82 protein-coding genes and 4 pseudogenes (1 of these 86 running past the window's edge) are annotated in these 115,343 nt (G+C 56.5%); 49 read left to right on the top strand and 37 right to left on the bottom strand.

Annotated features, from left to right (window positions below):
- Positions 1 to 563 precede the first annotated feature (563 nt).
- Positions 564 to 4,820, bottom strand: coding sequence for a trypsin-like peptidase domain-containing protein (locus tag ACQ66M_RS12445; protein ID WP_430404161.1), 4,257 nt, complete (start codon positions 4,818 to 4,820; stop codon positions 564 to 566).
- A 274-nt stretch (positions 4,821 to 5,094) separates the two neighbouring features.
- Between ACQ66M_RS12445 and ACQ66M_RS12450 the strand changes: the two genes are divergently transcribed.
- The 3 genes from ACQ66M_RS12450 to ACQ66M_RS12460 all read left to right on the top strand — a co-directional run bounded on the left by ACQ66M_RS12450 (position 5,095) and on the right by ACQ66M_RS12460 (position 8,940).
- Positions 5,095 to 6,384, top strand: coding sequence for a S1 family peptidase (locus ACQ66M_RS12450; protein WP_430404163.1), 1,290 nt, complete (start codon positions 5,095 to 5,097; stop codon positions 6,382 to 6,384).
- 79 nt (positions 6,385 to 6,463) lie between these two features.
- Positions 6,464 to 7,393 carry a trypsin-like serine peptidase gene (locus tag ACQ66M_RS12455; protein ID WP_430404165.1) on the top strand — a complete coding sequence of 310 codons (930 nt, stop codon included), beginning with the start codon at positions 6,464 to 6,466 and terminating at the stop codon, positions 7,391 to 7,393.
- 29 nt (positions 7,394 to 7,422) lie between these two features.
- On the top strand, positions 7,423 to 8,940 hold the full coding sequence (locus tag ACQ66M_RS12460) for a hypothetical protein (RefSeq protein WP_430404167.1): 1,518 nt from the start codon (positions 7,423 to 7,425) through the stop codon (positions 8,938 to 8,940).
- Positions 8,941 to 9,156: 216 nt separating this feature from the next.
- Here the strand turns inward: ACQ66M_RS12460 and ACQ66M_RS12465 are convergent, their stop codons facing one another.
- The 3 genes from ACQ66M_RS12465 to ACQ66M_RS12475 all read right to left on the bottom strand — a co-directional run bounded on the left by ACQ66M_RS12465 (position 9,157) and on the right by ACQ66M_RS12475 (position 14,981).
- On the bottom strand, positions 9,157 to 12,624 hold the full coding sequence (locus ACQ66M_RS12465) for a hypothetical protein (RefSeq protein ID WP_430404169.1): 3,468 nt from the start codon (positions 12,622 to 12,624) through the stop codon (positions 9,157 to 9,159).
- Positions 12,625 to 12,999: 375 nt separating this feature from the next.
- Positions 13,000 to 13,959 (bottom strand): HEPN domain-containing protein, encoded by a 960-nt coding sequence (locus ACQ66M_RS12470; protein WP_430404171.1) that lies wholly within the window; start codon positions 13,957 to 13,959, stop codon positions 13,000 to 13,002.
- 38 nt (positions 13,960 to 13,997) lie between these two features.
- On the bottom strand, positions 13,998 to 14,981 hold the full coding sequence (locus tag ACQ66M_RS12475; protein ID WP_430404173.1) for a HEPN domain-containing protein: 984 nt from the start codon (positions 14,979 to 14,981) through the stop codon (positions 13,998 to 14,000).
- 207 nt (positions 14,982 to 15,188) lie between these two features.
- On the opposite strand from ACQ66M_RS12475, the gene ACQ66M_RS12480 reads away from it, so the two are divergent.
- Positions 15,189 to 16,037 (top strand): DNA -binding domain-containing protein, encoded by an 849-nt coding sequence (locus tag ACQ66M_RS12480; RefSeq protein WP_430404174.1) that lies wholly within the window; start codon positions 15,189 to 15,191, stop codon positions 16,035 to 16,037.
- 427 nt (positions 16,038 to 16,464) lie between these two features.
- Positions 16,465 to 17,475, top strand: a complete 1,011-nt coding sequence (locus ACQ66M_RS12485; RefSeq protein WP_430404176.1) for an FRG domain-containing protein — start codon at positions 16,465 to 16,467, stop codon at positions 17,473 to 17,475.
- 254 nt (positions 17,476 to 17,729) lie between these two features.
- Here the strand turns inward: ACQ66M_RS12485 and ACQ66M_RS12490 are convergent, their stop codons facing one another.
- Complete coding sequence (locus ACQ66M_RS12490) at positions 17,730 to 18,557, bottom strand: Eco29kI family restriction endonuclease (protein WP_430404178.1); 828 nt, start codon at positions 18,555 to 18,557, stop codon at positions 17,730 to 17,732.
- On the bottom strand, positions 18,554 to 19,723 hold the full coding sequence (locus ACQ66M_RS12495) for a DNA cytosine methyltransferase (RefSeq protein WP_430404180.1): 1,170 nt from the start codon (positions 19,721 to 19,723) through the stop codon (positions 18,554 to 18,556). The genes ACQ66M_RS12490 and ACQ66M_RS12495 overlap by 4 nt, the downstream gene beginning before the upstream one ends.
- 552 nt (positions 19,724 to 20,275) lie before the next feature.
- Between ACQ66M_RS12495 and ACQ66M_RS12500 the strand changes: the two genes are divergently transcribed.
- From ACQ66M_RS12500 to ACQ66M_RS12510, 3 genes are read left to right on the top strand one after another with little or no spacing between them, the layout of a single operon-like run.
- Positions 20,276 to 20,788: a hypothetical protein gene (locus ACQ66M_RS12500; RefSeq protein ID WP_430404182.1), complete on the top strand. Its 513-nt coding sequence runs from the start codon at positions 20,276 to 20,278 to the stop codon at positions 20,786 to 20,788.
- Entirely contained in the window at positions 20,788 to 23,529 is a 2,742-nt protein-coding gene (locus ACQ66M_RS12505; protein WP_430404184.1) for a lipopolysaccharide kinase InaA family protein, read from the top strand. Before ACQ66M_RS12500 ends, ACQ66M_RS12505 begins: the two co-directional genes overlap by 1 nt.
- Positions 23,522 to 24,577 carry a hypothetical protein gene (locus tag ACQ66M_RS12510; RefSeq protein ID WP_430404186.1) on the top strand — a complete coding sequence of 352 codons (1,056 nt, stop codon included), beginning with the start codon at positions 23,522 to 23,524 and terminating at the stop codon, positions 24,575 to 24,577. Before ACQ66M_RS12505 ends, ACQ66M_RS12510 begins: the two co-directional genes overlap by 8 nt.
- Positions 24,578 to 25,065: 488 nt before the next feature.
- Here ACQ66M_RS12510 and ACQ66M_RS12515 read toward each other — a convergent pair whose 3' ends face one another.
- The 3 genes from ACQ66M_RS12515 to dcm all read right to left on the bottom strand — a co-directional run bounded on the left by ACQ66M_RS12515 (position 25,066) and on the right by dcm (position 28,180).
- Complete coding sequence (locus ACQ66M_RS12515; RefSeq protein ID WP_430404188.1) at positions 25,066 to 26,403, bottom strand: MvaI/BcnI family restriction endonuclease; 1,338 nt, start codon at positions 26,401 to 26,403, stop codon at positions 25,066 to 25,068.
- 63 nt (positions 26,404 to 26,466) lie between these two features.
- Complete coding sequence (locus tag ACQ66M_RS12520) at positions 26,467 to 26,916, bottom strand: very short patch repair endonuclease (RefSeq protein WP_430404190.1); 450 nt, start codon at positions 26,914 to 26,916, stop codon at positions 26,467 to 26,469.
- A 31-nt stretch (positions 26,917 to 26,947) separates the two neighbouring features.
- Positions 26,948 to 28,180: a DNA (cytosine-5-)-methyltransferase gene (gene dcm, locus ACQ66M_RS12525; protein ID WP_430404192.1), complete on the bottom strand. Its 1,233-nt coding sequence runs from the start codon at positions 28,178 to 28,180 to the stop codon at positions 26,948 to 26,950.
- A 512-nt stretch (positions 28,181 to 28,692) separates the two neighbouring features.
- Here dcm and ACQ66M_RS12530 point away from each other — a divergent pair.
- Together ACQ66M_RS12530 and ACQ66M_RS12535 are read left to right on the top strand one after the other, a co-directional pair.
- On the top strand, positions 28,693 to 29,259 hold the full coding sequence (locus tag ACQ66M_RS12530) for an antirestriction protein ArdA (protein ID WP_430404194.1): 567 nt from the start codon (positions 28,693 to 28,695) through the stop codon (positions 29,257 to 29,259).
- A gap of 2 nt (positions 29,260 to 29,261) precedes the next feature.
- The gene (locus ACQ66M_RS12535) at positions 29,262 to 29,780 is read left to right on the top strand and encodes a hypothetical protein (protein ID WP_430404196.1); all 519 of its coding nucleotides are present in this window, start codon (positions 29,262 to 29,264) and stop codon (positions 29,778 to 29,780) included.
- A 146-nt stretch (positions 29,781 to 29,926) separates the two neighbouring features.
- Here the strand turns inward: ACQ66M_RS12535 and ACQ66M_RS12540 are convergent, their stop codons facing one another.
- Both ACQ66M_RS12540 and ACQ66M_RS12545 read right to left on the bottom strand, forming a co-directional pair.
- A complete protein-coding gene (locus ACQ66M_RS12540) occupies positions 29,927 to 31,231 on the bottom strand; it encodes a type II toxin-antitoxin system HipA family toxin (protein WP_430404198.1) in 1,305 nt (434 codons plus the stop codon).
- The gene (locus ACQ66M_RS12545; protein WP_430404201.1) at positions 31,221 to 31,562 is read right to left on the bottom strand and encodes a helix-turn-helix transcriptional regulator; all 342 of its coding nucleotides are present in this window, start codon (positions 31,560 to 31,562) and stop codon (positions 31,221 to 31,223) included. Before ACQ66M_RS12545 ends, ACQ66M_RS12540 begins: the two co-directional genes overlap by 11 nt.
- A gap of 208 nt (positions 31,563 to 31,770) precedes the next feature.
- Here ACQ66M_RS12545 and ACQ66M_RS12550 point away from each other — a divergent pair, with 208 nt between their 5' ends.
- From ACQ66M_RS12550 to ACQ66M_RS12570, 5 genes are all read left to right on the top strand, one after another.
- A complete protein-coding gene (locus ACQ66M_RS12550; RefSeq protein ID WP_430404203.1) occupies positions 31,771 to 32,073 on the top strand; it encodes a hypothetical protein in 303 nt (100 codons plus the stop codon).
- Between the two features lie 368 nt (positions 32,074 to 32,441).
- Positions 32,442 to 32,765, top strand: a complete 324-nt coding sequence (locus ACQ66M_RS12555) for a DUF736 domain-containing protein (protein WP_430404205.1) — start codon at positions 32,442 to 32,444, stop codon at positions 32,763 to 32,765.
- 176 nt (positions 32,766 to 32,941) lie between these two features.
- The gene (locus ACQ66M_RS12560; RefSeq protein WP_430404206.1) at positions 32,942 to 33,184 is read left to right on the top strand and encodes a helix-turn-helix domain-containing protein; all 243 of its coding nucleotides are present in this window, start codon (positions 32,942 to 32,944) and stop codon (positions 33,182 to 33,184) included.
- Positions 33,181 to 33,681: a S26 family signal peptidase gene (locus ACQ66M_RS12565; RefSeq protein WP_430404208.1), complete on the top strand. Its 501-nt coding sequence runs from the start codon at positions 33,181 to 33,183 to the stop codon at positions 33,679 to 33,681. Before ACQ66M_RS12560 ends, ACQ66M_RS12565 begins: the two co-directional genes overlap by 4 nt.
- Positions 33,682 to 33,899: 218 nt before the next feature.
- Positions 33,900 to 35,840, top strand: coding sequence for a DUF3363 domain-containing protein (locus ACQ66M_RS12570; RefSeq protein ID WP_430404210.1), 1,941 nt, complete (start codon positions 33,900 to 33,902; stop codon positions 35,838 to 35,840).
- A 40-nt stretch (positions 35,841 to 35,880) separates the two neighbouring features.
- On the opposite strand, the gene ACQ66M_RS12575 is transcribed toward ACQ66M_RS12570, so the two are convergent.
- Positions 35,881 to 36,174, bottom strand: a complete 294-nt coding sequence (locus ACQ66M_RS12575; RefSeq protein WP_035542201.1) for a helix-turn-helix domain-containing protein — start codon at positions 36,172 to 36,174, stop codon at positions 35,881 to 35,883.
- Positions 36,171 to 36,512: a type II toxin-antitoxin system RelE/ParE family toxin gene (locus tag ACQ66M_RS12580; RefSeq protein WP_335592484.1), complete on the bottom strand. Its 342-nt coding sequence runs from the start codon at positions 36,510 to 36,512 to the stop codon at positions 36,171 to 36,173. The genes ACQ66M_RS12575 and ACQ66M_RS12580 overlap by 4 nt, the downstream gene beginning before the upstream one ends.
- Positions 36,513 to 36,713: 201 nt before the next feature.
- On the opposite strand from ACQ66M_RS12580, the gene traG reads away from it, so the two are divergent.
- Positions 36,714 to 38,678, top strand: coding sequence for an IncP-type conjugal transfer protein TraG (traG, locus tag ACQ66M_RS12585; RefSeq protein WP_430404212.1), 1,965 nt, complete (start codon positions 36,714 to 36,716; stop codon positions 38,676 to 38,678).
- Entirely contained in the window at positions 38,678 to 39,049 is a 372-nt protein-coding gene (locus tag ACQ66M_RS12590; RefSeq protein ID WP_430404214.1) for a ribbon-helix-helix protein, CopG family, read from the top strand. Before traG ends, ACQ66M_RS12590 begins: the two co-directional genes overlap by 1 nt.
- Positions 39,050 to 39,247: 198 nt before the next feature.
- On the opposite strand, the pseudogene ACQ66M_RS12595 reads toward ACQ66M_RS12590, so the two are convergent.
- The 10 genes and pseudogenes from ACQ66M_RS12595 to ACQ66M_RS12640 form a co-directional block, all read right to left on the bottom strand.
- Positions 39,248 to 39,972 (bottom strand): annotated as a pseudogene (locus ACQ66M_RS12595) (IS6 family transposase).
- Between the two features lie 422 nt (positions 39,973 to 40,394).
- A complete protein-coding gene (locus tag ACQ66M_RS12600; RefSeq protein ID WP_430404216.1) occupies positions 40,395 to 42,413 on the bottom strand; it encodes a heavy metal translocating P-type ATPase in 2,019 nt (672 codons plus the stop codon).
- 58 nt (positions 42,414 to 42,471) lie between these two features.
- Entirely contained in the window at positions 42,472 to 45,594 is a 3,123-nt protein-coding gene (locus ACQ66M_RS12605; protein WP_430404218.1) for an efflux RND transporter permease subunit, read from the bottom strand.
- 11 nt (positions 45,595 to 45,605) lie between these two features.
- Positions 45,606 to 46,895: an efflux RND transporter periplasmic adaptor subunit gene (locus ACQ66M_RS12610; RefSeq protein ID WP_430404220.1), complete on the bottom strand. Its 1,290-nt coding sequence runs from the start codon at positions 46,893 to 46,895 to the stop codon at positions 45,606 to 45,608.
- Positions 46,892 to 48,178, bottom strand: coding sequence for a TolC family protein (locus ACQ66M_RS12615; RefSeq protein ID WP_430404222.1), 1,287 nt, complete (start codon positions 48,176 to 48,178; stop codon positions 46,892 to 46,894). The genes ACQ66M_RS12610 and ACQ66M_RS12615 overlap by 4 nt, the downstream gene beginning before the upstream one ends.
- 972 nt (positions 48,179 to 49,150) lie before the next feature.
- A pseudogene (locus ACQ66M_RS12620) lies at positions 49,151 to 49,831 on the bottom strand (IS6 family transposase); the annotation flags it as partial.
- Between the two features lie 397 nt (positions 49,832 to 50,228).
- On the bottom strand, positions 50,229 to 50,663 hold the full coding sequence (locus ACQ66M_RS12625) for a copper-binding protein (protein ID WP_430404224.1): 435 nt from the start codon (positions 50,661 to 50,663) through the stop codon (positions 50,229 to 50,231).
- Positions 50,660 to 53,884, bottom strand: coding sequence for an efflux RND transporter permease subunit (locus ACQ66M_RS12630; RefSeq protein WP_430404226.1), 3,225 nt, complete (start codon positions 53,882 to 53,884; stop codon positions 50,660 to 50,662). The genes ACQ66M_RS12625 and ACQ66M_RS12630 overlap by 4 nt, the downstream gene beginning before the upstream one ends.
- A 9-nt stretch (positions 53,885 to 53,893) precedes the next feature.
- A complete protein-coding gene (locus ACQ66M_RS12635) occupies positions 53,894 to 55,750 on the bottom strand; it encodes an efflux RND transporter periplasmic adaptor subunit (protein WP_430404228.1) in 1,857 nt (618 codons plus the stop codon).
- Positions 55,747 to 56,958: a TolC family protein gene (locus tag ACQ66M_RS12640; protein ID WP_430404230.1), complete on the bottom strand. Its 1,212-nt coding sequence runs from the start codon at positions 56,956 to 56,958 to the stop codon at positions 55,747 to 55,749. The genes ACQ66M_RS12635 and ACQ66M_RS12640 overlap by 4 nt, the downstream gene beginning before the upstream one ends.
- Positions 56,959 to 57,362: 404 nt before the next feature.
- On the opposite strand from ACQ66M_RS12640, the gene ACQ66M_RS12645 reads away from it, so the two are divergent.
- On the top strand, positions 57,363 to 57,512 hold the full coding sequence (locus tag ACQ66M_RS12645) for a hypothetical protein (protein ID WP_430404232.1): 150 nt from the start codon (positions 57,363 to 57,365) through the stop codon (positions 57,510 to 57,512).
- Between the two features lie 452 nt (positions 57,513 to 57,964).
- On the opposite strand, the gene nqrF is transcribed toward ACQ66M_RS12645, so the two are convergent.
- The 6 genes from nqrF to hutI form a co-directional block, all read right to left on the bottom strand.
- Complete coding sequence (gene nqrF / locus ACQ66M_RS12650) at positions 57,965 to 59,809, bottom strand: NADH:ubiquinone reductase (Na(+)-transporting) subunit F (RefSeq protein WP_430404234.1); 1,845 nt, start codon at positions 59,807 to 59,809, stop codon at positions 57,965 to 57,967.
- A complete protein-coding gene (locus ACQ66M_RS12655) occupies positions 59,810 to 60,523 on the bottom strand; it encodes a hypothetical protein (RefSeq protein ID WP_430404236.1) in 714 nt (237 codons plus the stop codon). It lies immediately after the preceding gene.
- Positions 60,524 to 60,597: 74 nt separating this feature from the next.
- Entirely contained in the window at positions 60,598 to 62,349 is a 1,752-nt protein-coding gene (gene hutU, locus ACQ66M_RS12660; protein ID WP_430404238.1) for a urocanate hydratase, read from the bottom strand.
- A 1-nt stretch (position 62,350) separates the two neighbouring features.
- The gene (hutG, locus tag ACQ66M_RS12665; RefSeq protein WP_430404240.1) at positions 62,351 to 63,154 is read right to left on the bottom strand and encodes an N-formylglutamate deformylase; all 804 of its coding nucleotides are present in this window, start codon (positions 63,152 to 63,154) and stop codon (positions 62,351 to 62,353) included.
- Complete coding sequence (gene hutH, locus ACQ66M_RS12670) at positions 63,151 to 64,689, bottom strand: histidine ammonia-lyase (protein ID WP_430404242.1); 1,539 nt, start codon at positions 64,687 to 64,689, stop codon at positions 63,151 to 63,153. The genes hutG and hutH overlap by 4 nt, the downstream gene beginning before the upstream one ends.
- Entirely contained in the window at positions 64,686 to 65,900 is a 1,215-nt protein-coding gene (gene hutI / locus ACQ66M_RS12675; RefSeq protein WP_430404244.1) for an imidazolonepropionase, read from the bottom strand. Before hutI ends, hutH begins: the two co-directional genes overlap by 4 nt.
- A gap of 64 nt (positions 65,901 to 65,964) precedes the next feature.
- On the opposite strand from hutI, the gene ACQ66M_RS12680 reads away from it, so the two are divergent.
- From ACQ66M_RS12680 to ACQ66M_RS12720, 9 genes and pseudogenes are all read left to right on the top strand, one after another.
- Positions 65,965 to 67,335, top strand: coding sequence for a formimidoylglutamate deiminase (locus ACQ66M_RS12680; protein ID WP_430404247.1), 1,371 nt, complete (start codon positions 65,965 to 65,967; stop codon positions 67,333 to 67,335).
- On the top strand, positions 67,332 to 68,024 hold the full coding sequence (locus tag ACQ66M_RS12685) for a GntR family transcriptional regulator (protein ID WP_430404249.1): 693 nt from the start codon (positions 67,332 to 67,334) through the stop codon (positions 68,022 to 68,024). The genes ACQ66M_RS12680 and ACQ66M_RS12685 overlap by 4 nt, the downstream gene beginning before the upstream one ends.
- A 204-nt stretch (positions 68,025 to 68,228) precedes the next feature.
- Positions 68,229 to 68,651, top strand: coding sequence for a BlaI/MecI/CopY family transcriptional regulator (locus ACQ66M_RS12690; RefSeq protein ID WP_430404251.1), 423 nt, complete (start codon positions 68,229 to 68,231; stop codon positions 68,649 to 68,651).
- Positions 68,644 to 69,654: a M56 family metallopeptidase gene (locus ACQ66M_RS12695; RefSeq protein WP_430404253.1), complete on the top strand. Its 1,011-nt coding sequence runs from the start codon at positions 68,644 to 68,646 to the stop codon at positions 69,652 to 69,654. The genes ACQ66M_RS12690 and ACQ66M_RS12695 overlap by 8 nt, the downstream gene beginning before the upstream one ends.
- Before the next feature lie 573 nt (positions 69,655 to 70,227).
- Positions 70,228 to 72,963, top strand: a complete 2,736-nt coding sequence (locus ACQ66M_RS12700) for a TonB-dependent receptor plug domain-containing protein (protein WP_430404255.1) — start codon at positions 70,228 to 70,230, stop codon at positions 72,961 to 72,963.
- Between the two features lie 112 nt (positions 72,964 to 73,075).
- Positions 73,076 to 74,530, top strand: a complete 1,455-nt coding sequence (locus ACQ66M_RS12705; RefSeq protein ID WP_430404257.1) for a HupE/UreJ family protein — start codon at positions 73,076 to 73,078, stop codon at positions 74,528 to 74,530.
- Between the two features lie 35 nt (positions 74,531 to 74,565).
- Entirely contained in the window at positions 74,566 to 75,282 is a 717-nt protein-coding gene (locus ACQ66M_RS12710) for a cupin domain-containing protein (RefSeq protein WP_430404259.1), read from the top strand.
- Between the two features lie 35 nt (positions 75,283 to 75,317).
- Positions 75,318 to 76,295, top strand: coding sequence for a hypothetical protein (locus tag ACQ66M_RS12715; RefSeq protein ID WP_430404261.1), 978 nt, complete (start codon positions 75,318 to 75,320; stop codon positions 76,293 to 76,295).
- A gap of 195 nt (positions 76,296 to 76,490) precedes the next feature.
- Positions 76,491 to 76,651 (top strand): annotated as a pseudogene (locus ACQ66M_RS12720) (IS6 family transposase); the annotation flags it as partial.
- A 362-nt stretch (positions 76,652 to 77,013) separates the two neighbouring features.
- Here the strand turns inward: ACQ66M_RS12720 and ACQ66M_RS12725 are convergent.
- The 5 genes from ACQ66M_RS12725 to ACQ66M_RS12745 all read right to left on the bottom strand — a co-directional run bounded on the left by ACQ66M_RS12725 (position 77,014) and on the right by ACQ66M_RS12745 (position 83,567).
- Positions 77,014 to 77,379 (bottom strand): DUF3147 family protein, encoded by a 366-nt coding sequence (locus ACQ66M_RS12725; protein ID WP_430404263.1) that lies wholly within the window; start codon positions 77,377 to 77,379, stop codon positions 77,014 to 77,016.
- A 4-nt stretch (positions 77,380 to 77,383) separates the two neighbouring features.
- Positions 77,384 to 80,557 carry an efflux RND transporter permease subunit gene (locus tag ACQ66M_RS12730; protein WP_430404265.1) on the bottom strand — a complete coding sequence of 1,058 codons (3,174 nt, stop codon included), beginning with the start codon at positions 80,555 to 80,557 and terminating at the stop codon, positions 77,384 to 77,386.
- A gap of 9 nt (positions 80,558 to 80,566) precedes the next feature.
- Positions 80,567 to 81,832 carry an efflux RND transporter periplasmic adaptor subunit gene (locus tag ACQ66M_RS12735; protein WP_430404268.1) on the bottom strand — a complete coding sequence of 422 codons (1,266 nt, stop codon included), beginning with the start codon at positions 81,830 to 81,832 and terminating at the stop codon, positions 80,567 to 80,569.
- Complete coding sequence (locus ACQ66M_RS12740) at positions 81,829 to 83,112, bottom strand: TolC family protein (RefSeq protein WP_430404270.1); 1,284 nt, start codon at positions 83,110 to 83,112, stop codon at positions 81,829 to 81,831. The genes ACQ66M_RS12735 and ACQ66M_RS12740 overlap by 4 nt, the downstream gene beginning before the upstream one ends.
- Before the next feature lie 68 nt (positions 83,113 to 83,180).
- Positions 83,181 to 83,567 carry a hypothetical protein gene (locus tag ACQ66M_RS12745; RefSeq protein WP_430404272.1) on the bottom strand — a complete coding sequence of 129 codons (387 nt, stop codon included), beginning with the start codon at positions 83,565 to 83,567 and terminating at the stop codon, positions 83,181 to 83,183.
- A gap of 263 nt (positions 83,568 to 83,830) precedes the next feature.
- Here ACQ66M_RS12745 and ACQ66M_RS12750 point away from each other — a divergent pair, with 263 nt between their 5' ends.
- The 20 genes from ACQ66M_RS12750 (at position 83,831) to ACQ66M_RS12845 (ending at position 109,950) form a co-directional block, all read left to right on the top strand.
- Positions 83,831 to 84,274, top strand: coding sequence for a hypothetical protein (locus tag ACQ66M_RS12750; protein WP_430404275.1), 444 nt, complete (start codon positions 83,831 to 83,833; stop codon positions 84,272 to 84,274).
- 147 nt (positions 84,275 to 84,421) lie between these two features.
- Entirely contained in the window at positions 84,422 to 84,853 is a 432-nt protein-coding gene (locus ACQ66M_RS12755) for a copper-binding protein (protein ID WP_430404277.1), read from the top strand.
- Positions 84,854 to 84,919: 66 nt separating this feature from the next.
- Positions 84,920 to 86,809: a copper resistance system multicopper oxidase gene (locus ACQ66M_RS12760; protein ID WP_430404279.1), complete on the top strand. Its 1,890-nt coding sequence runs from the start codon at positions 84,920 to 84,922 to the stop codon at positions 86,807 to 86,809.
- The gene (locus tag ACQ66M_RS12765) at positions 86,806 to 87,612 is read left to right on the top strand and encodes a copper resistance protein B (protein WP_430404281.1); all 807 of its coding nucleotides are present in this window, start codon (positions 86,806 to 86,808) and stop codon (positions 87,610 to 87,612) included. The genes ACQ66M_RS12760 and ACQ66M_RS12765 overlap by 4 nt, the downstream gene beginning before the upstream one ends.
- 11 nt (positions 87,613 to 87,623) lie before the next feature.
- Complete coding sequence (locus ACQ66M_RS12770; RefSeq protein ID WP_430404282.1) at positions 87,624 to 88,631, top strand: DUF2231 domain-containing protein; 1,008 nt, start codon at positions 87,624 to 87,626, stop codon at positions 88,629 to 88,631.
- A gap of 56 nt (positions 88,632 to 88,687) precedes the next feature.
- The gene (locus ACQ66M_RS12775; RefSeq protein WP_430404285.1) at positions 88,688 to 88,996 is read left to right on the top strand and encodes a hypothetical protein; all 309 of its coding nucleotides are present in this window, start codon (positions 88,688 to 88,690) and stop codon (positions 88,994 to 88,996) included.
- A gap of 51 nt (positions 88,997 to 89,047) precedes the next feature.
- Positions 89,048 to 89,494 (top strand): DUF5676 family membrane protein, encoded by a 447-nt coding sequence (locus tag ACQ66M_RS12780; RefSeq protein WP_430404287.1) that lies wholly within the window; start codon positions 89,048 to 89,050, stop codon positions 89,492 to 89,494.
- A gap of 75 nt (positions 89,495 to 89,569) precedes the next feature.
- A complete protein-coding gene (locus ACQ66M_RS12785) occupies positions 89,570 to 91,804 on the top strand; it encodes a copper-transporting P-type ATPase (RefSeq protein ID WP_430404289.1) in 2,235 nt (744 codons plus the stop codon).
- Between the two features lie 19 nt (positions 91,805 to 91,823).
- Entirely contained in the window at positions 91,824 to 93,125 is a 1,302-nt protein-coding gene (locus ACQ66M_RS12790) for an APC family permease (protein ID WP_430404291.1), read from the top strand.
- A 136-nt stretch (positions 93,126 to 93,261) separates the two neighbouring features.
- Entirely contained in the window at positions 93,262 to 93,537 is a 276-nt protein-coding gene (locus ACQ66M_RS12795) for a metal-sensitive transcriptional regulator (RefSeq protein ID WP_430404293.1), read from the top strand.
- Positions 93,538 to 94,767: 1,230 nt separating this feature from the next.
- On the top strand, positions 94,768 to 96,678 hold the full coding sequence (locus ACQ66M_RS12800) for an NAD(P)-binding domain-containing protein (RefSeq protein ID WP_430404295.1): 1,911 nt from the start codon (positions 94,768 to 94,770) through the stop codon (positions 96,676 to 96,678).
- 95 nt (positions 96,679 to 96,773) lie between these two features.
- Positions 96,774 to 98,309, top strand: a complete 1,536-nt coding sequence (locus ACQ66M_RS12805; protein ID WP_430404297.1) for an AMP-binding protein — start codon at positions 96,774 to 96,776, stop codon at positions 98,307 to 98,309.
- 3 nt (positions 98,310 to 98,312) lie between these two features.
- The gene (locus ACQ66M_RS12810) at positions 98,313 to 99,461 is read left to right on the top strand and encodes a serine hydrolase domain-containing protein (protein ID WP_430404299.1); all 1,149 of its coding nucleotides are present in this window, start codon (positions 98,313 to 98,315) and stop codon (positions 99,459 to 99,461) included.
- A gap of 546 nt (positions 99,462 to 100,007) precedes the next feature.
- Positions 100,008 to 100,166 carry a hypothetical protein gene (locus ACQ66M_RS12815; protein ID WP_430404301.1) on the top strand — a complete coding sequence of 53 codons (159 nt, stop codon included), beginning with the start codon at positions 100,008 to 100,010 and terminating at the stop codon, positions 100,164 to 100,166.
- A gap of 2 nt (positions 100,167 to 100,168) precedes the next feature.
- Positions 100,169 to 101,866, top strand: a complete 1,698-nt coding sequence (locus ACQ66M_RS12820; protein WP_430404303.1) for an N-acyl-D-amino-acid deacylase family protein — start codon at positions 100,169 to 100,171, stop codon at positions 101,864 to 101,866.
- 56 nt (positions 101,867 to 101,922) lie between these two features.
- Positions 101,923 to 102,726, top strand: coding sequence for an SDR family oxidoreductase (locus ACQ66M_RS12825; protein WP_430404305.1), 804 nt, complete (start codon positions 101,923 to 101,925; stop codon positions 102,724 to 102,726).
- Between the two features lie 118 nt (positions 102,727 to 102,844).
- Positions 102,845 to 103,852, top strand: coding sequence for an amidohydrolase family protein (locus ACQ66M_RS12830; RefSeq protein WP_430404307.1), 1,008 nt, complete (start codon positions 102,845 to 102,847; stop codon positions 103,850 to 103,852).
- Between the two features lie 87 nt (positions 103,853 to 103,939).
- Positions 103,940 to 104,971: an AraC family transcriptional regulator ligand-binding domain-containing protein gene (locus tag ACQ66M_RS12835; protein ID WP_430404309.1), complete on the top strand. Its 1,032-nt coding sequence runs from the start codon at positions 103,940 to 103,942 to the stop codon at positions 104,969 to 104,971.
- Positions 104,972 to 105,459: 488 nt separating this feature from the next.
- Entirely contained in the window at positions 105,460 to 107,721 is a 2,262-nt protein-coding gene (locus ACQ66M_RS12840; RefSeq protein ID WP_430404311.1) for a TonB-dependent receptor, read from the top strand.
- Between the two features lie 450 nt (positions 107,722 to 108,171).
- Complete coding sequence (locus ACQ66M_RS12845) at positions 108,172 to 109,950, top strand: serine hydrolase domain-containing protein (protein ID WP_430404313.1); 1,779 nt, start codon at positions 108,172 to 108,174, stop codon at positions 109,948 to 109,950.
- 250 nt (positions 109,951 to 110,200) lie between these two features.
- Here ACQ66M_RS12845 and ACQ66M_RS12850 read toward each other — a convergent pair.
- The 3 genes and pseudogenes from ACQ66M_RS12850 to ACQ66M_RS12860 all read right to left on the bottom strand — a co-directional run.
- Positions 110,201 to 110,475, bottom strand: a pseudogene (locus ACQ66M_RS12850) (integrase core domain-containing protein); the annotation flags it as partial.
- Positions 110,476 to 110,569: 94 nt separating this feature from the next.
- Positions 110,570 to 111,994, bottom strand: coding sequence for a sensor histidine kinase (locus tag ACQ66M_RS12855; protein WP_430404315.1), 1,425 nt, complete (start codon positions 111,992 to 111,994; stop codon positions 110,570 to 110,572).
- Positions 111,984 to 112,682 carry a response regulator transcription factor gene (locus ACQ66M_RS12860; RefSeq protein ID WP_430404317.1) on the bottom strand — a complete coding sequence of 233 codons (699 nt, stop codon included), beginning with the start codon at positions 112,680 to 112,682 and terminating at the stop codon, positions 111,984 to 111,986. The genes ACQ66M_RS12855 and ACQ66M_RS12860 overlap by 11 nt, the downstream gene beginning before the upstream one ends.
- A gap of 235 nt (positions 112,683 to 112,917) precedes the next feature.
- On the opposite strand from ACQ66M_RS12860, the gene ACQ66M_RS12865 reads away from it, so the two are divergent.
- Together ACQ66M_RS12865 and ACQ66M_RS12870 are read left to right on the top strand one after the other, a co-directional pair.
- Positions 112,918 to 114,039, top strand: a complete 1,122-nt coding sequence (locus tag ACQ66M_RS12865; protein WP_430404319.1) for an alpha/beta hydrolase family protein — start codon at positions 112,918 to 112,920, stop codon at positions 114,037 to 114,039.
- Positions 114,040 to 114,534: 495 nt separating this feature from the next.
- Positions 114,535 to 115,343 carry the 5' portion of a 3-oxoacyl-ACP synthase III family protein gene (locus ACQ66M_RS12870; protein ID WP_430404321.1) on the top strand. Its footprint extends 7 nt past the window's final position, so the window shows 809 of its 816 coding nt (coding positions 1-809); its start codon is at positions 114,535 to 114,537; the stop codon falls past the right edge of the window.

A 115,343-nucleotide genomic window follows, 5' to 3' on the forward strand; every position in this document is an offset into this window, starting at 1 on the left:
CGCACCCGACATGCCATGCCCTCGCTTCAGCTCTTTCGTCAGAAGGGCTGGTACAAAGCAGTGGCCCCGCGCGTGATCACGCAGGTGAGGTCAGCCATGCTTCACCAGGGTTTCCGACGCCCTGTGCACCCGTGAACCAGGAGCCCCGGATGCGCGCACGGATAGCAGCAGTCGCAATAAGACCTTCTGTGCTGGAACGCACATGTGGTGGGATCATGCTCTGCCAGGGTTTCCGACGCCCCGAGCCTCTTCATGCAAAGATGCTGAGAATTATCCTAAGGGAGGAGGCGCGTGTTTGCAACCTGGAAAAGAAATAGGTGGGCCGTCGGAAAACCGCGAAGCATGCGCAACGGGGCACAGGTTTTGGTCCGGAGACCTTATCGCTGTGCCGGCCCACCCGGGGTGGATGTGTATCGGATTGCAACCGGAATTGGAAGGTGGAACGGGTGCAGTCCGGTGTTTCGGAAACGCGCTGCTACAAATAAATGGCCCGGATCAGGGGGCTGGGTCAGACGTTCAAACTCGCTCAAGTGGGTGCACGATTAGCAAAAGGATTCACGGGCTTACGGCAGGCCTTTGAGCAGATCACTTCGAGCCTGCAGCTTTTCCAGCAAATCCTGGCCCGCATCGTAACCATAGGCGCTTTCACTAAGCGAAGTCAGCTTCATCGTAGAGCGATCAAACATGATATCCCTTGGGTACTTTCCCGAACCAAGACCTGTCACTTCAGCACCCGTGCTCAAGTCAAATACCCTGGGCCGGTCTCCACCTGATGACCTGATCGTGACAAAGCGCTGTTCGGCGACGTCGGTTATGGCTGTGTACCCAAGAACTTTCGCAAGTCCAGGGGAGCTAATGGATTGGCCCGTAAGAGCAGATGGAGCTTGTCCCTCGCTGTTTCCAGTTTCCGGGTCGAGGAAACTCACCTGTCCATCATACTGAACAACAAACAGCTCGTCGCCATTACCGGTTTCCGCGACCCCAACGCTTCGGCTGCGGATGGGCAATCTGACGGAACGCTTTTTGAGAGTAAGTGGGTCGACCAGATCAATATTGCACCCACATGTCTGGTCTGCCTCGACCCTGGAGATGCTGTCGCCAAATATGGCAATACGGTTCTGCTGGCGGAGCGCCGCCAAGCGGATTGGAAATTCATACTCGAGGGTGTCAATCTCAACGCCTCGCTCATCCATAATGCGAACGGCGTATACTTCTGTCTCATCAGCGAGAAGCAATATTCCATTTACAAACCAGCGACCTGACAGGAAGACCGCGCCGAGAGGCTCGAACCTGTTGGCTGGGTCCTGAAAGTCGGCAATGTTGTGCACTTGAGTCTCGCCTTTTGCGAAAGACAGGAGTGCCGTGCCACTCCAACCGTTGTCATCGTAACAGGAGACCATGGCGCTGCGGGCATTGCTGGCGAAGTCACTTTCGAGTGAAACGATCATGCTTTCAGACTGTTCCGCAACGGCGCGTGTAGCGTTTGGTTCGTGTTCTGAGGTCGACTGGGACCGACACTGCCGACTAAGATAGATATCTTCTGTCGGCTCGAAATTCTGCTGAGGGTCGAACTCCAAACGGTGTACGCGGGCCAGATCATCATTGGTCGGTTCCCACAACAATAATCGCGTGTCGGTAAGAAGAAATTTGCGAAGCTGACAGGGAGCCTTGTGGCTGCGTTCGCTCCGCAACGTTGCTCCGCCTGGACCCATCTTCAAACGCGTGAATACGCAAACGTCTGAACCCAATCCCTGTCCCAGCCTCCATCCCTGTGTTTCTGACCTCCGAAAGAGGGTGCCCCGATCAAGCGATGAAAAATAGGATTCCGAGTCGGTTCCTTCGACGTATTGGTGCAAGAAAGCGCCACTGAGTGGCCCATTCGAGGGCGTGTAGACATCCCAGACAATCCTGTCCTCTTCAATGAATTTCTTGACGATCACATCGACCTGGCTTCGCATCGTTGCGGCGGAGTGCCAGACGGGAATATCCCCGCCAGACCGCATGGCGCTGAAAGAGATTGTTGGTCTCAGAGTTGCCATGGGGGAAAAGTTGGTGCGCGATTGTGTGCCAGACGTTTTCGACAGGTTCGATACATCATAAAGTTCAATACGCCGAGATTCCCTGCTGGTAACGGTGATCCAGTTGCCAGATGGCGATGGAATAAGCTGATCGGAACGGGCAATCCTGAACTCTGGTTCCAGCCTGAACGGTACAAATTCCTTTGAATCCAAATTGGAGAAACTGATATCTGTATCTCCGCGAATAAGAATGATCGGACTGTCTCCGACAAGGCTTATCTCAGGCGCTGAAAGGCGTCTGTTCGCGCCTGCCTCGAAGCTGTTTGGTGTTTCCCGTTTGACTGCCTCCCACACGAGCGTGAGTGCCGAAGACTTTTCGTCAGGTTGAACGTTCGCCAAATTGTTCGCAGACCAAATCAAGGTGCTCCCATCAGGTAGATTCAGCAAGCCCGCGTCCAGTATATCGCCTGCACCAATGACGTCTGAAACATCTTTGTAGCGCGCCAATATCGTTCCAGTTTTCAGATCGATCTTGATCAGATCAAAGGCGGAAGTTGAGTTGCAGGGCAATGCGCATGGTTCTGTAGCAAGAGCCCAGGCCTCGTAAGCGCTATCACCAAAAATCGCAACGCCGCGATTGCCAAAGCGCGACATCGGAAAGTCTGGTCCGTCATAGTAGCCGGTTCCCGGACTCTGGCTACGTAGCATGACATCCGGACGGTCGAATTCGAAAACGCGTGCAAGCGTTTCGAGATTGAGTACTTCCACTTTATGGTCACTACCCGGAATATCGCGCGCGATATGCAATAGGTCTCGAGATACTGAGAGTGCAGCGGGATCGTCAGCCTGGATCACCTGCTGGCGCGATCCGTCTGCGGATATCCAATTCAAGCTTACGCGGTCTGAAGTTTCGTCGTCGCCCGCGACTGCTTCGGCAGCAAGCACACGCCCATCCCGCACGCCATAAATGCATTCAGCCTCCTTGCAGTCAAGCCGAACGACGCGCGGCCATTCCGGGCCGGTCAAGACCATGTAATTGTCGTATCCAAGCACGAAGTGGCCGTCGTCAAGATGTATTCGGAGAGGGTTATTCGAGCGGATCGCATCTTGATCGAAGTTGAAGCCGAACCCCTCAGATGCTGGAGGTTGACCGGCCGTGCCCACATCGGCTTCCTGCGCAGGTACATTTACCGAGAAGACTGGCGTCAAGGCAGGCACAGTGTATAATTTCAAGGCTGAGCCATGATTGGGTCCGGTGCTATTGGAGAAAACGATCAGGAATTTACCAGAGGGCGTGACCAGGTATTCTCTTTTGCTCGAAGTCCACAACGGGTCGGCTTTGTCCTTGAGTATAATTCGTGCACGGCTGAGTTCCGATCCAAATTTGCCCGTTGACAGGTAGTTATCCGTTGCGCGTGTCCGAAGCTGAACAATTCGAGCGTCATCCCTGTCCTCGTCTTTGGCAATTTCAACCATGAATTTGCCGCCAGGAACGATTTCCGCCCATTGCGTGTTCGAACCGGAAGTCAACTTCACATCGGGAAGGGCTGGATTGTTGAGGACTTCGTTGGCGATTTTCTGGACGCTCTGAGTTTCGGCGTCTATGCGGTATTGCTGAGCCGGGTTGTCCGTCGCCTGCAATAGCGACATGGCTGCGTGTGCTCGCTCAAGTGCTGCGTGCGGGCTGGACTCCATGATCGCTTTCGCCTCCAATGACAGGCGTCGCGCTTCCCCTGCTCGCTCCAGATCGCGGACAGGAGCGACATCGTCGTCAAGAAGGTCAGAAATTTCGATCGACAGGGCGGCCATAGCGGAGACCGTCATCGCATGATTGGAGGACTCCGCCGCGCTCGATGTGCGAACCTTCAGGTCTGAGCAGCAGGTGTGTATCGCAAGGATCGTATCGTGCCGGGGCGAAAAGATGGGTGCGCCGGAGCTTCCTGGCTGGGTTTCGCATGTATGCCTGAATACAGATGCGTTCAGCATGACGCCGCCCGATCGAGAAGGCTGAGGCCGACAATAGCGTCGCGTTAATAGCTGGATGCCTCCTGCCGGGTGATGAACCAGTTGCATATCCAGCCCCACGCTCGGATCGATGCGGGCCAGCTTTGCGACCGGAAATGCCTGTTCGACGTCTTCTGTGTATCCATCCTTTATTTTCAGAAGTGCAAAATCCGTCATGTCCAGGCATCCGCCACAGATTTCGAGGTCATCGTCTCCATCGGTGTGTTTCGACGTCATTCCAGGTTCTGAGCAGGCTCCTCCCGTAACCGTCTCCATGCGCGAACCTTTTCGAAACGGTACAGCGTAGAATATGCGAGATAAGTCAGCTGCGTCCGGCACTTCAATCAACAGGGTGTTGCGGCGATCGCTATCCTGATCATACTTGTCATCCTCCTCAAGGTAGCCAAGCTCAAGCTCGATATGCTCAATATCGCTCCGCAGGACACCGGTCTCTGGATCGACCAGGCAATGCGCCGCGGTGAGGACATATTCTCTGGAAACGATCGTTCCGGTGCAAGGGTAGGTTTCCGTGTTTGTGGTCAAGTCGAGGCGACCGACGCTACGAGCGAGGCGCCGCGCGGGTGTCGAGACATCTATTCCATCGACGCGTTCGTAGTTGTTGCTCGTGCCTGTATACCGATTGAGACGTTCAAGATCGGAATAACGTGCTTTCTGAGTTTCCGTGAGTGCCTTTCGCCGGCTGGAGCAATCGTCGGCGTTTGCGCAGGGCGACTTCCGGTCAAAGGACAGTGTCACAAGACGATCATAGGCAACCGGCTCGGGTCCATCACTCTCCATGCTGTCATCATGACTTCCGTTCCCGGACATATCCCTGCCTGAGAGAGCCGCGAACAGAGCGCCAACCATAAAAGCGATTGTGATCGTGAAGACGACTAGAGTTCGCACGCTCTGCTCCCAGTCCTGGCCGGCGTCCTGTCGAAAAGGGACCGGAACGCGCCGACCCCACCGCCGACGGACGCCAAACTAAATGATTAACGAAATGTTGCCAAGCCGAGATGCTTGAAATACGTTTCTATCTCAGCAGGATAATTCAACACGGCGGGGTAGCAGCGTGACGACCATTATGTTGAAGGCGGCTGTGGGTGCTATTCTGCTTTTATTCGTCTGCGCGTGCAATGCGGAACAACAAGCTGCGGATCCCACGGAGGTCCGATCGGACGCTGATGAAATTCAGATGTTGGAGCAGGACATCACGACCGCCGAAGAGGGGTCCGGTACGACTGAGCTTGCGACAACGAACCTGCACTCACCTCAGACGCTTTCGACGGAAGCGTTTGAACTTGCAGACGACGGATCGGACGAAAGTGTGCGTGTGGGGGATCTGAAGGAGCCGCAGGTATCACTCAACCAGCTTAAGTCAGCAGGTTTGATCGACGCGAACCTGGACTGCGATGGAGCAGACTCAATATTCGCCGAGTGCAACCATCCCATGATGCACGGTATTGGGTTGGACAGTCGGATCCGCGACACGGTCGATGCGCTTCAGCCCTATGGTAGTGAAGGTGAGGTGTTTAATGGTGTGCCTGCACTATCGCTTGCGGAATGGCCGCATACTGTCGTTCTGGTCTCATCATCTCGAAAGCGGCGACCAATCTGTACTGGCAACTTAGTCGGGCCTACGGCTGTTCTGACGGCGCGCCATTGCGTCGGAAACGGGAATGCAGTTGATATCAACAGTTACGTGATTTTTGGAAAATCCTTTCGAAAGGGTGAGTTTTCCCGCGTGCGCAGGGTCGCAGATATTGCGTATCCGCTGAACGCCACATCGGGCCTGGATCTTGCGCTCCTTCGGCTCTCGGAGCCCGTCGATATCGAACCCGTCCGACTGGCGTCCGACGCTGATCTTGATGATGCTCGGGCTGGCCGCGTGGTTGGCTTCGGGTATCGAAGAGAATTTGACAGCGGCAATCCGGTGCTGAAATTTGGGGACAAGATGTTCACAGATGTGGTGATCGCATCGCGGGACTGCCGCGGGTTTTTGTCCGCAGACGGCCAATCTATACCCGATGCCACCCAGTATGGATGTCATCCGGGAATGCACATCGTCGCTGGCGCTGTGAAACCCGTCGCATCCTACGATTCCGACACATGTGACGGGGACAGCGGGGGTCCGTTATTTGTCCCGGTGGCTGGTACACACTACACGGTTGAGGGTTACTTTGGGGCAGTCGCCTATGACAGTGCCGACTTTCGGTTGGCTGGGGTGACCAGTTCGGCAGTCGAGACCCCGAATGTTCCGGCCGGCTCGCTGGGCTGCGGAAACGGCGGAAAGTATGTGCGCCTCTCTTCGGACATCAGGGAATCCATAGCCGATATCCAGCGGGGTTGGCTGCAGGACTAGAGGGGGACAAACTGTCAGAAACATGGTGATTTTTTCCAGACCACTGATATTGACTGGGTCCGCGGTAGTTGGCTTTTCCGTGGGATTCCTGCTGTTATCCGAATTCAAATCCGATGCACGACGGCTTGTTGGCGGCGGTGTCGAGAGCGTGTTGGCCATCGTAGCGACGTCGGAGCGGACCGAGGTCAAAGCGGACAATCTGGATCAGAAATCACTGTTTCATCCCGGGTGCTTTGGCAACGTCGACCTCAACTGCCCGGCAGGGTTCGGCAGCATCGTGGCAACACCGCCGGAAAATGCAATTCCGACATTGGAAAAGGCCGACGACTTCAATTCGACGTCACGTTTCGTAGAATGGGGTGAGAATGTCGTGAGGATCGATATCCTGTCCCAGTCGACGACGACGATCGTCGGAGAAAATCGGAAATCGCAAGATTCGAGACGGCTCAGCGTGTGTACGGGCCTGCGCATTTCAGATGACTATATCGTGAGTGCGGGTCATTGCTTTGCAGGCGCCTCGCTTGACGACCGTGGCGATGACCTTTCGCACGAGATCGGAGTCATATTCGGATACATGAATCACATGACCACGGCTGAGTGGCGTCCAGCGGAACTCTGCGGCTCGGCGTATGACTCTGGTATAGATCTCGCACTCCTTTCAGTGACCAGCTGTTCTGCTGACCGTGTAACAGGCATTTCGGCAGTATCTGATGCTGTCGAAGGACAGGAACTCCTCATCCTTCATCATCCAAACGGCTATCCGCTGCGTCTGTCGAGGATAGATTGCCGGTTGCTGTCGTCGGGTTTGGACCAGCTACCTGCCTATTTTCTCCATTCATGCGGGACATTGGGCGGAAGCTCTGGGGCGCCAATTTTCGACGAATACACAGGTAACCTAATTGCATTTCATGTCGGCACCGATTCAAGCGTCGACCAACCGGTACAGCCTGCAGTCTCGGCGTCGTTGGGGCTGGGAGCGCTCGGAATAGATGTCAGTCCGGTGGATTGAACTGAACAATGTGCACGAAGGACATTCATATGCGGACTGTATTTACCGGGGTACTCGCGAGCAGCTTGCTGCTGTCAGGCTGCGGAACGCTTCGGCAGGCAGGCGCCGACGGCGAAGGTGTCCTGGGAGGGCCAAATGCAGACCTTCGCATCATACTGGACGATTGCGGCAATCAACGAGCAATCGATAGCGCAATCGCACTGAAATTTGGTGCCGGGCTGCTCAAGACAGTCGGCAAGACATCCCTGAGAGCCTTTGGCGATTACATCGAAGAACAAGGCAAGGAAAAGACGACAACCGCAGTAGCGGTCTCCAGCGAGTTCTTCTATCTTGTGTCCGAGGCGGAAGACGGTGCAATCATGTTCGACGTCAACCCTGCCATTCGCTGCATCCACATCGTGAGGGCAGGGCATGGTGTGCCGGGCGCAGTAGAGGCACCGACATCAAGCATGACCGATACGTGGACTCGGCTTGGCATCAGACGCACGCCGGACCTCTACGCCTCGTTCCGCCTTGAGACAGCCTATGAATCGATCAGCGCCGCGACGAAGGCCGCCGAGGCGGCCAGACTGTCGATCTCGAGCGAGGACGATGACGATCGTCTCGACCTCCCCATGGACGCAGAGGATACGGACGCATCTGCCGCGGCGATCGAATACACCGGCGATACGACCAGTGCCGGACAACTCTCCGGTATTCTGGAAGGGCAACGTACCTTGACCAAGGACAACGGGGCGGCTGGTCGCGACGAAGCGTCGTCTGTAGCCGCCCGCCCGGATTATTTCCAGGGATATACGCTTGCTGCGCAGGTCCCTCCGTTTTTCCGCCTGAAACTGGAAGATTTGTACGTGGACGGATTTCAGTCCCCAGGAAGCGCCGAAAACAGTCGGGATTTTGCGCTGGTTTTCAATTTCGGGTCAGCTTCTGCGCCACAGATCTTTACAGAAACTGGTAGCAGTGCGGGGCTCAGCACCACCAATTATTTTGCCCTTGGCGGCGTGCGGGTCCCCGGACTGCGAAAGGGCCATTTCGGCAAGAATGGCGCGAACGGCCTTGTCACGGCCTGGATGCACCTGCCGGGTATCGAAGAGACCAATTCTTATGGCCTGTTCAATTTGACTGTGCACACACTGGAAACCAATCCAGGTAATCCTGTCATGGAAGCTGTGGGCCAGTACCTTTCCAGCGATGAAACACTTGGCCTCGTCGACCAGGCAGTCGACGGTTTCGTCGATCCTGACGGGACGGTGCGCGATACCCGGATCACGGATACCTACCAGCGGATCCGCGAGGACCGAACCGAGGTCCGGGAGCTAGAGAGCAGGAACGCACTGCTGCAAGCAGCTCTGGACAACAAGAATAGTAACTCTGCCGACATCAAAAGTACGCGCGAGGCGGTCGAGGACAAGCTGCTCGATGTTCTGGAACGCAGGTCCAGGAATGGCGGACTTGCCGAACTGGATGCCAACAGCGTGGTCGCAACGTCGGAGACGCTTATTGCCGAAGCGCGTTCATGGGAGCCAAAGGCCTCCGAAGTGGCCGAATAGGGGCCTCCGTCCGGGAGCGTGCAGGCCGCACGCACACGGCGGAAAGCCCTCATGTGCTGAACTGGAAGTATTCGTGGCAAACGTGAAGGCAAGGGTGATTCGGCGTTCGGCTCCCATAACCACAGTCCAATCCGCGCGGTTGCTGCTGACCATGGGTATTCGACACGTGAACGCGCGTTCAACTGGCAAGGCGTCCGGAAGCGACGACTGCAAGGACTACAGTTCGGGGCAGTAACCGCGCTCGCTGGGATATTCCACCTTTTCGGGCGCCGTCGCTCCGACCGAACGGCGGACATTTCGGATTTCAGCCGCAATCCGGGAGAACTCCTCCAGATCCGCCGCGCCGCCTTCTGAGCCAAATGCGCTCAAATTGCTGAACACACAAACCCTGTTCCAGCGATCCGCCGTTATCGCTTCGAGGGCAATCTCCGCTGTCGGGTTATTCTCTACCGTGTCCACAATCAATGCCATGCAATCGCCGACGCGCGAGAAGAACTGATCCTCTGCGGACTCGCTCGGAAGTGTCTCTGCGACTGCGGCCGTTCTTGCAAAAAGCTGCCCCTCGATCTCACCGGGTCGACGCAGCCATTGCGCGGTGAGGGCATCGGGATTGACGTCTGAAACAGTTTGCTCGGAGAGGGCAACAAGCTGGTCGGTCGGGAAGTCCGGGCCGAGCCGGCCATCGAGCGCGGTGCGGAACAGGCGTTGCAGGATGGCAAATTCCCGCATCGACGATACAATATCGGAGACTTGGGCGTTCCTGCCTACTTCCGCCTCGATCGCCTGCGACAGGCTTTCGGACACCGTCGATATTTCCCAGGGATCATAGTCCACATAGTCATCGCGCGCTGTATTGCGCTCATCGGCCCATTTCGTTGCGCCACCGGCAAAATAGGCAGGCGATTCAAAGGCGACCTGAACCATGAACCGGAACGGCCAGACTGATTGCCCACCTGGCGGCTGGAGAAAGCCGAGCTCTGTATCGAGATTAAAGGGGAGTTCGCGTACGCCGCTCCAGACCTGGTAGTCTGGCGGCGGGGCGAGCCAAGCATACCCGCTCGCGCCCGCGCTGGCGCGTCCGGAATTGCCCGCGACGCAGATTTCGAACTGGGCCAGTGACTGGCTGGGCAGGCAGGCTTCCATCTGTCCGACGAGGGACAGGTCGAGGAATTCAGGTTTACGCCGTATCCAAAGGGGCATTGCAACCGACCCGGATATCCCTGCTGCAGCGATACGCTCGTGTTCGGGGATACTCTCGGCTGATGTGACGGCCTCTCTGGCATAGGCAAGGTCGTCCCCGCTGAGCCCACTCGTCGGCAGTTTCGTTGCTGCCCTTGCCCGCCAGGCCATGCGGTAGAGGCCGAACTCCCCATGTATGCGCTCGACTGCGTCCGACCGGACGGCGGCGAGCGGGCTGTTCGACACCGCAGACATTTCGTCTGCCAGCTGGTCGAGCCGGATGGCACGGCATCCGAGGCCTGTATCTTCCAACGCCGGATGAAGGAGAATGCGAAGGTCGGGCACCACATCGGTCGTAACCATGGTCACGGTGGTGGGGCGGCCATCGGCGGCATAGGCGAGGGCGAGGTGGATGATGGCAGGATGAAATCGTCCGATCGTCTGCCGATCATTGCCAAGGCCCATCACCAGCTCCATGCGTCCGCCGGTCCTGCGCCAGGAAAAGTGGTCAATGGCCAATTGGCGCTCGGTATCTTCCGGTTCCCGGCCAATAAGGACCCCGCCAATACGCGAGAATCCGCGGAGCCGTCCGTAAGAACGGGCGCGCGTCGCAGCACTCGCCGTCGCGGTTGCCCTGCGCGCTGCCGGTACGGGCGGTGAACCGGAGATCGCCTGTATGGATCGGGCCTGCGGCGTTGCCAGCTCGGCGCCGGCCTGGCCGGGAAAGTGGTCATCGAAGACGGTCAGCGCGCGGGCCGGGAAACTGGCGCCTTCCGATCCGTTGCCGAGACGTTCGGCCATCTGGCCGACGGCCTGTGCGGCTTGACCGGGATTGTAGCGCGGCGCCCGCGACAGGCTCGGCAGATTGTCCGCAAGCCGCGTGGCCTGCGGCAAGGACCGCTCAAATTCTAAAAGTGCGTTGCCAACAGACTGGCCCGTTGAAGGGGACAGAGGGGAATGATGCCAGTCGGCGAGCCCGGACCAGTCGAGTTGCGCCTGTCGCTGGCTTTCGACCACCCATTTCTTCAGCACGACCTCGCGTGCCCGGGCAGCGTCCGGCGTGGGTATCTCGGCCGCCCAGGCCCGGACCTGCCGGTCAAGGGCCGGATCAAGCCCGTCAATGGCAGGGGCGAGCTCAGCGGCGTGGCCGACAATCTGCGATATCAGCGCGCGTTGTAGCTGACCCGTACCCGCCGGGGTCGTGAATGTATGCTTCAGGGCGCGGGCATTGTCGCGCAGCCTGGCAAAAGCGGCGGGATCAGATTGCGCCATGCGCCGCAGCTCGCCGCGGGTTGTGCCAGAACCGGGTATTTCGGCCGAAGACAGGGTGTGGAAGTCTGGCGTATCAACCCCGCCGGAAACCGATGCCTGCGCACCGCGTGCCGACTGTGCCCGGATCTCGAGCAGTTTCTGGCGCGCCGACGCCGTTTCAAGGCTGCGGACTCTGTCATCCAGGTTGGCGCCGGACACATTGATCGAGCGGACGAGTATGCGGGGCAGGATGTCGGCTTCAAAGACCTGCGCCGTTTCGGCAATGGCGTTTTCGGTTTCATCGTCGAGGACCTCAACCGTCTCGACTGTCGGGACCGTCAGGATCGCATCATACGCCTGGTCAATCTCGGCAAATTCGATTTCGAAGGCGAGTGCGGCCCGGCGGTTTTCGATCCGGTCAAGAGATGCCTGCAAGGCCGGTTCAGCGGCGGTATAGCTGGCCGCCAGCAGGCTCGGGAACAGGACCAGGAGGCCGATGGCCGTCAGGATCCTTGTGCCTGTACCAAGGCTCGCCACGACCCCTTTGGAAAAGAAGATGGCGCTGATCCAGCCGGGCAGGGAGCGCTTGGATTTGATGCCGACGGTTTCAGGTGCGATATGCACTTCGGCCCGCCGCCGGAGATCGAAGAAGACCTGCGCCTCGGAGAGCTTTTCGAACGCGGCCCGGATCGCGGCCGCCCGCTGGCCATCCCCGCGAGCTTGCGCAATCTCGAAGGCTGCGGCCAGTTCATCCATGTTGCGCTGGACCTGCTGCATCTCGGGTGACGGCGCCAGGTCATCCCATTCGCCTCGTTCGAAAGCAGCCTGCAGGCGGGATATTTCCGCGTTCCAGACCTCACTGACAATCCGCTTCTCCTTCGCCTTGCTGGCCTGGAAGGTGAGGAGGGCCAGACCGGCGGCGATTGCACCGGTTGCGGCCATGCCCCAGGCCGTCCCGAACGCCGCGATCCGGTCACGCGCCTCAGCGATCCGGTCCAGCATCACATTCGTCTCGGCCAGTCCCATCTGGTCCTGGGCATTGATCCATACGGTCAGCCCATAGGCCATGCCCGCCGAGAGGGACGCGAGCAGCAGGATCCTGGAGCCCAGCTGGGCCAGCGACACCGAGCCGAGACCACCCGTCTGGCCGGCAGCAAGCCGAGCCTTGGCACGGCGGGTTACGAGCGGCTCGACAAGCAGTCTGCAGACCACCCAGGCGCCGATACATGCGAACAAGACAGATTGAATTTCCACCAGCCATCCCCCCGGGTCCAGTCAAGTCCGCCACGGACTGTCCACAGCGTCTCTACCTTCCGGATGACATTCAGTTCTGGCGCTTGTGTCCCCACCTCGGACTGGATGACCGTACCGGATCCCAATTCACTCTAACAGCGAAACCCTCAAACTCAAACCATCCAACAATACCGCACCGTAGGAACAAGTTGGGGAACAGTCACAAAATCGGTTCGGTCAAGGGCGCAAAGGAAGATATAGTAACGACCCGCGGATAGTGGCCCGGCACGGTCAGGACGGCCTGGCTGTTGCCGATTGTCGAGACACATGTACTTCAAGATTGATTGGTGTTCAGGCTCTGAGACCCATGTCTGGACCACTCTAGCCGTTGTCTCGCTAACTGCGCACCGGAGCGGATTTGAACGTCTTGGCCTCTGCTTCAAGCTTTGCCAGCCGTTCCTGGCAGGACGCCTCGGCCAGTTCCAGGAGCCGCGCGACGCGTTCGGCCTGCCAGTTCAGGATCTCTGCATTTGTCTCGTAGGCTGGTGAATAGCGGGCTTCGACATAGGCCCGGCGCAGGAGCTCGAAATAGCGTTTGAAGGGTTTGCGTTCCGGGCCCCAGGCCTCGGCGAGACGCGGATCTATGGCTTCGCAACGCTGGCGTAGCTTGCCGAGATGATGCGTGGCCGGAGCGTAGAGCGTGACTGTGAGTAGCACCATGCGGTAAATGGCTTCAGCGGCCTGGTGAAGTTGGAAGGCAGAGCTTCTTGTCCAGTCTGTCCCTTGCTTCATGCTTTCCTGAGCAAGGAAAAGAGCTTGAACGGCAGCCTTCTTCCAATATTCAAAATATCCAAGGGACATTTCGTGCGTTCGCTCAGGATTGGGGTTTCTCGGCTCGGCTATCCGTGATCGCAGCCGATCAGATTTAGCACGAGCATCAATATCATATAGCAGGACTCCTTGATTGATGACTTCCGTGAAGAAGTATTGTCCTTCGCTGAGTGACTTGTTCACGTCCCGGAGCGTGTGGACGATGAGCGATATATCTTTCTGTATTTTGGGATCCTGGAACAGGCGGTCTTCCACACTGGACCAGAAAGTCGTCATGTCGGTCAGTGCCTTGTGAGACACGATGACGAGGAGATCGTAGTCCGAGGACCGTCCGGATTTCCGGTCGTCGAACCAGGTGCCGCGCGCGAAGCTTCCATAGAGGACTAGTTTGAGAATTCGGTAGCGTGCCACCCGTTTCGATGTGGACTTGCGAAGGCGCTCTTGAAGTTCGTCGAGTATCGCCTTCCGGATATAGGCGACCTCTTTCTGCTTTTGCAGGTTTAGATGATCGAGACTGTTCTTCACGAGCTGCGCGTTTCCTGTTGTGGCACGTGTCTGCGCCTCTACCTGTCGTCGCCACCAGAGACCAGAGTTCTCGAAGACATGCAATTCTGTTCCCCGTATCCAACCCTGAGCCGGTCGAGGTGCTCAAGACACAGGGTGTCTGCGAGACTGATCAGCAGTTCGATCCTGTCGGCTTGCCAGGCGAGTATGTCGGCGCCGGTCTCATAATCGGATGAATAGCGGGCTTCGAGATAGGCCCGCTGCAGCAGTTGAAAATATTGGCTGTAGGGCTTCTGCAGTGGCGCCCCGGCTTCGTCGATTCTGGGGTCGATTGCCCTGGCAAGACTGCGGAGCTTGCCGAGATGATGCGTGGCTGGGGCATACTGGGTCACAGTGAGCAGGAACATGCGATAGGCACTCTCGGCGGCCTGATTGAGCTGGAATGCCGAGCTTCGGTTCCATTCGCCGCCCTGCGCAATCGAGACTTTAGCCAAGAACAGTGCTTGCCGAGCTGCGTTCCTCCAATGGTAATGAAGCTCCTGTCCCATCTTGCAAGCAATCTCAGAATCTAAGCCAATCGGCCTGGCAAGGATGTTCTTGGCGCGCCCGTCTTTGCCGGGTTCCATGTCCTCATGGATCATGATGCCGTGCCTGATGATCTCGGTGAAGAAATAGGCGCCGTCTTTGATGTGCCGGTTCACGTCGGGAAGCGTGTGAATGATGAGGGTTGCCGGGCATTTGACCTGGCGGTCAGTCATGATGCGGTCTTCGACTTCTTCCCAGAAGGCACTCATCCCGGTGAGGTCGCGACGGCTGACGATCACGAGCAGGTTCATACCGGATTTCGTGCCCGGGCGGATGTCGCTGGGGCCGGCTCCCCTGGTGAACTGGCCGAACAGGATGAGTTTCAGGAGCCTGTAGCGTTTTGCCTTTGATGTGCCTCTGGATTCAGCCTTGGCCTGCAGCTCTTCCAGGATGATGTCCCTGGTACGGGCGAGGGCCTGTTGTCGCTTCGGGCTGAGATGATCAAGGGACTGGGTCAACGACAAGGCTTTGCCTGTTTGGGTGGGGTTCTATGGAATGCACTTTCTACCAAAGAGAGATATTAGCCCTGGATTTTCTGCTCGTAAAGGTGGCTGTGGGGCGGTTTTCTATCAAATCTTCCATCAATACTTGTGAGAACATGAGCGTAATCTAAGGTAGAAACTGGTATTGTTCTTGCAAGCCTGCCAGGTGGAAGGAGCAGGTCTATGAAGATGTATCCCTTGAAGAGCGATGGCGTCCTGAAACGCTATGACTATCTCTGGCGGCTGTCGGCCGATCGATGGGCCTGGGAATACCTCCGCAGGAACCCTGAATTCCGCAGTGACGCTGCGATGCGAAGCGCGGAGGATATTTCTGAGATGATGGCGCCGTGCGCGCCGATACGCCTGTTGCGATCACGAATAGACCAGACGCTGGCCCATCGCTGGGGGCTCATGATCATGCCGGATCCCGAACGAAATGGCTTTGACGCCGACGTCTTCTGGAGCCGTGCGGCCCATCCGAACCAGGTTGAGGTTCATTGCAGTCCGCGCGCCGAGACTGAAGTCTGTGGAATCTGGGAGCGTACCGTCCCGCATTGCGCGATCACCCACCTGACCGACCGGCAGGGACGCGAATACTTTCTGTTACGGGGCAATGGCTGCGTCGCCCAGGCGCGGTGCACGGGGCTGTCCCTGCTCGGTCTGGAGAAGGTGCGCATGAAGCTCACGATCTCTGATGTCGACGGCTTCGAGCGCAGGATGAAAGCCCAGCGCGAGGCGTTTGAAATCTATGGCAATGACTTTGGCAGGCAGGTCCCGCTCTGGAGCAAGCGGACACAGGTCCTGCGGGACGGACTGATCTCGCTGGATTGTCTTGAGCTCGGCATGCGCCGGCGCGAAATTGCCACTGTGCTCTACGGTCCGGATGCCGTTGATGAAGGTTGGTCCGATGACCGGGGCGCGATGAAGGACGCGATCAGGTATCTCGTGAACAAGGCCGAAGGCCTGCGCGATGGCGGGTATCTCACGGATTTGCTCGGCGGGTGTATGGGGCCGTATCAGGAGGCGGCTTGAGGTGTGGTTGGGGGTGGGGGAGCGGCCAGGCTCAATTGTGCCCTCTTGTCTGCCCTTGCGAAGATCGGGTTTGAAAGTCGCCAGGACGCGCATCATCACACTCAAAACCCATTGATATGTCTCAGAAATATAACCGCACTGTATAGTCAGTGGGGTTGATTAAACAGACAACATTGCTGGACACTGTGACCGTTTGCTCGAATTGTGCATTTGCAATCTGCCCGACCATCAATGCCCATATGAGACCCAGTTCATGAGTTCTAATATCTCCGGTTGGACGCATTCTGACTACTACGACGACGCCAAGTAGTTTTCGAGCGATAGAAGCAATGTGACTTCAGATCGCGGAGCTGATCTGAAGTTCTTTATCAAGTGTGGCCTAAGCGAAGTGGAAGCTAGTGCGTATTGTGATTCCGGATTTACTAGCGTGTTTGACGGAATTGTTGTCGATCGCTTTTATGGTGGCGCATTATCTAGTGCAAATAACCGAACACGCTTTTCGCCTTCACAATTTCCAAGAGCACTAGAAAACGCATCGTCTCGAGTCTCGGTCCACCACACCCAATCCCTCAAAGAGCTCAGCGAGCTTGTTGGAAAGATCAAATCTGAAGCCAAGAATCGTCTTTTATTCAGGGGGCAAACGAAAAACTACGCACTAAAAAGGCCGCGCCCAAACCCCAATTTTCTCGTCGATGGTATCGGCGAAATTTCTTTGCTCCCATCAGTTTGGCGACGTGTCTTGCGGGACGGCTACGATGTCTTGCACTGCTTTCAGGACCTGGGACTCTTTGAATGGTCAAAGATCTTTTATGATCAAATCGACGTCGAAGACATTGACCGTAGACTGGAAATACTTCGCTCAAAGGGCGAGTACGTATTGACCATGGGGGATATGGAGGTTTGTTCAGATCCTATTGTGCGAAAGTTTGGTCGATTACGCATGGATATAAGTTTGGGTCATAATTTAAATCTGCGCGACGCTCTTCACACGCTACTCCAACACTACGGCCTCTACTCTCCAGTGTTAGACCTGACTTCCGAGCTAAATGTTGCATTGTTTTTCGCAACTCACCGATTCGTCAAAATGGATAATCGAGCGCGCTACGACTTTGTTGGAACGAATGATCAGCAATCGGTGTTGTATGTATTCGAAGAGAATAAGCATGAAATGGCTGCTCATAAACGAGAGCGAACGTTCGACGCTTTGGAACCGCTTCGTCCTATGCGGCAGTCATGCGTCGTATGCCGTTCGGATACATATGCAATGAACTTACCAGCGGATTTTCTTCGGCACGTCCTATTTTTGAATTTTGACCTCAATAAGCCACTTCCGGCTAATGTGGACCACCTTTTTCCTAGCGTGGACGATGACCGGTTTCTCGCAGCACTCAAAAAGAACCTTCTTGGTGGCCCCCGAGAATTCTTGACTGAGTTCTAGTTGGATTTTTCCTCATTGATATGAGGGCCTCCAGTGGTTGAGTCATTTCGATAATCCGCTCCTTTCAAAACTGCAGTTTTTATGTCTTGCGAGCGCACCTGGGCCGGAAATTCTAAGGAGGCCGATGTCATTCGCATACGCTTGACGTGGCACGCAGCCGACACCAGGTGGCATAATATTCGGTCAGGCAGATTGTACTGGTTGCAGTGTCGTCGACGTCGAGAGATCGAAAGTGAGATCTCTTTCCGAAGTCTTTAGTCAGTAATTTGACGTAACTCTGAAATGAATGCGTCGAGTATCCGCTGCAAACTTGCGTATCTCGGGATGAGGCTGAAGTGCGTTGCTGTCTCGGCTTCTATAATCGCAATGGATTTTGCATCTTCCTTGGAAGCGGCGGCCCATTCACGACCAGGATGCAAAGTATCCCACGGCGACCGCTTATTCGCACGAGTCTCCGCATTGTCGCCATGTTTACCTAGCCCAAAAAGAATCTTGGTCTCGCTATTCCATATCGGCTTAAAGAAATTGATCAGGTACGATTCCGCAGCATCTTGCCACCCTGTCTGCACGACCAAAGCTTTATAACTGAATTGCTTAATATCTAAGTTTTCAGCTTTTATGATATTTTTGCGATGGTCGGCCAGCCTTCCAGACAGTCTTGGCCCTTGCTCAATGGGCGTCTTGGCGGCACCAGATTGTGGATTAGCTTTTCCAACATAAATAGGCGTCTCACCTCCCGAAATTGGAGCGTAGAGTGGGAAATCTCCATTGTAGTATATCGCATAGATTCCCGACCCATAAAATTTTCCAATCGTGTCCAGTGGGGCAGATTTCTGTGCAACCATCGCTAAGGCTACGAATCGGCCAACGACACTCGGATCGGCTGGATCGAATATTGTATCTGGTTGTCTTATTGGATCGATTTCGGCCATTAGTTCGTCCAACCGGATGTGGATTTGGCTAACGTCTGAAGCAAGCTGCCTTCTCGCAGAAGGAGAAAGTGCCTCCTTCACACCTGAATCGAGAAGTTCATTCAGTTGAGCGCTGAGCTTTGCGATCACGTCGGATGGATGCTTTCTCATAGAGCCGCTGTTTTCTTTTTCAATTGCCGATAAACGTCCTGTCCAATAATCCGCGCGAGTTCTACAGGAACGGCGTTTCCCAATTGACGCATCGTCTCTGACCACGATCCATGAAAGTGATAATCGTCCGAAAATGTTTGCAGCCGTGCGCTTTCACGGACGGAAAAATATCTCACGCTACCGTTCGGACGGACCAACATATTTTCCCCGCCTGGCACACCATGAACACCGGCCTTGAGTGTCTTTGCGGGCTCATCCAACGGACTGCCCGTATGCCCTTTATAAGTCCGGGCGCCAGGCTGAAAGCGATGATTTAAAAATGCCTCTGCTTTCCTTGGAGCATATTCGGGATCGGGAATCCCAGCCAATGCATCCCGCACTGTTTGCCAAGGCAATGTCGCTGGCTTTTCGCTTAATCGACCAGCAGCTGCACGAAACCGAACGGACTTCGCAAACGGTGTGGGATTAACTTCATGGCGATCCCAATAGGTTCCATTCGATTGATCCCACAAAAGCGCTGCGTGAGAATGAGTTGGTTCTGGGAAGTTCCATTCAACTCCCAAGTCAGATCGAAACCCTACAAAAAATACTCGCTCGCGTTTTTGAGGGATTCCAAAATTTGCAGCGTTGAGCACTCTCGTCACGACGTTGTAATGCAGTCCTTCATGACTTCCTTGTGTGTGCAGACGCTCTAGGCGGGCAAGATGCTCATACCACTTTTCATTCCCCTTTTGAGTGCAATCAGGGTGCGTCATTTGAAGGCGAATGTACTCAAAGTAACTTGCGAAACTGGCCCTAGTCAGTCCTTTGACGTTCTCAAAAATGAAAGCCTGCGGCTGACATTCGCGAATCGCTCTCACCGCTTCTGGAAACATATCGCGAGCATCTTTGTTCGCCTGGTGTTTGCCTCCGAGTGAAAATGGTTGGCACGGAGGCCCCCCCGTAACTAACGCAATCTTTCCCGCAAGTTGTTTAAAATCATAGGTGCGCACATCGCATTGCTCGATTGGCCACCTTGAAACCGGGGGCACCTTCCTGCGCTTATTGTCTCTGAGCGTGTCGCAGCAGTACGCATCAATCTCCAGCACCAAAGCTGATTTGAAGCCAGCCTTGCTGACGCCAATTCCAAGACCGCCTGCCCCAGCAAATAACTCAACAGCCTGCATAATGCCCTCTGAATTGGTTAGTGAAACGGTATTTCCTGATTGGGCGCAGCAATCAAGTACAGCACTGGTAAACTAACCTTGTAACCCGCGTCTCCACCAGTTGCGGACTTTGGAAGCTTAAAAACCCGGCATCATAAAAGGGAGACATTGGGCTCAGGAGTTATCAATGAACCATTCTGTAGCTTCCATCGGAGTTAATGCATTCGACAAGTTCCATTGATTCCTAGGCAGCGTCGCAACAGATCAACGGACGTGTAAAGTTTATTCGTGCTCCAAGAGAAGCTATGATTGCCTATCAGTTCTGATGCTGTTGTTGAAAAAAGTCCTGCTTTGGCGAGACGCTTTTCATATTATGAAGAATACCCAGCAAAGGAGTTTGGGGATACTGACATCAGCTGTCACGGTAGTCGAATAAGCGGGCTTGGGTGAATCCTCCCTCTGGGCGCATTCTTTTGATTGCAATCCTCCCCACAGAGGACCAAACTTCCCCAGACTATCACTTGATAATCAGCGACAAAAGCGGATAGGGTGAAACACAGGGAGGTGGGAGTTTTGACCAAAAAAATCAATGCACTATTCGCCGATTCAATTCAGGCGATCAAACTCAATATATTGGTTTTTGGTCCGCAAGTTAAAGACATGTCCACAGATGAAAGGACGTTAAACCTTCAACTTAAAAGAATTCAAATTAGAGACGAACTTTCTAAAGATGGTCACAACGTGAAATATGCGGAAGACGAGGTTGATCCAAGTCTAGGCAATATGATGCTGCAAGAGGAGTTGATCATGCGAGAATTCGATTTGATCATTAATTTAGTTGGATCGCCGGGAACTATTATCGAAACGGGCTTCATAGCTCGAAACCCTGAAATCGCTCAAAAGTCTCAATTATTCATGGACTCCGATCACACGGTTGGGCTGGTAGCAGAGGGCTGCAGATTGGCTGAAGAGTTGGGAGCGTTTTTCAAGGAGTACTCGTACCCCTCGGACTTGACTGATTGTCATCTTCTGGGTTTCGCGAAAGAGCGAGTACTCAAGGCGCAAAAAATTCGCTACTTGATGTAATGATGCAGACCAGTGAACCGTCAGGCGGGCTCAACCAGATCATCTCTGAGAAGCAGGATGTTTTGGATTTGCTATCGCGCGAAGATATTCTGAACGTCCTAGAAGATTTTGACTTCAATTGGGTCGATCATTCGGCAAATCAGAACTCAGAATTGTACGGTTTGTTTGTTGATAATGAATGGATCGAGGCACCAGGCACTGTTAGCCGGATCGGTACGCTCGTTTACAGTCGGCTAGCGTTGCAACTTAAAAGTGTTGCCACTGGAAAACCACGATCCCTTGGAAATTATGCCGCCACCAAGAAGATTAGGAGTGGGAAAAACTCTGTTGTTTTCGAAGGGAAACATCGAATATTGGGCTCCAAGGTCGTTTTAAAGCTCTTGAGACCAGGCGCATCCGACGATATCGAGGCTTCCTTGCGTCGGATATCTAGCGACCTCGGCGACGAACCTGACATCATTATGCCCACTGACCTATTCGACGTAGTTGTTCAGGACGTGCTAGGTAACGATGTTTCGACAAAATGCCTGGTATTTCCATTTATCCGTGGACAAACTTTTTCAGATTTTCTGCTAAGTGAGGCGAACCACTACAATTCACACATTGCCATCACCTTCATCGACCAGGTTGGTACTATGTTGGCATCTTTGGAGCGACTCAACGCTTACCATGGCGATCTCCATGCTGACAATATTTTGGTTGATCAGGCAGAGCCAACTGGGCTGAGGTTTAAGCTGATAGATTTGTCATACGATGCGGTTGGCAGTCTATCGTTGGAGCTATCCAAGAATCGAGATTTGGAATTCTTCAAGCAGCACATTTGGAGTATACTCAGCGCCCAGAAGTCTTTTCTTCCGCATGTGTCTCTGCGCAAATTCATTGGGACGGAATTCTTCGATAAAATCAGTTTGATTTTGTCCGACAAGATTGGGACCTTTGAAGAGGCAATGCGCGTTTTCAACGGAAGCGCTGCGACAGTCGCATTCAAGGCGAAGCGAACAGAATTCTTGCAGAGGCATTTTTCAGTCCCCAAGTCTTTCCGATTGCAGCGATATGAAGAATTTAGCGATCCTTCCGTTGCGTCTCGGCTGTTCGTGCCATTCGAAGAGCTGAAAGAAAAGATTGATGAGTTTGGGAACGTCTTCGTTTCGGGAAACCGCGGATCGGGAAAGTCCACGTACCTTGCGTCCCTAGCGTTCTTTCCTTCCGTAGACAAATCGTCTGTCGATTTCCGTGAAACGTTCGGCATCTATTTCCCGTGCCGGCAAGGTGAATTCAAAGCTCTCGGGCGATCCCTGGCGGCCGAGAACCCTAATCACAGTTCAAATCTTCTGCATCTCGTCATTTTGAAGGTAATACGAAAGACTCTCGAGCTCATTTCCGAAGCGATAGCGTGGAGTAAAATAAGCGGACAAACGTCCTATTCTGGGCTGCTAGACTACATCAATCGATTTATTCCCAAACCAGGCATCGTGCCCATCCAAAGGTCACTCGTCTCAGAGCTTGATAACATCGTAACTACGGTGAGCCGTGTTGAGCTAGATTGTGACAGGCGACTCGATTGTGATGATCTGGGAGTGCCGGCCCTACTCGTCTCGCACGACCTTATTAAGTTCTTTGAAATTGTCAGATCGACATTTCCAGCGCTCTCGGTGTCAAAGTTCCATATCCTATACGACGATGCGGGTGAGCCGTACGTTCAAGCACAGGTACAGCGCGTAATAAACGAATTAATGATCAATTCGAACCCAACTTACTGCGTAAAACTGACCGCCGAAAAGAACACCTACTGCTTCGAAACAGTTGGAGGAAAGGCTCTTGAAAATGGCCACGATTACTATGAACAAGACATATCGTACTCGCTTTTCATTGGCTCACGCACTGGCGGACTAAAGCGCGAAAAACTCGAAGAATATTTCCGAGCGATAGTCAATCAGCGACTTGAGTACTTTGGCTATCAATCGTCAGACATTCGTGAGTACCTGGGAGATAACAAGGGTGGGGAGCAGCGTCTGATCACATACTTGGCTTATGGTCGTCGGGACGCCTACTATTTCGGCTGGCCTGCTGTTTGGAACATCGCAGACCGCATACCTAGAAATCTATTGGAATTGGTCTCTGAGATTTTCGCGGTTGGAAATATCGATGCTGACACTCTGCCAAAACTGGTCCCAATAAGAGATCAAGACAGAGCTATAAAGACTATTTCTGAAAAACGCCTACAGTCACTTAGTCAAATATCTGGATCACTAACCATCGCCGGCAAACAAGTGAGTTTGGGAAGGAAGCTATTTGATGTAACAATTACTATCGGCTCAACCTTTCGGACATACCTACGAGCCGATAGGCAAGGAAGGTTCAATAAGAATGCGCCGCGGATCCGACAGCATTTAGCAATTGAACGGAACGATTTGGATCATCTCGATGACGAAGCTGAATTGGTACTTCAGAAGCTCGTAACGTTTGGAGTCCTCGACACATCACGAAACGCGGTGGCTCGTGATGACGGAGCTAAGAAGCCTATCTACGTTTTAAACAGGATATATTGTCCAGCATTCGAAATTGGGTATCGTCGCGACGATCACTTGAAGCTTTCTCGAGGTAAGCTTGAGCAATTGCTTCTCTATCCAAATTTGTTTCTTAGGTCCGGGACTAAGAAATTGCGGGATTCTGATCCCCAAAGATGGAATGATCAATCTGACTTATTCGTATCACAAGTTTTAGGTCTCGACGATGAATGACCTCGCCGTTAGGAAATTCTCCCCTGAAACTTCATCGCACGACTTCGATATCGTCGTTCTAGCAGCGGGGTTTGAGGAACGATCATTTGAATTCTTGAACAAGTCCAACTTTGGAACTTCAACGCACATTCTAATAATTGACTTTGAGAATGAGCTCAAAATCAACAAAGTAATTTCGAAGTCGTTTCGTGATTGCGCAATTGCAAAAGTTGGGGTTGGACTGGTTCACAATGTCACCTACGAGAGATCGACTGTTGATAACTTTTCCAAAACGCTTGGCGCTGCCCTCCGAGGCATACCGGTCAGTTGTTCAAATATGGCAATCGATATTTCAGGGATGCCAACTCACGTAGTTTATATAGTTTTGGATAGCGTAAGAAAAGCGCGACCTTACGACGATCAAACACTCATATACACTTCCGCGTCGACATACCTTCCAAGTTTCGAGGAGTACGAAGAGTTAGTCTCAAAACAAGGTGACGACATCGAATATTTGCCAAAATCTATGGCGTTGGAAATGTCTGAAAATCTGGTTTTGGAACCCTTCTCCGGTTATCGAAAAAGTGATTCAAACTCCTGCTTGATATTATTCGCAGGCTATGAGGCGCATCGGTCAACAGGGGTCATCGAGGCCATTAATCCAACATTACTCCTGCTCATCTATGGATGCCCTCCATCAGAGAAAATGTTCTGGCGGCAAAGCCTTTCAGAACGATTGCATAATAAATTTGAACGGATGCTCAGATGTGCCCGCGAAATTGTATCTACACAGAACATTAGAGAGTCGTTAGATACTCTTGATCAGTATTACAATTACTTGATTGACGATTACGATGTCACAATCGCCCCTTTGGGCAGCAAACTTCAAACGGTCGCCACATTTCTATTCTGGGAACGCTATCCAGAGGTTCAAATCAACTTTCCTCTACCTATCGGTTATGATCCCACAAGAAAGCCTTTGGGAGTAGACCAGACTTATTGCGTCAACCTTCCTGGGCGACTGTCATACTCTCAGCAGTCTCAATCAAATTTGGAAGAAAAAAAGTAGGTTTGATTGCAAGTTAGAAATTTCTTCGCCATCGCGTCTGTTTTAAAGGGAAGGGCGTGGCCACACCGGTGCTGTCGCGGGCCCCGCCTGTCTGGGCCCGCGAGCATCACGGGAGCAAGTCTGCGGAGAGCCCTGTGCACGAAAAAGTATTGTGGATGCGACTTTACCGATTGAAGAGGTTGCGTGCCTCGTTAGGCTGTTGGCGTGGTGCGACGGTAGGCCAGAAGATGCACAGGCATGTGGGTGGGAGCATGGAGCATGCTGGTTTCTCCGCGACCCGCCCGCCCGAGGCGGGGTTGATCGGCCGGACTGGATGTCAGGGAGTGGTGTAGAGCCGTTCTGCTGGCCGACCCGGCTCGTCTCACTGAGGGATCACCAGGTTCGGCTTCAGGCATGGGGCTTGGAGCTCGCCGGCGGGTCGCGCGCCCGCGCTTCCCACTGGCCCGGGGGCCAGTGGGGTCACGGGCGCTGATGGGGGCGGGCAGGAATCAGGTATTGCTTTCCGAGAGAACGTTTACGGCGCCGCCGGACGCATAGAGCGAGAAAAGCGATGCCTGTCTGATCCGGAACTGGCTTCTGCGCTTGAGCTTCGGTTTCGGGGATGTTGCGTGCTCAAGTTTCAGGGCCGGATCGTAGACGATGTGGCCCTTTGACATGGCGGTGAGGAAGCGAAGGAAGTCCGTATTCTCGTAGAGGCTGACAAGCGATCCGTAGGCATAGGCTGTGGGATCATCCCGTGACACTGATGGGATATAGGCAGCCCGAGCATGTTTACGGTTCCAGTGATCAATCAGGTCGGTGTAAGGCCAGGTGGCGGCCTCTTCTCCGTCCCGCGTGACCAGCCGGATCGCGCCGGTCATGTCTTCAACCTTACCCGACAGGGGATTGAACCCGGTCAGGTCAAGCTGCAGGCCGGTATCGCTGTGGAGGGATTTACCGATCTGATAGATGCCGCCGAAATTTATCCGGTCATGTTTTCCGCTTTTGTCGGCATATCCGAAACGACGAACAAAGGCTTCAGGACCTTCTGACCGGTAGACACCGCGGACCGGCTCCGGTGTCATCAGAGTGATCTGGGATTTTGCGACGGGCTTTGCCAGATCCTTCACCCCGAACTGTTTAATCTCCCAGCCGAGATAGTCCGGCTCCGCAAATCCGTTTGCGCTGATGCCGAGGCGGGCCTCCAGCGTATACCCGCCGCCATTACGAGCCGTATAAGGCTGGGCAAAACCGGACGCCCCGAGTTTCTGTGACGGGATCCAGCCTTCAAGGTGAATGTCGCGCAGCTTTTCGATGAGTGTCCTGCGGGTGTCTTTTCTGGTCTGACCATAGCCGGTCAGCATGATGAAGACGCCCAGAATTTCCGGGTCTGAAATCGTCTCCAGTTCTTTCGCTACTGGATGATCGGCAAGGCAGGCAAAGCCGTAAATCGTCCCGTCGGGGTGGACGCCGAAGAGTAGCATCCGCCCTTCATCACGCACCGTGATCACGTCATTCGGCGCATTCCGGCACCCCTGTAGCAGGCCTGACAAGCGGACTTCCGGATATCTCGGATAGAGGATGAGCTGTGCATTGGGAGCCTCGGCGAACCCCGTATCAGAATACCAGTGAAACCGGAGCTTCGCCTTGGCCCGGTCGCGAACACTCCCGGCAAGATCTGTCTCATCGACGAACACGGCCTCATGCGGGATAAGTCCCAGCGCTGAAAAGTCACCGCCGAGATAGATCTGGTTTTTGGAATTGTCGTTCGGGGCGAGCTTCTTCGCAAAGAAGCGCGTCGCGCCGCGTTGCCGGAAAATGCCGATGAGACCGGAAAGCGTAAGCATGACCTGGTGCAGAACCCCGTGACCTGTACGGGTTCCTTATTGCAGGGATTCGTTAATCTGCCTTTAGGGCGCAACCAGAGGAGACACCCCTGTGCCGGACGTCGTGCCAGCCAGCTCGAAGGACGGGCCATCATTCCGGATCCAGTCTCGTATCGCACGCATCGCCATATCGGGATCTGGCCGACCCGGTCCTCTGACGGCGCATTCCCAGATAATGCCGGTTCGCCAGCCCAGTTCCCGTAAAGAGGCGACAGACCGGATATCCCGTCTGACATTTCCGGCAATCTTGCTTTTCCAGAATTCAGTACGTGTGGCGGGCAGTTTGAAAAGAGGGCAGTCATGCCCGTGCCAGAAGCAGCCGTGAACGAACAATGCGGCCTCAAATTTCGGAAAAACCAGATCGGGCTTTCCGGGCAGCTGTTTCACATTCAGGCGATATCTCAGACCAAGGCGGTGAAGGCCTTTTCTGACAATCAGTTCCGGACGCGTGTCCCGGCCGCGAACGGCTGACATGTTCCGGCTGCGTGTTTCCCTGTCATGAACGTCAGGCATATTTCTTTTGACGTGCATCCTTTGTGGGCGACAGGATTTCCAGGACATGCGGCGTCATGATGCGCGCAACCTCCCGGAAGACCGGCACTGCGACGGAGTTTCCGAACTGTTTGTAAGCCTGCGTATCTGAAACCGGAATTTTAAAACTGTCAGGCAGTCCCATAAGCCGTGCGCATTCACGCGGCGTGAGCCGCCGTGGGTTTTTGCCTTTGCCCCGGCTGATAAGGATTTCAGACCCGTCCTTATAGTATCTTGCAGATAGCGTACGGCACGTATCATCAGGTCCGACCAGGCCAAATCCGAACCCGTTGCCGGCCGCCTTGTGCTTTTCCGCATAGCCCTGGAGATAGGCCCACAATTTGTCAGTCAGAGTGTACTTCTCATTGACGCTGGCACATTTGCCGAGCGTGAAGTGGCCTTCCGGTTCTTCCGACCCGTCTTCAGGATGCAGGATGTCACGCATTCTCTTCTCGCCGATCTGCGGAAGTTCCAGCGCGTCCCACGCAAAGCGTGTCGGCTCACGAAATCCGACAATGACAATCCGCTCCCGGTGCTGTGGCAGATAATGCTTGGCGTTGATCACGCGCACATGCAGCTCATAACCAAGCTCATCCTCAAGTGTGCGTCTGATAACTTCAAAGGTCCGGCCTTTGTCGTGGTTCTGCAGGTTTTTCACATTCTCAAGAAGAAAGGCGGCGGGGCGGTGAGCGTCGATGATGCGGGCAACGTCGAAGAAAAGGGTTCCCTGGGTCTCATCCTTGAAGCCATGCGCCCGGCCCAGAGCATTTTTCTTTGAAACGCCGGCAATGGAAAACGGCTGACATGGAAACCCGGCCACGAGGATGTCGTGACTCGGAATATCCATGACGTGCACCTGCGTGATATCGCCGGCGACCGGACGGTTGTCACGGTGGTTTGCCTGATAGGTCAACTGTGCATACTTGTCCCATTCAGACGTAAAGACACAGCGCCCGCCGGTCTCTTCGAATGCTGTTCTGAGGCCACCAATTCCCGCGAACAGATCAATAAAGGTGAAGCCGGCAAACGGAACCGGCTGAACGTCGCCACCTGCCAGATCACGGACCCGGTCCAGCACGGCCTTGCGGGGCTTCGTCTCGCCATTCTCCCAGCGAAATACCTGGCGTTCGGAATAGCCAAGCTCTCCGGCGAGCTGCTCTACCGTATAGCCGGTTTGAAGCCTGAGTTTTGTGAATTCCGTCGCCATCCGAATCGCCCTTTATGGTAAATATGCTGTCCTGATGTCAGCGTTCGTCCCGCCGGTCAAGCAAGAAGTTCGCTTTTTGTTCCGGTGCGCTGGCGTGGCTGATTTCGGTACTGTCTCAGTCTGAAACCGGTGCAATCTCATGCTCCGCGCGATCGGCTGAATGCCTGGCGGCAGCAAGAAGCAGGAGTTGACGAGCCAAACCTGCTTGCCGGGTGTCCGGTGAAGGGCAGGGGCCCGTAACTCCTGGAGAATCGGGGATGTTTTCGTCCCGCAACTCAGCTCTCCTCCCGCCTTTTTCTGCCCCCAACAGCCGGGTCCGGGCGGACGGTGCGTCTGCCAGAGCGCGGTCCCCGCACAAGGGGGCGGGACTTTGTTATCTAAGATCGATTCTAGGTTTTCTACCTACGGCTTCCCCTTGTGCGGAGCCCTTATGCGCTCCGGCTGAGCACCTTTTCGCCGCCCACCCCCGCCTGATGCGGGAAAGAAAGCCAGGCGGCGCAAAGGAGACTGACATGACTGACCAATTCACATCCGATGACCACGCTGCACCAGCTACCGCGCTCGCCGTTTCAGGCCGTCCCCGCATCTACGTGGCCTGCCTTGCCGCCTACAATAATGGCCGCCTGCACGGGGCATGGATCCACGCCACCAACCCGGACGAGGTCTTGGAACAGGTGCGCGACATGCTCGCCGCTTCGCCCGAACCGGACGCCGAAGAATGGGCGATCCACGATTATGAGAACTTTCAGGGCTGCCGGATTTCCGAATGGGCGAGCTTTGACACCGTGTGCGAGCTTGCAGCCTTCATCGACGAGCACGGCGAACTGGGCGCGAAGCTCTACAGCCAGTTCGGCGATGACCTTGAGCAGGCGGAGGCCGCGTTCGAGGACTATGCCGGAGAATACCGCAGCGCTGCAGACTTTGCGGAAGAATTTGTGCGGGAGACCGGTACTGAAATCCCCGCTTCGCTTGACTATTACATCGACTGGACGGCGCTCGCCCGCGACATGGCCCTCAATGGCGAGATCATGGTGTTCCAGACGGGCTTTGATGAAGTCCACGTGTTCTGGAGCCGCTGATCATGGCATTCACAGAACGTTTCTCTGACTTCGTATGCGAGGGCGATTGCATCGCTTGCGAACAGGACGGGGTCCGGATCGTCGCGCGCATTGTGCGCGATGATTGCCCGGACGCGCCTGAGTTCCGAGGATCAGAAAACGCTCCAGTGGAGCGTTTTCCCGAGGGACGGCAGGATGGGTTCTGGCCTTCACTCTACAAGGAAGCGCCGGGGTTCATCGGCCCCGGAAACAATTTCCGGGAACGCTTTGCCAGGGCGCAGGCCGAATCCGAGGCGGTCATGGAGGCATGGCGGCGGGATGACTGGTTCTATTGCGGCATCGTCCTCTCTGTCTCACTGGATGGTGTCATTCTGGACGAGCACGCCATCAGCCTCTGGGGTGTCGAAGCCAATTATCCCGGGTCGGATAATGCACACCTGACGGAGGCTGCAGATGAGCTTCTTGCCGACGCCATCGCGATCGGCCTCAAGGCAGCGCAGCGCCTCTGTGCGACGCTCGCCCGTCTTGAGGCGCGCGCATGAGCCCGCGCCTGTCGTGGGCCGGAACGGCAGGATCATGCCGGACGGGTGTGTTCGCTGAGTCAGGAGTTACAACACGAACGGCATCTGTGGAAACCTGCCGTCAGGTGTCGCGCTGATCAGCTGAGATCACACCGCCCGGCATGCGCTTATCCACGCAGTTCATCTGCCAGTGATCGCAATGATGCGCAGTCGCCTTCAAGATCATCAAAAGCATACGGGTTGAGGAACTGACGACCCCAGAACAGATTGCGGTCCACTTCGGACAGGCTCGCCTCGGCACTGACCTCATTCCAGTTTTCTGCGATGATGCGCATCTGTTGCTCGACCATTTCCATGGCCTGCTTGCCTGAAACAAGAAAGTGATGCGCCGCATTCAGGCAGGTGCTGAGGCGGCTCATTCTGTCCTGGGCATGGATAAGCATGGCCTGGCTGGCTTCCTGTCCAGCGCGTCCCTGCGGGCATATATCGTAGGCCGGGGTGAGGGAAAGCGTTTGACCATCCCAGAACGCGGCGTGGTTGCGGGCATGATCATCAGTGTTACCGCACAGGATGTTGAAAATAATGCGGCCAAACAGTTCGTGCAGCGTCTCCCGGGCATCGGTGAAACGGTGGCGGATGATTTCGGCGAGGTCCTGATAGCTGGCATAGCGCGCCATCATTTCATCGAGGCCGAAGAGGGTGAGCGCAGAGACCATCGCCTTGCGCTCCCAGCCGTTCCTGACGCGCTTTCTGTCGAAGCGTTCGACGAGCAGAACGTCCTTGCCGGAGGCGCGGACAAGAGAGACGGGCGCGACACTGAGCCCTGCAAGCACGGCCAGACGCATGGCGATGAACTCGGCTTTGACGACGCTGTAGAGGTCATGCGAAGCGGAAAACTTGGCCACAAACTTCTTGCCTGCGTCCTCGATCAGCGCTTTTGGGCGCGCTCCCCCGATCGAGCTGCCGTGATACAGGGCCTGGTCGAGTTCAGGGGTGAGGGGAATGCCCTTGTCTACGCGCTCTGCGGATTGCAGCAGTTCTTCAAGACCGGCGTTTTGTGCAGACCGCGGGACGTATTCTGTGGGAGACGCCTGGAAGTCCAGCGCGCCGATTCGGTCTGATCCGGACTCCAGCAGAAAGGCAAGTTCGGGCAGATTTGTCTGATCGGTCGCCGTTCCTTTGGTTCCTGATCTGCGATTGATGATCACGCGGCGTCCCCACGCATCTGGGGCGGCGTCACGCAGGCAGCCCGGCATGGACAGGCCATCGGGCAGGGGCAGCGCGCCAGACTCCAAGGGCAGCTCCGGCAAATATATCGGTATGGCGTCTTCGCGCGCCAGATATGACTTGCCGTAGTTGAACACGAAGACGGAAGGGCTTCCTTCTGCATACAAGCGACCGGCAACCACTGGCTCGGTTGCGCCTGGCAGCCACACCCAGACATAGGCTTCACTGTACAGCTCAGAACTCATCTTTCACGCCTCTGCGGGAGGGTTTGTGGATGGCCCTGGGCATCAGGGCGAGCTTGTCGTCGGTGCGGGCGATCTTGCTGGAGAGTCGCCCATTGTCGGCGTCGAACAGATTGACCCCGACAAGCGTGGCGGCCTCGAACATGATGCCGACCTCGACCTTGGGGTCGCCATTCTCGATGCGCCGGAGCGTGCCGCGCGATATTCCCGTTCGCTCGGCCAGTTCTTCAGCCGTCAGCCCGCGCGCGTCGCGGCCGAGCCTGATGAGCTTGCCAAGGAGTGTCAGTGCTTCGCCTGTGTGCCGGGAATAGGTTCTGTTTTTTATGCGGGGCATTAGTTAAATATGATCTATCTATAGTCCATATCACCATGACAAGGCTCATCTATGATACATAGTCTGGACTTTTGAGCAAAATGTCAAGAACCGGTTCTTCTATAAGCCATTGCAGCATGATCTGGTCGATAGATACCCCACTCATGGTGGGTCGTATTCAGCAGGCAACGCGCTCTCCTTGCGCCAGCACGAAGAATATCTCCGCGCCTTGAAACCCCTCCTGGGGCAATGGCGCAACGAAGGCAGCGTCATCGTCGTCGGCGACGATAATCGGCGCATTCCCTATGCATGGGGACCGAAGCGATCCTACGAACTGCTCGAATCCGCGCTTGACGGCTACAGTTTTGCGACCTCAGGCATGCTTCCGGGCGTCAATGAGAAGTCCATCGATAATGTCGCCTATAGCGGAGACCTTGAACATTCTCACGCCTGTGGCCGTTCAGCCAAGGCGCCTGATGGACGGCGAAGATCAGACCATTTCGGGGTCGTGGCGAACTTTCATTCGGCCTGACTGATGCTGCCCTGATTGGGTGAAAACCATCATCGGATGCATCGGGTCCAGCGGTCGGTCATGGCTTTCGGCTATCTGGCACGGTCAGCCACAGCGTCCCTTCATTTCCGCGCCCCGTGCTCCGGACCCCTTGTTCCCGTCTCAAGCCGTATGACCTGGACGAGGCCAGCCAGTCCTGAAACCGGCGTGGCGAAGAATTTTCCCCGCCGCTGCGCGGCTTCCTCGCGCATCAAAATTCTCCGCCGCGCCGGTGCTCCGCTTCGCTGCGCCCCTTCGGGTTCAGGCCTGCCTCGCCCCGTCCTTTCGGTCCGGCGTCGACGGGGACAAGGGGTCCCCGGGACAAGCGCAAGAACGAAAGGAACCACACAATGGCAAACGCACTCGGATATGTCTCAGAGACCAAAACCGGCTTCGAAGGTGCCCTCGCTATGATGAACCTTACCAGCCCGATCCGCATCGAAAAGAATACGGAGAAAGCCGAAGACGGTCAGCCAGACTACCGCATCTTCGCCGGAGAGACCTCGACCGAAATCGGCGGCGGCTGGATACGCAAGGCGAAAACATCGGGACGCGACTATGTCTCGCTGACCCTTGCAGACCCGCAGATCGGCTCCCGCAGGATATTTGCAAACCTCGCCCCCGTGAAAGGCAAGAAAGGCCGCCACGTGATCCTCTGGAACCCAAGGGACTAGGGTTCAGACCCATCACCATGGAGCCGCTCCGGAGACACTCTCCGGGGCGGCTTTCTGCATGTCTGCTCACGGTGAATGACCGTCGGGAAAATATGTCGCCGGGATTCTTCCTCTCCAGATCCCGGCATTTCTGGCCAGGGATATGTCATCGCACGATATGAAAGGAGTGACGTCTAATGACGAAAAATAGTCAGAAAGGCTCAGACGATAATGACTGGCCGGAACTGCTCAGCGTCGAGGAGGCCGCAGATTTTCTGCGGCTGAAACGCTCGACCCTTAACCACTATCGCTGCCAGGGCGGCGGGCCCATCTATCGAAAGCACGGCACCCGGGTCTTCTATCCCAAGCCCGGCCTGATCAAATGGTCCGAGCGAAATTCATTCGCCTCGACCTCGCAACGCCTCCAGGTGCCCGAATGAAATGGCCAATCCTGTGGCTGACCGCCGCAGGCCTTTGTCTTGTTGTGTCTGGTGTATTTTCTGATCCGGCAGATCGCCTGATCTGGAACCGGACAGGCAGCGCGCCGACAGGGCTCTACTGGCTGAGCGACGGCCCATTCACCCCCGGCCGATGGGTCGTCGTCTCAGCCACGAGCGATCACGCGAACTGGGCCGAAGCGCATGGATTTGTCGGCCAGGACTGGCCCTTGCTGAAGCAGGTTGCGGGCATATCCGGTGACGAGATCTGCCGTAATGCGCAGGCTATTGTGATCAATGGCGAATACGCCGGCATAGCGCACACAGCCGATTCAATGGGGCAGAACCTGCCCGTCTGGCAGGGCTGTATACGCCTGCCAGATCACATGTTTTTCCTGATGAATGCCCACCCGGATTCCCTTGATGGCCGGTATTTCGGGCCAACGCATCGACAGGACCTGGACGGCGTTGCCGTCCCCCTGTTCACGATCAATCACTGACCAGACGGCAAGCGGCTGCAAGGCGATGCAAGTATCAACATGGAATTCATAAGCGAACCCGGCAGGGCAAGATATAAGGATGTGCGTACACGCCCATCCATGTCATTGTCTGCACATCATTTTTTCGTATGCCTTTGCAGGCAATCGATACAGACAGAATCTCGTCATGCTGCTGAATTCATGCGCGTTTTTCTGTCATACGCCGGAAGAGCCGGTCCATGAGCGGGCAGGATGACTTCACGCCCAGGCTGGGCCGCCTGCGCGATATCGGCACTGGTAATATCAGGCGGGGATCCGCGGCCATACGAAAGGTCGCGGCCCGGCTGAATGCGCGTGCCGGTCCGACCGGATTTCGGGGGAGGCATATCGGACGCGGAAATGGGGCGCTGCCGTCTGCTGCGCTGACACCTCGCGGATTTGCGGCGCGGCACATGCGACGGGTCACCGTGAAAGTGCATATAGCACGGGCAGGGCGCGCAGGTGGCCGGCAGGCCTTTGGCGCGCATGTCCGCTATGTCCAGCGCGACGGTGTCGACCGGGACGGCAGGCAAGGCCAGCTCTATGACCGGGACGGTGAACGCGCCGATGGCAAGGCGTTTCTGGAGCGCAGCAGCGAGGATCGCCATCAGTTCCGGTTCATTGTGTCGCCAGAGGATGGCACGGCGCTTGGAGACCTCAAGGCGACGACGCGACAGCTGATGAAACGGATGGAGAAGGATGTCGGCACACCGCTCGACTGGGTGGCTGTCGATCACCACAATACCGGCCATCCCCACAGTCATGTCATCGTGCGCGGACGCGGTGCAGACGGCGCAGATCTCGTCATCGCGCCGGACTATCTCATGAAGGGGCTTCGCGGACGGGCGCAGCAGGTTGTGACCGAGAGGCTTGGGCCCCGCCGCGACATGGACATCGCAAATGCGGCGCGCCGTGAGGTCGGTCAGGACCGGTTTACGGGACTGGACCGGGAACTCTCAGCGCTGGTGCAGGCCGGAGAGGTAGCGGTCGTGGGCGCGAGCGGATCAGCTGACCGGTTCCGGCAGGCGTTGCACCGGCAAAGGCTGAGACATCTTGAAGGCCTCCATCTGGCTGAGAACACGGGGCAGGCGACATGGCGTCTGCGGCATGGTTGGGAGAAGGCCCTGCAGGCCATGGGGCGCCGCGGTGACATTATCCGGTCAGTGTCCGCAGGCCTCGCGCCTGAGCACGCCTCGACCGGGGGCCGGTTTCTGGAGGAGCGAGGTGCAGATCGAGCGCCATTTCCCGGCGTGGTGCTTTCGCAAGGTCCTGTCGATGAATTGCGCGATACGCGCTTTCTGATCGTCGAGGATATGAAGGGGGCGGCCTGGTATGTGCCTGCACGCAATCTGGGTCCGGGTGAGATGCCACCGAAAGGCGCGGTTGTTGAGGTCGGCGCCAGAAGGGCTGAGGCGCGCAAAGCAGATCATGTGATTGCAGGCATCGCGGCGCGGTCGGGCGGACTTTATTCTGACGCGCTGCATCTGGCGGCAGATCCGGTATCCTCTTCAGCTTACCGGCTGGCACACAAACGACGGCTGGAGCCGCTTCGCCGGTCAGGCATTGCAGACCGGCGAGCGGATGGGATCTGGGAGATTCCGCATGACTATCTCGCGCGGGCCGCTGCGTTCGAGGCTAGCAAAGGAGACGTGTCGGTGCGGGTGCGCTCATGGATGGCGCTGGAAAAACAGGTGAACGCACGGGCGCTGACCTGGCTTGATGGTGTCGGAGCCGCTGAGGACATGGAGCTATCTGAACGTGTCCTGACCGCCCGACGAGCGCGCCTTGCGTTCCTTCAGGAGGAAGGTTTGCTTGGGCCGGATGCGCAGGCGCTTTCAAACGCAGCGCGGGCCCAGTTGAAATCAGAGGAAATGGGCAGGGCAGGGGCGCGCGAAGCTGGACGCTCGGGGCGCGCACAGATGACGGCTGGCGAGGGTCATTCCTTTGAAGGAAAATTTGAACGGACGGTGGATCTTGCCCAGGGGCGCATGGCCTTGGTTGGAAACCAAAAGACATTTGCCCTGGTGCCATGGCGACATGATCTGGAACGCTATCGTGGGGAGAGCCTTATACTGGAGCAAAAGTCGAAGGGAACGGGATGGACATTCCAGCCCGGAAAGGCACGCGGTATATCGAGATGAGTGAAAGGTCGCCTGTTGAACGTCTGGTGGTCGGCTTAGGTCAGCTTTGTAATTCATCCTGAACAATGCGAGGCCGCCTCTCAATCAGGGCCAGCAATACCCTTGCCGGACCGTCTGGCCTGCGCCGTCCTTGCTCCCAGCCGCGTAAGGTTCCGACCGCTACACCAATACTCCGGGCAAACTCCGCTTGTGAGAGTCCGGCGCGGGCGCGGATCGCGACCACATCCGGCTCCGGGACCTCAACCTGATGGACGCGCGCTCCCACATCCTTGCCCTTGGCGTGGGCGAGAGCGTCTTCAAGGCCTTGCTTGATGCTCTTGTAGGCGTCGCTCATTTTCTGGCTCCATAGGTTTCCGCGATCAGATCGCAGAGTTTAATGAGATCGGCCTTTTCAGACCGGGAGATATTTGCCTGCTCGTTCTTGGCAAACACAGTCAGCAGGAACAGCGGCATGTCCGGGGCGCGGTAGAAATGGAGCACACGATAGCCGCCGCTCTTCCCACTACCGCGTCTTGCAATGCGGACCTTTCGCAGACCGCCTCCGAGCGAGATGCCAGCCTCGGGATTCTCGGCCAGCTGGTCGATGACATCCATCCGGTCGTCATCTGACATACCAACAGCATTCGCGCGCTTTATGAACTCGGGTGTTTCAATCACCGTTTGATGCGCCATTTTTGGTACTCCATATATACGTCATTGACGCATATGTCAATGACGCAGTCCGAATTCTGATCTGATCCGGTTGGTAACGCTTTTGTGCCCGGTTGAGAACGCGCGTCCGACCGTTGCAGCCGTTTGCCGCCATTCACACTTGTTGCGACAGCCTCAAGGCGAAACACTGGCCGTGTTTGTCCCACGTGGAAGTCCTCGCTCATGTCACCTTCCAGAATACTGATTGGCCAGTTCCTGATCGTCCTTACAATCATCGTGTTGACCATGTGGGGGGCGACGCAATGGACAGCGCATGAGCTTGGCTATCAGCGGGGGCTCGGGCGACCCTGGTTCCAGTTGGAAGGCTGGCCGGTCTACAGACCCTGGCGCCTGTTCCAGTGGTGGTATGCCTATGAAGCCTATGCACCGGCGGTATTTGCCAAAGGCGGTGCGATCGCCGCGAGCGGCGGCCTGTTCGGCATTGTTGCAGCGGTGATCGGCTCGGTGTGGCGATCACGCTGGGAACGGGGGGTAACAACCTATGGCTCTGCCCGCTGGGCGGAGAAGCAGGATATGGTGGAGGCTGAACTGCTTGGCGGGGACGGGGTGTTTCTCGGGCAGTTTGAAGGACAGTACCTGCGCCATAACGGCCCGGAACATGTCCTGGCCTTTGCGCCAACACGTTCGGGCAAGGGCGTAGGTCTTGTTGTGCCCACGCTGCTGTCATGGACAGGCAGCGCAGTCATTCATGACATCAAGGGAGAGAACTGGCAGTTGACATCGGGCTGGCGCGCGCAGCTCGGTCCCTGTATCCGGTTCGATCCGACCGATGAAATGTCGCCGCGCTACAATCCGCTGATGGAAGTGCGCAAGGGCAGGTCCGAGGTGCGGGATGTCCAGAACATTGCCGACATTCTGGTGGATCCGGTTGGCAGTCATGAAAGCCGCGACCATTGGGACAAGACGGGCTACGCGCTGCTCGTCGCGGTGATGCTGCACGTGCTCTATGCCGAGGAGGACAAGTCGCTCGCGGGCTGCGCGGAGTTCCTTGCTCATCCGGATCGGACGATCACGCAGACCATTCAGATGATGAAGACGACACAGCATCTCGTTGCGGCGAACGGAAAATCGCGCACTCATCCTTATGTGGCCAGGGGCGCGCGAGCGATGATGAGCAAATCGGAAAATGAGCGCTCGGGCGTTTTGTCGACGGTACTGACTCTGCTCGAAGTGTTCAGCGATCCCATTATTGCAGACCTGACATCAACCAGCGACTGGGGCGTGATGGATCTGGTCGAGGCGCGGCGCCCGATATCACTCTATCTTGTCGTACCACCGTCCGACATTTCCCGGACACGACCCCTGATGCGACTGATCCTGAACCAGGTCGGGCGAAGGCTCACAGAGAGCCTGCCGGATCCCGGCCGCCGCAAGGTGCTTCTGATGCTGGATGAGTTCCCGGCGCTCGGGCGGCTCGATTTCTTCGAGACGGCGCTCGCCTTTCTCGCGGGTTATGGCATCCGGGCCTTCCTGATCGGACAATCCCTCAATCAGATCGAAAAGGCCTATGGGCCCAACAACGCCATTCTCGACAATTGTCATGTCCGCGTTGCCTTCGCGACCAATGACGAGCGGACGGCCAAACGGATATCAGAATCGCTGGGGACGAAGACTGAGTTGCGCTCCCAGAAGAACTATACCGGACACCGGCTGTCGCCCTGGCTCAGTCACATGATGGTGTCACGCCAGGAAACCGCTCGCCAGTTGATGACGCCGGGCGAGGTGATGCAGATGCCGCCAGAAAGGGAAGTGGTCATGGTGGCAGGTGTGCCGCCCGTTATGGCAGACAAGCTTCGCTACTATGAGGACCGGAACTTTATACCCCGCGTCCTGGCGCCCGCACCCAGTGCGATCGAGCCAATCAGTCAGCTGATCCACTGGCAGGAGCCCGGGGCAGCTCAGATCTGTCCAGCAGGGGCGATGACAGTGACCGGGCAGGAGAGTGGCGGGCGGGAGCGGTCGGTGGATCTGGGACTTCCGGACAAGACGGCTCCGCCCGAACCTGAGCCGGAGATCGGGATTAAGCCTGATGAAGGCGCGCAGCCGGAACTGGATGACGCTCTGGAGACCGTTCGGCGCGCCGCTACGCTTGATGTCGCCGACGATAAAACGCTTCCCGGGTTCTGATGAAAAAACCGCACCGCCTGAACATCCGTGTGACGTCCGCTATGCTGCGCCAGCTTGAGCGCGAGGCGCGCGGGCATGGCGTCACAATGACCGCCATCATCGAGACCGCACTACAACGCTATTTCGACACCGAGGAAATAGAGCCGCTGGACTCGCGTGTCATACGGCGGCTGGACCGGATGGAACTGAGACAGGCCGACATCGAACGCGATGTCGCAATCGGGCTAGAAACACTACAGCATTATATCTTCTACTGGCTGACTCGAACCGAACCGATACCTGAAGGGGAACGAGATGCAGCGCATGCGCTCGGTCAGCGCCGGTTTGATTACTTTATTGAACAGGTGGCGCGGAAGATCCGGCCTGGATGACGCCCACGAGATCAGGCAGGACGCGGTGACATGACCGGATGAAAGGGGCCCGGCAAGTGTGTTGGCTTGTCGACCGATTTAAGGCGAAGGCCGAAGACCCTTGAAAGCCTCTCTCTCGACTTTAACGGCTTCTTCGCCTCGGTCAGGTCCTGTCAGACGAATGCGACCCCGTCTCCTATATTCGCGGACCAGCAGGTGCTAGGCGACGAGAAGGTCGCGCCACTCGCGAAGGGCGGCGTCGCGTTTCTGCTTGAATCGAATTCGGGAGTTGATATGCCTTTCGAAGTTGAAGTGATTGTGCACTGACGAATGAATGGAGACGAACTTCTGCAGACTTCCCATGCGACGAAATCGCGACATTGCTCGCTCTCTTCGTCGAAAGGGCAGGTGGGAATTCTCGGCCCGGTTATTGAGATGGCGGCCAGTCTCCTGGCGGCCCTCGTTCCCAATCACTTTCATAGCCGCCCAATAAGAAGGGCATCTGTCTGTCACGACGACATGTGGGTTGCCACATCTCTTCATTGCTTTCTTGAGGAATTTCAGCGCGGCAGCTTTGTCCCGTTTCTTCGTGACATAGGATTCCAGTACTTCGCCCTCGTGAGCGACGGCCCGCCACAGGCAATGTTTCTCGCCTCGGATATTGGCTGCGCCTGCCTTCGGCTGACGAAGACCTCGTCCAGGTGCCACGGCCATTGCGGACTCCGCCGCATGGCTTCGGACCGCCGTTTCGGGACCTTGTGCGAGAAGTAAGACCTGAAGCGGTCGACCCAGAGGCGAACGCTTTCATGACAGATATCAACGCCGCGCTCGTGGAGCAGGTCCTCTACGTTGCGAAGCGAGAGTGGGAATCTGGCATACATCATCACGCCTAGCTGGATGATCTCAGGCGAGGTTTTAAAATAGCGAAACGGGTTCTTGTTCATTTCTTTAGGCTAAACGCCTCGATAGGTCGCCTCGCGCCCGGTTCCCTTGACAATACCCAACTGGTCACTGTCCTCAGCGGACGCAGGAAGTAGGGTACATCAGCCTGGACGATGTCGACAGATCTGCTAGTCCACAACTGGGAGCGTCGTTGTAGGGCCGCTCTCGCGTTTCAGAACGGATTGCTTGCAGGCAAGGTAGCGGGACTTTCTGCCCGCGCCATCAGCGCGATTTCGCGATGGCGGGCAGTAACCACAAGCGCTACGTATTGCCGCGCGCTCAGAAACTGTCAGAGGTCTGATGCTGTCAGCAATTGTCGCACACCCACTGATTCCGGCACCAAGGCCGAACCATGTCGCGAGCAAAAGGAGCGTCGTTCGCCATTGTGACGCCGACGCGATAAACTGTTTCCTGCGAACTCCGGTCATGCCTCTGTTTCCTTTCGCTCTTTGAATGCAAGAAGTCGAAGTGCATTGAGGACAACGATCAGGGTTGATCCTTCATGCGCAATAACGGCTGGGCCGATACCGAGACCAAGTAACGTGGCTGGCACCAGAAACGCCACGACGCCAAGACTTGCCCAGAGATTCTGCAAGATGATCCGGCGCGTTGCACGGCTAAGGCCCACCGCGAAAGGCAGTGTTTCCAGATCATCAGCCATCAAAGCAATATCGGCCGTTTCGAGCGCGACATCCGATCCGGCAGCGCCCATTGCAATGCCGACAGTCGCATTGGCCATCGCGGGCGCATCGTTTACGCCGTCCCCGACCATGGCCACACCGCCCTCGGCTTTGAGAGCCTTGATCCTGGTCACTTTGTCATCTGGCATCAGATCGCCAAAGGCCTCGTCAAGGCCGACACTTCTTGCAACGGCGTCGGCGACATTCTGATTGTCGCCAGAAATCATCATCATGCGGGTCACGCCGATATTACGCAGTCTGGCGATCACGGTTTTGGCGGACTCGCGCGGAGTATCCATCAGGCCGATTGCGCCGAGATAACGATCGCCCTGCCTTACAATCATGGTCGTGCGGCCTTGTGCCGCCATTTCGGTGACACAGGAAGCCAGGTCAGATGGTACCGACGGTCCATCAACCTCATCAAACAAAGCGGACTTTCCGATATGAACGGTCTTGCCCTCAAACTTTGCCGAAACGCCACGCCCGGTGACACTGGAGAAATCAGTCGCCGCGCCGATGACGGTGTCCAGGCGTGTCCTGGCATCGCGCACAACGGCCTGGGCGAGGGGATGATCGCTGAGCGCTTCGACCGCAGCGCTCACCGTCAGTAATTCCGCTTCGGTCGCGTCGCCATAGGGTGCGATATCAACAAGATGGGGCTCGCCCTCGGTGAGTGTCCCGGTCTTGTCGAATGCAATGGCATCGACGCGTCCAAGGGCTTCGAGCGGCGCGCCGCCCTTGATGAGCACGCCTCCGCGGGCCGCACGGGCGACTCCAGACAGGATAGCGCTTGGGGTCGCGATCGCCAGCGCGCACGGACTGGCCGCTACCAGAACGGCCATGGCGCGATAAAAGCTGTCCGACGGTGCCTCATCCAGAACCAGGAAGCCGAGAGATGTGACAAGGGCCAGCAGGATGACCAATGGTACGAAGATCCGCTCGAATTGTTTCGTAAAGTTTTGCGTTGGAGACTGCCGGGTTTCCGCCTCACTGACCATTGCGACAACACGGGCAAGCGCCGTTTCCCCCGACAATCTTGTGACCTGGATATCCAGGCTGCCTGATCCATTGATCGACCCGGCAAAAACGCGATTCTCCGATTTTATATTGTCCGTATTTGCTGCAGCCGTCTCGGTGTCATCGACAGGCTGCTTGTCTACAGGTGCGCTTTCACCTGTGATCGGTGCCTGATTGACGGTGCTGGTACCGGCAGTCACAAAACCATCGGCTGGCACGCGTTCATTGGAGCGCACGACAACAATGTCACCGACGACCAGGTCGTCAATGAACACGGTTTCGGTTTGCGCGCCCCTTCGAACGAGAGCTGTTTCTGGTGTCAGGTCTGCCAGTGCTGAGATCGCATTGCGTGCCCTCGCCATCGCGTAACTTTCAAGCGCATGGCCGATTGCAAACAGAAAGAGCAGAAATGCGCCTTCGGCCCATTCGCCCAGTATGGCCGCACCCGTGGCTGCGACCAGCATCAGAAAATCAATCTCAAACTTGCCTTTGAGAATGCTGCCGAACGCTTCGCGCAGAGCAAAATAGCCTCCAAAGCCATAGGCGGCGAGCAAAAGTAGAAAGCCAGCGTTCTCCGACATGAAACCGAGTTTCGGCCCAAGCCAGCCCACAAGCAGACACGTGCCGGACATGAGCGCAAAGACCAGTTCTGCCCGGTCTCCAAGCAGTTGGTTCAGCCAGCCACCATGCGCGTGGACATGGCTGGTTTCCTTGCGGTCGTGATCATTTTTGCTTGGCGAGGTCAATTGGGTCTCCTATCTGGCATTGCGCCGTGGGCGGCATAACCGCCCACGGCCTGGGGGCTCACACCGTCACGGCAGGATGGACGTGTTCGGACTCCAGAAGCGAGTGATGGCTTTCCGGTTTCGGAGCGAACCAGCGATGCAGCGCAGGCATCACAAGTAGGGTGAGCAGGGTCGACGAGACCAGCCCACCCGTCACGACAGTTGCTAGCGGTCTTTGCACTTCGGCCCCGACGCCTGTCGCGAAGAGCAGGGGGGCAAGGCCGAGCGCTGTCGTCATCGCCGTCATCAGGACAGGTCGCGCCCGTAGCCCCGCCGCCTCGATGGCGAGATCGTCGAGATTTCGTCCAGCCCGCGCAAAATCATCCATGAAACTGACGAGCACCATGCCGTTTCCAAGGGCGATACCGAACAAGGCGATGAACCCGACTGTGGCGGGAACGGAGACCGGAAGCCCGGTTACCCAGAGCGCCAGTGCGCCCCCCGTCAGGGCCAGCGGGATATTCAGCAGGATGAGGACCGACGACTTCAACCGGCCGAACGTTATCAACAGGATCAAGAGTACGATACCGAGCGTGATCGGGATGACCACGGCAAAACGGGCGTTCGCCTGTTGCTGAAGTTCGAACTGGCCGCCCCAGACAAGGCGGTAACCGGGAGGCAACTCTAATTGGGCATCCGTCAGCGCCTGCGCTTCCTCGACAAAGGAACCAATATCACGCCCCCTCACGTTCGACTGGACCGTAATAAAGCGTTCTCCATTCTCGCGTGTGATCTGGCGCGGTCCGATGATCGTCTCGATTCTGGCGACAGTTTCGAGAGGCACGCGTGCGCCCGATGGTGATTCCAGCACGATACGGCTGATCGCTTCGGGCGTATCCCGGTTTTCTTCATGCAGGCGCACGACGATTGGGAACTGGCGAACACCTTCGAACAAGGCACCGGCTTCGGCGCCGCCGACGGAGGCGCGAAGCGCATCCAGTGCGTCTTCAACGTCGAGACCGTAACGGCCAAGGGCGGCCCGATCCACCGTCACCACGAGTTGCGGTGCGCCGGTGATCTGGTCGGCCTGGACTTCAGCAGCGCCGTCAACTTGCTGCAGGAGTGTCTGGAGCACCTGCGACCTGTCGAGAAGGATTTCCGAGTCTGGCCCGAAGATCTTTACCGCCAGCTCAGCACGTGTTCCGGTGATGAGCTCATCCACGGCCATGGCAATCGGCTGCCCGATGCTTGCAACGATACCTGGCACCGATTCCAGGTTTTCCGAGATGGCCGTACGCAAGTCCTCGGGAGACATCCCTTCGCGCCACTGATCGCGCGGTTGCAGTTCGACGAAGGCTTCCGCGCTATTGGTCGGGTCCGCGTGCGCACCGACTTCGCCGCGCCCGATACGCGTGACGATCGACTTGATCTCGGGAAACCCATCCAGCAGCCGCTTTTCGACCCGCGTTGTCGTTGCGGTGGCTTCTGTCAACGAGATCGATGGGGCCATCGTGACCCGCAAGAGAATGTCACCTTCTTCGAGCGAGGGTGTAAATTCCGACCCAAGCCGCGAGCCGGCGAGCCCACCTGCCAAAAGAAGCACCGCAGCCATCGCTATGGCTGCCATGCGTTGCCTTACAAAAAAGCCTGCAAGTGAGCTGACATAGCGGGCGATAAGGTCAGGCTTTTCTTCGTTCTTTGCCTTTCCGCGACGCATCAGACCATTTGCAAGGGACGGCGCAATCAGCGCTGCGTAAAAAAGCGAACCCGTCATCGCAAGTGCAGCCGATGCGGCGAGCGGGCGGAACGTCTTGCCCTCAACGCCCTGCAGTGAAAACAGCGGCAGGAAGACAACGATGACAACCGCAACGGCGGCAATCAGGGGGGCGATGACCTCGGCAGTTGACCGCGCAACGACGCTCCGCTGATCTTCCGAGGCGGCGCTTTCGCGGAGACTGCGGTCGACGTTTTCCGCGATGACGATTGCACCATCGACCATCATGCCGATGGCAATCGCGACACCGCCCAGCGACATCAGATTGGCGCTGATGCCGAGGAGGTACATGGCGATAAAAGCAAAGCCGACCGAGAAAGGGATCGAGAGAACAACGACAAGGCTTGGTCGCCACCCGCCCAGAAAAACGAAGACAACTAGCGCCACAAGCAGACCGCCCTGCCAGAGCGCGGTCGTCACCGTTGCAGAAGCCTTGTTCACGAGCGTACCCTGGTCATAATAGGGAACCGCCGTCACGCCTTCGGGCAGGCTTGCGTTGATTTCTTCAAATCGCTTCTGTACGCGGGCAATCACGTCAGACGTGTTGGTGCCGTAGAGCTTCAGCACGAGGCCTGCCACGACTTCGCCCTGGCCATTCGCTGTTGCCAGTCCCTGGCGCACGCCGCCGCCGATAACGATTTCGCCGAGGTCACGCACGCGAACAGGGCGTCCGTCCTCAACGTTGACAACGACTTCAGCGAGGTCATCAACCGAGCGGGCCAGTCCGACGCCGCGCACGGTATACTGCTCAGCGCCGATTTCGAGGAATTGCGCGCCTTCAGTCTTGTTGCCACGCTCCAGGGCGCTAATCACGTCGCCAATCTGGATATCATAGGCGAGCAATGCATCAGGATCGAGACGGACCTGATATTGCTTTTCGAAGCCGCCAAGCGAGAGCACTTCAGTTACGCCCGGAACGGTTTGCAGCTGGTACTTGATGATCCAGTCCTGGATCTCACGCATTTCGACAAGGTCCCGCGTCCCGCTGGAATCATCCAGTCTGAAATAGAGAATGATACCAAGGCCCGTCGAGATCGGGCCCATTTGAGGGTCGCCAAAGCCATCCGGAATGTTGCCACGCGCCTCTGCGAGACGTTCGCCAACGACCTGGCGCGCGAAATAGACGTCCGTGCCGTCTTCGAAGTATATGTTGACCACGGACAGGCCGAAATTCGAAACCGATCGCATGCTCTTGAGTTTCGGGAGGCCGGACATGGCCGTTTCTATTGGATAGGTGACGTAGCGTTCGACCTCCTCCGGTGCGAGGCCTTCGGTTTCGGTAAAGACCTGGACCAGTGAGGGGGTGACGTCCGGAAAGGCATCGACGGGCAAGGCCCGGAAGGCGAACAGGCCGCCGAGCGTCATGGCGAGTGCCGCAATGGCTGCCAGGAGGCGGCCCCCGGCGATACGGTGCATAAAATTGATCATGTCTGTTGGTCCTAATGTCCGTGTCCGTCGCCAAAGGCGTCTTTTTCAAGCTGGGCCTTGAGGGTGAAGCCCCCTTGCGAGACAAAGGTCTCGCCGACCGCCAGGCCCGAACGAATTTCGACAAAGCCGCCGGCCGTTGCACCGATCATCACTGGCCTGGGTGCGAAACCGCCTTCAACGGGAACGAATATTGACGGTTTGTCTTCGACAATCTGGACGGCTGTTTGCGGGACTCGCACCACGGGGCTTGCATTGCCAACGCTGAGATCAGCCGTCACAAACTGGCCGGGCGTCAGACTGCCATCGGCATTCTCCACAATCACTCGTGCCGTCGCGGTGCGAGAGGTTTCATTGATGACGGGAAGCACGAAAGCGACAGTCGATAACGCCAGGACATCTCCTGAGTCGGTCTTGAGCGCGACAGGTGCGCCAATACGTATACGACCAATGTCCTGTTTGTAGACGGCGATGTCTGCCCAAACCACGCTGTCATCCGCGATCGTGAAGAGCGTGTCGGCGCCCGCGTCTCCCGCAGCAACCGTCTGGCCAAGAGTGACAGCGCGCCGGACAATCCTTCCGGCGATCGGCGCAGTCAGGTAGGAATTGGCATTGTCACCATCCCGGGCCGTAGCGACTTTTTCCAGGGCCTCGTGACTGACACCTGCTGCGTGTAGCTCATTTTCGGCTGCATCACTTACGGCTTTTGCGGCTTCAAATTCAGCACGGGCTGCCTGGACATCGGCTTCGGACGTGATCTTGTCGGCCCAGAGCTGTTCTTCGCGCGCGAGGGCCTGAGCGGCAAGGGCTTTTCTGGTTTCACCCTTCTGCCAGGTCGCTTTCAGGCCGGCGAGATCGCGGCTGGAGATCAGCGCCAGAGTCTCGCCTCGCTTCACGCTATCGCCTTCGCTAGCGTAGAGCTTTGCGACAACGCCGCTGACCTTTGGTGAGACATTCGCGACCCTGTCAGCGTCAAAACGTATTTCCGCTGGAAGGCTCAGCGATTGCCCCATTTCGGCCATTTTCGCCTCACTGAGTTCAATGCCCGCTTCGCGTGCTTCTGCTTCGGTCAGATTGACGACATCGCCGTCGTCTTCGCCGTGTTCGTCGTGAGTATCGTTTCCCTCAAGCTCCTTCTCCTTGTCAGTGCCAGAGAATGCCTCGTAGGGCGTGTGTCCGTGTGCGTCATCGGCGGCCAAAGCTGCGGCGCTGGCTTTGCTTTCGGTTGCTGAAGTCTCCCCACAGGCAGACAGCAAAGCTGTCATGCTCAATAGGGCTGTTGTCAGGATCAGGGTCTGTTTCATTGGATGTCTCCATTAAACGGGGCGGCGCCAATCAGGCTTCGCAGGCGCATGTTTTCTGTGTTCAGGGCGCGGGCGGCATCGATCACGGCCACGCCGGCTTCGATCAGGCCCTTGCGGGCATCGAGGGTCGAAGTGAGATCGAACTTGCCCGCAGCATAACCCTGGACGGATGCCTCATAGGCCGATCTGGCAGAGGGCAGGGCATCGTTCTCAAGGAGGGCCAGGCGTTCCTGGGCCGCGCGGACCTGAGAGACAGATGCCCGTTGGCTGGCAAGCAATCGTGCCTCCACAGCCACCCGGTCGGAGCGCCGGGCATCGACCCTGTAACCAGCGGCGCGGGTTGCGTCCCGGTTGCGGTCAAACAATGGGACAGGGACGCTGACGCCCAGTAGGAAGGCGGTATCGCCCGTTTGCTCAAATTGGCGCATGCCCGCACTGAGCGTGAGATCAGGAATCCCTTGCGCGCGTGCCAGATCCTGCTCCGCCTGCCGGGCGACGATGCCCGCGTCGGCCACTTTGATGGCAGGGTGTTGACCCAGGTTGGCAGGGCCGGCGTGGACGGGCGCCGTCATTGGCGGAACCGGGGCCTCGAAGACCGGATCGGCGCTTCCCCACAATGCGCTGAGATCGTAGCGAAGGGCTTCCATGTCGCCGCGTGTCTGTGCGGCCACTGCGCGCAACGCGGCAGCATCGGCTTTCGCCCGGGAAAGTTCCGGTGGTGCGGCCGCGCCTGCATCCACGCGTTTGCCTACGGTTTCGCTGAGCGTGTCCGCCAGTTCGGCCGATTGATCGGCGAGACGGACGAGCTGGGCGGCCGCGTCCAGTTCATAGAAGAGCGTCACCGCCTCCAATTCTGTTTCGCGCAGGATGGCGTTGCATTCTGCCGTGGCGAGCGCGGCACTGGCACGCGCAGCGCGCTGACGTTTTGTTCGCTTGCCGCCCAGCTGGAATGTCTGGGCAATCGAGAATGTTGTCTCGGTTTGATCAAAGCCAGCGAGTGGCCCGGAGCCCGAGAAGTTTTCTAGTTCCAATCCAATCGACGGATTGAGCCAGCGACCGGCCTGATCTGCGTCCGCCAGGCGAGCGCGTGTTTCCAGTGCGGCCTTGCGCACTTCCGGGGAAGCATTGCGGACTTCTGCCAGTACGGCGTCCAATGTTAAGGGGGCACCTGCCTCGATTGCGGAGACAGCGACCATTGGTCGGCTGCACGGAGCCGCGACCGCAGTGCCCGCAAGGACAGCTGCGATCAGGGCACAACATGCACCCTGCTTCAATGTATTCATTGTGTTAATTTCCTCGTGATGACCTGAAATATGCCGACGGCAGGGCCGTGGCTATGGCGTCAGATCAGACACGGGGAGGGCGGTAGAGGCCGAAGGGACCGGCGCGAGGCGCCGACGCGTTTATGCCTGGCCACACGGAAGCGTCAGGAATTATGCGAGATACGGAGCTGGTCTGAAAGGACCCGGCCAGATGGAAATGACAACTCCCGCATGCATCTACATGATGATCATGATCCGGGCTCGACTGTCCGTCTTTCATGCGTACTGTGTTCTTTTCGACGCCTTGGTCATCTAAAGCCTGACAGGTAATGGCTTCGGGATCCAAGGCGTGTAAATCAGACGATGCCGGACCAATCAGCATGGTCGCAAACACACAAGTCACGAGCCAAAGTCTGATATTGAGCAAGAGGTGGAACAAACGCATAAAAACGCCTTTAACAGGCAATCTTCAAAAAATCACTAAGTAATGTCACGATGGTTCGGCCTTTAACTCAACATGGCTGGTGGTTGCTTGCCGGTCTGGCAGGCGTTAAAGCGCGAAAGGAGAGCGGAGTATTCGAACCGCTAGCCAGTGGTCACGAAACGGCTCTCACCGACCCTCAGTGCCTCCCCAGCGCCTCTTTGAACCTGACCGAATCGACCCTCCATTAATGGGAGAAAGAGCATAGCCATCATAAGGAGATTATGATTTATCGAATATTTTCAATACATTATAGTTTTCACGCAGCTCGAATCACATAATCAATCTACTAACTACACTTTGCTGCCGTCGGCTGATGGTCGCGCGGCAGTACCCATAGCGGAACAACTCAGATTTATCGTTGTCATGCCGTTGCCGGGAACCCGGGCGGCTCCTCTTCCTGTTGGTCCGATGACAGCACCAACATGGCACATTGCGATGCCGGTGGGAGGGGCCGTCCACCTCATCAGGCTAATGCAAACCCGTCTCCACTAATTGCGAACGAGCAGGTGCTAGGCGACGACAAGGTCGCGCCACTCGCGAAGCGCGGCATCTCGCTTTTGTTTGAACCGATTTCGGGATTTGATGTGCCTTTCGAAGTTGAAGTGATTGTGCACTGACGAATGGACTGAAACGAATTTCTGTAAACTTTGCATCCGCCGAAATCGAGACATCGCCCGCTCTCGTCTTCGGAAGGACAGGTGTGAATCCTCGGCGCGATTGTTTAGATGACGCCCAGCTTCCTAGCAACCTTCGCTTCCAATCACCTTCATGGCTACTCGATACGACGGGCATCTATCTGTGACGACAACATGCGGGCTGCTATAGCGCGTCATTACTTTCTTGAGGAATTTCAACGCAGCACCCTTATCCCACTTTTTCGTGACATAGGATTCCAGTACTTCACCTTCGTGATCGACAGCGCGACATAAGTAGTGAGTCTTCCCACGGATATTTACGAAGACTTCGTCCAGGTGCCACTGCCATTGCGGGCTCCAGCGCATCGCGTCGGACCGCTGCTTCCTGATCTTGTGAGCGAAGTAAGTCCCGAACCGATCCACCCAGAAGCGGACACTTTCGTGACAGATATCGATCCCGCGTTCGTGGAGAAGGTCCTCGACATTGCGCAGAGACAGCGGAAATCTGACGTACATCAGCACGCCTAGCTGGATGCTTTCGGGCGAGGTTTGAAATTAGCGGAACGGGTTCTTGGCCATTTCCTAAGGCTATACATCTGATGGGTCACCTCAAGCCCTGTTCTCTTGACAACACTGACTGAGGGGCGCCCGGAAACCAGGCGACACCTGAATAATCGGGCCGAGAAATCGCAATTGCCGTTTCGACAGCGAGAGCGAGCCATGTCATGGTTCCAGAAAATGCAATGTTAGCAGAATTCTGTCGCGATCCATTCGTCAGTGTACAATCACTTAAGGCACCAGAGCAATATCAGTGGAAGGGACCGCTTCAATAGAATGCGCAATGCTGCTCCTCGCGTAGTACCTCCTGGTCCGCGACAAGTGACGACTAGTTCGCACGCGTCAGAGAGCGCCCATCTGAGTACACGCGAGGAACGCCTGCCCTTACTCTGCCCTAATGGTCCATTATGTTATTAAGGCAATCAGCGCCATCAGAAGCAGTGTTACAGATGCTGGTGATCCGATAGGAATTGTCACGGCCCTTTTTGACCATGAATGCAACCGTGTCGCCTTCCGCGAAGGCGGACAGGTCGACGCCGCCCATAGTGTCGAAGCCCATCGTCATGGCGTTCATGCCCATGCCCTCGATGGGGCCATGCTCGATTGTCAGGAAGTCGCCTTCGGTTCCCAGCGATTTGATAATGCCGACGCCATGGCCGATCCCTTCGTCCGACATGTCATGGCCGGAATGATCCATTGTCTCGCCGTTAGACATCTCCATTTGCACTTCATTTTTCTCAGATCCGGCTGGCGCAGTCCCCTCGGCATTGCCGCAGGCTGCGAGGGACAGAGTGAATAGGCTACCAGTCAAAAGTTTTATTGTCTTCATGATGTCGGTTCTCCTGGAGGGTTGCTTGGTTGAAGTAATTTGCGCGTGTCTTCCGATTTAGATCCGCCGCGCGCGGAAAAGGAACGGCCAACCCAGATGTAATAGATCGCGGGGATGACGATCAGGGTCAGCAATAGAGTTGAGACCATGCCCCCGAGCATGGGCAGGGCAATGCGGCGCATCACATCTGCGCCGAGGCCGTCGGTCAGGAAGACAGGCGTCAGGCCAACCAGAATGGTGAGCACCGTCATCAACTTGGGACGAACGCGCATTGCCGCACCATGACTGATGGACTCAAACAGCTCTGCGCGGTTTTGTGGTTGCTCTTCTCTCACTTGGGCATCGATATAGAGCAGCATGATGACAGCTGTTTCTACAGCGATACCGCCAAGCGCAATGAACCCCACCGCTACTGCCACAGACAAATTGTAGCCAGCGAGCCAGACCGCCCATAGTCCGCCGACCAGCCCGAACGGCAGCGACAGCATGATGATGGCGGTGCGGTCGAGCCGTCCAAAATGCAGCATGAGAAGCAAGAAGATGAGGGCGATCGCTGCTGGGATAGCAATCTGAAGGCGTGCTGCCGCTTCCTCCATCTGTTCATACTGGCCAGCAAACTCAATAGCGTAGCCCGGCGGTAAGGTCATGGCATCTGTCACTGCCTGACGTGCCTCGCTGACATATCCGCCCATATCCCGGCCTGCGATATCAACGAACACCCATCCAGTCAGACGCGCATTCTCCGAGCGAATCATGGGAGGCCCTTCGGTGAAGGCAATTGAGGCCAGGTTGCCAAGCGGGATGTGAGCTCCTGTGGGGGTCGGAACGAGAATGTTTTCCAGATCATCCGGGCTCTCCCGGAACGGACGGTCATAGCGCAGGATGATATTGTAGCGTTCACGGCCCTCGACCGATTGCGCTAATCGCATCCCGCCCAGCGCGGTTTGCACCACAGTTTGGAATACGCCCATGTCGATATTGCGGCGGGCTAGCTCTGCCCGGTCCGGGGTGATTTCCAGATATTTGCCACCTAGGACGCGGTCTGCAAAGGCGGAGCGGGTGCCTGGAACATCTGAGACGACTGCTTCGATGTCTCGCGCTATCCGCTCGATCTCGATGAGGTCATCGCCGGTGACTTTGATGCCGATGGGCGTTCGCACACCAGTTGAGACCATGTCCATACGAATTTTGATCGGATAGCCCCAGGAATTGACGAGACCCGGCATTTGCAGCTTTGCGTCGAGCTCCGTAGTAATGTCATCGACCGTGACACCGGGGCGCCATTCTGATTTCGGTTTCAGCTTGATCCACGTTTCGATCATGGTCAGAGGAGCCGGGTCGGTGGCGGTATCGGCGCGGCCTGCCTTTCCGAAGACGCGCTCGATTTCAGGCACGGTCATTATCACACGGTTTGTTTGACCAAGTATTTCCCGCATTTTGGTGGAGGAGACACCGGGAAGCGTGGTCGGCATGTAGAGCAACTCGCCCTCATACAGCGCCGGCATGAATTCCGAGCCGAGGCGCTGCGCGGGGATGATGACACTCGCTGTCAGAAGAAGCGCAATCGCAATCGTGATCCATTTGAACTGAAGCGCCGCATGCAAGACAGGCTTGTAGATCCAGATGAAGAAACGGTTCAACGGGTTGGCTGATTCAGGACGAAACTTCCCGCGCATGAGATAGAGCATAAGAACAGGGACGAGTGTCACGGACAGGATCGCCGCGAATGCCATCGCGTATGTTTTCGTAAATGCGAGCGGGCTGAACAGCCGGTAGCTTTCACCTGTGAGCGCGAACACTGGCAGGAAAGACACGGTGATAATGAGCAGTGAAAAGAAGATGCCGGGACCGACCTCTTGGGCCGATGCAATCAAGGTAGCCCTTCGGTCTGCTGAGGTAGGTTTATCGCCCAGGTCGGCGAGTTTCCGACTGGCGTTTTCGACAAGGACGATGGAGGCGTCCACCATGGCGCCGATTGCAATGGCAATCCCGCCAAGGCTCATTATGTTTGCGGTGACACCCTGGAACGACATTATCAGGAATGCCCCGAGGACGCCAAGCGGCAGGGTGATGATGGCGACCAGTGACGAGCGGACATGAAGTAGGAAGATCAGGATCACGAGTGCGACCGCGATACCTTCTTCAAACAGCTTTTCCTTCAGGTAATCGACCGCGCCTTCGATCAGGGGTGCGCGGTCATAGACAGTGACGATCTCGACACCTTCAGGCAGGCCGCGCTGGAGTTCTGCAAGTTTTTCTTTCACGCGGTCAATCACGGTCAGTGCATTTTCGCCGTCCCGCATGATAACGATGCCCGCGACCGTCTCACCTTCACCATTGAGCTCAACGACGCCGCGGCGAAGGGCAGGGCCTTCAATAATGCGCGCAACGGCGGAGAGAAGGACTGGTGTGCCATCTGAGGCATAAAGCACGACCTGCTCGAGGTCTGGCTTTTCGTCAACATAGCCCGATGAGCGGATCACGAACTCGCTTTCGCCCTGTTCCAATGTGCGTCCGCCGACCTCGCTTGAGGCCGCCTTCACTGCTTCAGATACTCGGCGCAACGGAATGTCATAGGATCGCAGCAGGTTGGGATCGACCATTACCTGATACTCGCGCACGAACCCGCCAACCGAGGCGACTTCCGACACGCCCTCGACGCCGGAGAGTTCTAGTTTAAGGAACCAGTCTTGAAGTGACCGCAGCTCTGCCAGATCCGTGCCACCAGTCTTGTCGACAAGGGCATACTGATAGACCCAGCCAACACCTGTGGCATCAGGGCCAAGTTGTGGAACCGCGCCATCTGGCAAACTGGTGCCAAGCCGCGACAAGGCCTCAAGGACGCGGGAGCGGGCCCAGTAAAGATCCACGTCATCTTCGAAGATGACATAGACGAAGCTGGTGCCGAACATGGAGGACCCGCGCACATCCTTTGTCTTTGGCAAACCCAGCAGATTGGTGGAAAGAGGATACGTCACGAGGTCTTCGACGATTTGAGGGCTTTGCCCCGGAAAGTCAGTCCGGATGATAACTTGCGTGTCGGTGAGATCGGGCACCGCATCGAGCGGCGTACGTTCGACGGCCATCCATCCTGCAACGGCAAGCGCCGCGCAGAGGACGAGGACGATGAGCTGGTTTGAGATTGACCAGGAGATCAGTTTCGCGATTGCAGATTTTGAAGGATCGCGTCCGCCAAGATCGTTTGGAGTATTGTCTGACATTATTGTGTCCTACCGATTTCCAGCGCGAGGATCGGCGGGGGCGCGTTCTGAGCGGCCTGAATCCATGTCTGCCATGGGGTTGGGCCAATCGACTATCTCTGCGGGACTGTCGCCATAAGGATTGCTTGGCTCTCCGCCTTCCTGAAGCCAGAGGCGTTCGGTGCCTGCTTCTTTGTACAGTGTAAGTCCAGAATCGCGGTAGTGGATAGGAGTGCCGTCGATGAGCCAAGGCTTGAGTGCGGTCATCAGACGTGAAAGTTCGACCGCGAGCGCGTCGCCTTCGACCGCGCTCTTTGCTGCCCTGAGGGCTGCTTCGGCGTCTGTCAGAATAGGGACAAGTTTTGTATTGGCATATCGGATCTTTAGCGTCTCGCTGAGACCGATTGCCGGATCGACATAATAGGGATCGATTTTGTAATCGTCCCTCAGCGCCTCATGGAAATACAGCGCCATGTCCGTGAAATGGTCGATCTCGGTAAGGGTTGTGGCATCGACGGGCAGCTCGGCGAGCGGTGTGTCTGGCCCGGTCATCATCGCTATTGGTGCTTGTAGTTTGGACAACCCCTCGCGAAGATTGACTTCGCTATCGAGCATGAACTGCCCGCTGGCGACGACCTGCTCCCCAGATGCGAGGCCTGCAAGAATCTCCGTTCGGCCTTTAGCATTGAGGCCGGTTTCTACAGTTCGACCCGCAAAGCGGCCCTCGCCGAACGCGAGGATGACATGTGAACCGCGACTATCGCGCAAGATCGCCTCGGTTGGCACCGACAGCCTTGGTTCGCTGCCAAGGTCCATAGAAATGTTGGCATAGGCGCCGGGGCGTAGATAGCCAGCGGCATTATCAACTTCGATCCGAACCTCGCCCGTGCGAGTTTTTGGATCAATCTCGGGATAGATATAATTGATCCGGCCTTCAGCGGGCGCGCCAGGCGCGCTTGGAAAGCTGAGGCGGACGGGCATGCCTGTATCGACCAGTGCGAGATCCTGTTCGGGTACGCTGGCGATGATCCAGACTCCAGAATAGGACTGGAGGCGCAGAATGGGTGTTCCGGGTTTGATGAAGTCGCCTTCTCGCACCTGAAGCGACGCGACAATCCCTCCTGCCTCAGCATAGACAGGGACGCGTTCAATCACTTTTCGGGTTTCGGTCAGGCGGTTGATGGTGGTCGTCTGCATGCCGAGCGACCGTAGCCGCTGCTTGACGGATGAGATCCGGTTATCATTCCCAATCTGGAGAGAATTGAGGTAATCCTTCTGGGCCGCAATCAGGTCGGGGCTGTAGACGCGATAAAGCAGAGCGCCGGGTCGGACCGTATCGCCTTCAGCACGTACACGCAGGTCTTCGATCCAGCCTTCGATGCGCGATACTGCGACATTTTCAAGTCGCTCATTCGTTTCGACCGTGCCAAACGCTCTCAGGGACCGCCCAAAATTGGCGACCTCCACGGGTGCGATACGAACGCCCATCGTCTGAATCATTTCTGGGTCGACGACGATTGAACCATCAGTTCTCGACTGGTCGGCATAAACCGCAATGTAATCCATGCCCATCGAGTCTTTTTTGGGTATCGGGGATGTATCGGCTTTGCCCATGGGGTGTTTATAATAGAGGATTTGACCCGTTGCCCCGCTCTTGGTTCCGTCAGCAGGGCTCGCGGGAACAAGGTCCATACCGCAAATGGGGCAAGAGCCATCAGCATCAGTCGAGATGTAGTGCGGGTGCATCGGGCAGGTATATTGCGCTGTTTCAGAGGCACTTGCGGCTTCTGCGCTGGACGCTGTCGCGTTTGGTGCTGGCGTCTTGCCATCACACGCTACGAGTAGCAAACCCAGTGCTGAGGCGGTGAAGAAAAATGTCTGTTTCATTTTGTTGCCAAAAGCGCATTCATGCGCGCTGTTGCTGCCGCGATACGGGCTTGTTCGCCAGCAATGTCTGAACGGAGTTTGAGGATAGCGATTTCTCCATCGATCATCGGCGAATAGTCGCCGACACCGGACTCGTAAATGGTATTCTGAGACGTGATTTCATCCTCGATTGCGCCAATCTTTTGGGACAAAATAACCACGCTTTGCTCAGCCGTCAGGCGCATGGAGCGATACGTTGAGTACTGTGCAGAGGCCGTTCTCGCAGCTGCTGAATAGTTGGCGCGGGCAGCGGCGCGTTCGGCTTTTGCTGCTCGCAAACGCGGTTCTTGATTTTTGCTTGCCCAGAACGGAACCGTCACGCTGACCATGCCTGACACCCAATCATCGCCGGAAAAATTCGCGCCCGTCTCGCGCTGTTGATAGGTCAGTTGGGCCCCCCATTCCGGTTTCCATGCGGCTTTTGCTTCATCAATACCGTGATCGCGCACAGCGACGCCCGCGTCAGCCACGCGGGCCGCATGGAACGCCATAGCATCCCCGGACCAGTCGGCGGGCGCGAGAGGCGGCGGCGGTGTGTCGGGCACCGCTCCCAGTAGATCAATCAGGCGTGCATCGATCTGTGCGACCTGTCCGTCCAATTCTACCAGTGTTCTATCGACCTCAGCGCGCTCCCCTTCAATTTCCGCCAGCCGAAACAGGGCGGGGCGGCCTGCATCAATTTCTGATTCTGCGACCTGGGTGAGTTGGTCATATTTTGCCCGGCGCGCTTCTGCGAGACTCCGCTGAACGCTGGCGCGCTCTTTGTCGTACAACAATGCGATCAGTTCGCCGCGCAGAGCCGCGTAGCGCTGGGCGCGCATTTCGCGTGTTTCATTGGCGCGGGCGAAGGCTTCACCTGCACGGGCATTTCGGCCTGCAAGGCTTGGAAACTTTTGCTGGATACCGACAGATTTGTTGGTCGGTAGAAAATCACTGAAAGAGGGGTCAAATATGGGAAAGTTATTGATCCCAACTGAAATAATCGGATCTGGCAGTGCGGTGGCGGCACTTGCGCGTTCGTCGCTCGCTTCGGCCTGATACGCCATGGCTTGCAAGCTCGGATGGTCGCGCAGCACATATTCCAGATCAGAAAAACTCTGGGCATGCGCTGCCGCGATTATCGCGGGGGAAATCCCGGCAAAGGCCAGGAGCAGAAGAGAACGAAACATGGGGAATTTCCTGTGTTCTGGAAACGGACGTCACATGACGCGCGATCCGCTTGGATAGCGCGCGCACTTAGACGTCTGGATCAGACCAGGAGGCGTTGCTTCATAGAAATAGGCGTGCTGAGCAATCCGGGCGAGGCACGAGGCGGCCCCGTTGTACGCAGGACGCGGGGTGCTTCATGTCCGGTCCAATGATTGACCTCGACGGGCAATAGCCGAAGATTGTCAGCCGACGACAGCACTGTGACCTGATCAGCTGTTACAACAGCTAGCATCGTCGATTCACAATCAGCGAAGCCGGGGCAGTCTGCCGGAGTATCACCAGACATTTGTTCGGCAGCTTCAGCTGCCAAGTCGCCATGACAAGGCGGCGCTTCGGCCTGAATTGCTTTTGCACCGGATTGGGCATGTCCAGTCATGCAGCACGCCATGATTGGAGTTGCCGCAAAGGCAACAACAGCCAGGAATATGAAAAGGCGTGTGAACAAGTTCATGAATTAAAGCTTATCGCACAAAGCATTAAAAAAATAAATACAGCCATGGGGTATATCGTTTGACCAGTTCTTGCGGCCGCCGAGTTAACGTAAAAGACATAGCTCAGGTCCCACTGCTTACCGGTTGATCGATATGGGCTAGCCAACAGGCCCGGTTCTCTATTTTCAGGTCGCGTGCCGGAATCATCGCAATCAGTTCAGTCTGAGTTTTATTACATGCACATCCGCCTGATGACCGCCTGTGTGACCGGTATCATTCGCCAGAAGGGTTTTTTCCAAGGACAAGACTAGCATGAGTTCCCTCATGGTCTGATCGTCAGTGCAAGTTTAAGAGCGATGATGTCCCTTCCGTCGAGAAATGCACAGGCTGCTCTTGGGTTGAGGATCAGGCAAGGCGGACACATGGTCACTTGCTGAGCCCAAACGCCAGGATATGTCGCCTCAAGTCCGCTTTCGCTGACAATAAAGTCGGCACTTGTTTGGCAATCAAGATGGTTGCCTATATCGCCATCACGTCAGTTGCCGAAATCATCGAACATAATTCGGCTGTCATTCACGCCTAGGGACTTCAGCAACGACAGGACCGCTTTCAGCATTTGTGGTGGGCCGCAAATGTAGAAACTGCAGCGCTCGATATCCGGATGCGAGGCGAGATACTGATCTCTGACGAGGTCGTGGATCAGGCCGCGCGCGCCGGGCCAGTCATCCGTTTCCGGCACTTCTGACAGGGCCACATGCCAGGAAAAGTTCGGGTGAGCGCTTGCCAGCTTCTCGAAGTCGTCTTTGTAGACAATGTGCTCCTGCGTCCTGGCGCCATACCAGAGCGACATTCGCGAAGTTCGGCCATTCGTGGCCAGTTGGTCGACAATCATCGAGCGGATCGGCCCAATGCCAGCCCCTCCGCCAATGAATACTTTCTCACTGGCTTCGGAGTCGACATGGAAGTCTCCGAAAGGCCCTCGCAATTCAATCGTATCACCGGCGACCAGAGAGCCGAGATATGTCGAGCCGATGCCTGCAGAAGCGCCTGGTGCATCAGGTTTTGCGAGCGCCAGACGGATGCTCAGGATGATGTCATTGCCAAGCTCGCCTGGGGCATTCGCGAGAGAATAGGTCCGGTAGACCGTCTCGTCGGTCCCGACAGCCTTGGCTGTTCCTGAGGCTTCCCATCGGGTCTTGACCGCATTTGGCAGATTAGACTGGTCGATATCCCAGCGGAAGGGCTGAACCTTGACCTGGATATAGCTGCCAGCCCTGAAGTCGAGCGGCTCGGGGAGCGATATGCGCAGCTCATACATGTCAGGCGTGATGAAGTTTGTCGCCGCGATCGTACCTACCAGGTTTTTCGCGTCGAGCAGGCCGTGCGGCAGGGTGACCACGAGTGGTGCTTCCACCCTGTGCTGGCACGCCAGGCGATAGCCGGATGCCAGTTCGCTTTCCGGGATTTGCCTGCGATCAGCGGGTAGTATTGGAAGGGCGGTGCCAATCTGGACCCTGCATAGACCGCATGTGCCACCCCCGCCGCATGTTGATGGAAGTGGATAACCCTGCTCGTCCATTGCGGCGAATAGGGACTGCATCGGTCGGGCGCTGGCCATCTTAATCGCGCTGCCTTCGCTGTCGGTGAGTGACAGGGGGAAGACCTTGCCGCGGCCTCGCCACTTGCCGACGAGGTTGAAATCGCTGCGCCGGAAGCTGTCAAACCACAGAGCGATCCCGCTGAGACCCAGCCAGAGCACGATAAGCGCAGCGGTGATAATGAGTGGATGGTTGAAACTGGCCCGATTCTGATAGTCCATGATGTGGAGCATCCAGAAGATGTCAAATGCGCGCCAGTAGTGGTTGCGCCGCTCCAGGATCTGACCGTTGCGTCCCGATACGTAGATCGTAGTCCGTTCCGGGTCGTCGAAGTCGATCCTCCATGCAGGGGCCAAATGATCTCGGACTTCCAGCGTTGTTTCTAACATATACTGGACGTTCACGACGTCACCGGGGCCGGCATAATCGGTAAGCGCGATCCGGGTGGCGAGTCCCTCGTCTACGATTATGGGCGCTCCGGTGACTGCATCCGAGAGCACGGATCCGTCAGATGTTACCGTATCGAATATCACCCGACCGTCCAGATTTCGCAGGCGAACCTGCTGGACTTCGGCGCCGTCCACCGTTGCAGGCAGGCCGATTTGGCCGGTCGCGGCTTTCAGGAGTGGAGCAGGGGCGGCGCGTTCCGCCATGCGATGATCACCTGCCACCTTGCTGTGGGGAAGGATTGCCATGCCAAGGCCGCTCAGCATCCACAGCGTGAGCTGGATACCAAGGATGAGTGCGATCCATTTGTGTGCCTGTCGAACAATTGTCATCATCTAGATTGCTCCACGGCGGCGCTTGAAGCTGAAGAACAGCAACCATGTGCCCAGAATTGACAGAACCATGCCGAGCCCGGCGGCAATGCGCAGAAGGGTGTTGTTCACGTCGGCGCGTTCTTCATAGTCCATGATGTGCAGCATCCAGGCGAAATCGAAGATGCGCCAGTAAGTGTGCCGCCTTGTGATGAGTGATCCGTCGTCCGGTGACACATAAAGAGCGGTCGACCCGGCATCGGAGAAATCTATTCGCCACAATGGGAGCTTGCGGGACTGGATTTCGCTTGGCGCATCTGCCTGCTCTACCAGAAGGGTCGCCGATTTGATCTTGCCTGCTCGCGTATAGTGATACCGAGCCACGCTAATCGCGTCGGCTTCCGTCAGCGGCGATATTTCAAGGCCCGTCATCGCATTAACGAGGTGGGCACCAGTTGGGGACTGAACCCGATAGGCGGGCTGCCCCGTCCAGCTGACCAGGGCGATCTCGCTTGCTTCAGGGTATTCAGAGAGCACATCGGCGAAGACGACGGCCGGTGGAGCGTTATCCTCGAGTGCGCTGGTCATGTTCCGGACGAGATGGTCGCCGTGAATAAAGTCGAGATTTATCACGACCATATACACACCGCTGGCGAGCCAGAGGAGCACTTGCGCGCCAATGATGAGCGAGAGCCATTTGTGCCATTGGCGTACTTTGAATGAAATCTTTCTGCTCATGGGGTACCTTGATAGGTTAGGAAGTTGCAGCCGGCAGGCACGGATAGGCGGAAGGCCAGGACGAGGAGACCTGTTCAAATAGCCCGGAAGGGTGTTTTGATTCGAGGCGGGTTTTCAGGAACAATCGCCTCATCCGAGTGGTGAGCATCCCCACCGCTTGGAATGATCGCGGGAAGGTTCAGGTTTTTCTCGCGCGCACAGTCGATTGCGTCTTCATAGCCGGCATCGGCATGGCGCATCACCCCCGAAGCGGGGTCATTCCAGAGAACGCGCGCGATGCGGCGGGCGGCATCTGCGGTGCCATCGGCGACGATGACCATTCCGGCATGCTGGGAATAGCCCATGCCGACGCCGCCGCCATGATGCAGGCTGACCCATGTTGCGCCGGACGCAGTGTTGAGCAGCGCATTCAGCAGCGGCCAGTCGGAGACGGCGCTCGAGCCATCTTTCATGGCCTCGGTTTCCCTGTTGGGGCTGGCAACCGATCCGCTGTCGAGGTGATCGCGGCCGATCACGACCGGGGCGCTCAATTCGCCGCTGGCGACCATGTCGTTGAAGGCGAGCCCGAGGCGGTCACGGTCGCCCAGCCCGACCCAGCAGATGCGGGCGGGCAGGCCCTGGAAGTCGATGCGGTCGCGTGCCATGTCGAGCCACCTGTGCAGGTGGGCATCATCGGGCAGCAGTTCCTTGACCTTCTGGTCTGTTCTGTAGATGTCTTCCGGATCGCCCGAGAGCGCGACCCAGCGGAACGGGCCAACGCCGCGGCAAAACAGCGGTCGGATATAGGCTGGAACAAAGCCCGGGAAGTCGAAGGCGTTCTCGAGGCCCGCATCGAAGGCGACCTGTCGGATATTGTTGCCATAGTCGAGCGTGGGAATACCGGCATTCCAGAAGTCCAGCATGGCCTGGACCTGAATCTTCATCGACGCGCAGGCCGCCTGCTCGACGGCTTTCGGATCGCTTGCCTGTTTCTCTTTCCACTCCGCCATCGTCCAGCCAATGGGCAGGTAGCCGTGGATGGGATCATGTGCCGAGGTCTGGTCTGTCACCAGGTCCGGGCGAATGCCGCGCCTGACCAGTTCGGGGAAGATGTCGCCCGCATTGCCGCAAAGGCCGACGGATTTGGCTTCGCCCGCCGCTGTCCACTTTCCGATCAGGGCGAGGGCTTCGTCGAGACTGTCGGTCTTTTCATCAAGATAGCGGGTGCGCAGCCGGAAATCGATACTGTCCGGGTTGCATTCGACAGCGAGGCAGCACGCGCCTGCCATGGCCGCCGCAAGGGGCTGGGCGCCGCCCATGCCGCCGAGGCCGCCTGTGAGGATCCACTTTCCCTTGAGGTTGCCATCATAATGCTGGCGCCCCGCTTCGACAAAGGTTTCATATGTGCCCTGAACAATTCCCTGTGTGCCGATATAGATCCACGAGCCGGCCGTCATCTGGCCGTACATCATCAGGCCCTTCTTATCGAGCGCGTTGAAATGATCCCAGGTCGCCCAGTGCGGCACCAGGTTCGAGTTGGCGATCAGGACGCGCGGAGCATCCCTGTGGGTGCGGAAGACGCCGACGGGCTTGCCGGACTGGACCAGCAGCGTCTCTTCCTCTGTCAGGGTTTTGAGTGTTTCGATGATCTTGTCGAAATCTGCCCATGTCCGGGCGGCGCGGCCGATGCCGCCATAGACGACGAGTTCGTCAGGGTTTTCGGCTACGTCCCGGTCGAGATTGTTCTGGAGCATCCGGAAAGGTGCCTCGGTGGTCCAGGACAGGCAGTTGAGTTCGGGACCTGTCGGGCTCTTGATGTCGCGTCTGTTCTTGCGGGGCGTGTCCATGTCAGGTCTCCGTCTTGAGGCTGGAGTTTGCCGTATCTTCGACGGCCTTCAGGATGGTGCCGAGCAGGTCCCGTAAAGGGGCCGCGCGGCTGGTGGAATAGGAAAAGGGCGGCATTTCGGATTCGAGGTAGCAGCGCTGGACCAGTTCCATCTGGATCGCATGTACGCCGGCTTCCGGGCGGCCATAGTGGCGGGTCGTCCAGCCGCCCTTGAAGCGGCCGTTCACGACGTGGCTGTATGCGGGCGATTGAGCGCATGCGGCGGCGACCGCAGACGTGATCGTGGGAGCGCAGGTCTGTCCGCCATTGTCACCGATATTGAGGTCGGGCAGCTGGTTATCGAACAGGTGGGGGATTTCGGAGCGGATGGAGTGGCAGTCGTATAGGACCGCGAGGCCGTGCTCTGCCTTCACCCGCGCGATCTCCGCTTCCAGGGCTGCGTGATAGACGCGGTGGTATGATCCGAGGCGATGCGTGATGTCCGATTCTGTCGGGTTGGCACGCCATATGGGCTCGTTGTCGAAAGTGCTGGTCGGCACCAGTTCCGTTGTGTTCTGGCCGGGATAGAGGCTCGTGCCTTCAGGGTCGCGATTGGCATCGATGACATAGCGACTGAAATTGGCGCTCACGATCGTGACATTGTCGAGGAGGCCATCATAGAGCCGAGGAATGTACCAGTCAGTGTCGCGCAATTGCTGACCAAGATCGTTCAACTGAGCGAAAATGTCATCCGGCACGTAGGTTCCCGAATGGGGTTGGCCGAGGATGACTGGTCCCGAGCCGCGAATGATTGTGACCGGCGTCATACGACCAATCCGATGGCCGAGGTGCCGCTGTTCAGATCACAGAGCGCTCCGGTCTCGTGGACAAGATCGGTCAATGCTTCGATGTCTGCGCTGACCATGCGGTCATCGTCGAGTGGGGGGCAGTGCTTCCGAATGGTCCTGATAACGCTGGAGAGGAGTTCGCTGGTCTGTAGGGGTTCGCGCAGCTCAATGCCCTGCGCACCGCACATGGCTTCAATGCTGAGAATGCCGGCCAGATTTGTGTTCATTTCCAGCAGCCGGCGTGCCGCATGGCAAGCCATGGACACATGATCTTCCTGATTGGCTGAGGTTGGCGTGGAGTCGACCGAACGCGGATTGGAGAGTGACTTGTTTTCGCTCATGAGGGCAGCAGACGTGACTTCGGCGATCATGAGGCCTGATTTAAGTCCGGGGTCTGGCGCGAGAAAGGCCGGTAGACCGAAGCTAAGGGCGGGGTCGACCAGCATGGCGATCCGGCGTTGGGCGATGCTGCCGATTTCTGAGATGGCGATGGCGGCCTGATCGGCGGCGAGCGCCACCGGCTCTGCATGGAAGTTACCGCCGGAGACGATCTCGCCATTTGACAGGACAAGTGGGTTGTCGGTCGCAGCGTTCGCCTCGACCTGCAAGGTCGCGCCAACTTGCCGGAGTTGGTCAAGGCATGCGCCGATAACCTGGGGCGCACACCTCAGGCAGTAAGGATCCTGGACCCGCTCGTCGCCGCTCATATGGCTCTCCCGGATCTCCGATCCCTGAAGCAGTTCGCGCAGGCGCCGGGCGCTGTCGATCTGCCCCTGGTGTCCGCGCAGCTGATGGATTTCGTCGCTGAACGGTGCGCTGGACCCCATGGCCGCGTCAATCGACAGGGCCGCAGTCGTGAGCGATGACACCGACAGGCGCCATGCGCCGAACAATCCTGCGAGCGCCAGGGCGGTTGATACCTGCGTGCCATTGAGGAGGGCCAGTCCTTCCTTGGCCTGCAGTTCGATGGGCGCGATGCCTTCAGCCTGCAACGCCTTTGCCGAAGGCATCCGCTCGCCGCGATAGAAGACTTCCCCTTCGCCGATCAGGCTGGCGGCCAAATGGGCGAGCGGGGCGAGGTCACCCGATGCGCCGACCGACCCCCTGGCCGGAATGACGGGCAGGATGCCGGCGCGTGCCATGTTCTGGATCAGGTGAATGAGTTCAGGGCGAACGCCTGAGGCGCCCCGTCCAAGGGAAACACATTTAAGCGCCATGATCAGGCGGACGACGTTCGCAGAGAGTGGTTGCCCCACACCCGCGCAATGCGAGCGCACAAGGTTTTTTTGAAGGGCTGTGAGTTTGTCGTCGCTGATGCGGATCGATGCGAGCTTTCCAAACCCTGTATTTACGCCGTAGATCGCATCCCCGTCCGTAATCCGCCGCGCCAGAGTAGCGGCCGATTCCGCGACACGCGCGTAAGCTGTCTCATCGAGCCGGAACGCGCCGCGGCCACGATAGATCGCTTCGAGGTCGCTGAGCGATACGTAGCCGGGATTGAGTGAAGTCGTCATGCTGCAATCCCGTGCGAGAGGCGTTTGTGAAGGGGAGAGCCGCCCAACCAATATGAAAGTTCGGAGGGGTGTTCGACATCCCAAACGGCGAGCTCCGCACGGGCACCGATTGTGATCTCGCCGTACTCGCCTGACAGCCCCAATGCCTTTGCGGCGCAACGTGTCGTGCCTGCCAAGGCCTCTTCAGGCGTCAGCGCAAACTCGGTGCAGGCCATGTTCATGGCGGTCAGGATCGATGAGATTGGCGAACTGCCAGGATTGCAGTCAGTCGCAATGGCGATATCGACGTCATGGTGACGCAAGGCGGCGATTGGCGGCAGTTTCGTTTCCTTCAGCGTGTAAAACGCGCCGGGAAGCAGAACGGCAACAGTTCCGGCGGCGGCAAAGGCCTCGACGTCTGTGGCTGAGAGGTATTCCAGGTGATCGGCCGAAAGGGCCGAATAGCGGGCGGCGAGGAGGGCGCCCTTCTGGTCGGAGAGCTGTTCGGCATGCAGCTTGACGGGAAGACCCAGTGAGCCCGCAGCCTGGAACACGCGCTCGATCTGCCCCGATGTAAAGGCGATCGTCTCGCAGAAACCATCCACCGCATCTACCAGACCTTTGTTTGCTGCGCGCACCAGTCCCGGAATGACAATCTGGTCAATATAGGTATCAGCCCGGCCTTTAAAGGCGGGTGGTACGGCATGCGCTGCCAGCCAGGTCGTGACAATCTTCACGGGCCGCAATTCTTCCAGTTTCCTAGCGACCTGGAGCATGCGAATCTCGTCGTCTATGGTGAGCCCGTATCCGGACTTCACTTCCACGACCGCAACCCCATCACTGATCAGGTCATCAAGGCGTCGCAGTGATGCGGAAACAAGCGCGTCGAAAGAGGCGGCGCGGGTTGCCTCGACGGTGGAATTGATGCCGCCACCTATCTTGGCTATCTCTTCGTAGCTCGCACCCTTAAGACGCTGTTCGAATTCCTTCGAACGATTACCGCCAAATACCAGATGTGTGTGACAATCGATCAGGGCGGGCGTGACGAGTCGGCCCTGCAGAGACTGCTTATCCATCTCGCTCTGTTTTAGAGGGACGGCACCAGACCGGCCGATCCATTCGATCAGACCATCGCGCTGAAGAATCGCAGCATCTTCAATCAGCCCGTAATTCGGCTGACCAGATTTCAGGGTTGCAACAGTGCAATCGGTAAAGAGGGTTTGTTGTGTCATCGCTCTTGTCTTATGGCAGCAGCAAATTAATATGTACACACATAAAAGGGGCATGCAAGACAAGATGACGATTGAAATTAGTGCTCGACAAGTGCTATCCGCAAGCGGGTGGTTGCATGATACAAAGATCACCATTGACACAGAAGGATTCGTAGTTGGCATTGCGGAAAGCGATGGTCATTGCGACCATTCCGTAGGGGTGCTTCTGCCCGCCATGGCCAATGTTCACAGTCACAGTTTCCAGAGGGCGATGGCGGGACTGGCTGAAAAGCGCGGCCCGACGGCGATTGATGATTTCTGGACCTGGCGGCAGGTCATGTACCGGTTCCTGGAGCTGCTTTCTCCAGATGATATCGAAGTTATTGCGGCGCAGGTCCAGATGGAAATGATGGAGGCGGGATATGCTGCGCAGGCGGAATTTCATTATCTCCATCATGCGCCGGGCGGCAAACCCTATGACCAGCTCGATGAGACGTCGCTGAGGCATTTCAAGGCCGCGCAGCTTACCGGCATCGGCTATACCCATCTCCCTGTTCTATATATGCAGGGTGGGCTGGATGGGCGGGCCCTGCAGGGCGGGCAAGCCCGCTTCGGCTGCGATCTCGAGCAATTTACGATGCTATATGAGCGCATCGCGTCTAGGCTTGGTGGCATGCCATCTGACTTTAATCTCGGTGTTGCGCCACATTCGCTGCGGGCCGTGTCAACAGAAGGCATTGAGTTGGCGCTGGGTCTCTGCCCGGAGGGGCCGATCCATATTCATGCCGCAGAACAGGTCGGCGAAGTCGAGGAAGTCGTTGAATCTTTGGGCTCCCGGCCGGTGCGGTGGCTTCTCGACCATATGCCCGTCGACAAGCGCTGGTGCCTGATCCATGCTACACAGATGGAGCCGGACGAGACGGTAAGCTTGGCCCGATCTGGGGCGGTGGCGGGGATATGTCCCATTACCGAGGCCAATCTCGGAGATGGGATCTTTGATGGGCAGCGCTTTCTTGGTGCTGGCGGAATGATCGGCATAGGGTCGGATTCGAATGTCAGGATCGGTCTAACGGAGGAGCTACGGATGCTCGAGGTCTCTCAGAGGCTACGGGATCGCAGGCGTTCGATCCTCACAGATGACCATACATTGTCGAATGGCCGGTATCTGTATGAGCGCGCGGCACGCGGTTCGGCACGTGCCCTCGGGCGCAACTCGGGCCGTATTGAAATCGGTGCCCTGGCAGACCTGATCGCGCTCGACAGCAATTCGCCAGTCGTGGGCGCCTTGCGAGAGGACGCGGTACTTGATGCATGGATATTTGCAGGCAAGGATGACATTATAACCGATGTCTGGTCGGCGGGGCGGCATATGGTCAGAGGCGGTCGGCATAAGAATCGTCACGAGATAAGTGCGGCATATTCCGAGCTGAATATGCGACTCAGGGGAACGATATGAATAAGGTGACGCACCAAACCATTCGCCAATCCATACTCGAACGGATTCAAAATGGGGGATGGGCTCTCGGGGAACTTATCCCGGGTGAGGTCGCACTGGCCGAAGAATATGGTTGCTCACGCACAACGATTAATCGTGCGCTGCAGGGACTTGCAGATGAAGGGCTTGTCGTTCGCAAAAGAAAAGGCGGTACACGTGTCTGTAATATGCCTGTCCGACAAGCCAAGTTCGACATACCGATCGTGCGTGAGCAGGTCGAAGCATTTGGTGGACACTACCGGCACCAAGTCCTCCGAAAGGTCGAAAAAGTGCCGCCGCTGTCAATTCGCACGCGTCTTGGTCTGGAGAACGGAGCCAAAGCCTTACAACTGGACACGGTGCATCTGGCCGATGGCCGCCCCTTCGCGTATGAGGCGCGTTGGATCAATCTGAAAGTCGTACCACAGATACGGAACGCGCCATTAGACTCAGTCAGCGCAAATGAGTGGCTGGTTCAGACGGTTCCATTTTCCAGTGGCGATGTTTCGTTCAGTGCCGTCGCGGCGGGTGCGGATGTCGCGAGCGCGCTGGAGTGCAATGAGGGGGATGCGCTTTTCGTAATTGACCGAACCACGTCCCTCGCCGGTGAGTTCGTCACGACCATGAAGCTCGTCTATCGTGAGGGGTATCAGTTGTATTCGCGGCTTTAGCTATTTCCGTTGCGGTATCCTGACTGCGGGAATGCATTGGCCGGATTCTTTGCGCATCACCGACCAAAACACTGCCAAATGCATTTGAAACGGGCATTTTCTTGGTAGGGTGCACCGAGAGGGGTGTGGCCGTTGCGGGTTTATTGAGACTTCTCTAGGCTGAAACCATATCGAATTCAGCCACTAGGCTAGAAGGGCCCATAGATGACGGTGCGTACCCGCAAAATTGCATTGGGCCCTCTCGAAATTTCCATTCTGCAATACCTCTGGAAAAGCGGACCGGCTGAGGTCAAGGCGGCGCATCAGGAGCTAGGGCACAAGGACGGTCAGTCTTACAACACATTTCAGTCGACGATGGACCGACTCCACAAAAAGGGGCTGCTTTCCCGCCACAAAGTCAGCCATGCTTATCTCTACGAGGCGTCCGTAAGCCAGTCTCAAGTTGTCAGCCGCGTTATGGATGATGTGCTGCGGTCTTTGTCCGATAATTCCCGAGATGCCTATCTGCTGGCGTTTCTCGACCATGCTACTGAGTCGGACAGTGCCGCGCTTGATACGCTTGAGCGTCTGATCAAGGAAAGACGGCAGGAGCAAAACGCCTCAAGGCGAGGAGAAGATGATGGCTAATGCCGCATTTTTGCCTAATCTCGGTATTGCGCTTTTTGCGGCCTTGCTTGCTGCGCTGAGCATCGGCGCGCTTCAGAGCGCAGTGTGGCCCCGATTTCATCGGTATCTGTCTGACCTGAGTCCCAGACAGTATTGTCGTGCAATCTTCGGCTATGCGTCATTCCCGTTCGCGGTCAGCCTTGCGTTGTTTGTCTCCTGTGCGGCGGTACCGACATCTGCCGGGTTCAATACTTTGCCCACGCATTGCCACTACGAAATAGCAATGACGTACTGCCGCCCACATGAGCCAATGATGCTGACGAGCCCCGCGTTTCTCGTCTTTCTGGCAGTACTTGCGCTTTTCACTGCGCCAATTGTCATTCTTTTTGTGCGCCGCATGCGCTTGCACAGCAGACTCTTTAGAGATCTTGAAACCAGTGGCCGCTATGAAAGAAGTCTTGGGGCGTGGGTTGTTGATTCCGGCGCGATTTCCGCATTTTGCATCGGCATATTTCGGCGGCGGATCATCATAAGTGCGGAGTTGCTAAGGAGCATTGCTCCTGAGCAGGTCCGGATCGTCCTTGATCATGAGCGGGCGCACGCGCGGCGCGCCGACGTTCTTTCGCTCTTCGCGCTCCAGGTTCTGACCATGCCTTTCTTTCCCGAAGCCCGGCGCGGTTTGACGAAAGAGTTTTTGATGTCTGTAGAGCATGAATGTGACCGGTACGCCGCCAGCCAGTGCGGCGACCGCTTTGCTGTGGCAGAGGCGCTCGTGACGCTCGGTCGATTGCGGCTGCAACGACATTCGCGCGAGTCGGACGCTGCATCCTTTTCAGTTTTCCCTGTGCTCGGACAGTCACTGGAGCGTCGGATTGCTTGGCTCGTTCAAACGCCCCCGCCAAGGCGCAACAGCGGGACAATGATTATCGAACGGTTGATCTGCTATTCGGTCATCGTGTCATTCATCGTCGCCGAACCGGTTCATCACGGTCTCGAGCAGGTCTTGAGGCTGGCGCTCGGTTGACGCGTTCGTGGCGCAGCTTTTTTTGCAAGATATCCGGCGCGTGCATCAAACACTGAATCCAGGCTGTCTTGCTTCATCAAGATTTCATTCAGGACGCTTATTGCGTTTTCAGTCGGTGCCTAAAATTTGTTATGTGCATGCATAATAACAAGTACTCGGTCAAAAAAATCTTGACGCTTGTTTTTTTCACAATAACACTGTGGTTCTTCGAAAGGGGCTCTTCGCCAAATTTCGGAGATCGCGTTAGTGCTGGAATGAAGTTGTCGGACGGGATCTTCGATGGCTTTTAGACTGAATACAGCGGAATTCAGCACGCTAGCCGAGGGGAGTGCCAGTTGAGTCAAATATTTTCATCAGTGGGCTGCACAAGCAGTCCGGGGGTGATGGGGGCATGGGCCGACCTGCGCCTGCAATTTATGCACAAAACCGATTGTCAGTCGGTTTTTTGTTCGAGGTTGATCAGATTGCCGGCGATGGCGCCGAAGATCGATGAGGCGCCTCGACTTTAGTCTAACCGTCATTAGGCTCGAAACTGCTCGGGTAGCTAATGGATGCAATCATGGGAGTGATGAAATGAAATTTAGTGGTTCGAAGAACACCAGGGGGTTTGCGAGCAAGCTCATGGTGTCGACAGCAATGTCTTTGAGCGTCTCGTTCATAGTCGCAGGTGCCGCGTCCGCGCAGGAGGCCGAACTTGTCACGGTTGACCAGGGAGATGATGTAGCGCTTCAGGAAAAGGTGGTGGTGACGGGTAGCCGAATTCAGCGCAGCGACCTGACAAGTGTCGGCCCGCTCGCTGTTCTCGATGATGAAGAGATATACGCGACCGGCATAACAAATGTGGAAGAGCTCCTTCAGACCCAGTCGTTTTCGGCGGGCTTTGCCGGGAATTCCAATGCCGCATACTGGGTGTCGGGAGGCTGGGGAACGGCGCAGGTCAATCTGCGCGGTCTCGGCGCGAACCGTACACTTGTACTGCTGAATGGGCGGCGGGTTGTGGCAGGCGGTTCCGGCGCAAACAGCTCGGTCGATCTGAACATGATCCCGGTCTCGCTCCTCCAGCGTGTCGAAGTCCTGAAGGATGGAGCGTCAGCTGTGTACGGCGCCGATGCTGTATCTGGTGTCGTGAACCTCATTACCAGGGATGAATTTGAGGGGTTTAGGATCGATTCGAAATTCGGCATCTCCGATCACGGGGACGCCGAAGAATATCTCCTCGACATGACATGGGGTGTCGTCAACGATCGCGGCAGCCTGATGTTCAATGCGAGCTACCAGAACAATCTCGAGGCGCCGCTTGATGTGCGGGCGCCCTGTGCGTTGGCGGACCTTGATGGAGATGGCGATCTCGAGTGTACATCGGGGAGTTCGAGCACGGCCGGTGGGCGGGCAGTTTTGCCGAATGGCGATCAGATCAATTTCATTGGCGGCGATGCGTATGAGCCCTTCAGCCTTGCCGCGCATGGATTCAATTCCAATCCATTCTTCAATGCCTCCAATCCCGTCGAGCGGGTAAGCTTTGCGGCCATTGGTAATTATGAAATCACGGATTCGATACGGTTCTTCAGTGAAGCACTGTTCAACTGGCGCACGTCGAACCAGCCCGGATCACCGGCAACTTTGACCAATATTGCATTCGATGCATCCCATCCGACAAACCCCACCGGCGAAGACATCATACTCCTGCGCCGCCGTACGGCCGAATTCGGTTCCAGGCAGTTCGAGCAGGATGTTTCGACTTGGCGGCTGGTCGCTGGTATTGAGGGCGATCTGTGGGAAGGCTGGAATTATGACCTGTCTTTTAATTGGGGCAGGAACACGGCCGTCGATGCGCTGCAGAACAATATCAATACGCAACGCCTGGCCGAAACCCTCGACCCTGCGCTTTGTGGGGCAAACGGTGTACCCTGCGCGGATATTCTGGGTGAAGGCGACCTGACCTCGGCAGTAGGCGACTATATCCTGATCAACCAGCGTGATACCGGCGGAAATGAGCAGATCAGCCTTACCGGCAATATCTCTGGCGCGCTGTTTGACCTGCCGGCCGGGCCTGTCGGGTTCGCTGCGGGGTTCGAGTATCGTGAAGACAAGGGCTGGCTTGAGCCGGATTCGCTGCTTGTCGCGGGTTTTGCACTCGGCAATGCGCAGGATCCGGTAAGCGGTTCGATCGAAGCCCAGGAGCTCTACGCAGAGGTGAATGTGCCATTGCTAAGAGACCTTCCGCTCGCTCAAGCCGTCGATCTTGATCTGGCCGTGCGGTATTCCGACTATGATCTCTTCGGTTCGGATGAAAACTATAAGGTTGGACTGAACTGGAGCCTGGTTCGCGACTTCAAACTACGCGGCACCTATTCGACAGCCTTCCGGGTCCCAAGTGTCACAGAGCTTTTCTCCGGCGTGAGTGAGGGGCAGATTCCGACAACCGACCCTTGTTCCAACTGGTCGTCGATGGATCCGTCCAGCAACATCTATCAGAATTGCCAGGCTGCAGGTGTGCCGGTTGGTTACACACAGCTGGGGTCAGTCATTCTGACCGACCAGGGGGGTAATCCGAACCTGGAACCGGAGGACGCGACAACATTCACGATCGGCGCTGTTTATCAGCCTAGTATCGTTCCCGGACTTTCGATCACAGTCGATTACTTCGATATCGATATCCAGGACGCCATCCGCCAGACGTCGGGCTCCACAAAACTTGCATCCTGCTACACGTCCGTTGGTCTTTCCCATCCCTTCTGTGGACCGACTCATCACTCGCGCAATGCCTTGACCGGAGATATCGATTTCCTGTCTGCGCAAAGCTCCAACACCGGTGATGAAGTCATGCAGGGTATCGACATCAGCGCGACCTATGATTTTGCAACCGGTAACATTGAGCACTCGGTGGAAGTTCAGGCCACTCACCTCATGAAATACGAAGTAACAGCTTTCGACGGGGACACGCCTTTCGTTTATGACGGTGGTGTTGGTTGTTGTGATGGCGGCTATCCGTCATGGCGTGCGACGGGATCCTGGTCGGCCAGATCCGGTCCATGGAACGGAACCTACAGTGCTCAGCTTATTGGTTCGGCAACGGACTACTTTGGCACACCCGGCTCAGTCGGAACTGACATTGATGCTGTCCTTTATCACAATATCCAGGGTGGCTATCAGCTTACAGAAAACCTGAAATTGAGCGCGGGTGTTGACAACCTGTTCGACAAGAAAGCCCCTTATGTCAGTTCTTGGTCGGACGGAAATACCGATACCCTGACCTATTCGTTGCTCGGACGATACTATTACGCCCGCGCAACCTGGGTTCTGGACTAAGCGCTCAGGCGGTTGCCGGCTTGAGGGTGAATGTACCCCTACCTCAAGCCGGCAATTCGCCAAATCTAGTCCAATCCTTAAAATATCGGAGTTTGAGATGTTGCTTTCACGAATGAGGGCCGTTGCCGCGCTGATCGGTTCTATGGTCCTGCTTTCACCTGTGGCCCATGCGCATGGTATTTCGGAGGAAGCGCGACGCAGAATGCTGGAAGGGGGAGATCTTCAGTACCTGATCCTGGGCGCCGAGCACATGATCACGGGTTATGATCATTTACTGTTCTTGTTTGGGGTCATGTTCTTCCTGACGAGTTTTTCGTCAATTCTCCGCTTCGTCACAGCTTTCACGATCGGCCATACGATCACGCTAATTGCTGCTACATATCTAGGCATCACGGCTAATTACTTCTTTATTGATGCGATCATTGCCCTGACGGTGATCTACAAGGGATTTGAAAACCTGGATGGTTTTCCGAAAGTGTTCGGCACAAAATCACCCAATCTGTTGCTCATGGTTGTGTTGTTCGGCCTGATCCATGGATTTGGCCTCTCGACGCGGCTACAGCAGCTGCCAATACGAGAAGATTCCGGCCTGCTGATGCACATTTTGTCATTCAATGTGGGCGTGGAGTTCGGTCAGATCGCTGCGCTCGTTGTGATGTGGCTCGCTTTGAACCTGCTCAGACGCACAACGCATTTTGGATCTGCAAGCGTCTTCATAAACGCGGGACTGATGTTCGCTGGCTTCGCGCTGTTTCTGATGCAGACTCATGGTCTGTTCCACACCACGATGCGTGAAGAGTATCCGATCAGCCGAGATGATCACATTCATGCTCATCTTGAAATGGGATCAACGGGACAGCAGCAGGCGCCCGCAGCTAATGCTTCGCCGACCTCATCATCTACAGAGCCCGCGGCGACTGCCCAGACCAGCGACGAGGCGCATGGCCACTCTCATGCGGCTGATGGGTCGCACGTTATGCCAGGAGAGGTGAAACCGGCCATGACGGTTGCTGCGACACCCAACTCGCCTGAATACATTCAGCTGGCGAACAATGTCGAGATCATCGAAAGTGTTCAGGAGGCCATGAACAGTGGCAGTGCTACCTTCACGCATGAAGGATATTTCGGCCCGCTCCTATTCGGTGAAGAGCTGCGCGCCTATACGCTTCGTCTGGAGCCGGGTATGTTCCTGTCGGAGCATCCACACCCGACCGAGAGCATTGTCTATACGTTGAGTGGCCGCTATGTGCTGTGCAGCGAAGGCAAGCGAAAGGTGATGGAAGCCGGGTCGATTTTCCACTTCGGCTCCAACATGCCAACCGGCTGGGAAGCGCCGTTTGCGGAAGGTGCCGAGATCCTGATCTTCAAGAAGAAACGCGACGGCGATGATTACGAGTCGTTCGTCACGGGCATCGGCGAGATGGCAGCAAAGCTGGATGTACAAATGAAGGATGGCGAGCCGTTCTACTATCATCAATTGCCAGCTGACCACCCGGCCATCCAGTTCGCCCGGTCCAAGAATCCGGACTTCAATGCCGTGCTGGAAGCCTCCGGGGCGGCCGAATGATCCACACCAAAAACAGATTATAAAGGAGAATACCCATGAATGCTAAGATCATCATTCCTGCCCTGCTTGCTCTTTCGCTCGCAGCTTGTTCCCAGCAGACGACTGCCCAGACCAGTGACGAGGCGCATGGGCACTCTCATGCGGCTGATGGGTCGCACGTTATGCCAGGAGAGGTGAAGCCAGCCATGACGGTTGCTGCGACACCCAACTCGCCTGAGTACATTCAGCTGGCGAACAATGTTGAGATCATCGAAAGTGTTCAGGAAGCCATGAACAGTGGCAGCGCCACTTTCTCGCATGAAGGGTATTTCGGTCCGCTCCTGTTCGGTGAAGAGCTGCGCGCCTATACGCTTCGCCTTGAGCCGGGCATGTTCCTGTCGGAGCATCCACACCCGACCGAGAGCATTGTCTATACGTTAAGTGGCCGCTATGTGCTGTGCAGCGAAGGCAAGCGGAAGGTGATGGAAGCCGGGTCGATCTTCCACTTCGGCTCCAACATGCCAACCGGCTGGGAAGCGCCGTTTGCGGAAGGTGCCGAGATCCTGATCTTCAAGAAGAAACGCGACGGCGATGATTACGAGTCGTTCGTCACGGGCATCGGCGAGATGGCAGCAAAGCTGGATGTACAAATGAAGGATGGCGAGCCGTTCTACTATCATCAATTGCCAGCTGACCACCCGGCTATCCAGTTCGCCCGGTCGAAGAATCCGGACTTCAATGCCGTGCTGGAAGCCTCCGGGGCGGCCGAATAATCCACACCGAGAACAGATTATAAAGGAGAATATCCATGAAAAGGACGTTCCTTGCCGCTTCTCTGCTGGTTCTGAGTTTGGGCGGATGTGCCACAAACACTTCCTCCGCAGCCCATGCCTCAGAGCAGGCTGTGCAAATCGGTGTGCAATGGAGACTCGTCGATACGATTGATGTCGAGGCGGTCAATTCCGATCTCGAAGTTGGGAAACCGACCGTCGATATCGGTCTATACTATCCATCGAATCTTCACCCGGACGCAGTCGAAAAACTACCGCTTAGCGGTCTGATGGAAGAGTTTCGGAACGCCAAAAAGGTCTTTGAGCCGACAGGTGTCCAGTTGAATCTTCTTTGGGTCAAAACAGGGACAGTCGACCCTCGGCACCTGGCCATCAACGCTTCGAAGTGGGAGACCGACCTGCCTTCTGGTGGCTATGGCAACATGTATGTACAGAGCGCCATCCATCCGACAGAAATGTCGGATGGAGCGTTGGAGGCTTTTGAGACCATTATCGAACCGGCGCCTGAAAACAGTCGCACTGTATATCTTGTTGCGATGCAGAATGTTTACATGCCGTACTATGAGGATATCGACGGCGGACGTAACTGGGCCCCAAAAGTGGTAAACACCTCCGGGCTCTCCTTCCCATCCTACACTTATGCCGACACCATTCCAAACCGGATACGCGGCGTGATCACGCTTACAAAGCACGACGCTATTAACAGGCTGACGATCGCGCATGAGCTGGGTCACAAGCTCATGAATGTGAGCCATGAGTATCGGGATGTGAGTCCGCAGCACGAGATCCGTTCGGATGAGGGATTGATGCTCTATGGGTCTGGGACGCAGATACCGTCCGGGCTGGATGGTCGCTGGCATCAGGAACGCTTGCTTCTCTCGCCATATATCTATCGCATCGATGCGACCGGCGAACGAAACTGGAATGCCGATTATCAGGCTGGCGGCGTTTACTATGATCCGATCTACGCAAATGCAGCGGTCCAGTTCGATTAGGTGTATTGGCCATCAACATCCAGTAGTCAGGATCGACTATAGGTGAAGGCGCATGGCCATCCAGGGATGGCCATGCGCCCCATTTATCTACTTCTCCGGCTTTTTCAGGGCAAACGCGTTAAGGTGCCCAATCTCAACGCGTAGCCTCAATTCATGTTGAAAAATCCATTCCGCTAATTCGAAACTTCACCCGAAATCATCCAACTTGGCTTGCTATGTAGGTCTGATTTCCGCTGTCCCTGCGCAATGTCGAAGACCTTCTTCACGAACGGGGCAAAGATATCTGCCATGAGAGTGTCCGTCTCTGGGTGAACCGGTTCGGTACATACTTCGCTCGCACGATTCTAAAGCAGCGCCAGAGCTGAAGTCGTTGTGACTGACAAGGCGTCACTTGACGTGGCGCAAATCATCAATTCTCCCTGAATGAACCATCTCGACGGGAGGGTTCGCTCTGTGGTGTGCACGAATTTATGAGACACTATTCAGCCCCCCCCTTGGGTTTCGAGCGCTTTTAGCGCGTCGCGTTTACATAAGGTGTAAATGATCCTACGCGGTGACTCCGAACCCTTCAGCCTGGAAACAGGGAGTCGGCCGCATTCCGTTTCGAGAGCGGCGGCCTGCGCCTCATTTAGGGGTTTGAAGGTCTCTGCCAATGACGCACAGGCGCTAAGGCCGAGAAGCCCGAGAAGCCCAAAAAAAATGCCACAGAGCCGCATGATCATTGTCCTTGATTGAAAGTTATGCCGAATCTTGCCGCGATACCGATCGCCACGACATAGAGGCCGATGGTGATGACGCTGGCTATGATCAGCGACACCCAGAAATTGGCTCCGCGTTCCATCAACGCCGGTAGGATTAGAAAAAATGGAAGGCTGGGCACAACATACCAAAGCGTTGCCCGCGCGTGCGCCGCGACCTGAGAGACATCCCCGCCAGTGTCCCGCCATAGCCAGATGATAGCCAGAAGCGAGATTAGCGGCAGCGACGCGATGAGACCGCCAAAGCTGGGGTGCCGCCTAGCGACTTCCGAGATGAAGGCGATGAGAAAGCCTGACAGCGCCGCTTTGAGAAGGAAATAGGTCATCCATTTACTCCGCGGGTTCTGGCAGTGCACCGCCAACTGGCGGTGCGACCCGTCGCTCCCCAGCATGAATGATCCGGTAGAGTGCAGGCAAGACCAGAAGCGTCAGTAAAGTCGCCGAAGTAATCCCGCCGATCACCACCGTGGCGAGGGGGCGCTGGACTTCACTTCCGAGCCCGACGTTCAGTGCCATTGGTACAAATCCGAGGCTTGCGACGAGCGCTGTCATCAGCACCGGACGCAGACGCTGGAGGGCACCGTCGAAGATTGCATTGTCAAGCGACTCGCCCGTTTCGCGACGCTGCCGGATGAAACTGAGCATGACGACACCGTTCAGGACCGCGATGCCCGACAGCGCAATGAAGCCAACGCCCGCAGAGATCGATAAAGGCAAGTCGCGTAGGGCAAGCGCAGCCACGCCACCAGTCAGCGCCAGCGGCACGCCAGTGAACACGATGCCCGCATCCCGGAACGACCCGAACAACATGAGCAGCAGCCCAAAAATAGTCAGGAGCGCAATCGGCACCACGATGGTCAGGCGCTGGCTTGCCGAGACAAGCTGCTCCCAGGTGCCGCCATACTCGATCCAGTAGCCCGAAGGCAGTTCCGCATCACTCTCCATGCGCGACTGAAGTTCAGTGATAAAGGAGCCAAGGTCGCGATCTCGCACATTCGAGGTGACGGTTAGTTTGCGTTTGCCATTCTCCCGGCTGATCTGATTGGGTCCAGGTGCAATTTCGACGCTGGCCACTTCTGAAAGTGGAACAAACATTGGGCCGTTTGCGCTGCGACGACTATCTGGCAGTGGAAGTGGAAGGCGCTCAATCGCCGATACATCTGTACGCAGATATTCTGGGAATCGGACAACAATATCGAAACGTCTGTCACCCTCGAAATACCGTCCTGCGACCTCGCCGCCGAGAGCAATTCCCGCGACACGTTGAACGTCACCAATGTTCAGACCGTAGCGCGCCAGAGCATCCCGGTTGGGATGGATGGACAGGATGGGCAGGCCGGTCACTTGCTCATATTGAACATCGGCTGAGCCGGGGACGTTTGAGACGATGCCCTCAACTGTCGTTGCGAGCGTCGCCAAAGTGTCGAGGTCGTCGCCATAGATTTTAATGGCCACATCCGCTCGCACGCCCGAAATCAGTTCGTTGAATCGCATCTCAATCGGCTGTGTGATTTCATATTTGCTGCCGGGAATTGCTTCGACAGCTGTTTGCAGTTCGGTCAAAAATACCGGTTTGGGTTTGCGTGGGTCTGGCCAGTCCTTGCGGGGTTTGAGAATTATGAATGTGTCGGCCACGCTCGGCGGTACTGGATCGGTCGCAATCTCGGGCGTGCCGATCTTGGCAAAGACCCGTTCGACTTCCGGAAGTTCCTTTATACGGCGTTCCAACATCTCCTGCATGTCGATGGCCTGCGTCAGGCTGGTGCCGGGTATGCGCAGAGCGTGCAGGGCGATGTCGCCTTCATCCAGGTTAGGAATGAACTCCGACCCGAGTTTCGTCGCGCCCCATCCGGCAAATCCAACCAGCACAAGTGCCGTAATAACAACGGCGTACCGGGCCTGGAGCGCAAAGCGCAGCGCAGGACGATAGGCCGCCTGGGCGCCGCGCATGATCCAGCTTTCTCTTTCGGTCACCTTGCCACGTACAAACAGCGCGACTGCTGCTGGAACGAAGGTCAGCGAAAGGATCAGAGCAGAGGTGAGCGCAATCACCACAGTGAAGGCCATCGGGTGGAACATTTTCCCCTCAATGCCAGTCAGGGCAAAGATCGGCAGGTAAACGACCGTGATGATGATCACACCAAAGATAGACGGCTTGATCACCTCGCTTGAAGCGGATGCGGCAAGCGAGAACCGCTCCTCCTGGGTCAGAAGGCGCCCGAGCCCTTTTTGGGCTTCACCGAACCGCCTGAGACAGTTCTCCACGATGATGACGGCCCCGTCGACGATCAGGCCAAAATCAAGCGCGCCAAGGCTCATCAAATTGCCGGACACCTTGTTCTCGACCATGCCCGTCACCGTCATCAACATGGCGAGCGGGATTACAGCAGCCGTCAACAGGGCGGCGCGGAAATTGCCCAGCAACAGGAAGAGGACAACGATAACCAGAAGCGCACCTTCGGCGAGATTCTTTTCGACCGTCTTGATCGTCGCATCCACAAGGTTGGTGCGATTATAGACCGGCGTGATCGTCACGCCATTCGGCAGACCGCGTCGGATGATATCGACCTTTTCGTCAACAGCGACCGAGACGGTCCGGCTATTTTCGCCGATCAGCATAAACGCGGTGCCGAGCACTACTTCCTCGCCATTCTGCGTCGCCGCGCCAGTGCGCAATTCTTCGCCTTCACGAACTTCCGCAACATCGCTCAGACGGACGCTGACAACGCCTGTATCTTTCACCGTAATGGCGCGCAGATCGTCAAGACTAGTCGCCTGACCCGGCACGCGGATCAGGTTCTGTTCGCCATTGCGCTCGATATAGCCCGCGCCAGTATTGGCGTTATTGCGTTCAACCGCCGACAGAATGTCATCGAGCGAAATACTGAAGCCCGCCATCGCCGCAGGATGGGGCAGGATATGGATTTCCTTCTTGAACCCGCCAATCGTGTTGACTTCCGTAACACCCTCGACGGTACGCAACTGGGGCAGAACAACCCAGTCATTGAGCGTACGCAGGTCCATTGGCGTCCAGAGTGTGCCGTCGTCTTTCCGGGCTCCTGGATCGGCAGCAATGATATACATATAGATTTCACCGAGGCCCGTCGAAATCGGGCCGGGCTCCGGCGTAATGCCTTGTGGTAGAACGCCCTGTACGGACTGAATGCGTTCGGAGACCAATTGGCGGGCGCGATAGATATCGGTGCCATCATCAAAGACGACCGTGACCTGACTGAGGCCATAGCGCGAGACAGAACGTGTGTAATCCAGGCCAGGTAGCCCGGAGATCGCGGTTTCGACCGGAAATGTGATGCGTTGTTCAGTTTCGAGCGGTGAGAAACCCGGCGCTTCCGTATTGATTTGGACCTGGATATTGGTGATGTCCGGCACGGCGTCGATTGGTAGTCGGTTGAAGTTCCAGACGCCAAAGCCTGCCACGCCCAGGACAACTGCCATGACCAGCCAGCGCTGGCGAATTGAGAACTCTATAATGCGTTCGAGCATGCTGGGCCCCTAATGGTCGTGGCTGGCGCCGGACTTATCGATGTCGGCTTTGATGAGGAAAGAATTTTCGGTGACGTAGATCTCGCCTGGACTCAGTCCGCCCAGCACTTCCGCCGTTTCGCCATCGCGCTGCCCGAGGTCCAGCATGCGGACTTCATAGGTCTCGCCGACCTTCGCATAGACAACAGTGAAGTCTCGGAAACTCTGTAGCCCGGTTTCTTTGACCGCCAGTGGCACCTCATTTTCTGCAATCACAACCTCTGCCATCAGGCGCATCCCGGGCTGAAGCCCTGAAGCGGCGGGTATCCTGGCAACCGCGACCCGAGTCTGCGAATTCGCGCCAGCCATTGGCAGAAAGCGCGTGATGGCGGTTTCGACGTTCGTGTCGCCGCCAGCGACGCCAAGCCGAACGGCCTGGCCGGTACGGACTCTTGCTGCATCACGCGGAAAGACGTGCAGATAGGCTTCCATCTGGCTAAAGTCAGCGATCAAAAATAGCGGATCACCGCCCGCAACATCCCCGGCATTGGTGTGTCGCTCTAGGATGGTTCCTGATTTGGGCGCGGTGACGGTGTATTCCTGCAAGCTACTTGATGACTCAATCCGGGCGAGGGGCTGACCGCGACGCACAGTGTCGCCAACATTCGCGCTGACCGACTGTACCGGTCCCGGATAGGTTGCTCTGACCGACGACGTTGCTGAGGGCGCAAGCGTGACTTCGCCGGAGAGTGTCAGGACATCCTGCACGATGGCAGGGCCCGCTTCTTCGACGACGACGCCTGCATTGGCGGCCACATCATCGGGTATGGTCGTGCGTCCTTCAAAGGAGTCATAGCGCCACGAATAGGTCTTGCCCTCGAAACGAGCTTCAGTTTCCACTTCAAAAGAGTGAGGTTCCGTTACCACGCCATCGCCGATCAGATAGTCTTGGCGCGGCGTGAAGTTGAACGTGTCGACGATATCACCGAGGCGATGCAACCGGACTGTCAGGTCGACGGATGCCGGATCGATCGGATCGCCATCCTTGTACGGGTAGATGCGGTACTGCGGCGGCACGCCAGTCTCAAAAATCGTCATTTCGACTGCGAATGGTCCGTCTTCAAGCAGGCGTCCCTCATTTGGTCCTCGCGCATAGTCTTCTTCGGCTGCCTCAGCATCTGAATCATGGCCCTGGCTTGTGGCAGAAGAGGGCGACGCGTCACCGCAGGCTCCAAGGAAGCCGAGTATGAATGCAGCTGCCAGTGGCGCGCCGAGTTGGTTTAGAAGGTTAGTCATTCTGGGAACTCCGTAAGTGCGACGGGCTGGTCGGCACCGGGTGCCAGGCGGGCCAATGCGGCTTCGTTCAAAATATAGGTTCTGAGATGGGTGAGGCGCTCTTCGCGCAAGGCTGCGACGGTGCGTTGAGCGTCGATTATATCTAGGTAAGAGAATGCCCCGCGCGCATATCCATCGCGCGCAAGTTCTACAGCGCCAGTCGCTGCAGGCAGAAGAAGGGTGTCGATTGCCGCGATTTCGTCCAAGGCGCTGATCGCTGACCGCTGATAGCCTACGGCACGGCGAAGTAATTGCTGTTGCAGCACCTCACGTTGCACATTGATGCGGCGTTGATCCGCATGAGCCCTTGCAACGGCAGCTTGACTTCGCTTGGCAGTCCCAATCGGAATTGAGGCGCCGCCGATCACGGCTAGATCATCTTCGATACCAAATTTGCGCACCCCAACGCTCCAAGTCACATCGGGAATGGCTTGGGAGCGCTCAAATTCAATTCGCGCCGCAGATTGCAGCCGTTCGGCGTCGAGACGCTCAAGCTCGGGCGACTCAAGGGACGCCAAATCAAAAGGCCGCAGTGCGCGATCGGCATCGAGAAAGCCGGGGTCAATCTGAAAGTCACTTTCGGCCAACCAGTAAGATCCAAGGGCTGCTCGCAGATTACCGGCCTGTGCGTCATAGCGGCGGGCATCGGCTTCTGCCTGTAGACGATCAGACGACGCCCTGGCGCCAGCAAGGAGCGGGTCCCGACCTGCATCGACGCGTTTTTGTACGGCGGCTTCAAGCTCGCGGGAGAGGGTGACCCGGTCGCAGGCCAGCGTGACTCTGCGTTCAGCAACGGCTGCTTCCGCATAGATGTTTTCAACCTCTTCACGGATATTGAATTCGGCCGCAGCGAAGCGGGTCTCGGCGACATCAACTGCGGTATTTGCGAAAGCTTCTCGCGCTTCGCGCTTGCCGCCGCGTTCCCAGACGCGAGAGAAGCTCCCGGTGATCTGAAGGCTGTCTATGTTGCTTGCGAGCCCCGTCCCTGGGAAGTCCTCGATTTCAAGTGAGACAGTATCGGCGGGCCGTAGCGCTGCAATTGCGCGCTCAGTCCTTGCTGCGCGGACTTCCGCAGTGGCGAGTTCCGGGCGCAGATCGGCCTCGATCGCTAGTTGGGTTGCATTTGCAAGCGAGACAATTTCACTACGGGCAGTGGCCGCGCCGCACGGATCGGTTTGTGCCTGCGCATGAGCCACAGACAAGGCCATCGCGAGTGCGAGACCGAAAGATTTGGTTATCATTTAACTTGTAGCTCCTGACCAAAAACACTTGTCCGACTTACCGTGTGGCAGGTCGGCAACGCTCTGGTTCAGGCCCGGTCAGGATCCGGGTCGGGAGGCAGCAGAGGAGCGGGATATTGATGCTCCCGATAGGCCACTTTCAACGCCCTATCGGGCAAGTGGAAGCCAGCGGCTACTTCAGCCACGCCAAGCGCCGTAAAATGAAGCTCTGCAACGTGGTCATTCGAATGTCCGGTATTTTTTTGAGGTTCTGCTGGATCGGCATCATTCTTATCTTCAGCGTGAGCATTGTGATGATGATCAGAGTGAAGTGCGCTGTTGTCAGTGGTTTCTGACGTTTCAGTATGCGCCACGGCATGGGCCGCTTGTATAAGTGACCCTGACATCGAAAACACGATGCAAAGCAGTGCTATCCACATTAGGCGCATAAGAAACGCGTAGCGCAGCGGCGTCATTATGTAAACAACGGACCTTCAGGCCTTGATTAAGGTTGCTTCTGCCTCGCGTCTGTCTTGGCCGGGCAGTGTTGCTGGTGCACTACGCCAGGCCCGTGTCGAGAACTCCGTTGGACTGCCTCAGAAAATCTGACCTCTAATTTGATCAATGATCGGCCTTGGTGGCTGTAACGAAGTGGTTGGGTGTCGGACTAGCCAGGCCAACGGGCTGCGGCCACGTAGGATTCGACTCCAGAATTGCCAATTCGATACTAGCGCACACCTTGCCGGAAACCCCCAAGGGGTATATGTATGTCGTCATGAGAGCTTTGTTTCTGACGCTAATGGTTTTGCTGTTCAGTTTTGGACAGATAGCCTGCGCGTGTGCGGTGGAGACCAATAATCACGGTAACCAGACGCATCAGGCACAACCACCGCATCAGCATTCCGCCGATCCTGTGGCCGACGCCGATATGACAAAGGCGGCGAGCCATGATGACGCCCGTTGCAGCGACTGTGATTGCGGCGCGAACTCAGCCGTATTCATGTCAGCCGCGGACGGGGTGGCTGCCATGCATTCGTCGACGAGCGGCGCCAAACTCATTTTGGAAATGTCTGTTGCAGCGGTTGCGGCTCCGCTCCCGCACATTCAGATCGCGCCAGCGCAGCGCTGGTCTGATCCGCCCTGGCCTGATCCGGTCCGACTGCACGACAAACTTCTGATTTGATCCTTTGCGAGGATCCCGGGCGCTTTGTGTGCCGGGATTTGATGGCATCTGCCAGGCCGCTGCGCTGCAGCGCCCAAAGCAGGTCTACATCCCCTCTCTGGCGACAGCGTACTGTGCGCGATCGCTGCTCTTCAAAGGAAATTTGTAATGTCATTCTCTCTCAAAAGGTTCGTTGTTGTGGCGGCCGCTTTTGGATTTGTCCTGAGCCCAGCCTACGCGCAGATGTCGCATGAGGGTATGGACCATGGCCCTGCAGGTCACGATCAGATGGACCATGACCGCAGCTCGCACATGGTCGAAGGTGTTGGAACCGTCGTTGCCATCGATCTGGAAAGTAGGCGGATCGGGCTCGATCACGCCCCGGTGCCGGATCTCAAATGGCCTGCTATGCGCATGGCGTTCAAGGTCGGCGACGGTGTTGATCTGACGGCTTTCCAGCCTGGTGACAAGGTCCAGTTCACGCTGCACCGGGTCGAAAAGGGTGCATACCCGATCGCCGAACTATGCGTCCGCACGTCCGATGCCATGGTGCCGGGCCTCTGTATGCCCCGCGGCGAACCTGAATCCTCCGTTAAGTAATCCCATAGCGACGGGAACGCGGATTATTTTCGCCTGGCTCGTCAATTCTATCCCAAAGGTGATCTCATGATCAGCAGACGCAAACTTCTCACAACATCTCTCTCATCGGGAGCGGCGATTGGACTTTCCGGCTTGTTGCCAGCCTGGGCGCGCAGCGCCGACGCAGGAAATCTCGGCCTGCCCACGCTCACCGGAACCAATTTCGACCTGAGCATTGGTAAATTCCCCGTACGGATCAATGGCCGCGCGGCCGAAGCGATCGGCGTCAACGGCACACTACCCGCACCGCTTATTCGCTTCCGTGAGGGCGACGAGGTCACACTGAACGTGACCAATCAGTTGATGACCGACAGCTCGATTCACTGGCATGGCCTGTTAGTGCCATTCTATATGGACGGCGTGCCGGGAGTGTCCTTCCCCGGTATCAAACCTGGCGAGACATTTCGTTACAAGTTTGCCGTGCCGCAAAACGGCACCTACTGGTACCATTCCCACTCCGGCCTGCAGGAGCAGTTTGGCCATTACGGGCCGATCATTGTCGATCCGAAAGGTGCCGAGCCTGTCGCCTATGATCGGGAATATGTGCTTGTCCTGTCGGATTGGAGCTTTGAGAGTCCGCACCGGATATTCTCGAAGCTGAAAAAGCAAAGCGACACCTATAATTTCAACCAGCGTACAGTTGGCGATTTCCTGCAGGATGCGTCAGAGCAGGGTCTCGGCTCGGCCATGAACGAACGCGCCATGTGGGGGCAGATGCGGATGTCTCCAATGGATCTCGCGGACGTCACGGGCGCCACTTATACCTATCTGATCAATGGTCATTCGACCGCCGACAACTGGAACGGCATGTTCACGCCTGGCGAGCGCGTTCGGTTACGCATCATCAATGCGTCGGCGATGACGATCTTCAATTTCCGCATTCCAGGCTTGCCAATGACGGTCGTCGCAGCAGATGGATTGCATGTGCAGCCAGTGGAAACGGACGAGTTCCAGATCGGCGTTGCCGAAACCTATGATGTGATTGTCTCGCCGTCAGATGCGCGAGCTTTCGCCATGGTCGCTGAATCCATCGATCGATCTGGCATGGCGGTGGCCACACTTGGTCCCAGACCCGGCATGAGGGCGCAGGCGCCTGAGCTGAGAGCACCCGTTCCCCTGACCATGACCGACATGGGGATGGCTGGCATGGACCATGGCTCCATGGCTGGCATGGAAGGGATAGACGAAACCTCGATGGCCGGAATGACCGGGATGGAAGGAATGGATTCTTCGATGACGATGGGCATGGACCATGGGTCCATGGACATGTCCGCCATGAAAGCATCCGCTCCGGGCGTGAACAGCGGACCGGGCAATACGGGTCTTGCGATGATGCCCGTCAATCGGCTTGACGAGCCGGGCCACGGCCTTGCCGATGTTCCACATCGGGCGCTGCGCTATTCCCAGTTACGCAGCCTTGATCGCAATCCCGACCTGCGCGCGCCGGAAAGGGAAATGGAGTTGCATCTCACCAGCAATATGGAACGCTACATGTGGTCGTTTGACGGCGTTCGGTTTTCGGAGATCACCGCGCCGATCGTGTTTCGTGAGGGTGAGCGCGTCCGGATGACCCTGATCAACGATACGATGATGCCGCACCCGATTCATCTGCACGGCATGTTCTTTGACCTCGTCAACGAGGGCGGCGATCACAAACCCCGCAAGCACACAGTCATTGTGAAGCCGGGCGAGAAACTGTCTGTCGATATTTCGGCTGAACATGTCGGCGACTGGGCGTTCCACTGTCACCTTCTCTATCACATGCATGCGGGCATGATGCAGGTTGTTTCGATTCTGCCGCGCGACGGCGATATGCCGATGAATATGGACCATCCAGACATGGGTCACGGCATGATGGAGGGCATGGATCATGGTTCCATGGACCATTCGTTGATGGATATGGGAGATAAGAAATGATCATGTCCAGAAATTCAATCATTGCCGCGGCGCTGCTCTCGGTCTTGGTTTGCGCATTGCCCGCGGTCGCACAGGATGGGGAGACGCCGCCCCTCTGGTCTCAGGCCGATCAGTATTACGACGCCGAAGAGATGGCGAAGGCCCGAGAGGACGTCCTCGCTGAGGGCGGTGCCCAGCGTACTTACGCCATCTTGTTCAACCAGCTTGAAGCACAACTCGCCGACGGCGAAGACAGCTTCTATTGGAATGGTCAGGCCTGGTATGGTGGCGACATCAACAAAGTCTGGTTCAAGACCGAAGGCTCCGCATCGCTGAACGGCGCCGGAGTTGATGATGCCGAGGTTCAGGCGCTCTATTCGCGCGCTGTCGCTCCATATTGGGACGTGCAGGCGGGATTGCGCTACGATCTCGAACCCGACGGGCTCGCGCATGGGGTCGTGGCCGTGCAGGGACTTGCACCTTATTGGTTTGAGGTCGATGCCTCGGCTTTCCTCAGCGAAAAGGGTGATCTGACCGCGCGCCTCGAAGCGGAATACGAGTTTCGCCTCACGCAGCGCCTGATCCTACAACCCCGTGTGGAAGCCAACATTGCGGCGCAGGCTATTGCCGAACGCCAGATCGGGTCTGGCCTGACCAATCTCGATGCGGGTTTGCGCCTGAGATACGAAATCAAGCGCGAATTTGCGCCCTATGTCGGTGTCGAGTGGCAAGGCAGTTTCGGCGGGACAAAGGATCTTATCAAGGCTGCTGGCGGCGCCGGGGACCAAACCGTGTTTGTCGCCGGCGTGCGGACCTGGTTCTAGGGGTGAATTTCATGCAAATCATCGAACCCAATATTCACCCGATCCTTGTTCACTTCGCTTTCGCGCTGTCCTTGACGGCGGCGGCGTCCTACCTGCTCGCTCTAATCCCGCACGCGGCGCGATGGCGCGACACGCTTCGACCTGCGGCAGACTGGATGCTCGCTTTCGCCGCGCTGGCCGTAATTGCGACGATCGCAGCCGGGTTTCAGGCTTACTACTCAGTTGCGCATGACGGGCCATCGCATGAGGCCATGACAACGCATCGCAACTGGGCCGTGCCTTCGGGAGCCGCCATCCTGTTGCTCGCAGCCTGGCGGTGGCGGCAGCGCGCGCGCGCTGCCTCAACAGGGTTTGTCAGTCTCATGACGATTGCCGCGCTGTCTTTGACAGTTACCGCCTGGTGGGGTGGCACCTTGGTCTATGGCCACGGGCTTGGCGTAAAGCGGATACCTGTCGTTACAGGAGAAGGTCATCATCATAGTGATGGCGGGCATGAGCACGGCGATATGGATGGTGTCGGACTGGAGGGGGTGGATGCCAGCAGCATGGACATGCCCGGCATGGATATGGATGCGCATGATCATGATCATGGGGATCAAGCGACCAAATATGTTGAATTTCCTGCTGAAGCCGGTTCGCCGGCAGCCACGGTTGTGGCCTTCTCAGCAGCGCTGAAATCCGGCAATCACGATGCGGTCGAAGCGCTGCTTGCCCCGGATGCGATCATTGCCGAGGGCGGAGGCGCAGAACGCTCATTCCTCGAATATCGCGACCACCATATGCCCGCTGACATGGCATTCACGGCGGCTGTCGAGACAAGTCTTGGCAGGCGTGATGTTCTGAAGAGCGACGAACGGGCCGTGGTGATCTCTGAATATCAGGTCCACGGTGCGTTTGAAGGTAAGACCATTCACGCGCGTATGATGGAGACAGTTGTTTTGGAGGCGACGACGGACGGATGGAAGATCGCGCACATTCACTGGTCGACGGCAGATGTTGAAGAACAGCACGAGCACTGAACGATCCCTCGATGTGAGGGACCGGCGGTGCCTGGATTGCGGTGAAGGAGAGAAAGATGAGTACGCAGAGAATAGTCAAGAATAGTATTGGCGCGCTAATGGCAGCTGGTGTGCTGATAACTGTGTCAGGATGCACGACGATGCCGATGGGCAGCGACGAAACGGCCAAACCTATGGCGAAAATGGACGGAATGACGTCAGCCGAAATGGAAGCGAAGCACGCTGAGTGTCAGGCTATGCATGACAAGATGATGGCTGACATGAAGGCTGGCATGCCAATGGATCATAGCAAAACGTCTCCTGAGATGCAGGTCAAACACGACGCATGCATGAAGATGATGTCGGAGATGAAACCGGGGAACTAATATCACCCGCCGGACTGCGGGGAGCATATTCCTCGCAGCGCGTTCTCGGCGATGATCCAGGAGCAAGAGACGTCTGGTGACAGCAATCGTTCGGACTTATCAAGATGTGCGGCCGCCATACCTCTTGTATATACCCCCATGGGGTATTATATCGACTGCGACACCGAACATTTCGGAGCCGACCTGGCGCAAGGTCAGATTGCGCCTCTGCTGCACACGAGGTTCACCATGAAAATCATTCCCACTGGTCAGGCATTGTCCCTGTTTCTTGCTCTTACATTTATTATCTGCATCGGCTGGGGACTTATGACACCCATGTCGATGCACATGCATGAAGCCTGGACGCCTCTTTTGCCGGGCTTCGAATTTCTGACATGGCCGGGGTTCCTGATCGGTCTCGTCGAAGCCTATGCCTATGGTTGGTATGTCGCGCTGATTTTCGTGCCGCTCTACAGGTTTTTCAACGGGCGGACGGAAGCCCGGTCAAAAGCGTCCTGATGAGATGATTGCCCGGGCGGTCGATTGTCCAACTCGACCCTTTTTTTCAATTCCAATTTATAGAAAGTCATGGCCATGGCCGACCATCACCAACACCCCAAGTCGGAAGCAGACGGCGATCATGCCTGTTGTCACGGTGCCAATCCTGGCGTCGGAGATGCCAAGACGTACGATCATGTGCCTGCGGATTATGCAGGAGCCGTCTGGACCTGCCCGATGCATCCGCAGGTGCGCGAGACGTCGAATACGGGTTGCCCGATCTGCGGGATGGCGCTTGAGCCAGAAACCGTCTCACTTGAAGAGGACACGAGCGAGCTCGATGACTTGTCGCGCCGGTTCTGGATCAGCGCCGTGCTGTCGTTCCCGCTCCTGATATTTGCGATGGGGGATATGATCCCCGGCAAACCTCTCGACGGCCTCATTCATGCGAAATGGGCGGGCTGGGTCCAGCTGGTGCTCGCCACGCCGGTCGTGCTCTGGGGCGCTGCGCCCTTTTTCGCGCGCGGCTGGAAGTCCGTCCTCGCGCGCAGCCTGAACATGTTCACACTGATATCGATCGGCGTTGGCGCCGCGTTTGGCTTCAGTCTTGTTGCCACATTCTTCCCCGGTCTTTTCCCCGAGAGCTTCAGGGACGCTTCCGGCCGGATTGGCGTCTATTATGAAGCGGCTGCGGTCATCACGACGCTGGTCTTGCTCGGGCAGGTTCTCGAATTGCGTGCGCGTAGCGCCACGTCAGGTGCGATCCGCGCCTTGCTCAATCTTGCGCCGCCACAGGCCCGGATAGTTCGGGCAGACGGCACTGAAGATGATGTCAGTCTTGACGAGGTAGCCTCCGGCGATCGCCTCCGGGTTCGTCCGGGCGAGAAGATCCCCGTCGATGGTGACGTGGTCGAAGGTCGCTCAAGCGTTGACGAATCCATGATTTCCGGAGAGCCGGTTCCTGTCGCGAAGGCCGAAGGGGATGCTGTGACGGGTGGGACGGTCAATGGCACGGGCAGCTTCGTGATGACGGCGACTCGCGTTGGCGACGATACGGTCCTGGCACAAATCGTCCGAATGGTTGCCGAGGCGCAGCGGTCGCGCGCGCCGATCCAGAGGTTGGCCGATACGGTCTCAGGCTGGTTCGTACCGGCAGTCATTGCGTCGGCGATAGTCACATTCGCCGTCTGGGCCATCTGGGGACCCGAACCGGCCCTGGCCTTCGCTTTCGTTAATGCGGTGGCGGTTCTGATCATTGCCTGTCCGTGCGCGCTCGGCCTGGCGACGCCGATGTCCATCATGGTGGGGACGGGTAAGGGTGCCCAGAATGGTGTTCTGATCAAGAATGCCGCAGCGCTCGAAATACTCGAAAAGGTCGATACCGTGATTGTCGACAAGACGGGCACGCTGACCGAAGGCAAGCCGAAACTCGTCACCGTGAGACCATCGGGCGACTGGACCGAGGAAAGCCTGTTGGAGCACGTCGCCGCCGTCGAATCGTTCAGCGAACATCCCCTTGCCGAAGCGATCGTGCGTGGCGCCAATGAACGGAAGGTCAAGGTCTCGACCGCGGGAGAATTCAGTTCCGTCACCGGCGAGGGAGCCGAGGGAACCGTTGATGGCAAACATGTTGCCATCGGCAATGCCAAGATGATGCGGCGGGTCGGGGCTTTCGACAAAGCTCTGGCATCAGCAGCAGATGATTATCAGACCCTGGGACAGACTGTCATGTTCGCAGCGATCAATGGCAAACCGGCCGGCCTTGTCGGCGTGGCCGACCCAATAAAGGCAACCACGCGCGAGGCGATTAAGCGGTTGCATGCGCAAGGTCTGAAAGTTGTGATGCTGACCGGTGACAACGAGGCGACCGCGCGTGCCGTCGCCGACCAGATCGGCATTGATGAGATTCACGCTGATGTTTCTCCCGAGGACAAGAACAAAATTGTCAGCGAACTGCGCGCAAAGGGCAAGATCGTCGCCATGGCAGGGGACGGTATCAATGATGCACCTGCCCTCGCACAAGCGGATGTCGGCATCGCCATGGGCACCGGAACCGATGTCGCCATGGAGAGCGCCGGGATCACCCTTGTCAGCGGCGACATCCTCGGGATCGCGAAGGCGCGCGAGCTGAGCCGCGCCACGATGAGGAATATCCGCCAAAACCTGTTCTTTGCCTTCATCTACAATGCGCTCGGCGTACCGCTCGCGGCGGGTGTGCTGTATCCAGTGTTCGGCCTGCTGCTCAGTCCCATGATTGCCGCGGCGGCGATGAGCCTGTCATCCGTCTCGGTCATTGCGAACGCGCTGCGCCTTCGTGCATTGAAACTGTAACGCTGTGGAAGGGGCCACAATGGAAGAGAATTACGAAGCGGGTAGCCTGACCCTTTCAGGCACGGTCGCGATGGGCACCGGCGTGATGATCGGCGCGGGCATCTTTGCCCTGACGGGGCAGGTGGCGGAACTTGCTGGCTCCTTGTTTCCGCTGGCCTTCTTTGTGGCGGCTGTTATCAGCGGCTTCAGCGCCTATTCGTACATTAAGGTATCGAACGCCTATCCGTCGGCTGGCGGCATCGCGATGATCCTGAAAAAGGCATATGGACCGAGTACAGTCACAGGCGGCGCGGCGCTTCTGATGGCGTTCTCGATGATCATCAATGAGAGCCTGGTGGCGCGTACATTCGGCGCCTACACGCTGCAGCTATTCGGGATCGAAGGGGGCGTACTGGTGCCGCTCCTGGCGCTTGGGCTCATCGTGTTTGCCTTCCTCGTCAACGTGGCGGGAAATAATGTCATTGGAAATATATCCAAGATAACGGCTGTCCTGAAGGTTGGCGGTATCGTTGCTTTCGCGCTGATTGGCCTCTGGGCGGCAGGTTTCGCGTTCAAGCCGCTTACGGGCAACCCAGGTGAGAGCACGTCGATCGGCGGATTCCTAGGCGGTGTGGCCCTCGCCATTCTAGCTTACAAGGGCTTCACCACGATCACCAATAGTGGCGGCGAGGTGAAAAATCCGCACAGGAATGTTGGCCGCGCCATAATGATTTCGCTGACTTTATGCACGTTGGTGTATCTGCTCGTATGCTATGCTGTTGGGTCTAGCCTGACGATAGATGAAATCGTTTCAGCGAAGGATTACGCGCTGGCAGAAGCTTCGCGTCCGGCACTGGGCGAATATGGTGTATGGTTCACGGTTGCGATCGCCATAATTGCAACGGCGTCCGGTCTGCTTGCCAGTGTCTTTGCGGTCTCGCGCATGCTCGCGATGCTTACCGAGATGGATCTGATCCCGCACAGCCATTTTGGCATGCCGGGCGGTGTTCAGAAGCATACGCTCGTTTACACGGTCGTGGCGGCGGCCTTACTGGCCGTCTTCTTCGACCTCTCCCGCATTGCATCGTTGGGGGCCATCTTCTACCTCGTAATGGATATCATTATTCACGGGGGCGTCTTGTGCTACCTGCGAAAGGACGTCGGCGCGAAGGCGGGAATTGTGATCACCGCGATTCTTCTCGATACCATCGCCCTCGGTGCGTTTGTGCTTATTAAGGCGCAGAGTGATCCGATGATCATCATCATTGCCTTGGCAGGTATCGGGATCATTTTTGCGTTCGAGAGATTCTATCTCAGAAAGGTCCGCAGCGGGTCGGATTGATGTCCAGCCAGATCATCTTCATGATTGGCTCTCTCACAGAGCAACTTTGTGATTCCGTTATTCATGTTTAAATTTGCTGGTTTCGGTATTTTCAAACGAAATCCGAGTGACTATATACCCCGAGGGAGTATCTTGAATGAAACCAGAAATCAGAGACGCAGCTGCCAAACGCCTTGCCAGGATTGAAGGACAGGTACGCGGGATTGCTAAAATGATCGACGAGGACCGCTACTGTATTGACGTCGTTCGCCAAGTGCAGGCCATCAAGGCTGCTCTTGGGGCTTTGGAGGGCGTGATCATCGATGATCACATCGGCACGTGCGTAGAGAGCGCTCTAAAAGGAGACGATCTGGCAGAGCGTCGGGCGAAAGTCGAAGAGTTGGTCGCGGTTCTGGGCGGTCAGAAAAAATAGAACCAGTCCCTTATTTGGCGTCACCGCACATAGGTTTGAGACTTCCAATGCACCTTCTGCGTCTTTAAGGCTGACGGTTTTGCTCTCTGATGATATCCGAGGATCACCGTCCAATGTCTGAAGAATGTCGAGATTAAGCCTCCTACTGAAACTGGTTTTTGAGCGATACTGTGCTAGTTCAAAGGTCGACGCTGTGAACCAGCGTCCAAATCACGCGTTCGAAAAACTGTGGACCAAAGCCAGACCAAACTGAGGACCGAGAATCGATTTTCAATCACGTAAGTGTCTGAAATAATTGGATAAAATATATGGATTATGGCACGTCACTCGCGCCACGCCTAACTATATTCAGCATTGAATCTCTTGTATAAAATTACTAGCCACCGTTGCCTGTACAGGTTTGGTGCGACATTCGGGGCTCGAACCTTTTGCTCTGAAACGGGCGTCATTTGAAAACACACGTCCGTAGCGCAGCATCTATGGTCGGCGTTTGACTGGGTCGATGCGAGGATGCAACCGGGCCTCTCGGATCAGGACTCTCACTTCCAGTGGGGTTTAGGACTCGAATTGATCCCTCTGAAGCGCAACGATCAAGGTGAGAGTGCCGCGACTTCATCGAGCCAATTTTTGCAAACGCCTGCTAATGTTGACGAATTTTCGAGCGGAATCCCAATCTTGGTACCTATCTTGGTACAAGTTCTCCTTTACAGGGAGGCGGCTCCAAGTGGGCAGCTTCGGTATCTGACACAAAGGCGCACCTCCAAATCGACCGCGTCGGCACCTTCTTTTGCGCACAAGATCAGGAATAGTAGGTCGAAGTCGATGCGCCCGCGTCCGTACCATAGTGCCGGTGGCGATGATCGTGTCGGCCTGCGTCAGATCTCCGCCATTGTATCCACACACATGTGCGTCCGCGAAAAGCGGAGACGGGTTTGGGTTCGTCTGACCGCAGCTATGAACTCACCGTAGGCCAGGCGCGAGTGTCTGATTTGGAATGCTGCTGGTGCGGTTTGGCGAGCATGACCAGACGCCGGCGGGCCGCATCGGGCGGGTGAAGTTCGCGGGAATGGAAGCCAGCTGGCGTATTTTCAGGGACTCGCCTCAGTGAATTCTGGACAAACCGTATGGCGGTCGAATGAAGACGGGTCCGCACCGGACTGGGACATCCCCCTCGGATATCAGTTGATATTCTGAGCGAAATTGTCCCCGCCAAACTGTTGGCAGCAGCCCTTGCCGCTGCACCTGGCGGCTTCCAAGTTGTTTCCAGAGTTTAGCAGGCAGTCTGTTTCCGGCCCAAGATTGTGGTCGGCCAGACTATCGCCAGTGTTGAACATCAGTCCATGGCAGAAGCGAAGGTCAATCATGCGAGATAAGGAAAAATCCGAGGCGTTCTACGACGATGTAAAAAAGAAGTTTCAAGAGGAACGAGACTTGCGCCTGGCTTACCGGCCTGAAGGAACAGCGCAGTATACATCGGATTTTACCGGAGACCTCGCAGGCTATGCCGTCGACCCTTTCCTGAAACAGCAGGACGTTCGGGCGCCACTCAACGACTATTCGGAAGTTCTGTTTATCGGGGGTGGATTTGCCGCGCTGCTTACATCCGTGCGCTTGCTGCAAAAAGGTGTGTCCGACATCAGGATCGTGGAGCGTGGAGCAGACGTTGGAGGCGCATGGTACTGGAACCGCTATCCCGGCATCGCCTGCGATGTCCTTTCCTACGACTATCTGCCATTGCTTGATGAAATCGAATACATCCCGGCACGGAATTATTCCAGTGGCAAGGAAATACTCAATCATTGCCAGACCATAGCCAGGAAATATGGACTGTATGAGAAAGCGGTATTCAATACCACCGTGACAGAAACCGTCTGGAATGAAGAGGAGCAGCTCTGGCATCTGGGCACAGATCGCGGTGATTCCATGCGAGCCAGATTTGTCATCTGTGCCAACGGCACCCTGTCACAGCCCAAGCTGTCCAGGATTGCGGGCATGGGAACGTTCCAGGGGCATTCGTTCCACAGTTCCAGGTGGGATTATGAGTACACCGGACAAGAGCTGGAAAACCTGAAAGACAAGGTGGTGGGCGTTATCGGCACGGGCGCGAGCGCTGTGCAGATCGTGCCAGCAGTCGCCAGGGCCGCGAAGGAACTCTATGTTTTCCAGCGAACGCCCTCATCTATCGATATCAGGGCTGAGCAGGACACCGACCCGGAATGGGCGGATTCGTTGCAGGCAGGCTGGCAGGCAGAACGGCGCCAGCAGGCGATTGAGCTGTCGAACATGTCCCTGTTTCAGAGGATGTCCACAGCCCAGGATGTGAATTCAGTCGACTATTTCGATAAGGCCAAAGCCGCGATGGAGAATGACGCGCATGCGGATATTCCCCGAGAGGAGAAAATTCGCGAGCTTGAGAAAGCCAATATTGACTACATGATGGGGATCCATCGTCACATTGATGAGGTCGTTGAGGACAGGAAGACGGCGGATGCGCTCAAGCCCTGGTACATGTTCATGTGCAAGCGCCCGTGCTTTTCCAACGATTACCTGCCGTCCTTCAACCGGCCCAATGTGCACCTGGTGGATACGCACGGAAAAGGCATTACCCGGATTGCTCCGGAAGGTCCGGAGTTTGATGGAAAGATCCATCACCTGGACTTGCTCATATACGCCACAGGTTTCGAGATTCAGAAAACGGGTACGTATAACAGGATTGTCGGTGAAGCAGGGCTGGACCTGAATCAGAAGTATGCGTCTGGCGTCCGCACGCTGTTCGGCGTTCATACGCATGGCTTTCCCAACCTGTTCATCATGGGCGGCCTGCAGGCAAGCTATCAGTTCAATCTGACCGACATGCTGCAAACCCAGGGAGATCATATCTCCGAGTGCATCAGCCATGTGAAACAGAACGGATACAGCACCATAACGCCCCGGCCGGAATCCGAAGAGAACTGGGTACAGCAGGTCATAAAGCATCGCGGAAAGACCAGTTACAACGAAGAGTGCACGCCTGGTTACTACAACTTCGAAGGCGCTTCGATGCGCCGGCAGGACGGAAATTATAACGGAACATTCAGCCGGTATTTCCAATACCTGAAAGAAGCGGAAGCGGACATGGGTGGGAGTTTCTCCTTCACATAAGCCGGCCAGTTTACACGCGAGAAATCATTCTGCGGGCGACACGCAAAACAGTCATTTTGCGTTGTCGGGCAGAGAGCACAAAGGGAACATGTCAGGTGCATCCAGGTGAAATAGCAGCAGCAACGCCCAACAAGCCGGCCTATATCATGGCGGGGAGTGGCGAGGTGATCAGTTACGGCGAGCTAGAGGCGCGAGCCAATCAGGGCGCGCACCTGTTCAGGAGTCTGGGGCTCAAACGGGGGGATCACATAGCCATCATGCTTGAGAACCATCCGCGCTATCTGCAAATCTGCTGGGCGGCGCAGCGCGCTGGTCTTTACTATACGCCTGTGAGCTGGCGGCTTCAGAAGGAAGAGGTCGCCTACATCGTCAACAATTGCGAAGCGCGCGTGTTTGTCAGCTCAGTTGCCGTGAAAGAGGTTGTCCAGCCCTTGCTGGAGGTCACACCCAACGTCATCGCTCATTACATGCTTGATGGCGTCATGGATGGATTCGCGAGTTTCGAAGAGGCGCTGTCCCGGATGCCGGTAACGCCCATCGCGGATCAGAGCGAGGGTGCCCTGATGCCTTACTCCTCGGGGACAACGGGCGTTCCCAAGGGCATAAAACAGGCCTTGTCTGAGAAGGAATATGGTGACGGCGAGCTGTTTGCCGTCATGACGGAACTATACGGGGCGACCAGTGAGTCTGTCTTCCTGTCGCCAGCCCCCCTGTACCATTCGGCCCCGCTTGGGTTCTCCATGACGTGCCTGCGCCACGGCATTACGGTCGTGATTATGGAACACTTCGATCCGGAGCGCGCGCTGGAGTGTATCCAGGCCTACGGGATTACCCATAGCCAGTGGGTTCCCACGATGTTCGTGCGCATGTTGAAACTGCCGCAGGAGGTAAGGTCACGCTACGATGTGAGTTCCATGAAATGCGCCGTACACGGAGCCGCACCCTGTCCGATACCCATCAAGGAACAGATGATAGACTGGTGGGGTGAGGTCCTTTACGAATACTATGCGGGGAGCGAAGCCAATGGCTTCGTGCAACTGAACAGTGCGGAGTGGCTTGCTCACAAGGGGTCTGTCGGGCGGCCAATGGGTTGCGAAATCCACATCTGCGATGACGCCGGCGTCGAGCTCGCGAACGGTGAACAGGGTAATATCTATTTTGCCGGCGGCAACCGCTTTGAGTATCACAAGGACAGCCAGAAAACAAAGAAAGCGCAGCATGTCCGAGGCTGGACCACGCTGGGCGACATCGGATATCTTGACGATGACGGCTACCTGTACCTGACGGACCGCCAGCATTTCATGATCATTTCGGGTGGGGTCAACATCTATCCTCAGGAGGCGGAGAATGTTCTCATCATGCACGACAAGGTGCTTGATGTCGCGGTGTTTGGAATCCCCAATGAGGAATTTGGCGAGGAGGTCAAAGCTGCGGTACAGCTCAGAGATCCTGGCGATGCCAGTGCGGACATGGAAACGGCCCTGATCGCATACTGTCGTGCGAGGCTTTCACACATCAAGTGCCCGCGAAGCATCGATTTTCACGAATCCCTGCCACGCCATCCGACAGGAAAACTTTATAAACGCCTGCTGAAAGATCAGTACTGGGCACCACGCAGCGAGCAGGGATAGAAAATGAACGAGCAAGTTGCGAGCGTGGAAGATTTCGGATTAGATCCCGAACGAGTGGAATTGTTGCTGGATCGCGTTCGGCAGGATGTCGATGAGGGGCTTCTGCCCGCGGCGCAGGTCGCGCTGGCCCGTAATGGCAAAGTCGCTGTCCTGGAGACTTATGGCGAAGCGCGTCATGATTCCCTGATCTGTATTTTTTCTGCGACCAAAGCCATTGTCTCAGCCGCAACCTGGTTGTTGATCCAGGACGGCGAACTGGCTGAAGATGAGTGTGTTGCGGATATCATTCCCGAATTTGCCAGCCATGGGAAAGACAAGGTCACGGTTCAGCAATTGTTGACCCATACGGCGGGATTTCCACATGCGCCGTTCGGACCGTTGCAGTGGCATTCGAAAGCGGAAACGCTTGCCCGCTTCGCTCAATGGCGCTTGAACTGGGCGCCTGGCTCGAGAGTTGAGTATCATCCTTCTTCTTCCATGTGGGTCATCGCGGAGATCATCGAGCGTCGCGGCGGACTGCCCTATGCCGAATTCATTCGCAAACGTGTGCTCGGCCCCCTGGGTTTGCGCAATCTGTTCGTGGGACTGCCGGAAGCCGAAAACCAGCGCGTGCTGCCCGTCGAACACCGGGGTAACCCCATGACGCAGGATGATTGCAAGAAGCTGGGACTGTCAGCCTTCCCGGAAACTGAAGTAACCGAAGAGGCACTGCTGGCTTTCAATCGGCCCGATGTGCGTGCTTTGGGTATGCCGGGAGCGGGCGGGTTTGCGAATGCGCATGATCTTGCCTTGTTCTATCAGGCGTTGCTCCAAGGCGGGCTGGGTGACGTGAAGCTCTGGACCGAGCGGACATTGAATGGTGCACGCGAAATTCGGACAGGCAATCTTGCTGACCCGATGTTCAACAAGGCGGCAAATCGGGGCCTCGGTATTATTGTCAGCGGCGATGCGAGCAGGAACCTGCGTGGTTTTGGAGTAACAAACTCTGCACAGGCCTTTGGGCACAATGGTGCGGGCTGCCAATTGGCGTGGGCAGATCCAGCGACCGGAATCTCTCTCGCCTATCTGACACCGGGCCACGACCGAAACCTTGTGCACCAGTGGCAGCGTTCCATGGCGATAGGCAGTCTTGCCGCCAGGTGTGCCCTCTAAGCGGCCCCGTGATCATCCGAAAAGTTCAGAGTGACCGGTTGCATCCAGTCGTGATCCGGTACGCGCGCCTGTTTGTACAGGCATAGCCCGTGTCGAGCGGAAGAAAATTGATGCTGAAGAGGGGCGTAGCCGGGCGAGGAGACACCGACCGGTGAGATCCCGGCGTTTCGCGGAGCAGTTCCTGCCGTCATATAACGTGCCATTGCCTTCAGAACCCTGGAGTGACGGGGAACATCAGCAGCAGCACCAGTCGGGCGCGGGAACCTGTCATGCCTCCCATAAGCAGGCAGGCAGCTCGGACGTCCATGGAGCCAGGATCCGTGGTGGCGCAGCCAGCGCAAGGACGGTTGGGCAGGGCGCGTGGCCTGCGCCGACGCAACGAGATCAGTAATAACAGTATACTGAATACCTAGCAATACGCCAATGCATTCGCGCTGTCGGCTTGAGCGAATTTGTCCCGTCCAAACTGTTGGGAAGAGCCCTTGTTAGCCCCTTTCGGCGTTCTGTACTGTGAAAATCAATCTGCAAACAGAGCGAGGACCGAGCATGAAGTCAGTTATACATACGAGTGCCGAATTGATGAAGGCGGCGCCAGGCCATGCGAAGCAAGTGCAGGACGCACCTGAGTGCGTCTATGAATTCACCCGGACAATTGCGTGCTTTCCGCTCGCCAGCATAGCCGCTTCCAGCGGCACGGAGGTTTGATCATGGCGACCTATGACCTCTTGCTGAAGGGCGGCACTGTCGTTGACGGAACGGGAGCCCCACGCTTTCAGGCTGATATTGGCATTAGCGGGGGAAGGATTGTTGATATCGGGGCCCTTTCCGGGGAAGCTGACGAGATTGTGGATGCGACCGGACTGATCGTGGCGCCCGGGGCGTTGGATCACCACACCCATTATGATGCCCAGATCTTCAGGGACCCAACGTGCGCCGACAGCGGGCAAAACGGTGTCACGTCGGTTGTCATGACCAATTGCGGTTTTGGTTTTGCACCCTGCCGTACAGAGCATCAGGACCGTTACATGGTCATGATGGAGAACGTCGAGCAGATCCCGGTCGCTCACCAGAGGGCGAGCCTGCCATGGGACTGGCAATCGTTTCCGGAATTCATGACATCGCTGCGCGGGACCCGGAAAGCGGTCAACGCAATGGTCTATGTGCCGATGAACGCGCTGCTGATCTTTGTCATGGGGATCGAAGAGGCCAAGAATCGTCCCGCAACCAAAGACGAACTCGCCGAAATCAAGCGTCTCCTGCATGATGCCATGGATGCAGGCGCCATCGGGCTGTCCTGTTCCTATCTCGGCCACAATAATGTTCACGTCGATTTCGACGGAAGCGCCATGCCGTGCGATGTCATGGATCTCGACCAGCTGGTTGAGATCGCATCCGTCCTGAAAGATCGCGGGGAGGGTGTCATACAATGCCTCTCCGGCCTGGCTGGCCAGGACGCGACGGTCGAGGCGTCTGAACGGCTCGCGCGCGAAACCGGCCGCCCCGTTTTCCATAATGTCATTGCAACCAATGATGATTTTCCGATCCACACACCTGGTCTCGCATGGCTGGATTCCATGCGCGAAGAAGGGCTGGACATGTGGGCCGCATCATTCTGCCATCGCACCTGGGCCGAGATTTCCCTGACGACGCTTACACTGTTTGACTCCGATGAGACGTTCAGGGAGCTGACATATGCGGGCTCGAGTGCCAAGGCGTTGGAACTGCTGAGAGATCCGGCATACCGGGAGCGTCTCCGGGTGGCCTACGACCCCGAGAAGTTTATCATTGTCGGAGGTGATCTCGACCGGTTCGTCGTCCTGTCGGTCGCCGACAGTGCCGAGCACAAGGATGTCGAAGGCCAGCTGCTGGGCGCGGCGGCAAGCAAGCTTGGCATGAAGACGATAGACCTGTTTGCAGACATCATTCTCAGCTCAAACGGCGCCGCCATCTTCCGGTCGCCTAACGCCACGGCGACAGATCCCGGGATCTTGCGGGAGCTGTTTGCGCATGAGCGGGTCATTCCCGGCGGCTCCGATGGTGGCGCGCACCTGAAAATCTTCAGTGGCGGTCACTGGGGGACGGATTTCCTCGTCAACATGGTGCGGGAACAGAGCATCGTGAGTCTGGAACACGCCCACCACAAGATGAGCGGCTTGCCGATGAAGGTCTTTGGTATCCAGGATCGCGGAACGATCAAGAAGGGCATGGCCGCTGACCTGGTGGTCTATGATCTGGAGCGTCTTTATTCCGATACGGACGCCTATAAGCATGCCTTCGATCTGCCCGATGGTGACTGGCGCAAGCAGGCGCGTGCCGGCGGATATGACCTTATCTGTGTCAATGGAGAGGTCACGTTCCGCAACGGGCAGTTCACTGAGGCGTGTCCGGGCGACGTTGTCTCGTAAAGACTTAACCGGATCCTCAAAGGATACGAATGGCGCGCATGCGTACAGGATTGAATATGAAACTCGACGACAAAGTAGCCATAATCACCGGAGCGGGATCCGGTATCGGCCGGTCCCTGGCGCAGCGGTTCGCGGCAAATGGGGCGCGGGCCGTGATCTGCACGGATCTGAATGGGGACAGGGCGGAGGAAACTGCGCGGCTGATCGGTCAGCAAGCCTCCGCCGAAACCCTCGATGTGGCCGATGAGAACGCGATCAGGGATATCATCGCGCGCGTCGAACAGGCGTATGACGGGATTGATGTTTTCGTGTCCAATGCGGGATATGGCCGGCTCGGCGGCCTGGAAATGCCCACGCTGGAATGGCAGAAAATGATGAGCGTACACACATGGTCCCACCTTGCGGCCGCGCGGGCTGTCGTACCTGGCATGATTGCGCGCGGGGGCGGCTATCTGCTCAGCACCGCCTCTGCTGCCGGCCTGCTGTCACAATTTGATTCCGGTGCCTATGCGGTTTCTAAGCACGCCGCTGTGGCACTGGCAGAGTGGCTCTCCATCAATTATGTGGAGCAGGGGATCGGCGTATCGGTTTTGTGCCCGCAGGCGGTACGTACCAATGTGCTTGATTTCATGAAAGATCCAAATGCCCTGGTGGATGTCGTCCAGGCTGGCGGAGATGGCGTTCTGGAACCGGATACTGTTGCAGACCTGTGCATCGAGGCCATGGCCGATGGCCGGTTCCTGGTACTGCCGCATCCGGAAGTGGGCACCTATTTTCAGCGCAAGGCGAACGATTATGATCGCTGGCTATCGGGCATGCGTCGTATGCGAAACCGCTTTCAGGATGCGGCGTCCGACTGAGAGCCAGACTCACATTCATCCCGGTTCAGCTGAGCTTTCAGTGCCAGAGGCCTGCAGGCACTCCAGCTCCGTCCGGGCTCCCCGAGCGATACACGTCACTTAAAAAGCAGGATACGGAATGAGCATAGTTGTCAAAGATGAAAGCTGGCTGACTTCGGTGGAAGAAGAAATAGTCGACCCCGGTCGTCGCATAATAGATGCGCACCATCATTTGTGGCGCACGGGGCTGCAGTATCAGGTTGAAGACCTTTGGCGTGACACTGGATCCGGCCACAACATCGAAAAAACCGTCTTTGTCGATTGCGAAGCGGAATATCGCCCGGACGGCCCCGAGCATCTGAAGTGCCTCGGAGAGACAGAGTTTGTGGTCGAGCAGGCCAGGCTGTCGGAGACCGGTGGCGATGGTAAGGCGGTAATTGCGGCCATTGTGTCACGCGCCAATCTGGAGCTGGGTGACGCCGTCGGAGATGTTCTTGATCAGCATGTTGAAATAGGTGATGGCCTGTTTCGCGGGATACGCCTGGTCGCCGCACGCGACCCGCATCCGGAGATGCTGGCCATCCCGGCCCAGGCACCAGAAGGGCTCTACAGCTCACCGAGCTTCCGTCGTGGCATGAAAGCTCTGGGTGATCGAGGGCTCACATTTGACGCCTGGCACTACCATCACCAGAACCAGGACTTTCTCGCGATGGCCCGCTCAGTGCCTTCCACGCAGATCGTTCTTGACCATTTCGGTTCGCCTTTGGGTGTGGGGATGTATGCCGACCGCCGCGAAGAGATTTTTGAACAATGGAAGAAGGACATCAGGGAAATCTCTGAGTGCGGCAATGTTGTTGCCAAGCTTGGCGGGCTCGCCATGCCAGACAATGGATTCGGATGGGACAAGAGGGATACGGCCCCGACTTCAGACGAGTTTGTCGAAGCGCAAAGGCGATATTTCCTGCACGCCATCGAATGTTTCGGACCCGATCGGTGCATGTTTCAGAGCAACTTTCCAGTCGACAAACTATCCATCGCCTATCCTGTGCTCTACAACGGTCTGAAGAAAATTGTAGCCGATTTCTCCGAGGACGAAAAAGATGCGATGTTTTACGGTACTGCGGCACGTATTTATCGTATTGAATGACTGGGTCGGCCCGTCGCGTTCTGGTGACCGGCGAACGGGCGTGGCTCTCTGCAATTGTGGTGCCTTCGCAGGCCAGGTGGGCTGCGCATGATTGCTCAGAACAATGAACTGATCGCGCTGATGCCAAAGGCGGACCTGCTGACCCTCGTCGGGCAGTCAACCTATGACATGGACCATGTCCCGGATCTGCTTGACAGGGTCGCTGCGCTCTCTCCCCTGGTTTCGAGCAGTGATGACTATGTGGACTCGGGCATGGTCTGGCACCTCCTGGCTTCCATCGGCTACGAAGTGGATGATGAGTTTCTCGGGCTGAGCACCCATCGGGTGCCTCCCGGCAGTACCGAACTCATGATCGCCCGGGCAATGCAGGAGCCCACGCTGGGTGAGGCCATACGAGCCTTCGCGCACTCTGTGAACATTCTCTGGCCGGATGTTCATGCTGAAGCCAAGATCCGTCTCGATGAGCTGCACTTCAGCATGTCCTGTAAAGGTGAATACCTGGAAGCCCGCCAGATATTCCTGGAGATCGCTTGCATTCCCTTTTACTGCATATTCGAGTGGCTGGCGGATTCGCGCTTCCCGGTTCTCCGATTTCGCCTGGACAGCAATCGCCCGTCCGGCGCTGTGCACCAGCTGGCGGTGCTTGACTGCGGGGTGCAGTTCGAGGGCAGCGGGGTGAATATCGTTTTACCCAGGAACGTTGAAAGCCTCGCCACCTCGAAAAGAAAGCTGGCTGGCTGGCAGCCTGAGATCTACCAGATATTCCTGGACATACTCGAAAAACGCAAAAAGAGCTTTTCCACATTGTCCCTGCAATCATATGTCATGAAGGCACTGCGGTGCGGCATCAGGAGCCAGCAGCTGGTTGCGGCTTCAGCCGGGATAAGCGTGGCCACTTTGCGTCGCAATCTGGCAATGGAGAGAACCTCCTTCAGCGAGATCAGCGATCACGTGTTTCGTGAAACCGTTGCCATGCTCATCGCTCACGGCGAACCCGTTGAAGCGATTGCCGCCAAAATGGGATATGCCGACGCACGGAGCTTTCGGCGCGCGTTCCAGCGCGTCTTCGGCGTGAACCCGTCGACGTTCAGAAAGGATCCCCTGTCTGTCCTGGTCTGAAACCTGATGGCCCGTTCCGGGGCGAGCGGGAATCCTGAAGCGTCCATGAATCCTGACGGGATTATTCGCCCGGTGAATTCCGCCTTCAGGATTTCAGTGATGCCCGATCGAGGTCGGGAGGCGGGCCGGATCGCAGTCCCGCATCTGGCTGGGCCGGGCGCTGAAGTTGCATTGTTCGGGGGCGAGCCGTATGCTTCCCAGAGTGCCAGTTTCGGCTTGCCGATAAACATGTCGGAAGCCCGGGGAAAAACATCAGGTGTCTGACGGTATCACGTTTGCGGCAGGCGCCCGGTCCTGGCCATTCCGGCAGGGATCTCGGCTGATTGCGAGGGCAATCAGATCCTGGGTCCATCACACTCCCGTATCATCATCCACCTGAGCGAATTTGTCCCCTGCAAAGTGTTGGGCGAGGTCCTTGTTGGCTCTCATGATGACCCCTAACCTGAACCCAAGAACAAAATAATAAAAAACGAAAATGGGAGTCTAGAATGCTGAATACGACCGCGCTTCGCCGGATATCGGCGATCATTGCCGCGACTGCTGGTGTGACCATCTCGGCGCCCTTGCAGGCAGTTGGGGAGGAACCTGCTCTTGAGGCTGCTGGAGCGGAACGCATTCTCGACGAGGTCATCGTTACGTCCACACGCCGGGATCAAACCGTCAGCGAAGTGCCGTTGGCGATTACGGCATTCACGGGAGCCGAGTTGCAGAGCCGGGGCATCGGTGATTTGCAGGACCTGTCTGAAGTTTCGTCAAGCCTGATCATTACCACCGGACCTTCAGAACTCGCTGGAACCGAAATCAGAATACGCGGCGTGGGGACGGCCGGTGCCAATCCCGGACTTGAGCCTTCAGTCGGCATATTCGTGGATAATGTGTACCGCAGCCGTACGGGTATGGCGGTCGGTGACCTGCTGGATGTCTCTTCTGTCGAGATCCTGCGCGGTCCCCAGGGGACACTCTTTGGCCGGAATACTTCGGCTGGCACGGTAAGCCTGAACACCCTCAAGCCGGAGTTCAACTGGGGTGGGTATGGTGAAGCCACTGCACAGAACTACGATGGCTACAAGATTACCGGGGGACTGACCGGTCCCCTGGTTGAAGACACCCTGGCGTTCAGGATTGCTGCAAGCTACAATAAGCGCGATGGCTATGTAACCGACCGTGTGGTTCCCTCAAGGGATATCTATGACAGGAATCGCAGCTCGCTCAGGGCGCAGCTTCTATGGCAACCAACTGCTGATGTCGATGTGCGATTGATTGTCGATGGCCAGCACAAGGACGAAACGTGCTGTGCGCCGGATTATTCGATTCTGGGCCCGACAGCCGCGGTTTTTGAATCCCTGGGAGCGGTCGTCGAAGCCGACCCTTTTGCCTACAAGGCTCAGCAGACATCTGATCCCGAGGATCATCTTGACGAGTGGGGCGCGTCCCTCGAGACGAATTGGCATATCAGGGAAGATCTCAGTCTGACCTGGGTTGCGGCCTACCGGGACGCAGACGCTTACTCCAACCTGGACCCGGATAGCTCGAACATTGATGTCGTGCAGGGAACGGACTGGAACCAGGAGAACAGCTTCATGAGCCAGGAGGTGCGGCTGAACGGGGTGTCCGGTCGTGTCGATTGGCTGGTTGGAGCCTATCTGTATGCCGATGAAACATCCGTTGACTGGCAGGTGACTTACGGAGCTGATTTCGGCGCCTATTTCAATTTGCTTACCGGCCTGCCGAGTTTTCTTTTCCCTGAAGGTGCTGGCGACAGGTCTCGCAATTTTCACCAGGATGCCAAGGGCTGGGCACTATTCTCGCACAACATCATCGAGCTTGACGAAAACTATGACCTGGTGGCCGGCTTCCGCTGGTCCGAGGACCAGAAGGATGCCGAAGTAAGGGTCGACAATTTCAACATTCACTGTGGTCTTGTCCCATCCATCCCTTATTGCGCGGTCGCCGATCTGGAGGGGTCCCGCACTGAAGCTGAGCCGTCAGGCACGATCAAGCTGGTCAGGAATCTCGATATCGGCAATATCTATATCGGCTACTCACGCGGCTACAAGGCTGGAGGGTTCAACCTTGACCGGGACGCAGGGAATACCAGTTTCGAGTTTGACCCAGAGACGGTGGACGCGTTTGAAGCAGGATTGAAATGGTCTTCTTCCGACCGCCGGCTGGATATCAGCACGGACATTTTCCACAGCGAGTTCAGTGATTACCAGATCAATCAGTTCGATGGTGTGGCCTTTACGACGACCAACGCAGCGAAGGTTAAATCCACCGGCATGGAGGTGGGACTGAGCTGGCTGCCCCTGTCGGATCTGAAACTCGATGGCGGTGTGACCTGGAGCAATACAAAGTTCGAGGAGCACCCGGTACTTAACAATATCGGAGAGCCACTCGAGGGCATGCGCCTGCCGTTTTCTCCGGAGTGGGCGGCCACTGGTGCGGTTTCCTATGAAAGACCAATCGGCCGCTTTACCGGCTTTGGCACTATCAACGCGTCCTATATGGGCAAGCACAATATAGACACGAATCTTGACGACGAATCCAATGTAGGCTCGCACACAGTGGTCAACGCCAAGATAGGTCTGACGCCAGGTGACGCCGACTGGGAGCTGTCGCTGTGGGGCCGGAACATCTTCGAGGAGGAATACAGAACCATCCAGTTCCCGTCGCCTCTGCAGACGGGTAGCTGGAGTGCCTTCAGGGGTGAACCCCGGATGTATGGTGTAAGTCTTCGTTATAACTTCTAGTCTTGGATCGTGAATGATTGCGGGCGATTGATCACGGGCATATGGCGTCCAGAAGCGTGAGTCCGGGACAGGGACGGCATAAGGTTCTGACTGTTCACGCGGGATGCGTGGACGCCCGGTTCGGAGGAATGCCGTCCCCGTCTCAGACAAGCACCCGGCACGTTTCCTCCAGTCCTTCGGGTGTTCCTGTGCCCGCCAATTCGAGAGAATTGCGCGGGCACTTCTTTTTCCGGGTCAGTGGACGCTCGACAAGGGAGCATGTCCTGCTGACAGCACTCATCCAGTCGGCATGCTCCAGAACCGGAAATTTGCGTTGAGTCTCCCACTGATCCCTGTTCAGTGAAACCACCTTCCTTCCCCAGAGTGGATATGAAAGAAGGTGTCTCGCTGAATTGTACATATCTACAAAACCGTTGGGTCAAACCTGATTGATATTCTCCTGACACGGCAATGGCAAAAGGTCATCTAGCCGCACTCCGCTACATCTCGTGGTGCGAATATCGCGGCGCAGCCAAACGGAGTTTGATTATGCGAAGATTTTCGTGCACTCTGATCATAGGCGTCGCTGCGGCAGCGCTTATGTCGTTCAGCCCCAATCCTGCCTACGCCCAAGATGATCGCCCGCTTCATGTCGATGATGCGGTCCGTGCCGTCATGCAAACTCTGGGCACCGAAGACGACGCCGCCCTCTACGATTTTGTAGATACGCACATGACCGGCCTGGATCAGCCAGAAAGAGAATCGGCTGTAGCCAAACTTCGGGACGTGCGCACAGCCGCGCGCGGCGCGGGAGGCGATGTGAATGTAGAGGCGGAGGATGACGGTATCCGGCTCGTGCTATCGGGTAATGGGAGCACAACCCAGATTAAGCTCGCGGTCAGTCGGGCAGGGGTTACAGACGTAAGTCTCGTCGGTAACGAAAAAACAGCCGCCGCGCCAGGTTTACAGTCGCGCGATGATGCGGTGCGCGGCCATTCACGGGCGCTTGAAGAATCAGGGTTCACCCCACTGGATCAATTTGTTGTTGATTTTGAAGATAATCATCTTTCGGCGGAATATCTGGCATCTACAACGCCGCAGGACCGCAAGTCACTACTCTCTGAAATAAGGGATATTGCGAAGGATGCAGGCGGCGCTCTTCTGAATGAGGATGATGGTGTTATCATACTCACCCTGGAAGGCCCGGAAGGGGCAGCTGATATTCGGTTCACAGCCGAGACCTCCGCGCCCTACAGCGTTGCAACGATCAAAGTCGAACGAGGCAATACGGCCCCAGCCATTGAACTCTCACTGGACCAACTCGATCAACAGTTGGCGGCGTTGGAAACTCAAGGTCTATCTGGCGCAGTACTTATGAGGATTGATGGGGAAACCGTGCACAGAAAAGCCTATGGCTTTGCTAACCCTCAAACCGAGCGAGAGAACACCATCGACACGATGTTCGGTGTTGGGTCGAGGCCTATTGATTTTACAATTGCTGCCATCTATCTGCTGGATCAGCGTGGTGTCATCAGCCGTGAAGATCCGATTACGGAATATTTCGATAATGTTCCGGAAGGCAAAAAAACTATGACGCTCAGTCATTTGATGCGCGGTGAATCAGGACTGCCGGATTTTCATGGCTTGCCGACCGATTGGGACCAGGACCTCGCATGGATTGACAGGGAAACGGCAGTGCAGCGTATTCTGGATCAGCCACTTCTGTTTGCTCCCGGAACGGGTAATCGCCATTCGCATTCCGCATTTGGTCTGCTTGCATCGGTTGTCGAAACAGAGAGCGGTATGGGCTATTATGAGTTCTTGCGACGGAATTTCTTCGACCCGGCGGGTATGAACCATACTGGAGAGTATGGCGAGTTGCGCGGTCAGGCGACTGAGGATTTTGCTGTCGGGGGCGGCCCGAGTTTTGTCGGCGAGCCCAATGTCCCTCCCAACTGGGGGAATACCTCTTGGCTCGTCAAAGGTAGCGGGGGAATGTATTCAAACCTCGATGACCTGATGAAATTCTACGACTACATCCGCACAAGTGGTGTATTGGAGCCAGAATACACACGCTATTTCAAAGGTAGTTCGGTAAGTGTAGATGGATCAGACCGAGGCTTCGAACTTTATAGTAGTCGTGACGAAGATGGAGCTGATGAGGTCTATCTTGTCGTCAATATGAGGGGGAACAGCTCGATGTTCCGCGATCTTAGCCGTGCGCTAAACAGGCTTATTGAAAAACACTAATGATAAAAGGCCCGCTTTTGCGTTCATATCGGAGCGCTCCAGCGGGCCTCTGACCTGGCCTGCCCCACAGGGGGTGATCCGCCAGATTTATCAGCCCAACGGTTTCTGAACTTGACCCATTCCAGGATCATCTGATCCGAGGAAATATCGGCTGGCTGCTCTGAGACCCATGTCTGGACCACTGCCGGTTAGAGTATTCCGGCCGTTTCACGATGGCGGACTGGTTACGCCTGCGTGATTGATCAGTGCGGGCCGGGGGTTTGTTTCCGATCGCGCTATGAGGTCTTACCGTATGTAGTCTCCACGCCGACACTCCAGATATTCGCGCGCATCTGACAGGCTCATGAACCGGTTTGCAGACAGGCACTCGGCTCTGAAGTTACCATCCAGGCTATTGATGAAAACGTTATCGGTAGGTTCTCCGGGGCGACTGAAGTCCAGTTCCACGCCCGTTGCATATGCCTGAAGATCGAGATCTTTGGAGATGAACTCGGGGGCCTGTTCGACCCTGATGGACTCGGGATAAGCTGAACTTAAAGAGACCTGCTGTCATGTATAAACCCGAGCGGTAGTCAGGTTGAATCATGCCAAGTCGATATCAAATTCATATCAAGAGCCATCATGCTGGCGTCTCCGCCCGGCAGAACCCCATGATGAAGACTGCGCCGCCCGTTTCTGACTGCGCATAGCTAATCGTTCCGCCCATCGCAGTCATAAGGCCTTTGACGATGGTGAGTCCGAGACCCGCGCCGCCTGTCCCGCGATTGCGTGATTTTTCAGCACGGTATAATCGATCGAAGATATAGGGGCGGTCCGCCAGCTCTATTCCGGGCCCATTATCTTCAAATCCCAATTGAACCTGTCCGTCGCGGAGATCGCCCGAAACTTTAACAACAAGACCTTCTCGCTTCTCACGTTTTGAGTTCTCTACAAGGTTCATCAGTATTTGCCGGATACGCTCCTCATCGGCGAGAATAGTAAGGTTATTGGGAATATCGTTCTCCAGGAGAGCTTGCGCGGGGTGCAGCATTGGACCCAGAATATTTTCAACCGTCTCCCTTAACGGGATGGGTTGGAGAACGAGGCGCAACTGTCCTGCATCCGACAATGCGATCTCCTGGAAATCTTTCACGAGTCGTTCAAGTAATCTGGCTTCGGCTTCGACCGTGTTCACGAATTCTCCGTCTGGTGTAATCAGATTTGCCCGGAGCGCTTCTATCTGCCCCTTTATATTCGTCACAGGCGTCCTGAGTTCATGAGCAATGTCAGAAATGAATTGCCTGCGAATTGTATCTGTATCTGCCAAAGCCTTTGTTGCGGAATTGAAGGTTTGAATCAGAGTGTTAAATTCGCTGCCGCCACCGGAGACGTCCAATTGTTCAGGGAATCCGCCATTCTTAAGTGTGGCTGCCGCTCTTGTAAGGTCGTCGACGGGCCGAAGGGCGCGCCTAAGAACCCATACAGTTGCCAAAACTGCGAGCAATAATACCATCACCAACCACGGCGCGGCATCCTTCCACACGCGACTCGCGAACACTTGTCCTGACTTTTCATCAACGCGCCCGGGCAATATGACAAGCTCACCTATGAAAGCATCCAGTCGGGTTGAAAGGACGTGCGGAGACAGCGATACCAACTCGATATCAAAGGCTTCGCCATCTTCGACGCCGAGAACTTTGAAGCTAAGCCCTCCTTCGGCGGTGCGCTCAATGTCCGCCTTACTGAAGGACGCTTCTGTCGTTGCTAGTACTTTCAGATCCTTGTCGACCAGAATGAATGGAAGAGCGGTTCGCAACGACCCGTCATCATTCTCACGCGCCATATCTCTTAAGCCATCCACACCAGACTGCTCGTATGCGGACTCAAGCATATCCGCTATAGCTGAAACTTCCGCTTGGGGATTGACGGTTGCAACCTCTTCGCGTTTGACATCAACAAATTCGGCGCTCGTCGCTTGATTGACGATAATCGCCAACAGGACTGTCGCGGAAATGAGTATAGTACCGACGAGCAAGGTTAGCCGTGTTACAAGACTATGGTTCATTGGAGTCCTGAAACCTGTATCCAACCCCGAGCTCCGAATGGATATAGCGAGGTGCCCCCCGCGGCTCTCCAATTTTTTTCCTGAGACTCCAGATATGCGTATCGACAGTTCGGTCAAACCCATCGAAGTCCGGCCCAAAAGCGCGGTCGATAATTTGATCCCGCGTAAAAACACGCCCAACATGCTTCATCAATAAAAACAGTATCTCAAATTCACTTTTGGTGAGTTTAATACCTTTACCGCCGACTGTGACCTGCCTCGTGTCTGCATCAATAGCAATTTCACCAAGCGCGAGTTGGTCAGTCTGTTGCGGTAATGGATTGTTGGATCGCAAACAGCGTCGTATCCTTGCAAGGAGTTCCTTCGACCCGAATGGCTTGCAGACATAGTCATCCGCGCCGGCTTCCAAACCGGTAACGATTTCATCTTCCGTCGTTTTCGCTGTGAGCATCACAATTGGAGTTTGAGACTTGGCGCGTATCTTTTTGCAGACGGAGATGCCGTCCAGATCGGGCAGCATCAAGTCAAGCAACACCAGGTCAGCGCCAAAGTCTTCCAGATAGGCAAGCCCCAGGGCACCCGAACCGGACCAGTGAACGTCGTATTTTTCGGCCTCAAGAAACAGCGCGAGCGTCCTCGCCGTGGTCGAATTATCTTCAATTACCAGTATAGAAGGCCCGTTCTGCATAGGTGAACACCATATCCAATATCCGTGAAAGGTTAAGCCCTAATCCCGCCGTCAAGGCTTCAGCTTAGATCTCAGCTCAACGACTGTATCCGCATAGTGTCAGGAGGTTATCAAGGGGCAAAAGCCAAAGCATTAGCTTGGCGTTGTGCCCAGTCTCCACGCCAAATCTTGATGCCATCTTGATACGGTTGTCGCATGTCACACAGGAATTCCGATTCAATTATGAGAGCAAAAAATGAATCCCTCGATTTTTGTCCTGTCACTGACCTTATCCGTACTGGCAACATCCTTATCCCTGGTGGCGTGCGCGCAGTCAGTGCCGCCCGGTGAGATGATCGCCGGTCTTGAGCGTAAGCTGGACAAGCCTTTGGATGAGACTAAGGGCGCCACCATTGAATATGGGTCTATCGCGACAAGAGACGGCGCGAAGCTGCGCACGATCTTTTCAAAGCCGGAGAATGCGACGACTCCCGTTCCGGCGATATATTTTGTTCAGTGGCTATCCTGCTCGACAGTTGAACTGAAAGATGACGATGGCTGGACACAAATGCTGACCCATCTCATCGGTAAGAGTGGTTACGCCGTTCTGCGCACGGAAAAAGCGGGTGTCGGAGATAGCCAGGGACCCGCTTGCTCGGATTTGGATTATAATACGGAAGTCTCGCATCATCGCGAGTCTCTGGGTGCGTTGCTGGCTAGAAGTGACATCGATCGGGATAATGTGTTCGTCTTCGGCGGTAGCATGGGCGCAAATCAGGCGGCATTGATTGCGAATGATCTCGATGTGGCCGGATTCATTGTTTGGGGTGGTGGAGCCAAAACATGGTATGAACGTATGCTCGGCTTTGATCGCAGGTCTCTGGAGTTTTCCCTGGAAGATCTGGCCACGCTCAATGAAACGCTTATGGCGAGAGCGGCATTCCACACTGAATACCTGGTCAAAGGAAAGTCCCCAAAAGCGATCATCGCTGAAAACCCCAAGATGGAGGCAATCTGGTCGAACATGATCGGGACGGATACGAATAGTCACTATGGACGTCCGTTTGCGTTCCATCATCAGGCTCAGGCCGCAAACTGGCCTTCTGCGTGGACAAATGTCTCTGTGCCCGTTCTTGTATTATACGGAGAGTATGATTGGTTTGACGACGCTGATAGCCACAAATTGATCGCCGATATCGTCAATCGTTCCGAGGCTGGCTTGGCAGATTTTCGTATTCTTCCCCGAACCAATCATCATTTTTCGCGCTATCCCAACGCAAAGGCGGCATTTGATGAAACCGGTGGCACCATGGTTGGTGATGAGGCGGCCATTGTGGTGGCAGATTGGGTCACAGAGCACATCAACGCATCGAAGTAAGGACGAGGATCGTTGCCATCCGAATCCAACCAAATGCCAGTCGACGCAGAACTGAGTTTCAGAACCGCATGGACGAGGTCTCCAAATGACGACCTGGACCCATAGCCTAATGTATGGTCGCATTTCGGGTTTGCTTTAACTGCCATCATATGCGGACCACCATCTGTTTGCCATTTCGACGTTTTGACTTCACTGGATTTATGTTCGCTCAGGGCTCTGCTTTTGAGCGAAAGGCTTTCCACGACTGAAGGTCATTGTAGACTCGTGTGAAAGCCTGATATAGAGTGAATAATCGCTCACAAATGAGGCGGCGTTGATATGACTAGAATACTGGGCATGGGTGTAGGGTTGCCGCGGGAAATTGTTGGGTCGTCCTGTCTGGATCGACGCCTCGGCAAACCCACGGGATGGATCAGTAACGCTTGCGGTGTTTTTTCGCGCTCTGTTGCGACGTGTGAAGAAACACAAGAGCACCTGGCTGTCATAGCCGCACAAATGGCTCTCGCGGACGCAGGCCTGCAACCTGAAAACCTGGACCTCATACTGTTCGGTGCGGCTGTCGGGCGCCAGCCGATTCCGGCCACAGCGCCACTGATCAAAGACCTTCTTGGCATCAGGAAAGAACAGGTGCCAGCCTACGACATCAATGCCACCTGTCTGAGCGCGCTTGTCGCCATGGACCTCGCAAACCTGCATATAGGCGCAGGCCGCGCGAAGCATGTACTGGTGGTCAGCTCTGAAATTTCTTCAAGGGCATTGCCCTGGGATGATGACCCGGCCACGGCCGGCCTTTTTGGGGATGGCGCCGGGGCCCTGGTTCTGGGACCTTCGGTTGAACCCGACAGAATGCGTATCCGCGACTTCGCAATGGAGACCTGGGCGGAAGGGTACGATTTCTGTACGCTTGGCGCAGGTGGGACCCGCTTTGATCTCAAGACGGATCGATTGGCGTTCGAGCAGAACTGCATGTTTCGCATGGATGGTCACAGCCTGTTCAGGCTTAGCCGAAAACGTCTCCCGCATTTTATACAGAGACTCCTGGAACGGTCCGGGTGGACGGTCGATGATATCGATGTCGTTGTCCCACACCAGGCCAGCCCGCTCGCCCTCCAACACATGATCAGGCGCTGCGGGTTCCATTCCGATCGCGTCGTCAACACGATAAGGGACACAGGCAACCTGGTAGCCGCTTCCTTACCCATCACGCTTCACACGGCGCGCGAGGATGGACGAGTTCAGCCGGGTTCAAAGATCCTGATGATCGGAACGTCGGCCGGGGTTTCGGTCGCAGGCATGACTCTCGT

Source organism: Hyphomonas sp., assembly GCF_965284475.1.
Taxonomy (GTDB): domain Bacteria; phylum Pseudomonadota; class Alphaproteobacteria; order Caulobacterales; family Hyphomonadaceae; genus Hyphomonas.

Excerpts from the sequence above, each read along its gene's own strand:
- ACQ66M_RS12445 (WP_430404161.1), bottom strand. The coding sequence starts at position 4,820 with ATGGAGAGTGATGGACCCGAGCCGGTTGCCTATGATCGTCTTGTGACA.
- ACQ66M_RS12460 (WP_430404167.1), top strand. The coding sequence starts at position 7,423 with ATGCGGACTGTATTTACCGGGGTACTCGCGAGCAGCTTGCTGCTGTCA.
- ACQ66M_RS12480 (WP_430404174.1), top strand. The coding sequence starts at position 15,189 with ATGAAGATGTATCCCTTGAAGAGCGATGGCGTCCTGAAACGCTATGAC.
- ACQ66M_RS12490 (WP_430404178.1), bottom strand. The coding sequence starts at position 18,557 with ATGAGAAAGCATCCATCCGACGTGATCGCAAAGCTCAGCGCTCAACTG.
- ACQ66M_RS12495 (WP_430404180.1), bottom strand. The coding sequence starts at position 19,723 with ATGCAGGCTGTTGAGTTATTTGCTGGGGCAGGCGGTCTTGGAATTGGC.
- ACQ66M_RS12505 (WP_430404184.1), top strand. The coding sequence starts at position 20,788 with ATGATGCAGACCAGTGAACCGTCAGGCGGGCTCAACCAGATCATCTCT.
- ACQ66M_RS12510 (WP_430404186.1), top strand. The coding sequence starts at position 23,522 with ATGAATGACCTCGCCGTTAGGAAATTCTCCCCTGAAACTTCATCGCAC.
- ACQ66M_RS12515 (WP_430404188.1), bottom strand. The coding sequence starts at position 26,403 with ATGCTTACGCTTTCCGGTCTCATCGGCATTTTCCGGCAACGCGGCGCG.
- ACQ66M_RS12520 (WP_430404190.1), bottom strand. The coding sequence starts at position 26,916 with ATGTCAGCCGTTCGCGGCCGGGACACGCGTCCGGAACTGATTGTCAGA.
- dcm (WP_430404192.1), bottom strand. The coding sequence starts at position 28,180 with ATGGCGACGGAATTCACAAAACTCAGGCTTCAAACCGGCTATACGGTA.
- ACQ66M_RS12530 (WP_430404194.1), top strand. The coding sequence starts at position 28,693 with ATGACTGACCAATTCACATCCGATGACCACGCTGCACCAGCTACCGCG.
- ACQ66M_RS12535 (WP_430404196.1), top strand. The coding sequence starts at position 29,262 with ATGGCATTCACAGAACGTTTCTCTGACTTCGTATGCGAGGGCGATTGC.
- ACQ66M_RS12540 (WP_430404198.1), bottom strand. The coding sequence starts at position 31,231 with ATGAGTTCTGAGCTGTACAGTGAAGCCTATGTCTGGGTGTGGCTGCCA.
- ACQ66M_RS12545 (WP_430404201.1), bottom strand. The coding sequence starts at position 31,562 with ATGCCCCGCATAAAAAACAGAACCTATTCCCGGCACACAGGCGAAGCA.
- ACQ66M_RS12555 (WP_430404205.1), top strand. The coding sequence starts at position 32,442 with ATGGCAAACGCACTCGGATATGTCTCAGAGACCAAAACCGGCTTCGAA.
- ACQ66M_RS12560 (WP_430404206.1), top strand. The coding sequence starts at position 32,942 with ATGACGAAAAATAGTCAGAAAGGCTCAGACGATAATGACTGGCCGGAA.
- ACQ66M_RS12565 (WP_430404208.1), top strand. The coding sequence starts at position 33,181 with ATGAAATGGCCAATCCTGTGGCTGACCGCCGCAGGCCTTTGTCTTGTT.
- ACQ66M_RS12570 (WP_430404210.1), top strand. The coding sequence starts at position 33,900 with ATGAGCGGGCAGGATGACTTCACGCCCAGGCTGGGCCGCCTGCGCGAT.
- ACQ66M_RS12575 (WP_035542201.1), bottom strand. The coding sequence starts at position 36,174 with ATGAGCGACGCCTACAAGAGCATCAAGCAAGGCCTTGAAGACGCTCTC.
- ACQ66M_RS12580 (WP_335592484.1), bottom strand. The coding sequence starts at position 36,512 with ATGGCGCATCAAACGGTGATTGAAACACCCGAGTTCATAAAGCGCGCG.
- traG (WP_430404212.1), top strand. The coding sequence starts at position 36,714 with ATGTCACCTTCCAGAATACTGATTGGCCAGTTCCTGATCGTCCTTACA.
- ACQ66M_RS12590 (WP_430404214.1), top strand. The coding sequence starts at position 38,678 with ATGAAAAAACCGCACCGCCTGAACATCCGTGTGACGTCCGCTATGCTG.
- ACQ66M_RS12605 (WP_430404218.1), bottom strand. The coding sequence starts at position 45,594 with ATGATCAATTTTATGCACCGTATCGCCGGGGGCCGCCTCCTGGCAGCC.
- ACQ66M_RS12610 (WP_430404220.1), bottom strand. The coding sequence starts at position 46,895 with ATGAAACAGACCCTGATCCTGACAACAGCCCTATTGAGCATGACAGCT.
- ACQ66M_RS12615 (WP_430404222.1), bottom strand. The coding sequence starts at position 48,178 with ATGAATACATTGAAGCAGGGTGCATGTTGTGCCCTGATCGCAGCTGTC.
- ACQ66M_RS12625 (WP_430404224.1), bottom strand. The coding sequence starts at position 50,663 with ATGAAGACAATAAAACTTTTGACTGGTAGCCTATTCACTCTGTCCCTC.
- ACQ66M_RS12630 (WP_430404226.1), bottom strand. The coding sequence starts at position 53,884 with ATGTCAGACAATACTCCAAACGATCTTGGCGGACGCGATCCTTCAAAA.
- ACQ66M_RS12635 (WP_430404228.1), bottom strand. The coding sequence starts at position 55,750 with ATGAAACAGACATTTTTCTTCACCGCCTCAGCACTGGGTTTGCTACTC.
- ACQ66M_RS12640 (WP_430404230.1), bottom strand. The coding sequence starts at position 56,958 with ATGTTTCGTTCTCTTCTGCTCCTGGCCTTTGCCGGGATTTCCCCCGCG.
- ACQ66M_RS12645 (WP_430404232.1), top strand. The coding sequence starts at position 57,363 with ATGTCCAGTCATGCAGCACGCCATGATTGGAGTTGCCGCAAAGGCAAC.
- nqrF (WP_430404234.1), bottom strand. The coding sequence starts at position 59,809 with ATGATGACAATTGTTCGACAGGCACACAAATGGATCGCACTCATCCTT.
- ACQ66M_RS12655 (WP_430404236.1), bottom strand. The coding sequence starts at position 60,523 with ATGAGCAGAAAGATTTCATTCAAAGTACGCCAATGGCACAAATGGCTC.
- hutU (WP_430404238.1), bottom strand. The coding sequence starts at position 62,349 with ATGGACACGCCCCGCAAGAACAGACGCGACATCAAGAGCCCGACAGGT.
- hutG (WP_430404240.1), bottom strand. The coding sequence starts at position 63,154 with ATGACGCCGGTCACAATCATTCGCGGCTCGGGACCAGTCATCCTCGGC.
- hutH (WP_430404242.1), bottom strand. The coding sequence starts at position 64,689 with ATGACGACTTCACTCAATCCCGGCTACGTATCGCTCAGCGACCTCGAA.
- hutI (WP_430404244.1), bottom strand. The coding sequence starts at position 65,900 with ATGACACAACAAACCCTCTTTACCGATTGCACTGTTGCAACCCTGAAA.
- ACQ66M_RS12680 (WP_430404247.1), top strand. The coding sequence starts at position 65,965 with ATGACGATTGAAATTAGTGCTCGACAAGTGCTATCCGCAAGCGGGTGG.
- ACQ66M_RS12685 (WP_430404249.1), top strand. The coding sequence starts at position 67,332 with ATGAATAAGGTGACGCACCAAACCATTCGCCAATCCATACTCGAACGG.
- ACQ66M_RS12690 (WP_430404251.1), top strand. The coding sequence starts at position 68,229 with ATGACGGTGCGTACCCGCAAAATTGCATTGGGCCCTCTCGAAATTTCC.
- ACQ66M_RS12695 (WP_430404253.1), top strand. The coding sequence starts at position 68,644 with ATGGCTAATGCCGCATTTTTGCCTAATCTCGGTATTGCGCTTTTTGCG.
- ACQ66M_RS12700 (WP_430404255.1), top strand. The coding sequence starts at position 70,228 with ATGAAATTTAGTGGTTCGAAGAACACCAGGGGGTTTGCGAGCAAGCTC.
- ACQ66M_RS12705 (WP_430404257.1), top strand. The coding sequence starts at position 73,076 with ATGAGGGCCGTTGCCGCGCTGATCGGTTCTATGGTCCTGCTTTCACCT.
- ACQ66M_RS12710 (WP_430404259.1), top strand. The coding sequence starts at position 74,566 with ATGAATGCTAAGATCATCATTCCTGCCCTGCTTGCTCTTTCGCTCGCA.
- ACQ66M_RS12715 (WP_430404261.1), top strand. The coding sequence starts at position 75,318 with ATGAAAAGGACGTTCCTTGCCGCTTCTCTGCTGGTTCTGAGTTTGGGC.
- ACQ66M_RS12725 (WP_430404263.1), bottom strand. The coding sequence starts at position 77,379 with ATGACCTATTTCCTTCTCAAAGCGGCGCTGTCAGGCTTTCTCATCGCC.
- ACQ66M_RS12730 (WP_430404265.1), bottom strand. The coding sequence starts at position 80,557 with ATGCTCGAACGCATTATAGAGTTCTCAATTCGCCAGCGCTGGCTGGTC.
- ACQ66M_RS12735 (WP_430404268.1), bottom strand. The coding sequence starts at position 81,832 with ATGACTAACCTTCTAAACCAACTCGGCGCGCCACTGGCAGCTGCATTC.
- ACQ66M_RS12740 (WP_430404270.1), bottom strand. The coding sequence starts at position 83,112 with ATGATAACCAAATCTTTCGGTCTCGCACTCGCGATGGCCTTGTCTGTG.
- ACQ66M_RS12745 (WP_430404272.1), bottom strand. The coding sequence starts at position 83,567 with ATGACGCCGCTGCGCTACGCGTTTCTTATGCGCCTAATGTGGATAGCA.
- ACQ66M_RS12755 (WP_430404277.1), top strand. The coding sequence starts at position 84,422 with ATGTCATTCTCTCTCAAAAGGTTCGTTGTTGTGGCGGCCGCTTTTGGA.
- ACQ66M_RS12760 (WP_430404279.1), top strand. The coding sequence starts at position 84,920 with ATGATCAGCAGACGCAAACTTCTCACAACATCTCTCTCATCGGGAGCG.
- ACQ66M_RS12765 (WP_430404281.1), top strand. The coding sequence starts at position 86,806 with ATGATCATGTCCAGAAATTCAATCATTGCCGCGGCGCTGCTCTCGGTC.
- ACQ66M_RS12770 (WP_430404282.1), top strand. The coding sequence starts at position 87,624 with ATGCAAATCATCGAACCCAATATTCACCCGATCCTTGTTCACTTCGCT.
- ACQ66M_RS12775 (WP_430404285.1), top strand. The coding sequence starts at position 88,688 with ATGAGTACGCAGAGAATAGTCAAGAATAGTATTGGCGCGCTAATGGCA.
- ACQ66M_RS12780 (WP_430404287.1), top strand. The coding sequence starts at position 89,048 with ATGATCCAGGAGCAAGAGACGTCTGGTGACAGCAATCGTTCGGACTTA.
- ACQ66M_RS12785 (WP_430404289.1), top strand. The coding sequence starts at position 89,570 with ATGGCCGACCATCACCAACACCCCAAGTCGGAAGCAGACGGCGATCAT.
- ACQ66M_RS12790 (WP_430404291.1), top strand. The coding sequence starts at position 91,824 with ATGGAAGAGAATTACGAAGCGGGTAGCCTGACCCTTTCAGGCACGGTC.
- ACQ66M_RS12795 (WP_430404293.1), top strand. The coding sequence starts at position 93,262 with ATGAAACCAGAAATCAGAGACGCAGCTGCCAAACGCCTTGCCAGGATT.
- ACQ66M_RS12810 (WP_430404299.1), top strand. The coding sequence starts at position 98,313 with ATGAACGAGCAAGTTGCGAGCGTGGAAGATTTCGGATTAGATCCCGAA.
- ACQ66M_RS12815 (WP_430404301.1), top strand. The coding sequence starts at position 100,008 with ATGAAGTCAGTTATACATACGAGTGCCGAATTGATGAAGGCGGCGCCA.
- ACQ66M_RS12820 (WP_430404303.1), top strand. The coding sequence starts at position 100,169 with ATGGCGACCTATGACCTCTTGCTGAAGGGCGGCACTGTCGTTGACGGA.
- ACQ66M_RS12825 (WP_430404305.1), top strand. The coding sequence starts at position 101,923 with ATGAAACTCGACGACAAAGTAGCCATAATCACCGGAGCGGGATCCGGT.
- ACQ66M_RS12830 (WP_430404307.1), top strand. The coding sequence starts at position 102,845 with ATGAGCATAGTTGTCAAAGATGAAAGCTGGCTGACTTCGGTGGAAGAA.
- ACQ66M_RS12835 (WP_430404309.1), top strand. The coding sequence starts at position 103,940 with ATGATTGCTCAGAACAATGAACTGATCGCGCTGATGCCAAAGGCGGAC.
- ACQ66M_RS12840 (WP_430404311.1), top strand. The coding sequence starts at position 105,460 with ATGCTGAATACGACCGCGCTTCGCCGGATATCGGCGATCATTGCCGCG.
- ACQ66M_RS12845 (WP_430404313.1), top strand. The coding sequence starts at position 108,172 with ATGGCAAAAGGTCATCTAGCCGCACTCCGCTACATCTCGTGGTGCGAA.
- ACQ66M_RS12855 (WP_430404315.1), bottom strand. The coding sequence starts at position 111,994 with ATGAACCATAGTCTTGTAACACGGCTAACCTTGCTCGTCGGTACTATA.
- ACQ66M_RS12860 (WP_430404317.1), bottom strand. The coding sequence starts at position 112,682 with ATGCAGAACGGGCCTTCTATACTGGTAATTGAAGATAATTCGACCACG.
- ACQ66M_RS12865 (WP_430404319.1), top strand. The coding sequence starts at position 112,918 with ATGAATCCCTCGATTTTTGTCCTGTCACTGACCTTATCCGTACTGGCA.